The 111,856-nt window shown below is 73.5% G+C and carries 102 protein-coding genes and 1 pseudogene (2 of these 103 only partly in view); 52 read left to right on the forward strand and 51 right to left on the reverse strand.

Translation table 11 applies throughout. The features are described 5' to 3' along the window. The 3 genes from ACLJT4_RS19360 to ACLJT4_RS19370 all read left to right on the forward strand — a co-directional run. Positions 1–1,868, forward strand: partial view of a transglycosylase domain-containing protein gene (locus ACLJT4_RS19360; RefSeq protein WP_411123507.1) — the 3' portion only. It extends 223 nt beyond the left edge of the window; 1,868 of the gene's 2,091 nt are visible here — the last part of the coding sequence; the start codon falls outside the window, past its left edge; it ends in the stop codon at positions 1,866–1,868. A 70-nt stretch (positions 1,869–1,938) separates the two neighbouring features. Continuing rightward, entirely contained in the window at positions 1,939–3,228 is a 1,290-nt protein-coding gene (locus ACLJT4_RS19365; protein ID WP_411123508.1) for a hypothetical protein, read from the forward strand. Between the two features lie 174 nt (positions 3,229–3,402). Beyond that, positions 3,403–4,518 carry an amidase domain-containing protein gene (locus ACLJT4_RS19370; RefSeq protein WP_411123781.1) on the forward strand — a complete coding sequence of 372 codons (1,116 nt, stop codon included), beginning with the start codon at positions 3,403–3,405 and terminating at the stop codon, positions 4,516–4,518. 100 nt (positions 4,519–4,618) lie between these two features. On the opposite strand, the gene ACLJT4_RS19375 is transcribed toward ACLJT4_RS19370, so the two are convergent. The 3 genes from ACLJT4_RS19375 to ACLJT4_RS19385 form a co-directional block, all read right to left on the reverse strand. After that, a complete protein-coding gene (locus tag ACLJT4_RS19375; protein ID WP_411123509.1) occupies positions 4,619–5,374 on the reverse strand; it encodes a PE-PPE domain-containing protein in 756 nt (251 codons plus the stop codon). A gap of 143 nt (positions 5,375–5,517) precedes the next feature. Further along, positions 5,518–6,234 (reverse strand): DUF6585 family protein, encoded by a 717-nt coding sequence (locus tag ACLJT4_RS19380; RefSeq protein WP_411123510.1) that lies wholly within the window; start codon positions 6,232–6,234, stop codon positions 5,518–5,520. Next, the gene (locus ACLJT4_RS19385; protein WP_411123511.1) at positions 6,231–7,292 is read right to left on the reverse strand and encodes a BTAD domain-containing putative transcriptional regulator; all 1,062 of its coding nucleotides are present in this window, start codon (positions 7,290–7,292) and stop codon (positions 6,231–6,233) included. Before ACLJT4_RS19385 ends, ACLJT4_RS19380 begins: the two co-directional genes overlap by 4 nt. Before the next feature lie 158 nt (positions 7,293–7,450). Between ACLJT4_RS19385 and ACLJT4_RS19390 the strand changes: the two genes are divergently transcribed. From ACLJT4_RS19390 to ACLJT4_RS19400, 3 genes are all read left to right on the forward strand, one after another. After that, positions 7,451–9,817: an NACHT domain-containing protein gene (locus ACLJT4_RS19390; protein WP_411123512.1), complete on the forward strand. Its 2,367-nt coding sequence runs from the start codon at positions 7,451–7,453 to the stop codon at positions 9,815–9,817. Between the two features lie 551 nt (positions 9,818–10,368). Continuing rightward, positions 10,369–10,902 carry a DUF1648 domain-containing protein gene (locus ACLJT4_RS19395; RefSeq protein ID WP_411123513.1) on the forward strand — a complete coding sequence of 178 codons (534 nt, stop codon included), beginning with the start codon at positions 10,369–10,371 and terminating at the stop codon, positions 10,900–10,902. Positions 10,903–11,006: 104 nt separating this feature from the next. Next, positions 11,007–11,519: a hypothetical protein gene (locus ACLJT4_RS19400; protein ID WP_411123514.1), complete on the forward strand. Its 513-nt coding sequence runs from the start codon at positions 11,007–11,009 to the stop codon at positions 11,517–11,519. Positions 11,520–11,649: 130 nt separating this feature from the next. On the opposite strand, the gene ACLJT4_RS19405 is transcribed toward ACLJT4_RS19400, so the two are convergent. Further along, the gene (locus ACLJT4_RS19405; protein WP_411123515.1) at positions 11,650–12,498 is read right to left on the reverse strand and encodes an alpha/beta fold hydrolase; all 849 of its coding nucleotides are present in this window, start codon (positions 12,496–12,498) and stop codon (positions 11,650–11,652) included. Positions 12,499–12,563: 65 nt separating this feature from the next. Here ACLJT4_RS19405 and ACLJT4_RS19410 point away from each other — a divergent pair, with 65 nt between their 5' ends. Both ACLJT4_RS19410 and ACLJT4_RS19415 read left to right on the forward strand, forming a co-directional pair. Beyond that, entirely contained in the window at positions 12,564–13,250 is a 687-nt protein-coding gene (locus ACLJT4_RS19410; protein WP_411123516.1) for a CGNR zinc finger domain-containing protein, read from the forward strand. 657 nt (positions 13,251–13,907) lie between these two features. Beyond that, a complete protein-coding gene (locus ACLJT4_RS19415) occupies positions 13,908–14,315 on the forward strand; it encodes a hypothetical protein (protein WP_411123517.1) in 408 nt (135 codons plus the stop codon). Positions 14,316–14,578: 263 nt separating this feature from the next. Here the strand turns inward: ACLJT4_RS19415 and ACLJT4_RS19420 are convergent, their stop codons facing one another. From ACLJT4_RS19420 to ACLJT4_RS19430, 3 genes are all read right to left on the reverse strand, one after another. Next, positions 14,579–14,833: an alcohol dehydrogenase catalytic domain-containing protein gene (locus tag ACLJT4_RS19420; protein ID WP_411123518.1), complete on the reverse strand. Its 255-nt coding sequence runs from the start codon at positions 14,831–14,833 to the stop codon at positions 14,579–14,581. A 126-nt stretch (positions 14,834–14,959) separates the two neighbouring features. Continuing rightward, positions 14,960–15,691, reverse strand: a complete 732-nt coding sequence (locus ACLJT4_RS19425; RefSeq protein ID WP_411123519.1) for an SDR family NAD(P)-dependent oxidoreductase — start codon at positions 15,689–15,691, stop codon at positions 14,960–14,962. 93 nt (positions 15,692–15,784) lie between these two features. Further along, positions 15,785–17,188, reverse strand: coding sequence for an MFS transporter (locus ACLJT4_RS19430; RefSeq protein ID WP_411123520.1), 1,404 nt, complete (start codon positions 17,186–17,188; stop codon positions 15,785–15,787). 135 nt (positions 17,189–17,323) lie between these two features. Between ACLJT4_RS19430 and ACLJT4_RS19435 the strand changes: the two genes are divergently transcribed. The 3 genes from ACLJT4_RS19435 (at position 17,324) to ACLJT4_RS19445 (ending at position 19,348) form a co-directional block, all read left to right on the forward strand. Next, positions 17,324–18,037 (forward strand): TetR/AcrR family transcriptional regulator, encoded by a 714-nt coding sequence (locus ACLJT4_RS19435; RefSeq protein WP_411123521.1) that lies wholly within the window; start codon positions 17,324–17,326, stop codon positions 18,035–18,037. Between the two features lie 170 nt (positions 18,038–18,207). Then, a complete protein-coding gene (locus ACLJT4_RS19440; protein WP_411123522.1) occupies positions 18,208–18,591 on the forward strand; it encodes a hypothetical protein in 384 nt (127 codons plus the stop codon). A gap of 64 nt (positions 18,592–18,655) precedes the next feature. Next, positions 18,656–19,348: a carbonic anhydrase gene (locus ACLJT4_RS19445; protein WP_411123523.1), complete on the forward strand. Its 693-nt coding sequence runs from the start codon at positions 18,656–18,658 to the stop codon at positions 19,346–19,348. Positions 19,349–20,061: 713 nt separating this feature from the next. On the opposite strand, the gene ACLJT4_RS19450 is transcribed toward ACLJT4_RS19445, so the two are convergent. Beyond that, on the reverse strand, positions 20,062–20,412 hold the full coding sequence (locus ACLJT4_RS19450; protein ID WP_411123524.1) for a winged helix-turn-helix transcriptional regulator: 351 nt from the start codon (positions 20,410–20,412) through the stop codon (positions 20,062–20,064). A 48-nt stretch (positions 20,413–20,460) separates the two neighbouring features. Here ACLJT4_RS19450 and ACLJT4_RS19455 point away from each other — a divergent pair, with 48 nt between their 5' ends. After that, positions 20,461–21,348: an NAD(P)-dependent oxidoreductase gene (locus tag ACLJT4_RS19455; RefSeq protein WP_411123525.1), complete on the forward strand. Its 888-nt coding sequence runs from the start codon at positions 20,461–20,463 to the stop codon at positions 21,346–21,348. A gap of 126 nt (positions 21,349–21,474) precedes the next feature. Here ACLJT4_RS19455 and ACLJT4_RS19460 read toward each other — a convergent pair whose 3' ends face one another. After that, positions 21,475–22,887 (reverse strand): amidase, encoded by a 1,413-nt coding sequence (locus tag ACLJT4_RS19460; RefSeq protein WP_411123526.1) that lies wholly within the window; start codon positions 22,885–22,887, stop codon positions 21,475–21,477. A gap of 186 nt (positions 22,888–23,073) precedes the next feature. On the opposite strand from ACLJT4_RS19460, the gene ACLJT4_RS19465 reads away from it, so the two are divergent. Further along, entirely contained in the window at positions 23,074–23,778 is a 705-nt protein-coding gene (locus tag ACLJT4_RS19465) for a TetR/AcrR family transcriptional regulator (RefSeq protein ID WP_411123527.1), read from the forward strand. Between the two features lie 25 nt (positions 23,779–23,803). Here ACLJT4_RS19465 and ACLJT4_RS19470 read toward each other — a convergent pair whose 3' ends face one another. The 5 genes from ACLJT4_RS19470 to ACLJT4_RS19490 all read right to left on the reverse strand — a co-directional run bounded on the left by ACLJT4_RS19470 (position 23,804) and on the right by ACLJT4_RS19490 (position 28,546). After that, positions 23,804–24,553 (reverse strand): zf-HC2 domain-containing protein, encoded by a 750-nt coding sequence (locus tag ACLJT4_RS19470; protein WP_411123528.1) that lies wholly within the window; start codon positions 24,551–24,553, stop codon positions 23,804–23,806. Then, positions 24,546–25,190 carry an RNA polymerase sigma factor gene (locus tag ACLJT4_RS19475; protein ID WP_411123529.1) on the reverse strand — a complete coding sequence of 215 codons (645 nt, stop codon included), beginning with the start codon at positions 25,188–25,190 and terminating at the stop codon, positions 24,546–24,548. Before ACLJT4_RS19475 ends, ACLJT4_RS19470 begins: the two co-directional genes overlap by 8 nt. Before the next feature lie 112 nt (positions 25,191–25,302). Continuing rightward, positions 25,303–25,758, reverse strand: a complete 456-nt coding sequence (locus ACLJT4_RS19480; RefSeq protein WP_411123530.1) for a hypothetical protein — start codon at positions 25,756–25,758, stop codon at positions 25,303–25,305. Between the two features lie 88 nt (positions 25,759–25,846). Next, positions 25,847–27,802: an ABC transporter ATP-binding protein gene (locus tag ACLJT4_RS19485; RefSeq protein ID WP_411123531.1), complete on the reverse strand. Its 1,956-nt coding sequence runs from the start codon at positions 27,800–27,802 to the stop codon at positions 25,847–25,849. Between the two features lie 357 nt (positions 27,803–28,159). After that, positions 28,160–28,546, reverse strand: a complete 387-nt coding sequence (locus ACLJT4_RS19490; RefSeq protein WP_411123532.1) for a nuclear transport factor 2 family protein — start codon at positions 28,544–28,546, stop codon at positions 28,160–28,162. 97 nt (positions 28,547–28,643) lie between these two features. On the opposite strand from ACLJT4_RS19490, the gene ACLJT4_RS19495 reads away from it, so the two are divergent. After that, the gene (locus ACLJT4_RS19495) at positions 28,644–29,264 is read left to right on the forward strand and encodes a TetR/AcrR family transcriptional regulator (protein ID WP_411123533.1); all 621 of its coding nucleotides are present in this window, start codon (positions 28,644–28,646) and stop codon (positions 29,262–29,264) included. Between the two features lie 123 nt (positions 29,265–29,387). Here ACLJT4_RS19495 and ACLJT4_RS19500 read toward each other — a convergent pair whose 3' ends face one another. Beyond that, positions 29,388–29,522 carry a hypothetical protein gene (locus ACLJT4_RS19500; protein ID WP_411123534.1) on the reverse strand — a complete coding sequence of 45 codons (135 nt, stop codon included), beginning with the start codon at positions 29,520–29,522 and terminating at the stop codon, positions 29,388–29,390. Positions 29,523–29,640: 118 nt separating this feature from the next. Beyond that, positions 29,641–31,092, reverse strand: a complete 1,452-nt coding sequence (locus tag ACLJT4_RS19505; protein WP_411123783.1) for an amidase — start codon at positions 31,090–31,092, stop codon at positions 29,641–29,643. Positions 31,093–31,219: 127 nt separating this feature from the next. On the opposite strand from ACLJT4_RS19505, the gene ACLJT4_RS19510 reads away from it, so the two are divergent. Beyond that, complete coding sequence (locus ACLJT4_RS19510; RefSeq protein WP_411123535.1) at positions 31,220–31,846, forward strand: TetR/AcrR family transcriptional regulator; 627 nt, start codon at positions 31,220–31,222, stop codon at positions 31,844–31,846. Between the two features lie 196 nt (positions 31,847–32,042). Continuing rightward, on the forward strand, positions 32,043–33,185 hold the full coding sequence (locus tag ACLJT4_RS19515; protein ID WP_411123536.1) for an FAD-dependent oxidoreductase: 1,143 nt from the start codon (positions 32,043–32,045) through the stop codon (positions 33,183–33,185). A gap of 44 nt (positions 33,186–33,229) precedes the next feature. Here ACLJT4_RS19515 and ACLJT4_RS19520 read toward each other — a convergent pair whose 3' ends face one another. Then, the gene (locus ACLJT4_RS19520) at positions 33,230–33,901 is read right to left on the reverse strand and encodes a TetR/AcrR family transcriptional regulator (RefSeq protein WP_411123537.1); all 672 of its coding nucleotides are present in this window, start codon (positions 33,899–33,901) and stop codon (positions 33,230–33,232) included. A 153-nt stretch (positions 33,902–34,054) separates the two neighbouring features. Here ACLJT4_RS19520 and abc-f point away from each other — a divergent pair, with 153 nt between their 5' ends. The 3 genes from abc-f (at position 34,055) to ACLJT4_RS19535 (ending at position 37,905) form a co-directional block, all read left to right on the forward strand. After that, on the forward strand, positions 34,055–35,674 hold the full coding sequence (gene abc-f / locus ACLJT4_RS19525) for a ribosomal protection-like ABC-F family protein (RefSeq protein ID WP_411123538.1): 1,620 nt from the start codon (positions 34,055–34,057) through the stop codon (positions 35,672–35,674). A gap of 149 nt (positions 35,675–35,823) precedes the next feature. Further along, positions 35,824–36,474 (forward strand): CatB-related O-acetyltransferase, encoded by a 651-nt coding sequence (locus ACLJT4_RS19530; RefSeq protein WP_411123539.1) that lies wholly within the window; start codon positions 35,824–35,826, stop codon positions 36,472–36,474. Between the two features lie 132 nt (positions 36,475–36,606). Continuing rightward, on the forward strand, positions 36,607–37,905 hold the full coding sequence (locus ACLJT4_RS19535) for an erythromycin esterase family protein (RefSeq protein WP_411123540.1): 1,299 nt from the start codon (positions 36,607–36,609) through the stop codon (positions 37,903–37,905). Positions 37,906–37,951: 46 nt separating this feature from the next. On the opposite strand, the gene ACLJT4_RS19540 is transcribed toward ACLJT4_RS19535, so the two are convergent. Next, positions 37,952–38,281, reverse strand: a complete 330-nt coding sequence (locus tag ACLJT4_RS19540) for a hypothetical protein (protein ID WP_411123541.1) — start codon at positions 38,279–38,281, stop codon at positions 37,952–37,954. A 223-nt stretch (positions 38,282–38,504) separates the two neighbouring features. On the opposite strand from ACLJT4_RS19540, the gene ACLJT4_RS19545 reads away from it, so the two are divergent. The 7 genes from ACLJT4_RS19545 to ACLJT4_RS19575 all read left to right on the forward strand — a co-directional run bounded on the left by ACLJT4_RS19545 (position 38,505) and on the right by ACLJT4_RS19575 (position 46,475). Next, entirely contained in the window at positions 38,505–39,947 is a 1,443-nt protein-coding gene (locus ACLJT4_RS19545) for an MFS transporter (RefSeq protein ID WP_411123542.1), read from the forward strand. Positions 39,948–40,071: 124 nt separating this feature from the next. After that, entirely contained in the window at positions 40,072–42,018 is a 1,947-nt protein-coding gene (locus tag ACLJT4_RS19550; protein WP_411123543.1) for a CASTOR/POLLUX-related putative ion channel, read from the forward strand. 218 nt (positions 42,019–42,236) lie between these two features. Then, on the forward strand, positions 42,237–42,557 hold the full coding sequence (locus ACLJT4_RS19555) for a hypothetical protein (protein WP_411123544.1): 321 nt from the start codon (positions 42,237–42,239) through the stop codon (positions 42,555–42,557). Between the two features lie 321 nt (positions 42,558–42,878). Then, entirely contained in the window at positions 42,879–43,220 is a 342-nt protein-coding gene (locus ACLJT4_RS19560) for a hypothetical protein (protein WP_016570383.1), read from the forward strand. Positions 43,221–43,618: 398 nt separating this feature from the next. Continuing rightward, on the forward strand, positions 43,619–44,968 hold the full coding sequence (locus ACLJT4_RS19565) for an MFS transporter (RefSeq protein ID WP_411123545.1): 1,350 nt from the start codon (positions 43,619–43,621) through the stop codon (positions 44,966–44,968). A 9-nt stretch (positions 44,969–44,977) separates the two neighbouring features. Further along, a complete protein-coding gene (locus ACLJT4_RS19570; RefSeq protein ID WP_411123546.1) occupies positions 44,978–45,478 on the forward strand; it encodes a GNAT family N-acetyltransferase in 501 nt (166 codons plus the stop codon). Between the two features lie 112 nt (positions 45,479–45,590). Further along, positions 45,591–46,475: a sigma-70 family RNA polymerase sigma factor gene (locus ACLJT4_RS19575; RefSeq protein ID WP_411123547.1), complete on the forward strand. Its 885-nt coding sequence runs from the start codon at positions 45,591–45,593 to the stop codon at positions 46,473–46,475. Positions 46,476–46,564: 89 nt separating this feature from the next. Here the strand turns inward: ACLJT4_RS19575 and ACLJT4_RS19580 are convergent, their stop codons facing one another. The 3 genes from ACLJT4_RS19580 to ACLJT4_RS19590 form a co-directional block, all read right to left on the reverse strand. Further along, positions 46,565–46,855 (reverse strand): ricin-type beta-trefoil lectin domain protein, encoded by a 291-nt coding sequence (locus ACLJT4_RS19580; protein WP_411123548.1) that lies wholly within the window; start codon positions 46,853–46,855, stop codon positions 46,565–46,567. Between the two features lie 61 nt (positions 46,856–46,916). Next, on the reverse strand, positions 46,917–47,279 hold the full coding sequence (locus tag ACLJT4_RS19585) for a DoxX family protein (protein ID WP_411123549.1): 363 nt from the start codon (positions 47,277–47,279) through the stop codon (positions 46,917–46,919). A gap of 37 nt (positions 47,280–47,316) precedes the next feature. Then, complete coding sequence (locus ACLJT4_RS19590; protein WP_411123550.1) at positions 47,317–47,811, reverse strand: cupin domain-containing protein; 495 nt, start codon at positions 47,809–47,811, stop codon at positions 47,317–47,319. Between the two features lie 79 nt (positions 47,812–47,890). Between ACLJT4_RS19590 and ACLJT4_RS19595 the strand changes: the two genes are divergently transcribed. Further along, positions 47,891–48,742 carry a LysR substrate-binding domain-containing protein gene (locus ACLJT4_RS19595; protein WP_411123551.1) on the forward strand — a complete coding sequence of 284 codons (852 nt, stop codon included), beginning with the start codon at positions 47,891–47,893 and terminating at the stop codon, positions 48,740–48,742. Positions 48,743–49,046: 304 nt separating this feature from the next. Here the strand turns inward: ACLJT4_RS19595 and ACLJT4_RS19600 are convergent, their stop codons facing one another. Beyond that, positions 49,047–50,078 (reverse strand): GlxA family transcriptional regulator, encoded by a 1,032-nt coding sequence (locus tag ACLJT4_RS19600; RefSeq protein WP_411123552.1) that lies wholly within the window; start codon positions 50,076–50,078, stop codon positions 49,047–49,049. A 130-nt stretch (positions 50,079–50,208) separates the two neighbouring features. Between ACLJT4_RS19600 and ACLJT4_RS19605 the strand changes: the two genes are divergently transcribed. Next, positions 50,209–51,147 (forward strand): alpha/beta hydrolase, encoded by a 939-nt coding sequence (locus ACLJT4_RS19605; protein WP_411123553.1) that lies wholly within the window; start codon positions 50,209–50,211, stop codon positions 51,145–51,147. Positions 51,148–51,344: 197 nt separating this feature from the next. On the opposite strand, the gene ACLJT4_RS19610 is transcribed toward ACLJT4_RS19605, so the two are convergent. The 3 genes from ACLJT4_RS19610 to ACLJT4_RS19620 are packed head-to-tail and all read right to left on the reverse strand — an operon-like array spanning position 51,345 to position 56,521. Next, positions 51,345–53,435, reverse strand: a complete 2,091-nt coding sequence (locus tag ACLJT4_RS19610) for a serine/threonine-protein kinase (RefSeq protein WP_411123554.1) — start codon at positions 53,433–53,435, stop codon at positions 51,345–51,347. Positions 53,436–53,470: 35 nt separating this feature from the next. Continuing rightward, positions 53,471–55,645 carry a protein kinase domain-containing protein gene (locus ACLJT4_RS19615; RefSeq protein WP_411123555.1) on the reverse strand — a complete coding sequence of 725 codons (2,175 nt, stop codon included), beginning with the start codon at positions 55,643–55,645 and terminating at the stop codon, positions 53,471–53,473. Positions 55,646–55,648: 3 nt separating this feature from the next. Then, on the reverse strand, positions 55,649–56,521 hold the full coding sequence (locus ACLJT4_RS19620; protein ID WP_411123556.1) for a serine/threonine protein kinase: 873 nt from the start codon (positions 56,519–56,521) through the stop codon (positions 55,649–55,651). Positions 56,522–56,714: 193 nt separating this feature from the next. On the opposite strand from ACLJT4_RS19620, the gene ACLJT4_RS19625 reads away from it, so the two are divergent. Next, positions 56,715–57,005 carry a hypothetical protein gene (locus ACLJT4_RS19625; protein ID WP_411123557.1) on the forward strand — a complete coding sequence of 97 codons (291 nt, stop codon included), beginning with the start codon at positions 56,715–56,717 and terminating at the stop codon, positions 57,003–57,005. Here the strand turns inward: ACLJT4_RS19625 and ACLJT4_RS19630 are convergent. From ACLJT4_RS19630 to ACLJT4_RS19640, 3 genes are all read right to left on the reverse strand, one after another. Further along, positions 57,002–57,718, reverse strand: coding sequence for a restriction endonuclease (locus tag ACLJT4_RS19630; protein ID WP_411123558.1), 717 nt, complete (start codon positions 57,716–57,718; stop codon positions 57,002–57,004). The genes ACLJT4_RS19625 and ACLJT4_RS19630 overlap by 4 nt on opposite strands. Before the next feature lie 45 nt (positions 57,719–57,763). Beyond that, the gene (locus tag ACLJT4_RS19635; RefSeq protein WP_016576657.1) at positions 57,764–57,973 is read right to left on the reverse strand and encodes a hypothetical protein; all 210 of its coding nucleotides are present in this window, start codon (positions 57,971–57,973) and stop codon (positions 57,764–57,766) included. Between the two features lie 383 nt (positions 57,974–58,356). Continuing rightward, positions 58,357–58,632, reverse strand: coding sequence for a hypothetical protein (locus tag ACLJT4_RS19640; RefSeq protein WP_411123559.1), 276 nt, complete (start codon positions 58,630–58,632; stop codon positions 58,357–58,359). A 499-nt stretch (positions 58,633–59,131) separates the two neighbouring features. On the opposite strand from ACLJT4_RS19640, the gene ACLJT4_RS19645 reads away from it, so the two are divergent. Beyond that, a complete protein-coding gene (locus ACLJT4_RS19645; RefSeq protein WP_275461246.1) occupies positions 59,132–59,719 on the forward strand; it encodes a response regulator transcription factor in 588 nt (195 codons plus the stop codon). 24 nt (positions 59,720–59,743) lie between these two features. On the opposite strand, the gene ACLJT4_RS19650 is transcribed toward ACLJT4_RS19645, so the two are convergent. The 4 genes from ACLJT4_RS19650 to lanKC all read right to left on the reverse strand — a co-directional run bounded on the left by ACLJT4_RS19650 (position 59,744) and on the right by lanKC (position 66,177). Continuing rightward, positions 59,744–61,429 carry an ATP-binding cassette domain-containing protein gene (locus tag ACLJT4_RS19650; protein ID WP_411123785.1) on the reverse strand — a complete coding sequence of 562 codons (1,686 nt, stop codon included), beginning with the start codon at positions 61,427–61,429 and terminating at the stop codon, positions 59,744–59,746. Positions 61,430–61,500: 71 nt separating this feature from the next. Beyond that, positions 61,501–63,291, reverse strand: a complete 1,791-nt coding sequence (locus tag ACLJT4_RS19655) for an ABC transporter transmembrane domain-containing protein (RefSeq protein WP_411123560.1) — start codon at positions 63,289–63,291, stop codon at positions 61,501–61,503. A gap of 72 nt (positions 63,292–63,363) precedes the next feature. Next, complete coding sequence (locus tag ACLJT4_RS19660) at positions 63,364–63,492, reverse strand: SapB/AmfS family lanthipeptide (protein WP_016570339.1); 129 nt, start codon at positions 63,490–63,492, stop codon at positions 63,364–63,366. Positions 63,493–63,558: 66 nt separating this feature from the next. Continuing rightward, positions 63,559–66,177 carry a class III lanthionine synthetase LanKC gene (gene lanKC / locus ACLJT4_RS19665; RefSeq protein WP_411123561.1) on the reverse strand — a complete coding sequence of 873 codons (2,619 nt, stop codon included), beginning with the start codon at positions 66,175–66,177 and terminating at the stop codon, positions 63,559–63,561. A gap of 451 nt (positions 66,178–66,628) precedes the next feature. Between lanKC and ACLJT4_RS19670 the strand changes: the two genes are divergently transcribed. Both ACLJT4_RS19670 and ACLJT4_RS19675 read left to right on the forward strand, forming a co-directional pair. After that, the gene (locus tag ACLJT4_RS19670) at positions 66,629–69,649 is read left to right on the forward strand and encodes an amino acid adenylation domain-containing protein (RefSeq protein ID WP_411123562.1); all 3,021 of its coding nucleotides are present in this window, start codon (positions 66,629–66,631) and stop codon (positions 69,647–69,649) included. A gap of 153 nt (positions 69,650–69,802) precedes the next feature. Next, positions 69,803–70,582, forward strand: coding sequence for an aminotransferase class IV (locus tag ACLJT4_RS19675; RefSeq protein ID WP_411123563.1), 780 nt, complete (start codon positions 69,803–69,805; stop codon positions 70,580–70,582). 17 nt (positions 70,583–70,599) lie between these two features. On the opposite strand, the pseudogene ACLJT4_RS19680 reads toward ACLJT4_RS19675, so the two are convergent. Both ACLJT4_RS19680 and ACLJT4_RS19685 read right to left on the reverse strand, forming a co-directional pair. Next, positions 70,600–70,958 (reverse strand): annotated as a pseudogene (locus tag ACLJT4_RS19680) (hemin ABC transporter ATP-binding protein); the annotation flags it as partial. A 95-nt stretch (positions 70,959–71,053) separates the two neighbouring features. After that, positions 71,054–71,758, reverse strand: coding sequence for a DUF2470 domain-containing protein (locus ACLJT4_RS19685; protein WP_411123564.1), 705 nt, complete (start codon positions 71,756–71,758; stop codon positions 71,054–71,056). Between the two features lie 199 nt (positions 71,759–71,957). Here ACLJT4_RS19685 and ACLJT4_RS19690 point away from each other — a divergent pair, with 199 nt between their 5' ends. Continuing rightward, positions 71,958–72,431, forward strand: a complete 474-nt coding sequence (locus ACLJT4_RS19690; RefSeq protein WP_411123565.1) for a GNAT family N-acetyltransferase — start codon at positions 71,958–71,960, stop codon at positions 72,429–72,431. Positions 72,432–72,513: 82 nt separating this feature from the next. Here the strand turns inward: ACLJT4_RS19690 and ACLJT4_RS19695 are convergent, their stop codons facing one another. Continuing rightward, positions 72,514–73,104 carry a cysteine hydrolase family protein gene (locus tag ACLJT4_RS19695; RefSeq protein WP_411123566.1) on the reverse strand — a complete coding sequence of 197 codons (591 nt, stop codon included), beginning with the start codon at positions 73,102–73,104 and terminating at the stop codon, positions 72,514–72,516. A 150-nt stretch (positions 73,105–73,254) separates the two neighbouring features. Here ACLJT4_RS19695 and ACLJT4_RS19700 point away from each other — a divergent pair, with 150 nt between their 5' ends. After that, positions 73,255–74,244, forward strand: a complete 990-nt coding sequence (locus ACLJT4_RS19700; RefSeq protein WP_411123567.1) for a GlxA family transcriptional regulator — start codon at positions 73,255–73,257, stop codon at positions 74,242–74,244. A 190-nt stretch (positions 74,245–74,434) separates the two neighbouring features. Here ACLJT4_RS19700 and ACLJT4_RS19705 read toward each other — a convergent pair whose 3' ends face one another. Together ACLJT4_RS19705 and ACLJT4_RS19710 are read right to left on the reverse strand one after the other, a co-directional pair. Beyond that, positions 74,435–74,785, reverse strand: a complete 351-nt coding sequence (locus ACLJT4_RS19705) for a hypothetical protein (RefSeq protein WP_411123568.1) — start codon at positions 74,783–74,785, stop codon at positions 74,435–74,437. A gap of 160 nt (positions 74,786–74,945) precedes the next feature. After that, positions 74,946–75,731 (reverse strand): SDR family NAD(P)-dependent oxidoreductase, encoded by a 786-nt coding sequence (locus ACLJT4_RS19710; RefSeq protein WP_411123569.1) that lies wholly within the window; start codon positions 75,729–75,731, stop codon positions 74,946–74,948. Between the two features lie 51 nt (positions 75,732–75,782). Here ACLJT4_RS19710 and ACLJT4_RS19715 point away from each other — a divergent pair, with 51 nt between their 5' ends. Continuing rightward, positions 75,783–76,697 (forward strand): DUF4334 domain-containing protein, encoded by a 915-nt coding sequence (locus tag ACLJT4_RS19715; protein ID WP_411123570.1) that lies wholly within the window; start codon positions 75,783–75,785, stop codon positions 76,695–76,697. Positions 76,698–76,781: 84 nt separating this feature from the next. On the opposite strand, the gene ACLJT4_RS19720 is transcribed toward ACLJT4_RS19715, so the two are convergent. Continuing rightward, positions 76,782–77,771 carry an alpha/beta fold hydrolase gene (locus ACLJT4_RS19720; protein WP_411123571.1) on the reverse strand — a complete coding sequence of 330 codons (990 nt, stop codon included), beginning with the start codon at positions 77,769–77,771 and terminating at the stop codon, positions 76,782–76,784. Positions 77,772–77,922: 151 nt separating this feature from the next. Between ACLJT4_RS19720 and ACLJT4_RS19725 the strand changes: the two genes are divergently transcribed. Both ACLJT4_RS19725 and ACLJT4_RS19730 read left to right on the forward strand, forming a co-directional pair. Then, complete coding sequence (locus ACLJT4_RS19725) at positions 77,923–78,519, forward strand: helix-turn-helix domain-containing protein (protein ID WP_411123787.1); 597 nt, start codon at positions 77,923–77,925, stop codon at positions 78,517–78,519. Between the two features lie 408 nt (positions 78,520–78,927). After that, the gene (locus tag ACLJT4_RS19730) at positions 78,928–79,512 is read left to right on the forward strand and encodes a HutD family protein (RefSeq protein ID WP_411123572.1); all 585 of its coding nucleotides are present in this window, start codon (positions 78,928–78,930) and stop codon (positions 79,510–79,512) included. Positions 79,513–79,803: 291 nt separating this feature from the next. Here ACLJT4_RS19730 and ACLJT4_RS19735 read toward each other — a convergent pair whose 3' ends face one another. Continuing rightward, positions 79,804–80,670, reverse strand: coding sequence for an alpha/beta fold hydrolase (locus tag ACLJT4_RS19735; protein ID WP_411123573.1), 867 nt, complete (start codon positions 80,668–80,670; stop codon positions 79,804–79,806). Positions 80,671–80,774: 104 nt separating this feature from the next. Between ACLJT4_RS19735 and ACLJT4_RS19740 the strand changes: the two genes are divergently transcribed. The 6 genes from ACLJT4_RS19740 (at position 80,775) to ACLJT4_RS19765 (ending at position 86,205) form a co-directional block, all read left to right on the forward strand. Then, complete coding sequence (locus tag ACLJT4_RS19740) at positions 80,775–81,254, forward strand: CGNR zinc finger domain-containing protein (RefSeq protein ID WP_411123574.1); 480 nt, start codon at positions 80,775–80,777, stop codon at positions 81,252–81,254. Between the two features lie 453 nt (positions 81,255–81,707). Beyond that, complete coding sequence (locus ACLJT4_RS19745) at positions 81,708–82,598, forward strand: ABC transporter permease (protein WP_411123789.1); 891 nt, start codon at positions 81,708–81,710, stop codon at positions 82,596–82,598. Continuing rightward, on the forward strand, positions 82,571–83,314 hold the full coding sequence (locus ACLJT4_RS19750) for an ABC transporter ATP-binding protein (RefSeq protein WP_411123575.1): 744 nt from the start codon (positions 82,571–82,573) through the stop codon (positions 83,312–83,314). Before ACLJT4_RS19745 ends, ACLJT4_RS19750 begins: the two co-directional genes overlap by 28 nt. Before the next feature lie 38 nt (positions 83,315–83,352). After that, on the forward strand, positions 83,353–84,345 hold the full coding sequence (locus ACLJT4_RS19755) for an ABC transporter substrate-binding protein (RefSeq protein ID WP_411123576.1): 993 nt from the start codon (positions 83,353–83,355) through the stop codon (positions 84,343–84,345). Between the two features lie 142 nt (positions 84,346–84,487). Then, a complete protein-coding gene (locus tag ACLJT4_RS19760; RefSeq protein WP_411123577.1) occupies positions 84,488–85,054 on the forward strand; it encodes a rhodanese-like domain-containing protein in 567 nt (188 codons plus the stop codon). An 89-nt stretch (positions 85,055–85,143) separates the two neighbouring features. Next, on the forward strand, positions 85,144–86,205 hold the full coding sequence (locus ACLJT4_RS19765; RefSeq protein WP_411123578.1) for a PucR family transcriptional regulator: 1,062 nt from the start codon (positions 85,144–85,146) through the stop codon (positions 86,203–86,205). Positions 86,206–86,256: 51 nt separating this feature from the next. Here the strand turns inward: ACLJT4_RS19765 and ACLJT4_RS19770 are convergent, their stop codons facing one another. Then, positions 86,257–87,033 carry a GIDE domain-containing protein gene (locus ACLJT4_RS19770; RefSeq protein WP_411123579.1) on the reverse strand — a complete coding sequence of 259 codons (777 nt, stop codon included), beginning with the start codon at positions 87,031–87,033 and terminating at the stop codon, positions 86,257–86,259. A 110-nt stretch (positions 87,034–87,143) separates the two neighbouring features. Here ACLJT4_RS19770 and ACLJT4_RS19775 point away from each other — a divergent pair, with 110 nt between their 5' ends. Then, positions 87,144–87,827: a LysE family translocator gene (locus ACLJT4_RS19775; protein WP_411123580.1), complete on the forward strand. Its 684-nt coding sequence runs from the start codon at positions 87,144–87,146 to the stop codon at positions 87,825–87,827. A gap of 14 nt (positions 87,828–87,841) precedes the next feature. On the opposite strand, the gene ACLJT4_RS19780 is transcribed toward ACLJT4_RS19775, so the two are convergent. From ACLJT4_RS19780 to ACLJT4_RS19790, 3 genes are all read right to left on the reverse strand, one after another. Beyond that, entirely contained in the window at positions 87,842–89,686 is a 1,845-nt protein-coding gene (locus ACLJT4_RS19780; RefSeq protein WP_411123581.1) for a phospholipase C, read from the reverse strand. Between the two features lie 220 nt (positions 89,687–89,906). Continuing rightward, positions 89,907–91,223, reverse strand: a complete 1,317-nt coding sequence (gene efeB, locus ACLJT4_RS19785; RefSeq protein WP_411123582.1) for an iron uptake transporter deferrochelatase/peroxidase subunit — start codon at positions 91,221–91,223, stop codon at positions 89,907–89,909. Then, a complete protein-coding gene (locus ACLJT4_RS19790) occupies positions 91,220–92,425 on the reverse strand; it encodes an EfeM/EfeO family lipoprotein (protein WP_411123583.1) in 1,206 nt (401 codons plus the stop codon). The genes efeB and ACLJT4_RS19790 overlap by 4 nt, the downstream gene beginning before the upstream one ends. Before the next feature lie 336 nt (positions 92,426–92,761). Here ACLJT4_RS19790 and ACLJT4_RS19795 point away from each other — a divergent pair, with 336 nt between their 5' ends. Then, a complete protein-coding gene (locus ACLJT4_RS19795) occupies positions 92,762–93,613 on the forward strand; it encodes a hypothetical protein (protein WP_411123584.1) in 852 nt (283 codons plus the stop codon). A 27-nt stretch (positions 93,614–93,640) separates the two neighbouring features. Here the strand turns inward: ACLJT4_RS19795 and ACLJT4_RS19800 are convergent, their stop codons facing one another. From ACLJT4_RS19800 to ACLJT4_RS19815, 4 genes are all read right to left on the reverse strand, one after another. Further along, a complete protein-coding gene (locus tag ACLJT4_RS19800; protein ID WP_411123585.1) occupies positions 93,641–94,414 on the reverse strand; it encodes a class I SAM-dependent methyltransferase in 774 nt (257 codons plus the stop codon). 161 nt (positions 94,415–94,575) lie between these two features. Further along, a complete protein-coding gene (locus ACLJT4_RS19805) occupies positions 94,576–95,793 on the reverse strand; it encodes an aminotransferase class V-fold PLP-dependent enzyme (RefSeq protein ID WP_411123586.1) in 1,218 nt (405 codons plus the stop codon). A 5-nt stretch (positions 95,794–95,798) separates the two neighbouring features. Further along, complete coding sequence (locus ACLJT4_RS19810) at positions 95,799–97,142, reverse strand: pyridoxal-phosphate dependent enzyme (protein WP_411123587.1); 1,344 nt, start codon at positions 97,140–97,142, stop codon at positions 95,799–95,801. Beyond that, on the reverse strand, positions 97,139–98,617 hold the full coding sequence (locus ACLJT4_RS19815; RefSeq protein ID WP_411123791.1) for a Y4yA family PLP-dependent enzyme: 1,479 nt from the start codon (positions 98,615–98,617) through the stop codon (positions 97,139–97,141). Before ACLJT4_RS19815 ends, ACLJT4_RS19810 begins: the two co-directional genes overlap by 4 nt. 296 nt (positions 98,618–98,913) lie before the next feature. On the opposite strand from ACLJT4_RS19815, the gene ACLJT4_RS19820 reads away from it, so the two are divergent. The 5 genes from ACLJT4_RS19820 (at position 98,914) to ACLJT4_RS19840 (ending at position 103,975) form a co-directional block, all read left to right on the forward strand. Then, on the forward strand, positions 98,914–100,086 hold the full coding sequence (locus ACLJT4_RS19820; RefSeq protein ID WP_411123588.1) for an FAD-dependent oxidoreductase: 1,173 nt from the start codon (positions 98,914–98,916) through the stop codon (positions 100,084–100,086). A gap of 94 nt (positions 100,087–100,180) precedes the next feature. After that, positions 100,181–100,330, forward strand: a complete 150-nt coding sequence (locus tag ACLJT4_RS19825; protein WP_411123589.1) for a hypothetical protein — start codon at positions 100,181–100,183, stop codon at positions 100,328–100,330. Positions 100,331–100,543: 213 nt separating this feature from the next. Next, positions 100,544–101,854 (forward strand): VWA domain-containing protein, encoded by a 1,311-nt coding sequence (locus tag ACLJT4_RS19830; protein WP_411123590.1) that lies wholly within the window; start codon positions 100,544–100,546, stop codon positions 101,852–101,854. Continuing rightward, entirely contained in the window at positions 101,854–102,720 is an 867-nt protein-coding gene (locus tag ACLJT4_RS19835; protein ID WP_411123591.1) for a hypothetical protein, read from the forward strand. Before ACLJT4_RS19830 ends, ACLJT4_RS19835 begins: the two co-directional genes overlap by 1 nt. 142 nt (positions 102,721–102,862) lie before the next feature. Beyond that, the gene (locus tag ACLJT4_RS19840; RefSeq protein WP_411123592.1) at positions 102,863–103,975 is read left to right on the forward strand and encodes a PP2C family protein-serine/threonine phosphatase; all 1,113 of its coding nucleotides are present in this window, start codon (positions 102,863–102,865) and stop codon (positions 103,973–103,975) included. Between the two features lie 9 nt (positions 103,976–103,984). Here ACLJT4_RS19840 and ACLJT4_RS19845 read toward each other — a convergent pair whose 3' ends face one another. After that, positions 103,985–105,208, reverse strand: coding sequence for a PP2C family protein-serine/threonine phosphatase (locus tag ACLJT4_RS19845; RefSeq protein ID WP_411123593.1), 1,224 nt, complete (start codon positions 105,206–105,208; stop codon positions 103,985–103,987). A gap of 168 nt (positions 105,209–105,376) precedes the next feature. Beyond that, positions 105,377–106,918, reverse strand: a complete 1,542-nt coding sequence (locus tag ACLJT4_RS19850) for a hypothetical protein (RefSeq protein WP_411123594.1) — start codon at positions 106,916–106,918, stop codon at positions 105,377–105,379. Positions 106,919–107,184: 266 nt separating this feature from the next. On the opposite strand from ACLJT4_RS19850, the gene ACLJT4_RS19855 reads away from it, so the two are divergent. After that, the gene (locus ACLJT4_RS19855; protein ID WP_411123793.1) at positions 107,185–107,478 is read left to right on the forward strand and encodes an ArsR/SmtB family transcription factor; all 294 of its coding nucleotides are present in this window, start codon (positions 107,185–107,187) and stop codon (positions 107,476–107,478) included. Further along, positions 107,471–110,176 carry a magnesium-translocating P-type ATPase gene (mgtA, locus tag ACLJT4_RS19860; protein WP_411123595.1) on the forward strand — a complete coding sequence of 902 codons (2,706 nt, stop codon included), beginning with the start codon at positions 107,471–107,473 and terminating at the stop codon, positions 110,174–110,176. Before ACLJT4_RS19855 ends, mgtA begins: the two co-directional genes overlap by 8 nt. Positions 110,177–110,222: 46 nt before the next feature. Here the strand turns inward: mgtA and ACLJT4_RS19865 are convergent, their stop codons facing one another. Beyond that, a complete protein-coding gene (locus ACLJT4_RS19865) occupies positions 110,223–111,611 on the reverse strand; it encodes a hypothetical protein (protein WP_411123596.1) in 1,389 nt (462 codons plus the stop codon). Between the two features lie 92 nt (positions 111,612–111,703). Then, a protein-coding gene (locus ACLJT4_RS19870) for an LCP family protein (RefSeq protein WP_411123597.1) crosses the window boundary here: on the reverse strand, positions 111,704–111,856 show its 3' end. It continues 1,266 nt past the right edge of the window; only the last 153 of its 1,419 coding nucleotides appear in the window; its start codon lies beyond the right edge, outside the window; the stop codon is at positions 111,704–111,706.

Genomic DNA, 111,856 nt, shown 5'->3' on the forward strand with positions numbered 1-111,856 from the left:
GGCGGCAGTGGCTGGGCGTCGCGTCGACGGCCGTCGGCCTGACCGGTCTGTTCCTGGGCATCGCCTATGCCACCACCGACATCCCCACGGACCTGAACACGTACGCGACCCAGCAGGACAACGTGTACTTCTGGTCCGACGGCACGCCGATGGCCCGTACCGGATGGGTCCAGCGGCAGGCGATGCCGCTGAAGGAGATACCCGAGGACGTCCGTTGGGCCGTGCTGGCGGCCGAGAACGAGAGCTTCTACGAGGACCCGGGCGTCTCGTTCAAGGGCCTCACCCGCGCCTTGTGGCGGACGGTCGGCCGGGGGGACACCCAGGGCGGCTCGACCATCACCCAGCAGTACGTCAAGAACGTCTACCTGAACCAGGACCAGACCCTCAGCCGCAAGTTCACCGAGGCGATGATCGCCCTCAAGCTCGACAACCGGATGAGCAAGGACGCGATCCTGGAGGGGTACCTCAACACCAGCTGGTTCGGTCGCGGCACCTACGGCATCCAGCGCGCCGCACAAGCCTATTACGGCAAGGACGTCAGCGAACTCGACGTGAGCCAGGCGGCGTTCCTCGCCTCGCTGCTCAAGGGCGCCGGACTGTACGACCCCACGCTCGGCGCCGCCAACCACCAGCGGGCGGTGGAGCGCTGGAAGTGGATCCTGGACCGGATGGTGCGGATCGGCAAGCTGTCGCCGGACGAGCGGGCCAAGTACCGGGCCTTCCCCGAGCCGCTCAAGCAGAACCCGCTGTACGACACCGGCCAGCAGAGCGACTACCTCGTCGAGGTCGCCTCCCAGTACGCCCAGAAGGCCGGGCACATTCCGGCCAGGGATTTCGACCTGGGCGGCTACCAGGTCTACACCACCTTCGACCGCAAGCGGGAGGCGGCGCTCGACGGCCTGGTGGCCACGGCGCGCAAGGAGGCCCGGCAGAGCGACCCGGCCGCGGCGGCAACCGCCCACTACGGCATCGCCTCGGTGGCCACGGACGGCCGCGTCCTCGCCGTCTACGGCGGCCCCGACCACCGGAAACAGGGCTACAACGAATCCAACGCCGCGACCGTGCCGGCCGGTTCGGCCTTCCTGCCGTTCGTCTACGCGGCCGGGCTCGAACACGGCGTCGTCAAGCGGCGGGACGCGCCCCGGGAGAAGGTCACCGCGCAGTCCCGCTACGACGGCAACGACGGCGTGCCCGTCAGCACGCCGGAGGGCCCCTACTGGAACCGCAGCGGCAAGAAGGTCGCCGCCCACAACGACGACCGCACATCGTGGGGCCCGATCACGCTCCGCAAGGCGCTCGCCGAGTCGGTGAACACACCCTTCATGCAGTTGGGCATGGACACCGGCCTGGACAAGGTCAAGCAGACGGCCCAGGCGGCCGGACTGCTGCCCGGCAGCATGGGGCCCCAGGTCCCCGACCTGTCCCTGGGCAGTTCCACACCGAGCGCGATCCGAATGGCCAGCGGCTACGCCACCTTCGCGGCCGCGGGACAGCACGTCGAACCGTACTCCGTGCGGCAGATCACCCGGAACGGTGCCGCCGTGCCGCTGGACACCCCGGAGAAGCGCCGCGCGGTCACCGCCGGGGTGGCCGCGGAGGTGACGCGGGCGCTCACGGACGCGTTCCGCTCCGCCCACCCGGGCGCCGCGCCCGCATCGGCCGCGGTGTCCGGCAAGGCCGGCACCACCGCCGACGACACCGCCGCCTGGTACGTCGGCACGGCCCGCGCCGTCTCGACGGCCGTGGTCGTCTACCGCATGGACCTGGCCAAGAGCCTCGAACCACTGCCGCTGGGCGGGCTCGCCGGAACCGCCGCCGACAGCGTTCCCTACACCATCTGGGCGGGCGCCGCGAGCCCACTGCACTGACCGGTAGACCGCCCGCCCTCGCACGCACCGCATCCGGACCGGAACCTCCCACCGCAGATTTGGGCCCCGAATGAAGTCGACTCCAGGCCGCCGCCGCAAGGCGCGCGCACCCCACCGCACCCTCCGCACCCGCTCCGCGGTCCTCGCGTCCGCCGTCCTCGTCGTCTGCTCGGCCGTCGCGGGGTACCTGGTGCTCGACCAGGCCAACGGCGACGCCCAGGCGTCCTCCGGCCACAAGGGCGCCTCGCTCGACCGGGGGCCGGCCAAGCCCCCCAAGGAGCCGGCCTGGGACGGCAAGACCAAGATCCTCGGGGACGGCTCGACCTCCTACACCGGGCCGCAGAAGAAGCAGTTGGCGGCGAAGCCCCTCAAGCCCGGCGAGCAGCCGCCGCAGTTCGTCGTCTTCTCCTGGGACGGCGCGCTGGAGGGCGAGGAGCGGCTCTTCTCGCACTACCGCGAGTTGGCCAAGGACAACGACGCCCACATGACCTTCTTCCTCACCGGCATCTACCTGTTGCCCAAGAGCAAGCAGGACCTCTACCACCCGCCCCAGCACCCGGTGGGCTCCGCCGCGATCAGCTATCCCACCGACGAGCACATCCGCACCACCCTGACCCAACTCTCCGCGGCCTACGAGGACGGCAACGAGATCGGCACCCACTTCAACGGCCACTTCTGCGGCGCCAAGGGGGGCGGCGACTGGAGCGTGGCGGAGTGGAAGAGCGAGATCGACCAGTTCTACGACTTCGTGGAGAAGTGGCGGACGAACACCGGCTACCGGGACGTTCCCGCCCTGCCCTTCGACTTCCGCAAGGAGGTGACGGGTGGGCGCGCCCCCTGCCTGGAGGGGCAACCGAACCTGCTCAAGGCCATGAAGAGCTACGGCTGGCGCTACGACGCGAGCTCCCCGGGCGACTTCCAGATATGGCCGACCAAGAAGGACGGCGTCTGGGACTTCCCGCTCCAGATGCTGCCGTACCCCGGCGGCAACTACCAGGGCCTGTCGATGGACTTCAACTTCCTCTACAACCAGTCCAAGGGCGAGACCAAGGGTGATCCGGCCAAGTACGCGACCTGGGAGCAGCAGACCGTCGACTCCTACATGGCGGGCTTCGACCGCGTCTACTACGGCAGCAGGGCGCCGCTGTTCATCGGCAACCACTTCGAGGACTGGAACGGCAGCATCTACATGAAGGCCATCGACCAGGTGATCAAGAAGACCTGCACCAAGAAGGGCGTCAAGTGCGTGTCCTTCAAGGAGCTCGCCGACTGGCTGGACGTGCAGCGGCCCGAGACGCTGCAGCGGCTGCGCGGACTGGATCCGGCACAGGCCCCGGACTGGTCCACGGTCGTCAAGTGACCCCGCATTCAACCTGGCTGCAATTGTGCGCACCCCTTCACGTCATGCACACATCTCATGCGAAAATGCGCTCGCCCGGTCCGTGTGCCGGCGTAGAGGGGAACATCGTTGACATCGAGAAGAACAGGCCGCGGGCGGAGCCGCACCACCGTCATCGCGGTGGCGGCAGCCTCACTGGCCGCCGGAGTCGTGCTGCCCAGCGGAACCGCCGGCGCGGCGGTCGCCGACGGCCCGACCATGGACCGGGCCACCAAGGCGACTTTCCAGCGGCTGGCCGATGCGGTCTTCGCCGATCGCACGCAGTCCCTGGTGGACGGCGCCGGCGGCGGACCTCAGCAGGCGCACCCGCGTCGGACGTCCGGCTTCACCGGGCAGGTGCGGTTGTCCGCGGCGCAGGCCCGCGAAGAGGGCGCCACGCTCGACGCCCTGCGCGCCCGCAAGTCCCGGCTGGCCCAACTCGGTGAGAAGTACCGCGGAGCCAGCACCGAAGTCGTCCTCGACGGGGCGACGTTGACGGGGCGTCGGGCCACCGTAGACGTCACCGAGACCACGTCCCTGACGTACGAGAAGGCCGAGCCCGGCCGGCCCGGGACCACCGGTTTCCAGGCCCACCACCGGCTGACCTTCCAGGCCGACCGCGACGACGCCTGGCAACTGACCGACGTCCGCGACACCGACGACGGCTACCTCGCGGTGAACCAGGTGGCCAGGCCCCGCGTCGCCGCGCCGGCCACCTCCGACGACCCGCCCTCGGCCACCCGCTCGGCCACCACGCGGCCCGCGCCGGCCAACCCGAAGAACTTCACGGCCACCGGGTACGACTACGCCGCCATGGCGGCGTACGCGGCGAAGTACTGGAGCCGGTACAACCCGGACTACCCCGACTTCAGTGACGCCGGCGCCGGTGGGGACTGCACCAACTTCGTCAGCCAGGCCCTGAAGGCGGGCGGGTGGCAGCACGTCCCCGGCTACACGACGGACTTCCACAAGTGGTTCGGCAACGCCGAGATCCAGTCGGACTCCTTCGTCGGCGTCAACGAGTTCTCCTGGTTCGCGCTGTCCTCCAAGCGGGCCACCAGCCTCGCCAACGTCTACCAGATGGACGTCGGTGACGTGCTGCAACTGGACTTCGACCGCGACGGGTCCAAGGACCACTCCATGATCGTCACCAGCCGCAGCCGGCAGGGCGTGCCGTACCTCACGTACCACTCCACCGACACCTACAACAGGTCGGTGGCCAGCATCATCGCGTCGTACCCGAGCGCCGCGTACTACGCCTACCGCACCTGAGCGGCGGCCGCGGGCGTCCGTGCCCGGCGCAGGACTGCGGGGCGGTCGCCGGACGTTCGGAACGTCTCGGCGGCTGCCCCGCAGCGTTGCGGCCGACGGCCTACTGGGCGTCGTACCAGGTGGTGCCGTCACCGCCGTCGTGGCCGATGGTCTGCGTCATGACGTTGCCGTCCTGCCAGTACTTGGGGTGCTGGTTCAGGAATCCGGGCACGGACCGGATCGAGGTGGCGTCGCACGCAAGGTCGGTGCGGATGCAGAAGCGCCGCACCGGGACACCGTCGTACTTCGCCGGAGCGGCCCCCGTGGACGTGAACCCCAGGGCGCTCCAACCCTGCGGAACCCGCGCCCAGATGCCGGTGCCGGGTTGCATGGGGTCGGCGTAGAGCATGCCGTTCACCTGGGAGCGGGGTATCGCGGTGCGGCCCTCGGCGATCGTCCGGAGCACCTGGTCGGCCGCCTGGGCGCCCTGGGAGTACCCCACGATCGTGAAGCGGGCGTGTGGATCGCGGTGGTAGGTCTTCTCGGCGGCGGCCAGCAGGTTGCGGTACCCCTCCCGGACGCTGGCGTCGTAGCTGAGGGCGCCGACGTCGGGGGCGTTGTGGCCGTTGAGCCAGGGGCCGGCGCTCGCCGGGTAGCAGACGGGCACCGGGATGCCGCCGTCGAGGTGCTTGTTGGCGAACGCGAAGGTGGAGGTGCAGTCGGGCGCGGGCGCCGCCGAGCCCGTGCCGCCGATCTCCAGGTAGTAGTGGTGCACCGGAGCCGCGTGGGCGACGGTGGGCGTGACGGCGGTGAGGGCCACCGCGGCCGTCGCGCCGGCCGTGCCGATCGCCGTCTTCCATCTGGCGCGCAGGGTCATCGCTCGGCTTCTCCTTGAGCTGGGACGGGACAAGTCGTCCGTGAGGGAACGACGTTAGCCGCCGTCGTTGGAATAGGGATGAAACACGGGGGAACGGGGGACGGAGCACCGACGCAGCGGACGGCGCCCCGGGCCCCCTGGGGTCAGCGGGTGTCGTCGGTGCGGTGGCGTTCGACGAGCGCCCAGAACACGAAGGGGTTCGGGATCCTGGACTCCGGTCCCCACCGGTGCTGCTCACCACCGGTGGTGAGCACGAGGAACCCGTCCTGCACGCCGATCCGCTGCACCTGTGACCACGTCGTGCACCGTCCGCCCGATCCGACCTGCTCCCCGGTCAACCAGACGTCTCCGAAGGAGAGGCGCTGACCCCGCTGGAGCGCGGCCAGGGCGCCGGGTAACTGGGCGCCGGTGACGGCCCGTTGGAGCTCCGCTTCCCAGGCCAGCGGTTCACCGCCGTCCGGACCGCCGCGCAGCACCAGGCGCCGCCGGTCGACGTCGGTGAGCGTGTGGAGGACGGCGGTGCCGGAAGGGGCGGCTCCGCGCGACCGGGTGCGGTGCCGGAACATCGAGGTGGTGTCGTAGCGGACGACGTGGATCCGGCCGTTCAGGGCGACGGTCGCCCCGTGCTCGTACAGGTCCAGTCGCGCGTTCGGACTCGCCCGCGACGCGGTGGCCCCGCCGCCTCGGGCGAGGTCCGCCAGGAGGCGGACCGCTCGGAACGGGCCCCTGCGCGCACGGGGGCGGTGGGCGGTCGCCGGGTAGGTGGCCCGTCGTCGGCCGAGGCGGGCGCGGCCGGCCGCCGCGGAGATCCGCGCCAGCAGCAGCTCCGCTCCGCGGGTGCGCGGCGTCGGTCCGGTCATGGCGCGGTCGGAGCGAGGCCGGCATCGCACCCGCGCATGATCGTCTGGTGGGTCCGCTGGAGCAGCCGGCTGGGCGGGACCCCCAATTCGTCGGCCAACCGGCGGCGGGTGCGCTCGAAGACGGACAGCGCATCGGCCTGCCGGCCGCTGAGACACAGCGCGCGCATCAGCATCGCGGCGACCGGCTCGTCCAACGGCTGGGCCGTGGCCAGCGCCCACAGCTCGCCGACCGTCTCGGAGTGCCGGCCCAGCCGCAGTTGCAGGTCCAGCTTGCGCAGCAGCAGCCCGGTCCGGCGCTCGGCGAGCCGCAGCCGCTCCAACTCCACGAACGGGCCCGGGAGTCCGGCGAGCGGCTCGCTGCCGAACAGGGCCAGCGCCTGGGCGTGGACGCGGACCGCCTCGGCCAGTTCACCGGCCCGCTCGGCCGCACCGGCGGCGGTGACCAGTTCCTCCATGCGCGCCTCGTCCACCTCGACCGCGCCGGGTACCAACCGGTAGCCGCACCGGTCGTGCCGGATCACCGACTCCGTGCCGTTCCCGGTCTGGAGGACCTTGCGGAGCCGGTAGATGTAGACCGGCACGACCTTCGTGAGCGGCGGCTCCATCCCCCAGATCCCGTCGAGCAGTTCGTCCTTGCTGACCGTCCGGTCCCGGCACAGCGCCAACGCCGCCAGCACGGCCTGCTGGCGGAGGTGCCCCAGGTCCACCGGCTGCCCGTCGTACGACGCCCGCAGCGGTCCGAGCACGGAGATCCGCACCCGCCGTTCCGACGCCCGGCGGACGACGGCCCGCGGCACGGGGCGGGCCGCCACGCGGGGGCCCCGCCCGGGCACGACCAGCCCGCAGTCGAAGGCGTGGACGATGGCGGCGGCCCGGTCGCGCAGTTGCAGTTTGGCGAGGATCCGGCGGAGGTGGACGTCGACCGCGTGCTCGGGCAGGGCGAGGACACCGGCGACCTCGCCGTCGGTCAGGCCGCAGCCGACCGCGCGGAGCACTTCGCGCTCCTGGCCGGTGAGTTCGGTGGCGGTCGGTCGGTCGAGGGCCGCGGAGATCGGCATTGCGGGCTCTCCTGAGCTGAGGCGGTCGGACGGTTGCCGACGACGCTGGTCCCGGGGCGGTGAAACGAACAGGCCGGCAGACCGGCCGTATCCGGCCGGTGGCCGCGCTAGAGTCCCTCACCTGGGGAGATCGACATGCCGGGGGAAGGCCGAGACTCGTGACCAGTGAGTTCAGTGCGCTGTTGAAGAGGCTGCGGCGGGAGGCGAACCTGACGCAGGAAGCCCTGGCGGAACGCGCCGGGGTGGGCGTCCGCACCATCCGCGGGCTGGAGACCGGCGAACGCGCCGACCCACGGGTGACCACCGTGCGGCTGCTGGCCGACGCGCTCGGGCTGCGTCCCGAGGAACGCGAACGGCTCCTGTCGACGGCCGTCCTGAGATCCCCGGGCGGCGAGCTTCCGGACGCCGAGAGTCCGGCGGAACCACCCGTTCCGCCCGCCGCCGGCACCGCCCCCGAGCCGCCGGCGAGCGGTCCGACACGGTCGCCGCTGCACGAGGTCCTGGCCGACGTCGCCGACCAGGTCGCGCAGACGGTGGCGGCCCGCTGGCGGCGCGAGGAGGAACAGCGACAGGTCCACGACCCCTATCCGCTGCCGGTGCGCTGGCGGCCGGTCGCCGAGGAGCTGACCGACCACTGGGCCAACATCCGCCGCCTGCCCCCGGGGAGCGCCCCCACCCCCCTGGAACTGGGCGGGCAACTCGACGCGATCGTGGACGTGTACCGGCGCATCCCGTCCGGGCGACTGGTGGTGCTGGGCCGCTCGGGCTCCGGCAAGACGATCCTCGCCGTGCGGTTCGCCCTGGACCACCTGAAGGCCAGGGGGCGCGCCGACGCCGTGCCGGTGATCTTCAGCATCGGCTCGTGGGACCCGACCGCCATCACCCTCCGGGACTGGCTCGCCGCGCAACTCAGACGCGATCATCCCGGCCTCGCCGCCCCCGGGCCCGGTGGGACGAACCTCGCCGAGGGGCTCGTCGAGACCGGCCGGATCCTCCCCGTGCTGGACGGCTTCGACGAGATCGCCGACGGCCTGCGTCGCCCCGCGCTGGAGGCCCTCAACGCGACGACGCTGCCGCTGCTCCTGACGAGCCGTCCGGCCGAGTACGCCGCCGCGGTGGCCGAGACCGACGTCCTCACCTCCGCCGCCGCGGTCGAACTCACCGACCTCACCCTGGACGATCTGGCCGCGTACCTGCCGCGCACCACCCGCAAGGCCGGCGGCCGCCCGGCGACCGGCTGGGAACCCGTACTGCACGCCCTGCGCGAGCGACCGCGCAGCCGGGCGGGCACCAACCTCGCCGCGGTGCTGACCACTCCGCTGATGGTCACCCTCGCCCGCGCCGTCCACAGCGACGCCCCCGACGGCGACCCGGCCGCGCTGCTGGACACCCGCCACTTCGGCACCCCCGAGGAACTGGAGGACCACCTCCTCGACAACTTCGTCACGGCCGCCTACCGCCCCCGCCCCGGCAGCGGGCCGCTCCGCGCCTGGGACCCGGAACGCGCCCGGCACTGGCTCGGCTACCTGGCCCAGCACCTGAACCGGCTCGACACCCCCGACCTGGAGTGGTGGCGCCTGGGCTACGGGATGCGCCGCACCACCCGCACCCTGGTCACCGCCCTGGTCATCGGCCTGACCATCGCGCTCGTCGACGGCGTCGTCGGCACCCTCTTCGACTCCGTGGCGTACCAGCTCATGGACGGGCTGGTGGCGGGGCTCCTCACGGGGCTCCTGTTCGGGATCGCGTACTGGTTCATGGTCGCGGCCAAGGACGCGGCCGTGGAGCCGTCCGTCGTCCGCATGAGAATCCGCAGCGGGGAGCGGAGAACCGGGCGGAATCCCGTCCGCCGCCTGATGATCGGGGCGCTCTGCGGCCTGGTGTTCGGCGTCGGCTACGGGTTCGTGCGCGGGGTCCTCAACGGCGCCCTCGTCCACGCCCCGCTCCCGTTCGTCCTGGCCGGCAGCATCGGCGACGGCGTCCTCTACGGCGTGATGTTCGCCCTGGCGGCCGGCCCCGCCCTCGGACTGCTCACCCTCTTCGAGACCCCGCTCGACATCCGCTCCGCCCTCAATCCGATCAGCCTGCTGCGGACGAACGGCCGTACCGTCGCCACCCAGCTCCTGGTCTGGTCCCCGGTCTTCGGCGTGCTCGTCGGCTTCGGGTCCCTGGCGGTGGTCTACCCCGCGGCGGCGGTGCTGGGTCCGGTCGTCTGGAACCTGACGGCCGCACTCAAACTGGGCCTCATCAGCGGGCTCGGCGGCGCCTTCGGCTACGCGTTCAGCCTGACCTCCTGGGGCCAGTGGACGGTCTTCTCCCGGATCTGGCTGCCGCTGACCGGCCGGCTCCCCTGGTCCGTCGTCGCCTTCCTCGAAGACGCCTACCGGCGGGGCGTGCTCCGTCAGGCCGGTGCGGTCTACCAGTTCCGCCACGCCCGCCTCCAGCACCACCTCGCCCGCGGCCCTCGCGCACCACTGCGGACTTCCGACCCGGACGGCAGCCCGCGCGGTGGACCATTGAAGTGACAGCGTTTTTTGTGGGTGTTGTGGGTGTTTGGGGTGTTTGGGGTGTTTGCCCCGGAAGGTGCGGGGCAGGCGGTCGCGCGTCAGGGAAACACACCGACGCAAGGAGGAGTGTCACCATGGCCGCCACCGACAGGACGACCGTGACGACCGAGCAACTGATATAGGTGTCGCGAAGCGGGCTCCGGGCCGCGTCGTGCGCCACCGCGCGCGTCCGGCACGGGGCCGCCAAGAGCGCACCGAGGGCGACCTGCACGAGGCAGCGGAGCAGCCCGAGGACGCGCTCGGCGGACGACGATGCGGGCAGGGCCACCGGGGCGATTCTCCTCTCCCGCACGCGGCACGACGATGGCCCGGAGACTCCTCTCCGGGCCATCAGTGCGTCACCGACGGTCCGTTGGGCGCCGGTCCGACAACGGCGAGGAGGACGGACCAGGCGCGGTCCGGGTCCTTCCGCTCCGTGGCGCAGCCCCGCAGCGCACCGGGCCCCGCCGCTCGCGCCCCGACGCGCGGCACCGCCTGCGACGAGCGCGCCTGCGGCGGACAATCGACGCATGGTCTTCTCACGTCCAGTCCGCCTGTGGCTGCTCCCCAACGTCGCACTGCTCGCCGCACTCGTCGTCTGGGGCGTCCTGCGCTACCCGCATCTGCCGGACCGGATACCCCGGCGCATCGGCATCGACGGCGTGGACGCCTGGACCGAACCGTCGATCGGCAACGCGTTCGCGCTGGTGTTCGTGCACCTCGGAGCGACCGTGCTGCTGACCGCCTGTGCCGAGCTGACGCTGCGCGTGACGCCGGAGGCCGAACTGCCCAAGGACACGGCACCGTTCGGCGACGGGCTGGTCAGGTCCTCCCTCAACCGCCCCCGCACCCGCGCCTCCGCGCTCCGCACCGCCCGGGCGTTGCTGGTGCTCAACGCCTGCACGGGCGTCTCGCTCCTCGTCGGCTGCGCGGTGCTGTGGCGCTCGACGGCCGACCGGCACGTGTCCGGCTGGCTGTTCGCGGCCATGGTGGTGCCGCTCCTCGCCGGGACCGCCGCGACGGTGCTGGCCGCCGTGCGCGACCGCCGCACGCCCGTGAGCTGAAAGCCCCCGGGCGGCGCGGGGAGGGTGCCTGGGGCCCCGTCGAGCGCCACGTGGCCCGGTGGAACGGCCGTCGCGTTCGACGGGGCCGACGGTACGGTTGCCCCATGGGGGAAGCCGGAGACGAACGAGACGACCGCACGGTGCGCCACCGGACCCGCAACGACGTCAGCGGCAACGTCACGGGTTCCGTCGGGCAGTTCGGCACCGTGTACGGAGACGTCACCGTGGGCGGACAGCCGCCGGAGAGCCCGGAGGACGCCACGTGGCGCGCCCGCTACCGGGAGCGGCTGAGCCGCCAGTGGGACGCCGAGGACGCCGCGCGGGCCGAGGCGGAGCGACGGGCCGAGGCGGTGCGCAGGGCCCAGGAGGAAGCTCCCGCGATCCGGTGGCGCAACGAGGACCTCGCCTGGCGCAGGCGCGTCGCGGTCCGCCGGGCGTGGGCAATCGCCCTACTGGTTCCGGGCGTTGCGGGATACGTGGCGTTCGCCCTGTCGGGACCCGCATCCGGCTACCGCGGGATCAGTGCCGTCGTCGGGATGGCGCTCTTCCCGGGGCTGGCGTGCCTCGTCGCCTACCTCCTCGCGACCGTCCGGTACCAGCTGTGGCGCGGCTGGTAGCGCACACTGGCCCCTCATGCGCGTACGCCTCCAACCAGGACGCTCGTTGACGCGTCAGGCGATGGAGTGGCACGGCGGTGCCGGCCGTCCGTGAGGTGCAAGGCGGTCGCGGCGGCGCGCTGCACCCCGCTCAGCCGGGTTGGCGCCCGAAGAACGCGACCAGTGCCTCGGCCGTCGCCGCCGGCTGGTCCTCGGCGACGAAGTGGCCGGCGCCGGGGAGGGTGAGGCGCTCGGCGCCGGGGATGGCGGCGGCGAGCCGGTCGCCCGTGGTGGTGGGGAGCCATTGGTCTTCGGCGCCCCACAGGACGAGGGTGGGCACGGTGATCTCGCCGAGCCGGTCGACGGCCTCGCGGGTGTCTTCGTAGGTGACGGCGCAGACCTGGTCGATCCAGCGCCGCTGCCCTTCGGCGCCCGCCCAGGGAGCGCGGTAGGCCGCGGCGGCCGCTTCGGACAGCGGGTGGTGCGCCGCGGTGCGCAGGCGGGCGGTGACGATGTCGTCGAAGATGTGGGCCGGCATGGTGCGGTACGCCTCGGCGTAGCGCTGTTGGTGTTCGGTGAAGGGGGTGTTCCAGGGGCCGAGGACGGCGGCGTCGAGGAGCGCGAGGTGGGAGGCCGGCACCCCTTCGTGGAGGTGGGCGCGGACGACCACGCCGCCGCCGATGTCGTGACCCACGAGGGCGGGTGCGGCCAGCCCCCAGTGGTCGACGAGCTCGGCGAGGGTGCGGGCCTGCTGGGCGATGGAGGGAGTGGCTCCGGGGGCGATCCGGGAGGCGCCGAAGCCGAGGAGGTCCCAGACGTAGACGGTGTGGTGGCGGGCGAGGGTGGGGACGGCGTTCCGCCAGAGGTAGGAGGAGGCGGGGGTGCCGTGGACGAGGACCACCGGCGGGCCCTCGCCGAAGACACCGGTGGCGACCTCGCCGGCGGCGACCGGTACGCGCTGGTGGAGCTTCCACGGGGTGGGCCGGGCATACGTGCTCATGCCGATCCCTCCAGAGCTAAGAGGTATAATCGATGTTCTCCAGTTACCCTAGCATGGAGTAAGGCTTGAAGTTTCTTTTTTCCGATTACGCATTGGGTGCGGGCGTCGCGACCGACCTGGTCAACACCTCCGCCCTGGTCCGCAGGAGCACGGGCGAAATGCTCGTGGATCCCGCCGCGCTCGACCGCTTCCTGGTGGAGTACGAGGTTCCGGTCGACCCCGCGGACCTCGGGCACGGGGCGACCGAGCAGGATCTGGAGGAAGTGCTCGCGCTGCGCCGGGAGTTGCGCGCGCTCCTGGAGTCCGACAGTGAGGATCAAGTGGTGGCCGGCGCGAACGCCCTGGTCAGTCGAGCGAGCGTGGGGCCGTCCCTCGAACGGGACGCGGACGGGCGCTGGCAGTGGTACGTGACCACGGATCCGCAGGCCCCGCTCGCCCAGCAACTGGCCGCCCTCATCGGCACCGGCCTCCTGGGCGTGCTCCGCACGCTCCGTCACGAGCGCATCCGGCACTGCGCCTCACCGGTGTGCGACGGCATGTTCGTGGACACCAGCAAGGCGGGGCGGCGCCGCTACTGCATGCCCGAACTGTGCGGCAACCGCCTCAACGTCGCCAAGCACCGCGCCCGCCGGCAGTCCACCCCGGAGCCGAACGGAACCACGGAGGCCAGCGGAACGGGTCGGGGGGCGGCGGGCACGGCCGGCAGCCAGGACACCCCGGACCTCGGCACCGCCGAGCGCCAACCCCGGTGAATGCCGGACCCATTCCCTTGGCACCGCCCGTTACGACGGCTACTCGTCCGGTTTCACGCACGCTCATGCAATACAGCCTCTCTGCGACGGAATTCACCGGAGAACTCCTGACACAACGCGCAGCGAGCCCTACTAGAAAACCAGGACCCCCTTCAGTGCGCGGCGCCGCCACGTGACATCCCCAAGGTGACAGCACCTCCGAGAACCTGACCGTGAGCGCTCCGGCCCGCCACAAGCCCCTCTCGAGAGCCAGGGCCTCAAGTAGCAGTGTTCCTAAGGCGGCATCGGCTTTTGCCACCCTCGCCGAATGAGGCCCGAGCGTGCACCCGTGCCGGGCCGGCGGCCGATGGCGTCGAGGCCCGCCAGCAACACCGAACCGGGCTACGTCGACGGACACTTCGGCCGCCCCGCGGCATCGCCCGGGATAAAGAGGACCCTCTCTCTTCACCGAGGACCTTTAAGGCTTTCTGGACCTCCACGCGTCACACTCATTCCGCGAAGACCACGAACGGAAAAGAAGTGGGCGCTCCGGGATCACTCGGAGAGTTGACCAGGTAGATCCACAATCAAGCGCCTCTCGCACGGGCCGGGGTCGATTGGCTTCAACTCCCCCATTTACCTTAGAATTTGGGTGCACCAATCGAAAGGGGCGCCGTTATGGCCGTGAAGGAAACCATCCAGGTCGACGAATCTCAGAAGAACGAGCCGGGAGTGCAAGAGGTCATCACTCCCGTGCCGGTCGGCAGTGAGGTCGTCAAGAAGGCGACGTACTGGCGGTCGATCCTCCAGGACGACCTCGACCCCCAGGCGACGGACGGCGTCACGACCGTGAAGCTCGCCGTGCCGGCCTTGGTCGAGGAGGAGTACGAAACCGGAGAGACCAACGAAGACGGCACGGCGAAGCTCGGTGTCCGTCAGGTCCGTGACACGCAGTGGTACGAGATCGACCTCAGCGAAGCCAACGTGGCCGCGCTCCAGGAGGCGATCAAGCCCTTCACCGATGTGGCCCGCACGATCGAAGCCCCCACGGTGAAGCCTGCACGCAAGAAGCGCACAACGAAGTGATTGTCGGCGCCCCCTCGCAGCGAGGGGGCGTTCTTTTTGTGCGGGGACTCCTCCCCTTGGTTGCCCTTGGTTCCCCTTGGTTCTCACGTTCTGCGCGTTCCGCCGCGAGCAACCTTGGCGGGCGCCGCGCGGTCCTTCCCGATGTCGGGGTCGGCCGCCTCCGGCGGGCAGCGCCTCGGCGACGTGCAGCGTCAGCACGCCCTCCTCGGCCTGGCGGCGCAGCGCGTCCAGCCGGGCGGTGTCCGTAATGCCGTGCGTGACCATCACCGGGCGCACCCGGATGCCGCGTTCGGCCAGACCGGACCAGCCCCGGCGGCGTCCATGCCGGGCACGAACGGGGGCTGCCGATCGGGCATGCGCACGGCGTGGGCGTCTTGCCGCAGCAGGACGTCGGTCGGGTTCACGGCGGCCGCGTGCACCCGGATGCGGACCTCACCGGGGCCCGCCTGGGGTGCGGGCAACTCCATGACGCGCAGGGCTTCCGGACCGCCGAACACGTCAACGCCTATGGCTTTCATGCCCGTTGCAACCGGCCTCGCCGACGCGGCATTCTCTTGTTCCTCACCGTGACGGCAATCCGCCGGGGCGCGCTCCCGGACGCGGCCCGGGGCCGGCCGGTGGAAGCGTGGGGCGTCGGGGCGGGGTCAGGTCACCGGCCGGGTGTCGCGGAAGAGTTTGCCGGTGGGGCCGTTCTCGCCCAGGGTCGCCGCCCAGACGACGCCGCGTGCGCTGTCGGCGGCGGGACGCGCGTGCCCCTCGTCGCCGCGTTCGGGGTGGGTGGCGGTTTCGCCCGGGTCGACGGCGTTGACGAGGATCGGCGTGTCCTTCAAGGCTCGGGCCAGGACGGTGGTGAGGACGTCGAGGGTGTGCTTGGCGAAGGAGTGGGCCGGGGCGCGGAGGCTGGCCCCGAGGTCAAACCCGGTGGCGATCTGTTGGGCGGAGACGCTGGTGACGTTGACGATGCGGGCGGCGGGGGCGGCCCGCAGTAGCGGCAGCATCGCCTGGACCAGTCGCCAGGGGCCGAGCACGTCCACGTCCAGTGCGGACCGCACCGCGTCGAGGTCGGCGTCGAGTGCGGACAGGACGGTGAAGTCGACGGCGTCGCTGGCGTTGTTGATCAGGACGTCCAGGTGGCCGAAGCGGTGGGCTATGTGGTCGGCCGCCTGGTCCATGCCGGCCGCGTCGGTGAGGTCGAGGCGCAGGGCCGTGGCCTGGTGCCCCTCCCTGCGCAGCCGTGCGGCCAGGTGCTCCGCGCGGGAGACGTCGCGCGCGGTGAGGAGCACGTGGTGGTCGAGTTGGGCGAGTTGCCGGGCGACCTCGAAGCCGAGGCCGATGGCGCGGCTGGTGCCGGTGATGAGTGCGGCCTTCGTCGTCATGTCGTTTTCCTCCCGTGGTGGGGACGGGCGCCGACCGGGACTGTCGGTCGTCGGGGCGGGCGCGGGACGAACTCCCTTACTGGGGACGGGGGTTCACTGTTGGGCGTGCGGTGCGCGTCCGGGCAGGAGCCCGACGAGCAGCAGGGTCAGGAAGTACAGGCCGGCGCAGAGGGCGAAGACCAGTTGCGCCGCGGCGAAGTAGGCGTGCGGGGAGGGGTTGCCCAGCCCGGCGAAGAACGCGGTGCCCAGGGCGGCGACGCCGATGGCGCTGGCGAACTGCTGGACGGCGTTGAGCAGGCCGGCGCCGGTGCCGACCTCCTCGGCGGAGGCGTCGCCGAGGATGAACTCGAACAGCGGGACGAACACCAGGCCCGCGCCGCACCCCGTCACGAACAGCGACGGCGCCAGCTTGCCGACGGTGAGGGCGGTGCCCCAGTGGTGGGTGGACCACCACAGGGAGAGCAGACCAAGAACGGCGAGGGACAGTCCGATGCGCAGGGCCGCCCGCCCCAGTCGCCTCCCGAGCGCTCCCCCGCCGAACAGGACGGCGGCGGCGGTGCCCAGGGCCCACGGAATCAGCGTCAGGCCGGTGCGCAGCGGCGTCCAGTCCATGCCGAGTTGCAGCAGCAGGTTGATGACGAGCACGAACGCGCTGAGCGCAGCGTGGAAGCCGGCGACGACGAGCAGGCCGACGACGAAGCTGCGCTTGCGGAACAGGGACGGCGCGATGACCGGGTGCCTGCTGCGGCGCTCGGAGACGACGAACAGCGCGAACATCACGACTGAGGCCGTCATCATCGCGTAGGTCCAGGCCGGCCAGCCGAGTTCGCGCCCCTGGATGAGCGGGACGATCAGCAGGGCGGACCCGGCGGTGAGCAGGCCCACACCCCTCAGGTCGAGGCGGGCATCGGGATCCTCGCCACCGCTGCGGGGCAGCACGCGCCGGCCGAGCACGAGGGCGAGGACGCCGAAGGGCACGTTGATCAGGAAGATCGAGCGCCACTGGCTGCCGAACAGGTTCAGGTGCAGCAGCCAGCCGGCGAGGATCGGCCCGGCGACCGTGGCCAGGCCCATGATCGGCCCGAACGGCATCAGCGCCGCACGCAGGCGTTCGGGCGGGAAGACGACCTTCACCAGCGTCATGCCCTGCGGGATCAGCACGGATCCGAACAGGCCCTGCAGCAGTCGCGCGACGATCAGGAAGGCGGGGCTGGGAGCGAGGCCGCAGGCGAGCGAGGTGAGGGTGAATCCGGCCATGCCGATGAGGAAAAGCCGGCGGCGGCCGAGCACGTCGCCGAGCCGGCCCGAGGTGATCAGGCCGAGCGCGAAGGCCGTGGTGTAGGCGGACAGCGTCCACTGCAAGGTCATCGGCCCGCCCCCGAGGTCGGCCCGGATGGACGGCCCGGCGAGGTTGGCGACGCTGGAGTCGACGAGGTCCATGACCTCGCCGAGGAGGACGACGACCAGTACGAGCCAGGTGGCGCGCGAGGGCACCACGACAGGGCTGTCGCGAGCGGAAGAACATTGTTCGAGAGTCACGAACGACATTTCACACACGAACTTCGATCGCGTCAAGGCGAACGACGTTCGTTAGGGAAGGAACGGGGTTCGTTCATCCGGTATGCTCGACACATGCCATCGACTCCTCAGCAACGGCGCGCAGCGCGGCACCACCAGCCCGTTCCCGATGCGAGCGCCCCAGTGGCGCGAGGTAGGCGGGCGAAGCCGATCACCGTGGACGCCGTCGTCGATGCGGCGCTCGACGTCGTGGCCCAGGAGGGCTACGGGGCCCTGACCATGCGCCGCGTCGCCACCGCCCTGGAGACCGGACCGGCGTCGCTGTACGCCCACGTCGTCAACAAGGACGACCTGGACGAGCTGCTCATCGGCCGCCTGTGCGCCGAGGTCGAGCTGCCGGAACCGGACCCCGACGCATGGCGGGAGCAGATCACCGGCGTCTGCGGCCAGCTGCGCGACCAGTACCTGCGCTACCCCGGCATCTCCCGGGCCGCCCTCGCCACCGCCCCCACCAACGAGGACACCCTGCGCATCGCCGAAGGCATGCTCGCCCTCCTCCTCGCCGGAGGCATCGCCCCGCAGACCGCCGCCTGGGGCATCGACTCCCTGATGCTCTACGTCAACGCCTACGCCCTTGAGGTCGCGCTGGTCAGCCGCCCCGGCGGCGAATGGGTCGTCAGCCGGGACGAACTGCTGAGCCGGTTCGCCAACTTGCCCGACACCTTCCCGCAGACCAAGCGCCACGCCGCCGAACTCACCTCGGGAGCCGACCACGAACGCTTCGACTTCACGGTCGCGTTGATGCTCGACGGGCTCGCCCGCCGCTGAGACCGGTCCGCACCGGCGCGCCCGTACGCGCGGCGAGCCGCAGCCCGCGGGGAAATCCGTTCGCGGCCGGCATGAGGTGCCGCACCCGAGGGAACCGATGGAGCGACATCATCGTCTACACGTCTGTAGACGATGATGTTCTGTCGGGTGGCCGAGGGAGGGGAGGGACGATGGCCCGCAGAGGCGTTGCGATGATCGCGCTGCTCTTCTCCGGTCTCCTGTTGCTCCTGACCATCGGTCACCACCCGCCTCCCTGGGGGGAGGAGAGCGAGACCGGCGTCGCCTGGACGACGACCCAGGCACCGGCTCCCCGCTACGACGAAGCGGAGGACGACGCGGGCGACCAGGCCCAACTCTCCGACGCGGAAGCTCCCGTCGTCCTGCCGGACGGCGACGTCGGCGCGTCCCCGGAGGTCGCGCGCGCCGTCGGGACGGCACCGCACGACGGCCTGTCCTCCGCGGTCGGCCCCGTGGCACAGCAGTGCCGCGCGGGGCGGTCCTCCGGCGCCGGCCGGCCACCGGATCCCGTCACGCTGCAAGTGATCCGCTGCTGAGCGGCAGCGCGCTCCCGCCCGTCACGGCACGCGTCGGACCGACGGTGGCACGCCCCCTGGGGCCGTGCACTCGCCGGACGTCGACGCGCACTCCCGCCACGGGTGCACGGAGCACGCCGCGCCCTCGCCGCAACCACTGACCGAGAAGAGCCAGAGGTCGATCATGCATGCCTTCCTCACCGACACGCGTTCCCGCACCGCACCCCCCACGGACTCCGGGCCGACGTCCGGCCCGCCCACCGCACGCGCCCTGTTCATCGGCTGCTCCGACGCGGGCGTCTCACCCGCCCTCCTGACCGGCGCAGCCCCCGGTGAGCTGTACGAACTGCGGACCGCCGCACAGATCATCCCGCGGTTCCGACCCGGCGCGCACTGCGGCGTCGGCGGAACCCTGGAGTTCGCCCTGGGGGTCCTCGGGGTCCGCGACGTGATCCTCTGCGGCCACGGCAACTGCACCGCGCTGGACTCCCTCCGACGGGACCCGTCCGTCGCCCACCTGCCGCTCGTTCACAACTGGTTCAGTCGCGCCGCCCATCGCACGCGTGCGGACGACGCCCAACAGCACGCCGATCCGACGTCCTCGACGGCGGCCGAGCAGCGCCATCTGCTGGCACAGCTGCACCATTTGCGCACCTACCCGTGTGTCACCCGCCGCCTCGCGAAGCGCCAGGTCACGCTCCATGCCTGGCACCACGACGACGCCACGGGAGACATGTTGGCGTGGGATGCGACACGGCGGTCCTTCCAGCCGGTCTAGCGTCACCGAGGTCACCCGGTACGTCGTTGGCTGACGGGCCGGTGACTCCGCACCCGTGTGCCCGTTCGGCCCGGCCGCCGCGGCGAACCCCGGCGGCCGGGCCGAACGCACCGCGGGCCTTCCGTTCCCGGCGAAGGACCCGAGCGCGGGACGGGCAGGGGACGGGCGGAGCGCGTGGGCCGGGCGCGTGGTGTCAGCGCGCGGTGCCGGCCAGTTCGTCCGGAGCGATTCGCCGGTGGGCAGCGGGGTGGGGGCGGGCGGGCCGGCGACGGGAGCGGGGCCTGTCCGGACGTCGCGCAGGGGCGGTTTGCCGATGCCCGCCGCCTGCGCGACGGCCCCGAGGAAGACCGTAGGGACAGGGCGCTCATGCGTTCCAAGACCAGTTTTGCTATGTGCACATAGCCACAGGGCATGGAGGAGGGCGGACCGCCGCGCCGTGCGGGGATTCCCGTGTGGCCACTCGGCCACGGCAGGGCTCGGGGCGGGAGTCGCGCGAACTCGGGGGCGCAGCGGCGCCGTTCGGGGTGCGGCCCGGCCGCCGGCCGACCGGTGGCCTGGCAGCGCGCGTCCGCCGAGGTCACGTCCGCCTGCCGCGTCGTTGCGACGTACCCACTTTTTTGTGGGTACTTGGCAGCGCCTGGCGGCCCGGGCGAACCTTGTGGGGCGCAGTCAGGGGCGGTCGCCGGAGTTCGACGGGAGGAAGGGGCGCCGCGTCAGGAGGCCGACGGGGAAACGGCGAGCTTCGCCAAGCGGCGGTGGCCCCAGTCGGAGAGGGGTGCCAACGCCTCGGCGAGGTCACGGCCGAACTCCGTCAGGGAGTAGACGGTCTTGAGCGGCAGCGCCTCGTGCACTTCCCGGTGCACCAGTCCGTCCGCCTCCATCTCGCGGAGCGCTTGGGTCAGCACCTTCTCGCTGAGGCCCGGCACCTGCCGGCGCAGCTCACCGGGACGGTAGGGACCCGACTCCAGCCGCCAGAGCAGAGCCGTCTTCCACTTGCCGTCGATCACGGCGATCGCGGCGGTCACCCCACAGACATTCAGGTCTTGGGCACGACTGCGTGTCACGTTCATCCCTTTCATCGCATTCATCAAGTTTTGTCAAGGAGTTGGATCTTGTCCAGGCACTCTGAACAGTCTGCCGTCACCGTGCTCGGTATGGGGCCGATGGGCCGGGCCCTGACCGGCGCCTTCCTGGACGCGGGGCTGCGGACCACGGTCTGGAACCGCACGCCGGGCAGGGACGCGGAGTTGGTGGCACGAGGAGCGGTCGCCACGCCCACGGCGGCGGAGGCGGTCGCCGCGAGCAGACTGACCCTGGTCTGCGTGGTGAACTACGACGCGGCGGATGCCGTCCTGCGACCCGATGCGGTCGCCGATGCGCTCAAGGGGCGCACGGTGGTGAACCTGTCCGCCGACACTCCGGACCGGGCCCGGGACACGGCGCACTGGGCGGCCGAACGCGGCATCGGGTACCTGGACGGTGCGATCATGACGCCGACCACCACCATCGGAACGTCCGCCGCGGTGTTCCTCCACAGTGGTCCGGCGGAACTCCATCGGGAGCACCGTCCCGTGCTGGAGGCGTTGGGCGGCAGCCACACCCACCTCGGCGAGGAGATCGGGCGCGCGGCGGCGTACGACGTCGCACTGCTCGACGTCTTCTGGACCGCGATGGCGGGCTACGTGCACGCGCTGGCGGTGGCGCGGGCCGAGGGCATCACCGCGCGGGAACTGGCGCCGTTCGCCAAGGGCATCGGCGCGATCCTCCCCCCGCTCTTCGACCAGTTCGCCGAGGACGTGGACGGCCGCGGGTTCTCCGGCGCGGGCAACCCGCTCACCTCGGCGGTGTCGTCCATGGCCCACATCGTCCACACCTCCGAGGCCCACGGCATCGACGCCGGTGTGATGCGCGCGGCGGAGGGCATGGCCCGCCGCGCCGTCGGACTGGGCCACGGGGAGGACGGGTTCAGCCGCGTCGCCGAGGTCCTCGGACGACGCTGACCGGGCCCCGCAGGGCGGGCCGCGGGCACGCGGTGGCCGCGCGGCGCTCAAGGTCCCCGTGCCCGGGGCGGGGTGCCGGTGTCCGCCCTGCCCCGTCGCCAGGGCGGACACCGGTGCGCGCTCGCGTTACGAGCGCGGGTCGATGGGGGCGAGCACGCCGAAGTGACGTTCGATCACCTCGGCGGCCGCCAGGCACCGGTCCTCGCGGTACATCTGCCCGATGAGCTGGAGGCCCTGCGGCATGCCGTCCGCGAAGCCGGTGGGCACGCTCACCGCCGGCACGCCGACGAGGGAGGTCACCGTGCACAGGGCCCCGGCCAGCATCATCTGGGCGTGGCTCTCGGCGTCGGTGTCGTCGGGGAGCAGGTCGAACCCGGGCACGGGCTGGGGGCAGGTGGCGCCGAGGAGCAGCGGGTAGGCGGCGAGCAGTTCGGCCCAGTCACGTTGGAGGGAGAGCCGGACCCCGGTCTGCCGGAGGAACTCGTCGAGTGCGGTGTGCGGGGTGCGTTCCATGAACAGGTCGAGGTGCTGGGCACCCTTCTCGGTGAGCAGCTTCCTGATCCGGGGCCACTTCACGCCGAACTCGGTCATGATGAGCGTCCCGTAGCACTCCAGGGTCTCGCCCAGCCGGGGGATCTGCACCTCCTCCACGACGTGGCCCGCCCGCTCCAGGACGGTGGCGGCCTCGTCGAGGGCGGCGCGGATCTGCGGGTGGATGCCCGCTCCGGCCGGATCGGCCACGACGCCGACCCGCAGCGGGCCGGTCGCGTCGGCCCCGTAGGCGGGCACCGGGACCGCCCGCGGATCCTCCGGGTCCGCGCCCGCCAACGCCTCGTAGGCGGCGCGCAGGTCGGCGACCGAGCGGGCGATCGGGCCGTCGACGGGGATGAGTTGGGAGGCCAGCATCGGTTCCTGACCCATGATGCGGTGGTCGGCGGCGAAGCGCCCGTAGCTCGGCTTCAGCGCCGCCACGCCGTTGAAGGCCGCGGGCATGCGCACGGAGCCGCCCGAGTCGTTGCCGAGGCCGAGCGCGGCCATGCCGACCGCCACCGCCACCCCGTCCCCGCTGCTGCTCCCGCCCGGGGTCTTCGACGGGTCCCAGGGGTTGTACGTCCTGCCGTACAACTGGCTCGCGGGGTCCGAGGAGATCGCCAGGTCGGGCATGTTGGCGTGGCCGATCGGGATGGCTCCCGCGGCGCGGAGCCGGCGCACCGGCGGGGAGTCGGCCTCGGCCACGTGATCGCGGAACTTCCGCACACCGTGCGTGGTCGCCCATCCCGCCACGTGGATGTTCTCCTTGACGGTGAAGGGCACGCCGGCCAGCGGACCGGGCCGCTCCCCCGCCGCGCGGCGCCGGTCGGCGGCGCGTGCGGCCTCGCGGGCGCTGTCCGCCATGAGTTGGGTGACGGCGTTCACGGTCGGGTTGACCGCCGCGATGCGTGCCAGGTGGGCCTCCACGACCTCGGCCGCCGAGACCTCGCCGCGGGCGACGGTCGCAGCCAGCTCCGTCGCGTTCAGCTTCCACAGTTCCGTGTTCATGGCGTCGGCGGGTCGCCCGCTCCGCCCTCGTGGCGAGCGCGCAGCCCTGCCCCCTTCCCCTCGCTGCGGCGTGCCGACGTCAGGGCACGCCATGACGTCGGGCACTCCTTCGTTCCGATGCGCTTGCATCACATCCTATGCTGGGAAGCGATGCAAGCGCATTACTACGAGGAGGGTGGGCGAACGATGCCCAGGCAGGTGGACCACGAGGAACGGCGGCGCCGGATCGCCGAGGCGGTGTGCGCGCTCGCCGACAGCAGCGGCCTGGAGGGCGTGACCCTGCGCGACGTCGCCACCCAGGCCGGCGTGTCGATGGGAGCGGTCCAACGCTGCTTCCGCACCAAACAGGAGATGCTCGTCTTCGCGCTCGACCACATCGGCGAACGGGTCACCGAGCGGGTGAGCGAGCGCGCACGGTCCCGCACCGACACGACTGCCGACCCCGACCCGGCGAGCGCGACGCTGACGCGGGTACTGGGCGAGGTCGCCCTGGTCGACGAGGCACACCGGGCCGAGGCCCGGGTCTGGCTGGCGTTCGTCGCGCAAGCCGCCGTGACGCCCGAACTCGCCGCCGCGCTGCGCAACCGCTACACCGCGCTGCACCCCCTGCTCGTGCGCCTGCTCGGCGCGGGCCGCGCCGACTCCCCCGTTACGGACGGGGACGTCGATGCCGGTCCGGACCAGGCGGCACGCACGCTTCTGGCCCTCGCCGACGGCCTGACCACCCACGTCCTGATCGGCCATCTCACCCCACAGGCCGCGCTCGCGCTCCTCCACGCCCAGATCGGCGCGCTCACCCGGACGAGCCCGCCGGCCGCGCTCCCGGCACTCCCAGCCAACGGGACAGGCGGCCCGGCCCCCGCCAACGACGAGGAGGGCTCGGCGAAGTGACGTCGATGTCCGCACCGGCGCAGGCTCACGGTGCGGTGAAGCGTGCGGTGGCCAGGTCGTGGCCCTCGGCGGAGACCAGACGGACGCCGGAGAGCGTGGCGGGGTCCCCGGGGGCCGGGGCGCCCCAGTAGCCGTATCCGTGGTGGAGCTCGAAGGTGCCGAGCCGGACGGTCGAGCCGTCGGTCCGCTCCAGCAGGCATGTCACCTTGCCGCTGTACGGGAGTCCCGCATCGGCGAGGTCGACGGACATGAAGACCCAGCCCGGCGGCCCGCGGTGGACGTAGAGGTCACCGACCCGTTGGCGATGTCCCGCACCGGCTCCCGTCAGGTGCGCGTGCAGCATCCCCGCCGCGGCCGGGGCGGAGGGGGCGGGGCCGGCCACGATGTCTTCGACGGCGGTGCCCAGTGCCCAGCCGGCGAAGCCGAAGCTGAGCGCGAGTACGGCCAGGGCGGACGCGACCCGCAGCCAGACGCCCTTGTGCAGCGCTCCGTGCCGGGTCCCGAAGCCCCGCGCGGCGTCCCGCCCGTCCCGCGCGGCCCGGGCCCGGGCCAGCCGCCGCACCACCCTGGTCTCGAATCCGGCCGGCGGCTCGCTGCCGGGCAGCAGGCCGAGCAGCCCGTCTCCGACGCGGGCCAGCTGCCCGATGTACTCCCGGCAGTCCGCGCAGCGGTCCAGATGGGCGGTCGCCTCGGCCCGCTCCCGGCCCGAGAGCACGCCCAGGGCCAGTTCGGCACCGGCCTGGTGCAACTGTGTGCAGGACAGGTCCTCAGCCATGGTCGCCTCCCTTCGGAGACGCGGGGTGCGGGTTCGTGGGCGTCGGGGGCGCGGCGCCCGGGTGCGGACGTTCGGGGGCGGTGAGGGTGGCGCGCAGCTTGCCCATCGCGGCCCTGATCCGCGTCTTGGCGGTGCCCAGCGGGATGTGCTCCCGGTCGGCGACCTGCCGGGCGGTCATCCCGTACAGGCCCGCCATCACCAGGGCGCGGCGCTGTTCGTCCGGCAGCCGTGCCACCGCCGCCCGCAGGGTGGCCGACGCCTCGTCGGCCAGTGCCTGCTGTTCGGGGGTGTCGGTCACCGCGCTCAGGAGGGCGTCGAGGTCCTCCGGCGCCACCGGGTCCGGTTGGCGCGATCGGACGGCGTCGATGGCGAGGTTGTGCGCGATGGTCGTCAGCCAGGCGGTCACAGAGCCGCGGCGGGAGTCGTAGACCTGGGCGTGCCGCCACGCGCGCTCGAACGTCTGCTGGGCGATGTCCTCGGCCAGCTGGGGATCTCGGGTGACCGCGAGGGCCACGCCGAAGACGGTGTGCTGGAAGCGCCGCACGAACGTGACGGCGAGCTCCGGGTCACCGGTGGCCAGGCCAGCCAGCAGCGCCTCGTCCGGGATGCGTCCGACCGGGAGCTGCAACCACTGCATACCCCTACGTACGGTCCGGCCCGGCCCGGGGATTGCTGCCGGGCGGCGACGGAATGGCACGCTCCCATTCTCCTCCTCCGCCACTGCCTCTCCCGGAGGGGTGACGGCCCGCTCATGGGGCGGGGCGCGGGGGCCGTGGACGCCACCCGATGCGCACGGACGAGCCGGGGCGGGTGCCCGGAGCGGAAGGGGTGCGCGCCGCCGTCACGCCCCACCACGCGCCGAGCGCGACCAGGAACGTCACCTCGGTGACGAGGGCCAAGATCCCGTACGGGGGTTCCCAGCCTTCTTCGTGGTAGCCCGGCAACCCGACGGTGCGCGACAGCGCGAAGCCCAGGACCATGCCGGCACTGACCAGCGCGCCCAGCACCCAGGCCGGCGTCGGGTTCCGGCGCGCGAGCCCGAGGGCCGCGACGACCAGCGCCACGCTGCCGACGAGGAACAGGCCGCCCACGTACGGCACTTCCGCGAGGTGCTCGGGCACCAGCAGGAGGTGCACGACGGCGTTGAGCAGGGCGCAACCGGCCGCGACGCCCCTCAGCACGGCCTCGCCTGGACGCGCAGACATCGCAGATATCACAGGCATTGAAGACCTCGCAGCCTCCCCGAATCGCCCGGTCGGGACGTCCTGTGTACGTGTGGGGCCGGCGAAGGGTTCAAGGTCCCCACGACGGCCTGCCTGCCTGCGGCCCGGCGGTGGTCTCGTACGGCCGGTACAGCCGTGCGTACGCCGCACTGCGGGCGAGCAGTTCTCGATGCGTGCCACGGGCGGTGACACGACCGTGATCGAGGAGCAGTATCCGGGTGGCGTCGCGGACGGTGAGCAGGTCGTGGGAGATCAGGATCGTCGTGCGGCCGCGCATCAGCCGGCGCAGGGGGTGCAGGATGCGCCGGCCGGATTCCGCGTCGAGGCCGGTGGTCGGCTCGTCGAGGACGAGCAGCGGCGCGTCACGGACCATGGCGCGGGCGATGGCCAGGCGCTGCCGCTGCCCGCCGGAGAGCAGCCGGCCGCGCTGGCCGACCACCGTGTCGTAGCCGTCGGGGAGTTGGCTGATGAAGCCGTGGGCGTCCGCTGCACGGGCGGCGGCGACGATCTCGGCATCGCCCACGCCGGGCCGGCCGTAGACGATGTTGTCGCGCACCGTGCCGTGGAGGACCAGGGTCTCCTGGAGGAGCACGGCGACGTTGTCCCGCAGGGCGTCCAGGCTCAGGTCGCGAAGGTCGTGCCCGTCGAGGCGGACGGTGCCTCGGTCCGGGTCGTAGAAGCGCAGCAGCAGCTTGGCGACGGTCGTCTTCCCCGCACCGCTGGCGCCCACGAGTGCCAGCGTCTCGCCCGGCGCCACCCGGAACGAGACCCCCACCAGGGCGGTCGCGGTGGCACCCGGGTAACGGAAGGAGACGTCGTCGAAGGCGATCTCGCCGCGACAGCGTCCCGGCGTCCGGGGAGTCGCGCGCTGGCGGACCTGCGGCCGCTGGTCGAGCAGTTCGATGATCCGCTCCGCGGAGGCCGACGCGGAGGAGAAGGTGTTGCTGAGGCCGGACAGACCGCGGATGGGGCTGTAGAGCCTGCTGAGCAACGTGAGGAAGACCATCAGGCCGCCCAGGGTGAGCTGGCCCCGGATCAGTTCCCAGGTCCCCAGGCCCAACACCAGCAGCGCGCCGACCAGTTCGATGAGGTCGACGGCCGTGGCGTACACGGCGCCGAGGCGGGCGGAGGCCATGACGGCCCGGAATCGACCGAGGTTCTCCCGCTCGAACCTGCCGTGCTCCCAGCGCTGCCGGTTGTACGCCTGCACGAGCGCGATGTTGCCCAGGGTCTCCTCGGCGATCGCACTGATCGATCCGCTGCGCCGCCGCCGCTCCCGCGCCACGGTCTTGACGCGCCGGGAGAACCACCGGGCGGTGCACCAGAACAGCGGAACGATGACGACGGCCAGCAGCGTCAGGTGCCAGCTCAGGTAGGACAGCACGCCGAGGAAGACGCCCAGCCGCACGACCTGTGCGAGGGCGTTCACGATGCCGGAGAGGAGGAAGGTCTCGACCGCGTCGACGTCGCCGGTCATCCGGGAGAGCACGTCGCCGAGCCGCCGCCGCTCGAAGAAGCCGAGCGACAGGCCCTCGACGTGGCGGAAGAGCGCCGAGCGAAGCGCCAGCAGGAACCGCTCACTGACCCAGGTGGAGGTCACGTCGTCCGCGAAGTCCAGGGCCCCGGCCAGGAGGGTGAGGCCCAGGAAGGCGAGGGCGACCGGGACGAGGAGGTGCAGGTCGCGCGGGATCAGCACGTCGTCGATGAGGATCTTGAAGAGCCAGACCTCGGCCGCATCGACGACGGGCCCCAGCACCACGAGCCCCAGGATCACCAGGAACCACGGGCGCCCACCGCGCGTGTAGGGCCAGAACCGTCGGAACACCTCGCGCAGCGCCACCGGCGGAGCAGCCTCGACGACCGCGTCGGCGCCGCCGGAAGCACGGGCCGCGGACGGCGACTTCGTCGTCCGCCGCCACCGCTCGCACGTCCGCTCCCGCGCGCCCGCGGACGGCGTGGCCTCCCCGGCCGCGTCGGCGCCCCGGGCGTCACCGCGGGTGCAGGAGCGCGGTCCCGCGCGGCTCACGTCGTCTCACCGACCCGTGCGGCCGGGCGGGGCGCCCGGCCGCTGACGGCCACTTGAGCACTCAGTACCTCCCTTCGCGGTCCCGGTCGCGATCGCGGCCACCGTCATGGCCATGGTCCCGATCGTCCCGCCCGCGCCGGTCGCGGTCCCGGTCGTCCCGGTCCCCGTGCCGGCCCCTCTCGCCGTGGTCACCATGGCCACGGCCCATTGCGGGAACGAGCGTTGCGAAGACTCCCATGATCGCCCCTTCCTTCGACCCACCCCTCGACCACCGGTACGGAACAGCGGCGCAAAGGGATTGCCGCGCCGAGAGGTTGCGCGGGGTGGCGCCGACGCGCCGCGCGGGCCGTCGGTCGCTCAGACGAAGAACGCGTTCATGCCCGCGACGTCGGAGAGGTAGGTCTCGATGCTCGCGATCTTGCCGTCGCGCAGGCGGCAGACGGTGGAGAGGTGTTCGTCCAGCCGGACGTCGCCCCGGCGGGCGGTGTTGTGCAGGGAGAGGGCCATGTTCTCGCGGCTCACCAGGATGTGCAGCAGCGCGAAATGGAGGCCGTAGGACGCGATCTTCCTGGCCCGCGCCACGACTTCGTCGGCGCCTTCCGCGGTGCCGGAGACGGTGTTGTCACCGGGCAGCGTCCAGGTGGCGTCGTCGGTGAGCAGCGTCCGGATGCCGTTCCAGTCGCCGGCGGCCAGGTAACCGTGGAACGTCTCGCCGAGTCGGTGGGCGGCGTCGTACTGAGGCATGGGTCCTCCGGGAGCAGACGTAAAGCGGTGATCTTTGCTTTAGTCAGCGTAGGCGCGTCGCACACTAAAGCGCAACTCTATGCTTTAAGGTGGGGGGATGCCCGCCAAAAGCAAAGACAGTCGCCCCGGCGGCCGGAGCGCCCGCGTACGCGCCCTCGTCCACCGGGCGGTGGTGGACCTCGTGTACGAGGTCGGCGCCGACAAGGTCACCGTCCCCGCCGTGGCGCGCCGCGCCGGCGTCAACTCCAGCTCGATCTACCGGCGGTGGGGGACGATCCCCGCCCTCCTGGCGGACGTGGCCGCCCGACACCAGGACGAGGAGGCGCCGGAGCTCGTCGGAGACCTGCGCCAGGACCTGGAGCGGGCCGCGGTGTGGACGCTGGACGACCTGTCACGACCGGGCGGCGTGGCCTTCTTCCGCGCCGAGGTGGCACCGGACGTGGACGACCGCCGGGCCGGGCTCCGCGCCTGCCTGGAACGGGTCAGCGCCCGCTTCCAGGCACCCCTGGAAGCGGGTGCCCAACGGGGCGAGGCGACGCCCCCACTGGAGCGCGTCCTCGATCGGGTGGTCGCACCCCTCTACTTCCGCGTGGTGTTCTCGATCCCGGGAACGGACGAGGGCTTCGCGCGCGCCCTCGTCGCCGAGTTGTGCGGCTCCGATGCCGCCCCGGCCCCTACCCCTGCCCCGGTCCGCCTCCCAGCCCACGAGGGAGAGTGAACCGCTCCGGCACGGCCCGCGGAGCCACCGGCCCGAAGGTCGGCGACGGCACGTCGGCGCCGTCGGTCGAACCGGGTCCGGACCGGCCCCGCCCGTCCCCGGCGCGGCGCCTGCGGGTACCCGTCAGGGCACCAGGATGACCTCGCCGAACTTCCCCGGGCCCGCCGGCCTCACCACCACCTGACCGGGCCCGGGGACCGGATCGGCGCGCCGTTCGAGCCGGAAGGCGCCCCTGCCGTCGATCACGACTGCTCGCATGCGCGCCAATCCACTCCCCGGGCGGCGGGACACCGGGAGGTGTCGGTGTCGTCCTTCAACTCCCCATGCCGCAACGGCCGCAGCCACCCCGGGCCGGCTCGCCGGCCCGGGGCACGTCTCACGACCCCGCGGGGTTCCCCGCCCACACCGCGGGGGTCCGGTGCGACCAGGGGTTCGCGCGTTCGAGTTGTCCGGCGAGGCGGAAGAGGCGGCCTTCGTGCCCGTAGCCGGCGGCGAACTGCATGCCGATCGGGAGCCCGGTCTCCGCGTCCGCGGTCAGGGGCACCGACATGGCCGGCGTGCCCGCCACGTTGAACGCGGCGCTGAACGGCCCGATGTCGAAGAGGCGGCGGAGCCAGCCGAGGCCGTCCAGCGCTTCCGCGCCCTCGGCATGCATGCCCAGCGGAACGGGGAGCTCCGGCACGGTCGGGGTGAGCAGCACGTCGTACGCGTCGAAGTACCGTGCCAGGCGGCGCGCGACCCGGTTGCGGACCGCGAGCGCGGTGACCAACTGGGCGCCGCTGACCCGCCGTCCGTAGTGGTAGCTGGCGAGGACGGGCGGTTCCAGGGTTGAGGAGTCGACGGGCCGGTCGAAGGCGGCGGCCAGGTCGTCGACCGAGGCCGTGAGGTTCGCCGTCCACTGACGGGCGTTGGCCAGGAGGAACTCCTCCCAGTCGACGCCGAGGTCGACCTCGACCTCGACCAGGTGGTGCCCGAGGGATTCCAGCAGGCGCGCGGTGCGGAAGAGCGCTCCGGCCACCGGTGCGGCGGTGCGGCGGCCACCCCACGCCTGGGCGAGGACGCCGATCCGCAACGAGCCCGGGGGACGGGCGACTTCCTCGGCGTACGGCCGAGGTGGCTCCGGGGCGTGGTAGGGGTCGCCCGGCTCCGGACCGCGCATCCGGTCGAGCAGCACCGCGCCGTCGCGCACCGTGCGGCTGACGCCGCCCTGCACGGCCAGGCCGTTGAACATCTCGTCGAAGTCGGGCCCCCAGGAGACCCGGCCGCGGGTGGGCTTCAGCCCGAAGAGGCCGTTGTACGCGGCGGGGATGCGGATCGAGCCGGCGGCGTCGGTGGCGTGCGCGAGCGGGACCACCCCGGCGGCGACGGCCGCACCCGCTCCCCCGCTGGAGCCGCCCGCGCTCCGCTCCGGGTCCCAGGGGTTGCGGGTGGCGCCGTACAGGACGGGTTCCGTCGTGTTGCTGTAGGCCATCTCCGGTGTCGCGGTGCGCCCGAACGTCACGAGGCCGGCGCGGCGGAAGCGCCGCATCAGGGCGGAGTCGGCTCCGGCGACGTTGCCGGCGGCGAGGCGGCTGCCCAGTTCCATGCGCCTGCCGGCCATGGTGACCCCGATGTCCTTGATCAGGAACGGGACCCCGGCCAGCGGTGCGCTGCCGGGGGCGGGCGCGTCGTCGGCCGGCCAGGTCTCCACGATGGCGTTGAGCTGCGGATCGACCGTCCGTGCCGCCTCGCGTGCGGCTGCTTCGACTTCGACGGGGGTCACCTCGCCACGGGCCACCAGCTCCGCGAGCCCGACCCCGTCGAACTCCACGTACTCGGCAACTCTCACTGTCACTCCCAGAGGAAAGAACGATACCGATGAGTTCCCAACGATACCCAACGGTATCGCGCAGGACGAACTGGTACCGTAGCGAGGGGTGCGGGGCCCACAACCGACCGGACGTCACGGAGCAGTCATGGCATCGACCGCCAGCAGGCCGAGCAGGGTGGCGAAACTCCCACCGCGCGAGCGCATCCTCGACGCGGCGGAGGAGCTCTTCCAGAGCGAGGGGATCCGGCGGGTGGGCGTCCAGGCCATCGCCGAGAAGGCCGAGACCACCAAAATGGCCATCTACCGGCACTTCGAAACGAAGGACGCGCTGGTCGCGGAGTGGCTGCGGATCGTCGCCGCCGACTACCAGGCCGCCTTCGACCGGGTCGAGACCACATTCCACGACCGGCCCAGGGAGCAGATCCTGGCGTTGGCCCGCTTCATCGCCGAGGGACTGCCCGCGCTCTCCTACCGGGGCTGCCCCTTCATCAACTCCCTCGCCGAGCTGCCCGACCGCGCCCATCCGGCACGCCAGGTCATCGAGGAGCACAAGGCACTCCAGACCCGCAGGCTGGTCGGCATGTGCACCGCGGCCGGCCTGCCCGACCCCGAGCAGGCCGCCGCCGAGATCACCTTCGTACTGGAAGGCGCGCAGGTCAGCACGCAGAACGGCAGCATCGACCGGGCGGGGGAACGCCTGCTGCGGATCGTGCAGGGGATCGTGGATCGCCCCGGCTCACCCCTCGACGCGTCCGGGGCGACCGCCGACTGACCCGGAGGCGACGCCCCGGGGGGGGGCAGCGGTGGCCGGGCCCGTCAGTGATCTGACGGTGGTGGACGGCGGCGTGTCGGAGGACTGTCGGCGGTCTGTCGACAGTCTGTCGGCGGTCTGTCGACGGCTGCCGGGAGCGTGGGGCGGGCCGGCGCCGGGCATCCGCCCGGCGGTCCACGAGCTCAAGGGAACCACCATGACCACTCCCGTCACGATCATCGGCGCCGGACTCGGCGGCCTCGTACTGGCCCGCGTCCTGCACCTCCACGACATCCCCGTCGCGGTCTACGAGGCGGAACCCTCGCCGATGGCCCGCACGCAGGGCGGGTTGCTCGACATCCACGCCCACAACGGGCAGCTCGCGCTCCAGGCGGCCGGGCTGACGGACGAGTTCCGCAGCATCATCCTGGAGGGGCACCAGGCGATGCGGATCCTCCACCGCGACGGGACCGTCCTGCTCGACCAGGCCGACGACGGCACCGGCGGACGCCCGGAAGTGCCGCGCGGCGAACTGCGGCAGCTGCTGCTCGACTCGCTGCCGGCCGGCACCGTCCGGTGGGGGCACAAGGCCGACGGCGTCCGCGCCCTGGGCGGGGGCCGCCACGAGGTGACCTTCGCCGACGGCCGCACCACCGTCACGCGTCTGCTGGTCGGTGCGGACGGCGCGTGGTCCCGGGTCCGGCCGCTGCTCTCCGACGCCGCGCCGGAGTACAGCGGCCGGTCGTTCGTCGAGACCTACCTGTTCGACGCCGACACCCGGCACCCGGCCAGCGCGCAGGCGGTCGGCGGCGGGTCGTTGGGCACGTTCGAACCGGGCGGGAACGAGAAGTGGATCGGGGCCCACCGGGAGAGCGGCGGCACCCTGCACGCCTACGTGACGCTGCTCAAGCCGCAGGAGTGGTTCGCGGCCGTCGACTTCACGGACGTCGCCGCGGCCACCGCGCGGATCGCGCGGGAATTCGACGGTTGGGCCCCCGAGCTCACCGCCCTGATCACCGACAGCGACACCACGCCCGTCGTGCGTCCCCACTACGCCCTGCCGACGGAACACCGGTGGGAGCGGGTGCCCGGGGTGACCCTGGTCGGCGACGCCGCCCACCTCTCGGTGCCCAACGGCGAGGGCGCCAACCTGGCCATGCAGGACGGCGCCGAGCTCGGCCAGGCACTCGCCGCCCACCCCGACGACATCGAGGCGGCCCTCGCCGCGTACGAGCAGGCCATGTTCCCCCGCAGCGCCGAAGCCGCCGCCGAAGGGCTCCGCCACTACGAGCTGCTGTTCGGCGGCACCACTCCGCAGGGCCTGCTCGACTTCTTCTCCGCGGCGGAGCAGCCCCGGTAGGGCGTGCGCGCCGGCGTTCGGCTCGGGCGGCCTGCGGGCCCCGCTCAGTCGTCGGCCGCCGGCGGGGGCTCGACGAAGGCGCCGGCGGCCGCGGCGAGGGCCACGGTTCTGGCGGCGTGGCCCGGCAGTTGCGGGTCGGGGGGCGTGCGCAGCAGCACCAGTTGGTGGTACAGCGGTGCGGTGGCGGCGATGAGCAGTCGCCGGGCGTCGCTGTGCGGGGGGAGTTCGCCGCGTCCGACGGCCCGGTTGACGACGACCTCGCAGCGGGCGTAGCGGTCGTCCCAGAGCCGCTGTTGGGCGGCGGCGGCCTGCTCGGAGCGGAACGAGGCGGCGATCAGTGCGGCCACGATCGGCGGTCGTGCGGTCAGCGCCGAGTGGATCTCCTCGTTCAGTGCGGTCAGGTCGCCTTCCAACGAGCCGGTGTCCGGTGGCTGCCAGTCGTCGTCGCCGGCCGCGTCGAGGACGTCGGCGAGCAGGCCGCCGACGTCTCTCCACCGCCGGTACACCGTGGTGCGGTGCACGCCGGCCCGGGCGGCGACGGTGTCGGTGGTGAGCCCGTCGTAACCGTGGTCGCCGAGCTCCGCGAGGACCGCGTCGAGCACCTGCTGGCGGATGCGGGCGGTGCGGCCGCCGGGGCGGCGGCGGGGCGGGGCCTGGTCGCCTTGCGGGGCGGCTCCGTCTTCCGGGTCCGGGTCCGGGTCCGTGGGGGTCGTCACGGGAAAAGTTCCTTTGCTCGGGAGGCGGTGTTGTGGCACGATCTTAAAGCATCAGTTGTCGCACTAGTGGAGTGACCATGCTCTTCCCCAGCGTTCGCCCGGCCGCGCGGCCCCGCACCGTCGCCTCGTTCCCGAATGCTCTGGAGACCCTGCATGCCCACACAGATCAGTGCGCTCACCGTCAGCAAGTCCTTCCGTGGCCGGCTCGTCCTTGACGCCGTGACCTGCTCGCTCGCCGTCGGCGAGCGCACCGGGATCATCGGCGAGAACGGTTCCGGCAAGTCCACCCTGCTCCGCCTGTTCGCCGGGCGCGAGCGGCCCGATCAGGGCGAGGTCGTCGTCCAGGCCACCGGCGGCGTCGGCTATCTCGCCCAGGACGAGCACCTGGCGGCGGAGACGACCGTCCAGGAGGTCATCGACCGGGCGCTCGGCGATCTGCGCGCCGTCGAGCGGCGCATGCGCCGCCTGGAGGCTGCGATGGCCGCCGGCGACGAGTCCGGCATGGCCGAATACGGGGAGTTGATGACGGTCTTCGAGTTGCGCGGCGGCTACGACGCCGACGCCCGGGTGGAACGCGCGCTGCACGGTCTCGGCCTGGGACTGGTGGGCCGGGAGCGCACCGCGGGCAGCCTGTCGGGCGGCGAACGGGTCCGGTTGCGGCTCGCGGCCGTCCTGGCCGCCGCCCCGGAGGTGCTGCTGCTGGACGAGCCGACCAACCACCTCGACGACGACGCGCTGCGCTGGTTGGAGGAGCACCTGCGCGCCCGGCGCGGCACCACGGTCGCGGTCTCCCACGACCGGGTCTTCCTCGAACGGGTCGCCACCACCCTGCTGGAGGTGGACGCCGATCGGCGCCGGGTCGACCGGTACGGCAACGGCTACTCCGGCTACCTCGCCGAGAAGGCTGCCGCCAGGCAACGCTGGGCCCAGGCACACGACCAGTGGCGGGCCGACATCGACCGGCTCCGGGAGGCCGCCGCGACCACCGCCCGCCAGGTGGCCCCCGGCCGGGCCATGAAGGACGGCAACAAGATGGCCTACGACCGGGCGGGCGGCCGGGTGCAGCAGTCCCTGGCCAGTCGGGTGCGCAACGCCGAGGAACGACTGCGCCGCCTGGTCGCCGACCCGGTCCCGCCGCCGCCGGAACCCCTGCGCTTCACCCCGGTCCTGCGGGCCCGTCGCCTGGAAGGCGTCGTGCTCGACGCCGCCGACGTCGCCGTCACGGACCGACTCGCCCGCACCAGCCTCGCCCTCACCGCCGGCGACCGCCTGCTGATCACGGGGGCGAACGGAGCGGGCAAGAGCACCCTGCTCCGGGTCCTGGCCGGTGAACTGGTCCCCGACGCCGGGCACGTCAGCCGCCGCGGCCGGATCGGCTACCTCCGTCAGGAGCCGCGGCCCGGGAACCCGGACGACACCGTGCTGGCCGCGTTCGCCCGCGGGCGGGTGGGGACGGCCGACGCGCAGGCGGAACGGCTGCTGTCCCTCGGCCTGTTCGACCGCGACCAACTGGCGGTGCCGGTCGGCCGGTTGTCCACCGGACAGCGACAGCGGCTCGCCCTGGCGCGGCTGCTCGACGCGCCGTCCGACGTCCTGTTGCTGGACGAACCCACCAACCACCTGTCGCCCGCGCTCGTCGAGGAGTTGGAATCCGCCCTGCTCGGGTACGCCGGCACCCTCGTCATCGTCAGCCACGATCGCCGGCTGCGTCAGCGCTGGCGGGGCACCCACCTGGACCTGCGGGCGACCGCGCCGTCCGCCGTCGCCCGCTGAGGCCCGGCCCGGGCCCGCGGCCCGCCCGCAGCCGGCCCGCAGCCGCCCGTCGGACGGCGCCCGGGCACCCCTCGACGTCCGTTGCCCACCCCGCTCCTTCAGCCCACCGCCCCTCACGTACCGTCGTTCCCCAGGAAGGAAGCGTTGCCATGACGCCGCCCGTGCCCGCCGACCCGACCGTGGTGCACCCGATGCCCGAGCAGCCGCGGGTAGTGCTGCTCAAGCCGCTCGTCACCTCGCCGTTGATCGAGGTCGGGGAGTTCTCCTACTACGACGATCCCGACGACCCGACCGCCTTCGAGACGCGCAACGTGCTGTACCACTACGGGCCGGAGAAGCTGGTCATCGGGAGGTTCTGCGCGCTGGGCGAAGGCGTGCGGTTCCTCATGAACGGCGCCAACCACCGCATGGACGGCCCCTCGACGTTCCCGTTCCCCATCATGGGCGGGTCGTGGTCCGCACACTTCGACCTGCTCAGCGGCCTGACCGGACGGGGCGACACCGTGGTGGGCCACGACGTCTGGTTCGGCTACCGGTCCATGGTGATGCCGGGCGTCCGCATCGGCAACGGAGCCATCATCGCCGCCGGATCCGTGGTCGTCGACGACGTCCCCGACTACGGAATCGTCGGCGGCAACCCCGCCCGGCTCATCCGGCGCCGCTACAGCGACGCCGACGTCGACCGCCTCCTCGCACTGGCCTGGTGGGACTGGCCCCTCCCGCACCTCACCGCGCACATCCGCACCGTCATGTCCGGCAGCATCGACGACTTGGAGAACGCGGCACCCGAGCAGGACTGAACGCCACAGCAGCCATCAACACCCTTCGCATGAGGGCCCGTTGAACGGTTCGGGCACGACGCGACCGGCCTCGCAGCGACCGCCCGCACGACGATCCGCCCCTCCTCCTTCCCGAGAAAGCCCGTCGCCACCATGCCTGTCTCGCCCCGTCCCAACCCGTTCGCCGACTGGCTCCGCGCCCACGCCACTCCCCTCACCCACCTCGACCCCGATGCGCCGCTCGACGACCTGGAGCCGCTGCGCGCCGTCGTCGGCGACGCCCGGGTCGTCGCGATCGGCGAGAGTTCCCACTTCATCCAGGAGTTCGCGGTCATGCGCGAGCGCATCCTGCGGTTCCTGGTCGAGCGCTGCGGATTCACCGTCCTGGCCTTCGAGTACGGCTTCAGCGAAGGCTTCGCCCTCGACGCGTGGGCCCAGGGCGAGGGGACTGACGACGCCCTCGCGGCGCACCTCGCCGGGACGATCCCCGTGGGACTCGACGCACCGCTGCGGTGGCTGCGTCACCACAACCGCACCGCCGCAACGCCGGTGCGCTTCGCGGGCGTCGACATCCCCGCGGCGGGTGGCTCGCTGCTTCCCGCCCTGACGCCGGTCGCCGACTACCTGCGCCGGATCGACCCCGAAACCCTGCCCACCCTCCAGGAGGCACTGCGGATCGCCGCGTCCTTCGCCGGCGGCTCCGGAGCCGTCGCCGCACCCGCCTGGACCCGCCTGGCCACCGCCGAACAGGACGCCCTCAGCGCACTCCTGACGCGCCTGCTCATCCGCTTCCGCGCCCTCGAACCGCTGTACGTCTCCCGCGGCGACCAGCAGGGCTACGACATCGCCGTGCGCCGGCTCGAAGGCGCCTGCCACGCCGACTACGCCTTCCGCGCCATGGCCGACCTCTTCGCCGGAAAGGGACTGACCGCCGACACCTCGGCCCGTGACGCCTACATGGCCCACTCGGTCCTGTGGCACCTGGAGCGCCTCGAACCCGGGACCCGCGTCGTACTGGCCGCGCACAACGCCCACATCCAGCGGACTCCGGTCTCCTTCGACGGCCACCTCACCGGACTCCCCATGGGACAGCACCTGCACCGCGCGCTCGGTGCCGCCTACCTCCCCCTCGGCCTGACGAGCACCACCGGACACACCGCGGACATGCCCCGCGACGAGAACGCCCGCTTCGGCTTCACCATCGACGCCACCCCGCTGGAGCCGGCCGAACCGGGCAGCATCGAAGCCGCCTTCACCGACGCCGGACTCGGGCTCGGCATCGCCGACCTCCGCCAGGCACGCCCCCAATCCCCCGGACGCACCGACCTGCCCCCGGGCCCCGACCGCATCCGGCTCCAGAGCGCCTACCTCCACACCCCCGTCGTCGAGGCGTTCGACGCCGTCCTCCACACCCCGACCTCCACCGTCACCGACACCCTCGACACCGCCTGACACCGGCCGGCGAACCGGGCGACGGACCCCGTCCGTCCTGGTCGCGCTACCCCGTCAACGCCGCGTGCAGGGGGCCCAACAGGGAGCGGTCGTCGGTGGTGACGGTGAGGTGGGTGCCACCGGCGGACCGCCAGGCATCGGCGAGCGAGCGCCAGGCATCGGGCCGACCGGGGGCGGGGCGGAGGCGGGCCTCGGTGCCGAAGGCGGACCAGTCACGGCCGGCCTCGGTCACCGCCGTGCGCAGTTCGGCGATGAGTGCGGCGCCGCGGCGGGTCCGGTTGGCGAGCAGGCCGGACATGGTGAACCCGTCGGCGAGGGTGGCGATCCGGTGCAGGGCGCCTGGTCTGCCTCCGGTGCGCAGGGTGCCGCCGCCCATCCAGAGCGGGATCGGCCCCGGCCGGGGGTGAGCGTGACGCCGGAGAACGCGCGGAGCTCGTCGGCCGGCTCGTGGCCTCGCCCCGGCACGCCGAGCGCGGTGTCGTGCCAGCCCAGCTGACGGATCCGCGAACTGGCAGACTGAGCTGCATGTTCTACGCCCCGAACCTGGCCGAGTTGCACGACCTCATCGTCAGGGTCAAGGCGGCTCTGAGCCCCGACCGTTGATCGACACGCTGCCTGTGGTCGGGGCTCGGCGCTGGCTGGTGCTGGCCGTGGTGCTGCTGTGCTTCCTGCCCGCGGCCATGGACGTCACCATCCTCACCATCACCGTCCCCACGATCGCCCACGACCTGCACGCGTCCCCGCCCGCACTGCTGTGGACCGTCGACGTGTACTCGCTGCTCATGGTCGGACTGGTGCTGGTGAGTGGCCCGTTGGGCGACCGGATCGGACACAAGCGCCTGCTGCTGGCGGGGTTGGCGGTGTTCAGCGCGGCCTCGGCGCTGTGCGCGGCGGCAACGGGACCGCTGCCCCTGATCGGAGCCCGGGCACTGTTGGCGGTCGGCGCGTCGATGATCATCCCGGCCACGCTGGCGCTCATCCGGCAGACGTTCGGCGACGGCCGCGACCACGCGGTGGCGATCGGGGCCTGGAGCGCGGTCGCCGCCGGCGCCTCGGCCCTCGGACCGGTGGTGGGCGGCCTCCTGCTCCAACACTTCTGGTGGGGCTCGATCTTCCTCGTCAACCTGCCCCTCGTGGCATTGGCCGTGCCCGCCGTGGTGCTGCTGCTGCGCAACGAGATCGAGTCCGAGCGGCAGCCCTGGGAAGCCACCTCGCCCCTGCTGTCGATCGTGGGGTTCCTGGGCTGCGCCTACACCATCATCGCCTTCACCCACGACGGCGTCGGACCGCTGGAACTGGCCCTGCCGGCCGTGTTGGGCCTGGGCGCACTGGTGCTGTTCGTCCGGCGCCAGCAGCGCGCGCCGCACCCGATGGTGGACCTGTCCCTGTTCCGGCTGCCGGGACTGCGCGCCGGAGTGGTGGCCTCGGTGCTGCCGGTGCTGGTGATGGTCGGCTTCGAACTCCAACTGGTGCAGTACCTGCAGTTCGTCAACGGACTGTCGGCGGAGGACGCCGCGTTGTACCTGATCCCCATGCCGGTGGCCGCGATGGTGGCCGGCCCGGTGGGCGGCATGGTCCTCTCCCGCGTGGGACGCCCCCGGGCGGACGTCCCCGCCGGCCTGCTGCTCGCCGCGACCGGGTACGTCCTGGTCGCCTCCGGCACGGTCGTCCCGCTCGGACTCGCCCTGATCGGGTTCGGTCACGGCCTGGTCCAGATGGTCGCCTCGAACCTCATCATGTCCACCGCGCCCTCCTCCCAGGCGGGCGCGGCGGCGGGCATCGAGTCCGTCTCCTACGAGGCCGGGGCCGGTCTGGGGATCGCCCTCTTCGGCACGGTGACCGCGGTGGCCTACCGCGCGCTCCTCCCGCCGGGCACGTCGACGTCCCCACTGGACGCCGGCACCTCCCCGCAGACGGCCCGGGCGTTCGCCGACGCCTTCCACACCATCACATGGCTGGCCGCCGCCCTCACCCTCGCCACGATCTTCCTCGCCTCCCCCAAAGCGGCGGCGGCACCCTCTCCTCCCGAGCGCCCCGCGTAGCTGCTTGGGTCCGCTGCGCCCGCACACCGCGTCATGACGTCCCGTCAACTCGTCTCGTTGACGATAGGTTTGACGGATGCGCAAGAGCGCAAGTGACGTCATCGGGTGAAAGGGAAGGTCTTCCGTGGCACGTGCGAGACTGCGGGACCGGTTGCGGTACTGGTTCGACGGCACGATGGACCGGGGGACGCCGGCCCTGATCGGCTGGCTGGGCCTCGCCTCGGTCGCGTTGATCGCCGTGGTGACGGTGCTGGTGGTGGTGTTCACCAACTCCGACACCGAGAAGAACGGCGGCTGGCTGGGCGTGGCCTGGATGAGCCTGCTCCGCACGCTCGATCCCGGCACGATGGGCGGCGACACCGGCGGGCCGGTGTTCCTGGGCCTGATGCTGACGGTGACGATCGGCGGGATCTTCATCGTCAGCGCACTGATCGGTGTGCTGACCACCGGCCTCGAAGCCAAGATCCAGGAGCTGCGCAAGGGCAAGTCACGGCTGATCGAGCACGAGCACACCGTCGTGTTGGGCTGGTCGGAGCAGGTCTTCACGGTCATCGGGGAACTGGTGGAGGCCAACCAGAGCGAACGACGTTCCTGCGTGGTGATCCTCGCCGACCGCGACAAGGTCGCGATGGAGGACGAGATCCGTCGGCGGATCCCGGAGACCGGCCGCACGCGGGTGGTCTGCCGCTCCGGAAGCCCCCTGCAACGGGCGGACCTGGAGTTGGTGAGCCTGGACGCGGCCAAGTCCGTCATGGTGCTGCCGCCGGTCGGGGACGACAGCGACACCGACGTCATCAAGGTCCTGCTGCTCCTCAACAGCCGCCGCTGGAAGGGCACTCGGCCGAACATCGTGGCCGCGGTGCAGAATTCGCCGAACCTGGCGGCGGCCCGGCTGGCGGCCGGCGAGGACGCGCTGGTGATCGACGCCGAGGACATCGCCGTGCGCCTGATCGTCCAGTCCCACCGGCAGTCCGGCCTGTCCACCGTCTTCAACGAACTGCTCAGCTTCGTCGGCAACGAGTTCTATCCGTACCCCGCCACCGCCCTGGCCGGGACCAGCTACGGAGAGGCTCTCGACCGGTTCGACCTCGGCGTCCCGGTCGGCCTGCGCAGGGCCGACGGCACGACCCTGATCAACCCCCCGATGGACACCGTCATCGGCGGCGCGGACCAGGTGCTGGTGATCGCCGAGGACGACATCCTCATCCGGCTGGTGGAGAGCCGCCCCCGCGTCGTCGCGTCGGCGATCGCTCCGCCCGCCGACCGGCTGCCGGTCCCCGACCGCACCCTCGTGATCGGGTGGAACTCCCGCGGCGTCAAAATCGTCAGGCTGCTGGACCGCCTGGTGGAGGCCGGTGCGCTGCTCGACGTCGCGGCCCCCCGTCCCCCCGCCGAAGACCTCGGGGACCAGTTGGCACACCTCACGGTCGGCTACCAGCCCTGCGAACCGACCCTCCGGCCGTCCCTGGAGTCCCTGGGCCTGGACCGCTACAGCCACATCATCGTCCTCACCGACGACGACATCCATCCCGAACGCTCCGACGACCGCGCCCTGGTGACCCTGCTGCACCTGCGCGACATCGCCATCCGGACCGGCAATCCGTATTCGATCGTCACCGAGATGAACAGCGACGCCAACCGGGAGATCGCCCAGGTCACCAAGGCCGACGACTTCATCGTCAGCACCAAGATCATCAGTCTCCTGCTGACCCAACTCACCGAGGACCGGGACCTCCACGCCGTGTTCACCGACCTCTTCGACCCGGAGGGATCGGAGATCTACCTCAAGCCGGCCGCCAGCTACCTCACCCCAGGCACCACGGCGAACTTCACCACCGTCATCGAGGCCGCCCGCCAACGCGGCGAGACCGCCATCGGCTACCGGCTCGCCCGACACGGCGACGCGCCCCCGACCTACGGCGTGGTCCTCAACCCCGCGAAGGCCGAACCGCTGGTGCTGGGCGAGGACGACGCCGTCGTGGTGCTCGCCGAGGACGGCCGGGTGACGGCGAACGTGCCCGGCCAGCGGAAGGAGCACGGCAAGGTCGGCCCCGGGCTTCCACGTCCGTAGCAGGGCCCGTCCAACAGCCGTCCCCCTCCCCCACCCAGGCGCCACAGCGAACGCCGCTCCCCCTCCCGGCGCCGTCCCTCACCTGCCCGAAGGCGTCGAGCACACCGCCCGTGGGAGCGGAACGCCTCCCGCGCGGGTTCGTGCCACCCCAGAGGGTTGCAGACTTGCGCAGTTGGGAAAGTGTTTTACGCATTGACTCATTTTCTGGGAGGCATGAGGTGGCGCGAGGCAGGATGCCGTCGATCGGCAGCACCAATCTGCACGTCGGAGCGGCCGTCGCGGAGATCGAGGGCCTGTACACCGCGCTGCGCGGTGCGCGCGACGAGCACCACCGGGAACGCATCCTGGCCGACCTCGCCGAAGCCGGTCGGCGGCTCACCGCCCGCACGCACCCCACGCAGGGCAACCGGGTAGCCCTCCGGCCGCGTTCACGCTGGGAGCGCAGGCGCCTGCTGGCAGCCCGCGGCGCCGACTGGGTGGCGGCCTTCGCCACGGACGGCGGCTGGAGCCGCTGGGCCCGACTCAGGAACAGGTCGTAGCGACGCCACACCCCGCCGGGCTGACCAACCATCAACCCGGCTCGGCCACGCCCGGCTCCGCCGCGTCACGACCGACGGAGGCCAGTCACCACCAAAGGGTCCCGACTGGCCGGCCCCCTCACCCCACTTCATGTAAAACTGCCGATATTCCCGTGACCGGCACAGGGTGCGGGTTATCCGATAAGCGCGAGAGAGCGTCGTTGCGGCAGTCGTGAAATTCCGCGTGTCAACGAGGAGTTGGGACACATTCCGCACTAGCTTTCATAGCCGTACGAAGTCGATCGCCTTCCGATCGCTTCCGTTCAACCTACCGGAGATGAAATGCGCAAGCTTCGCAAGGCCGCCGTGGTGATCGCCGTTCTGGGCAGCGTCGGCTTCCTCGGCGCCGGCCCCGCAATCGCCCATGGTGGGAGCCAGGGCGGGACGAACTCCTTCTCCAGCGACCGGGAAGACGGCGGCAAGAGGGGCGGGCGGGAAGGGATCTTCGGCGTCTCCCAGGCCACCCAGTGCCGGTCGCACGACCTGAACATCGACGTCCTCGGTGCGGTCGGCCTCCTCGACGGCGCGCTGGGGAACGCACTCAACGGCGAGGGCTCGGCCGGCGCGCAGCAGACCAAGCTGGGCTCCGACATGGGGTGCAACAACGGCGCCTTCCAGAAGTAAGCAGCCAAGCACGTAAGCAAGGGCGAACAGCCCCGGTGTCGAGCCCTCGTCTCGGCACCGGGGCTCGCTGCTGCCAGGCGCCGTTTCGACATCGACACGCATTCATCTCCTGCCGTCCGAATTTTCGGGGGAAGGCAGGCAGGCGTGGGAGGCGGCGCATTTCGCACACAACACCCCTGCTTTGAGGGGGAGTTCGAGTGAGGGCGCGGAATCGGGCCATCGAAGTTCCCCGCCCGAAGGGCCTGCTAGCGTGGGCCCGTGCCGAAAACAGACAAGGTGCGCCGTCGCTGAGAGCGGCGGCGCAAAACCCCGGTTCTCGCCGTCGCTCCTGAGCCCTGGCCAGGAGCGCCTTCGTGGTGCTCGGATCCTCCTTGTTCCGGAGCGCACCCTTGTTCGTCTTGTCCGTTCGTCAACGTCGGCGCGTCCTGGTGGCCGCCCTCCTCTCCGATGCGGTGTTTCCGCTCGCCATCACCGGCGCGACGGCAGCCGTCCCCGAAGTGACGGCGCAGGTGCCCGGCGCGAATGCCCTGGGGCCGTGGATCGTCCTCGCCTACAACGGGCTCTTCGCGGCGGCCCTGTTGCTGGCCGGGGCGGGCGCGGATCGCAGCGCCCGCACCCGCTTCTTCGCTGTGGGCAATGCCGTCGTCGCCGTCACCGGCATGCTGTCCGCCCTCGCCCCGGACGTGCCGTCGCTGGTGGCGCTGCGGGCGGTGGGCGGTGTGGGGGCGGCGATGTGTGCCGCCGGTGGATCGTCGATGGTCCTGGCCGTGTACCCGCCGGAGGAGCGGCGTCGGGTGTACGGGTACGCGGGGGCCGTGCTGGGCAGCAGCCTGGCGTTGGGGCCGGCTGTCGCCCAGGCGCTCATGGCCGTCGGTGGATGGCCGCTTGTCTTCGCGGCCCCGGGAGGCGTGGCCGCGCTGGCGGCGTTGGGGACGTGCGGGCTTCCCGCCCTGCGCGGTCCGGAGCCGTCCGCAGCGTTCGACCTCGCCGGGGCCGTGCTCTTCGGGGTGGTCGTCGCCGCCGTGGTGACCGCACTCGGGCTGGGCTTCGGTGCGGGCGTTCCGTGGTGGGGGCCGGCCGGGCTCCTCGTCCTCGCGGCGGCCGGCGTCGCCCGCCTCGTCCGGGTGGAACGGCGCGCGCCCGCCCCCGCGATCCCCGCGGACCTGTTGCGGATCCCCGCCTACCGCGCGTATGCGGTGGCGACGGGTGCGTTGATGGGGATGCTCGTGGTGGGGTTGACGGTGCTCCCGCAGCTCGGGTCGGCGTACGGCATGGGGCCGGGCCAGGCAGGGGTCATGCTCAGTCTCCTGACCGTGCCGTCGACGGTCCTGCCGTTGCTGGCCGCTCGGCTCGCCAGCCGCCTGGCCCGGTGGTTGGTGACGACGGCCCTGTCGGCCTGCGCCGCGACCGCGGTCGTCCTCCAGGTCGCCGACCGCCCGGCGGCCCTGCTCGTCGCGGCGGGGGTGGTGGGGCTCGCCCTCGGCGTGACCGAAGGCGTCCCGGACGGACAGGCGCTCCGGTACGTGCCCGCCCGGCGCGGAGGAGCGGGCGCCGCGCTGTTCAGTACGGCGCGGATGACGCTGGAGACGTTGGTCCTGGCCGCCGCGACCGGGGCGATGGCAGCCCTCGGCCCAGCCGCCGGGATGGCCGTCGCCGGTGCCGGGTGCCTGGCTGCCGCCCTCGTCGTCCGGCGGGCCGTCCCCTCGCCGGCGGAAAACGTGGGTGGGCTCGACGCCGCGGCCGGTTAGGGTCGCGGGGTGCCCGAACTCACCCGGCTGCACGGCGGCCACTCCCCCGCGGTCCTGGCGTTCGAGCGGGCGAACCGTGCGTACTTCGCCGCGTCGATCTCCGACCGTGGCGACGCCTACTTCGCCGACTTCACCGGTCGGTACGACGCCCTGTTGGCCGAGCAGGAGGCCGGTGTCTGCGCCTTCTACGTGCTCGTCGCGGAGGACGGCGCGGTGCTCGGCAGGTTCAACCTGGTCGACATCGAGGAGGGCACGGCGCAGCTCGGCTACCGGGTCGCGCAGCACGTCGCCGGCCGTGGTGTGGCGACCGCGACCGTGCGGGAGCTGTGCCGACTGGCTGTCGAGCGGCACGGGCTGCGGACGCTCAGGGCGGCCGCCGCTCACGCGAACACCGCGTCCCGGAGGGTGTTGGTCAAGGCCGGGTTCGTCCTGGTCGGCCCGGCGGGCCCGGCTGATCTCGGTGGCAGGGAGGGGGCCTGGTACCGGCGCGATCTGGTGCTCCCGCGGTAGGACGCGTTCGGGCCGGCGGGGTGGTGGCGCGGGGGTGCGACGTGGGCCTTTGCGGCGTGATCGATTAGGTTCCGTCACGGGACCGACGGATACCGGTGTGAGGATGTGACAGGTGAGCGAAGAGGATCTGTTGGCGGCGCGCTTCGAAGCGGAGCGCGGGCAACTGCGCGCGGTCGCCTACCGTTTGCTGGGCACGCTGGCCGAGGCCGAGGACGCCGTCCAGGACGCCTGGCTGAAGCTGAGCCGCACGGACGTGGGCGAGGTGCGGAACCTGGGCGCCTGGCTGACCACCGTCGTCAGCCGCGGCTGCCTGGACCAGTTGCGCTCGCGCGCCGCGCACCGTGAGGAGCCGTTGCCCGAGCAGGACGGCTCGGTGCGGCTGCCGGACCCGGTCGTCAGCGGCCTGGCCACGCTCGACCCCGAGCGGGAGGTCCTGGTCGCCGACTCGGTGGGCATGGCGCTGATGGTCGTGCTGGAGGCCCTCGCGCCGGCGGAGCGGGTGGCGTTCGTGCTGCACGACCTGTTCGACGTGCCCTTCGACGAGATCGCGCCCGTCGTCAACCGCACCTCGGCAGCCACCCGGCAGCTCGCCAGTCGCGCCCGCCGCCGTGTCCAGGGCGTCACCTTGGGAGCCGACACCGACCAGGCACGCAAGCGCGAGGTCGTGAACGCCTTCCTGACCGCTTCGCGCGGCGGCGACTTCGAAGCGCTCCTCGCCGTCCTCGACCCCGAGGTCGTGGCCCGCTCGGACGGCGGCGCACTCCTGCCCAGCCTGCTGCGGCGCGGCGCGGACGACGTCGCCTCCCAGGCGATCGCCTTCGCCCGGTTCGCCGCCGATGCGCGCCTGGTGCTCGTCAACGGCTCCCCCGGTGTGGTGTCCTTCGCCGACGGGCGTCCGCTGTCGGTCATGTCGTTCACGATCCGCGAGGGCCGGATCACCGGCCTCGACATCCTCACCGATCCGACGCGCCTCGCCGCGCTCGGCCTGGTCGGCTGATCGGACCCGTCGGCCACGCGGCATGCCGGAAGGAACCGGAACGGGCTGCCGAGGCGGAACTCCGCCGCCTCGGCGGCCCGTTCAGGTGCTCAGCGGGTCACGGTCCACTTCTGGTTCTCGGCGCCGTTGCAGTCCCACAGGCCCGGCCGTGCGCCGTTGGCGGTGTTGAACCCCAGGACGTCGAGGCACTTGCCCCCGTAGCCGACGATGGGGGTCCGCGGGCGGCCGTCGTACAGGATCTCCGCGCGGTTGCCGGTCACCTGTGCGCCCCGGACGAAGAAGTCGAAGGGTTGGCCGTTCACGTAGCGCACGCACCAGTCGGTGGCGCGCCAGACCGTGGTGGTCGGTACGCCCGTGGGCCGTTGGCCTCGGTGCGCCACGGGTCGCACGGTCGCCACGCGGCGGATGCCTGGGGCCGGGTGGTGCCGGTCCGGCCGGGGATCACAGCCAGGTCGTGGCCAGCCAACCGGTCGTGGCCGCGGCCAGGAGCAGTGTGAGGTTGAGGGCGATCCGGCGGTCGCCGCGGACGAGGTGGACACGCGTCGCGGCGAGTTGCAGGACGACGAAACCAGCGGCCGCGACCAGGCACAGCCAGGGCGCGGTGCCCGTCAGCGGTGGCAGCAACAGCCCTACCGCGCCCAGCACTTCGAGCAGGCCGAGGGCCCTGACCGCAGGCATCGGGATGTCGTCCACCCACGCCATCATCGGTCGGAGCCGCTCGCGGCTCCTGAGCGCCTTCAGGCGGCCGGCATGGAGGTAGAAGAGGGCGAGGAGACCGGCAACGGTCCAATAGGCGGCGTTCATGACTCCGTCCACGGTGTGGTGGTGGGTGTTCCCGGCATCAGGCGAGGTCGTCGGCGGGTTCGGTGGCGTAACGGCTCATCGTGCGGAGGTTGGCCTCCGGGGTCGGTGCCTGGCCGCCGGCGAACTGCTTCTCCAGGTCTCGGAAGTACTGGACGTAGAGGTCCGGTGTGAACGTGCTGAGCATGACGGCCGGTTGGTCGGTGACGTTGGCGAACGTGTGGGGGGCTCCCGGCGGGACGAGCACGAACGTGCCCGCGGTCGCGTCGTGCTGCGTGTCCCCGACGGTGAACCGCACGGTGCCGGAAAGGACGTAGAAACCCTCGTCGTGCTGCGCGTGACGGTGTTGCGGCGGCCCGGGCGTGTGCGGGGCGAGGACGGACTCGGCGAGTCCGAGACGGTGACCGGTGTTGCTGCCGTCCTCAAGGATGCGCATGCGCGTGGTGCCGAGGGTGAGCTTCTCCCCGTCGTCCGGCCCGACGACGCATGCGGAGGGGTGGGAGGTGGGCGCGCTGGCCTTCGGTCGATCGTTCATGCTCCGATTCCACAGCCGGCCGCCGCGCGCGTCCAAGACCCGTTCCACGGGGGCGATACCGAACGGGTATCGTCGCAGCATGGAGCTACGAACGCTGCGCTATTTCGTGGCGGTCGCCGAGGAACTCCACTTCGGCCGGGCCGCCACCCGGCTGCACATGAGCCAGCCGCCGCTGAGCCGGGCGATCAAGCGGCTGGAGGCCGACGTCGGCGCCCCGCTCTTCGACCGGTCACCCACCGGTGTCGCCCTCACCCCGGTGGGGGCGGTGCTGCTCGACGAGGCGCGCGACCTGCTCGACCACGCCGACCGGGTGCGCGGCCGGGTGGCCGCGGCGGCCGGCGACGCCACCCTCACCGTCGGCATCCTGGGGGACGGCAACGACCGGCGCGCGGCACGGCTGGCGCGCGACCACCACCGGCAGCACCCGCACGTCGACACGCGCATCCGCGCCGCGGACCTGACGGACCCCACCTGCGGGCTGCACGCCGGAGCGGTCGACGTCGCCCTGACCCGCGGGCCGTTCGACGAGACCGGTCTGACCGTGCGTGCGCTGCGCGCCGACCCGGTGGGCGCCGTACTGCGCACCGACGATCCCCTGGCCCGCCGCGAGGCGTTGGAGTTGGCCGATCTGGCCGACCGCCGCTGGTTCCGGTTCCCGGAGGGCACCGATCCGCGGTGGCAGGCGTACTGGCACGGCGGGGAGCCCCGCGAGGGTCCGGTGGTGCGAACCGTTCAGGAGTGCCAGCAGGCCGTGCTCTGGAACGGCACGGTCGGCATGACCCTCCTGGACCACGAGCCGGTGCCGGGGCTCACCGTGGTGCCGCTGGTCGACATGGCCCCGAGCCGCGTGGTGGTGGCGTGGAGCGCAGGCGACGCCCGTCCGTTGGTCCGCGGGTTCGTCCGGATCGCGGTCGCCGCCTACGGCGACTGAGGTCCGCACCGATCGGGCGCCGGCCCGCCGTCCTTCACCGACCGCTCCGGCACCGCTACCGGCGATTCGCCCGCATCCGCAGTGCGCCCGGTACGAAGGACGCTCCCAGGCGAGCGATCCGATCCGTGGCCTCGCGGTGCTCGGGGCGAACGCCCGTTGGACGTCGCCGCCGGTGGACAACGCGTGTGGTGGGGCGCGGACTTCGTAGCGGGGCGTCACCAGGTACCAGGCGAGCCCGCCTCTCTGAGCGGCCGACTCCCCGTGCAGGCTGTCGTGTTCCCGGGGCGACCCGCGCCGAATGGCGTCAGGTGCCTGCGGACCGGACCCGTTGGTTCTCGGAGGGGGGTGGTGCGCAGGCAGTGGTGGCTGAGCGGAATGTCCTGCGGTAGGCGGACGGGGTGGTGTCCAGGGCGGTGCGCATGTGCTGCCGCAGGTTGGTGCCGCTGCCCAGGCCGGCCCTGGCGGCGATGTCGTCAACAGGCAGTTCGGTCGACTCCAGGAGATGGCGTACGTGTGCCAAGCGGGCCGCGGCGAGCCATTCGGCCGGGGAGAGCCCGGTCTCCTGCCGAAAGCGCCTGGTGAAGGTCCGTACGCTCATGTGGCAGTGGGCCGCGAGGTCCTTGAGGGACAGTCGCCGGGCCAGGTGTTCCGCCATCAGCGTCCGCGCCCCGGCCGTCGAGGTGCCCGCGTCCTCCCGCACCGGGTGCTCGATGTACTGTGCCTGCCCTCCGTCCCTCATGGGCGCGACGACGTTGTACCGCGCCACCCGGTTCGCCACGGAACTGCCGTGGTCCTCCCGGACCAGGTGCAGGCACAGGTCGATGGCGGCCGCGCCGCCGGCCGACGTCAGGATCCCGCGATCGGCGATGTACAGCGGGTCGGTGTCGAGGTCGACTGCGGGGAAGAGCCGCCGGAACTGCTGCGCGTAGCGCCAGTGGGTCGTGGCCCGGCGGCTTTCCAGCAGGCCGGCGGCGGCGAGGACGAACGAGCCGGTGCACAGGGACACCACCCGGGCGCGGCGCCGGGTCGCACGGCGCAGCGTCTCGGCGACGGAGGCGTCCACCGCGCCGGCGTCCAGTACCTCCGGGCAGCGGGTGCCAGCGACGATCACCGTGTCGGCGTCCTCCAGCAGGGACAGGTCGCCCTGGGGCGTGACGCCGTACCCGTTCACCGTCGGTACGGGGGAGCCGTCCGGGGTGAGGGTGCGCACCTCGTAGGCCGCGGTGCCCGCGCGGGTTTCGACCGCGGCCAGCATCTGGGCCGGGATGCTCAAGTCGAAGGCCACCACCGGTGCGAGGGCGAGGACGGCCACATGATGCGGTGTCGCAACAACCATGGCCCAATAGTTGCACATAGCGGCCCTCGGGCCACTTCTGTGCCGCTCGTGATCGGCAGAGACTGAGATCAGTTCCGCACCACGGACCGGACAACACCCGGTCGAACACCCGGAAGGTAGCCATCCAGCCATGACCGTCCCCACCGTCGATCCCGAGATCCAGACCCTGCTCGACACCGCCGACACCGGCGTCTTCCCCGTCCACGGCCTGGACGCCGTCCTCGCCGACCCCCAGCGCTACGCACTGCTGCGCACACACCCCGACACCCCCGTCGACGACCAGGTCAAGGTGCGAGACCTGTACATCCCCGGCCCCGCAGGACAACTGCGACTGCGCGTCTACCGCCCCGACACCACCGAAGACCTGCCGATGATCCTCTACGTGCACGGCGGCGCCTACACCTACGGATCCCCGGAGGCCGAAGAGGGACGCTCCCTGCGCTACGCCCGCGACACCCACGCCGTCGTCGTCTCCGTCGACTACCGCCTCGCCCCCGAACACCCCTACCCGGCCGCGGCCGACGACGCCTACGCCGCGCTGACCTGGATCGCCGACCACCCGGCCGAACTCGGCGGAGACCGCACCCGCATCGCGGTGGCCGGCGGCAGCGCCGGCGGGAACATCGCCGCCTCCACCGTGCTCCGCGCCCGCGACCAGGCCGGCCCGCACCTTCTCCTCCAGTCCCTGACCTACCCCAGTGTGGACGGCAGCCTCACCAGCGCCTCGGCACGGGAGTTCACCGACACCCCGGTCCTCAACCGGGGCGCGATGGAACTGGCCGTGCAGTACTACGCGAAGGACAGTCACGCCGACCCGTACGCCTTCCCCATCCGCGCCACCGACCTCAGCGGCCTGCCGCCCACCTACATCGCCGTGGCCGAGATCGACCCGCTGCGCGACGAGGGCCGCGACTACGCCGCACGCCTGTCCGCCGCCGGCGTCACCACCGAACTCGTCCAAGTCCCCGGCGCCGTCCACGGCTTCGACATCCTCTTCCCCCAGGCCCGCATCAGCGAACACAACCTCACCGACCAGATACGCACCCTGCGCGAGGCCCTCCACCCCTGACCGGGCGTCCCTGCCGGCCTTCGACCGGGAGGCACACAAGCAGCGCAACACCGTCGGTCGGTGCATCAACCGCTTGAAACAGCGGCGCGGAATCGCCACCCGCTACCCGCTACGGGAAGACCTCGCCCCTCTACCCGGGCGGACTCCACGTCGCGGGCGTCTTCCTCCGGTCCGCACGCCGATCCAAACGAAACCGCCTAGTACACGGGAAGTGCCAGCAATGTCGCGTGGTTGAGGACGAAGAGGCGGTTGCCGCTGGCGGCGATGGTGCGGGGCGGGCCGCCGGCGAGGGCGTACGTCTGGGGCCGGCCCTGGCCCGAGCGCGGCAGGCCGGTCACGCCGGTCTCCTGGCTCTCCACGATCCAGACGCCGTTGCCCTGGACGACCGGTGGCAGCCACGGCGGGACGACGCCGGCGACCATCATCGGGTCGGCGGCCTGGCTGCCGTCGGCGTGCAGCGAGCGCAGTGCGTCGCAGTCCAACGCGTGGACCACACCGCCGGTCACGGCGGGCGGGCCCCAGCCGCCGGTGCCGCGCCGCGGCGGTCGCAACGGGTCCAGGGACCACAGTCGGCGACCGCCGGCGACCTCCACCGCCGCCAGGCTCCGGCCGCCGAGATAGACGGTGCCGCCGTCGATGGCGGGCCGGAGCGCTCCGTCGGCCTGGCCCTTGCGGACCCAGGCGCGGGCACCGTCGCCGGCACGGACGGCGGCCACGTCGCCGGTCTGCGTGCACAGCACCAAGTGGCCGGCGCCGAGGGCCGCGACGGGGTGCCCGCCGGCCAGCGACAGCGGTGGCCGCTGCGTCCAGCGCACCTTCCCGTCGGTGCCGACGCAGCGCAGCCGGCCGTCGGTGGTGAGCAGGTAGACGGCGCGGGAGTCGGCGGCGAGCAGTGCGCCCACCTGCGCGTCCACCGTCCACCGCGGCGATCCGGTGGCGGCGACCCAGGTGCGCAGGGTCCCCTCGGCGTCGGCGGTGGCCACCAGGCGGTCCCCGATCGAGAGGTAGCCGGCGTCCGCCGTGGCGTCGCCGACCCGCCACCGTTCCCGGCCGTCGGTGACCCGGCGCGCCGCGATGCCGCCGCCGGAGGCCCCGAACACCACCACGTCGCGCACCGGCAACGGAGCCGGCGAGCCGGCGTCGGCCACGTCCTGGAGGGGGCCCCACAGCAGCGTCGGGGTGCCGTCGGCGGAACCCAGCGGCGCGGCCTGGACCTGCACGGCGGGCGGGACGTCGAACGGGTCGGACGGGGCGTCACCGCGGCTGAGCCACCAGGCCGTTCCGCCGCCCGCCGCGGCCAGCAGCGCGCGGCCGCCGGCGGCCGCGAGCAGCAGGCGCCGGCGGGAGACGCCGGGGCCGCCGCCGACCGCGCCGGGACCGGCGGTGGGCGCCGGGCCGGCCGGCTGGGACGTCACGCGCCGCGCCGCCGCCTCCCGCCTGCGGATCTCGTCCCCCAACCGGCCGGACTTCCACAGCTTCTCGGGCTGTCGCGGGGCGGCCGCGGCGTCGGCGACCTGGCTCGGCAGCGGGCGGGCCTTCGGGCCCTTGGCGAAGCACGGCGTGAGGAGGTACCGCAGGGACTCGGGCACGGCCTCCAGGTCCGGTTCGCCGTGCACGACCTCGTACAGGACCGCGGTGATCTCGGCGCCGGTGTACGCGGGGCGGCCGGCCGCGGCGTAGGCGAGGACGGCGCCGAGCGAGAAGACGTCGGCCGCCGGTCCGACGCGCTGGCCGAGGACCTGTTCCGGGGCGCCGTAGCCGGGGGTGACCGGGATCTGTCCGGTGCGGGTGAGGGTCAGGCCGTGTTCGGGGCGGGCGATGCCGAAGTCGATGAGCCGGGGGCCGCGGGAGGTCAGCACGACGTTGGGGGGCTTCACGTCCCGGTGGACGAGCCCCGTGGCGTGCACGTCCTGGAGCGTGCGGGCCAGTGACCGGGCCAACTCCCGTACGCCCGCGTCGTCGAGCGCTCCGAAGCGGGTGACGGCGTCGTCCAGCGTCGGGCCGGCCAGGAACTCGGTGGCGATCCACGGTCGGCCGCCCGCCAACTCGGCGGCCAGGACGCGCGCCACGCCCTCACTGGTCACCGCCTGCGCGGTGCGCGCCTCGCGCAGGAAACGCTCGGCCAGGTGCCCGTCGTGGGCGAGTTCCGGCAGCAGGACCTTCACCGCGGCGGGACGCGCGGACGCGTCCACGCCGAAGTACACCTTGCCCATGCCGCCCTCGCCGAGGACGCCGTGGAGGCGGTAGGGGCCCAGGCGCAGCGGGTCTCCCTGGCCGAGGGGTTTCACGGTGGTCGTCTCCTGGGTCGTGCGGGAGGGGCGGGTCAGGCCAGTGGAAGGGCGAGGGTCCGCTTCTCCTGGCGGACGTACAGGTGGCCGGCCTCGGCGTCGGCGGTCAGGACGACGGGCGTCGCCTCGTAGGTCCAGACGGCCTCGCGGGTTTTGAGGTCGACGGCGCGCACGCCCTTGTCGTCGGCGCAGTAGGCGTACCGCTTGCCGACCGCCACGCCCACGTCCCGCAGGCTCTTCCTGCCGGACAGCCCCTTCTCCTGCCAGTTCAGGGTGCCGGAGAGGGCGTCCACGGCGACCAGCCCGCGGTCCGCCTCGGTGCAGTAGACGACGCCGTCCTGGACGACGGGCGTGCCGTACCGCCGTTCCTCCCCCGCGCTGTCGCCGACGTCGCGCCGGGTGCCGAAGACCCACGCCAGTTCCCCGTCGGACAGTCGTCGGGCGGTGAGGGCCTGCGCGCCCAGGTACATGGTGCGGTCGTCGAGGACCAGATGGGACGGGGGTGCGCCGTCGAACGTCTCGGCGAGTTGCCACAGTTGGCGGCCGCTGGCCTTGTCGTGCACGGACAGGTGGAGGAACTTCGAGCCCTCCGACGGGCTCCCGCACAGCACCACCCGGGCCCCGGACACGGCGCCGCACAGCGCGGGCGGGCTGTTCTCGGCCTGCGGGCCGTCCACCGGGGTGCGCCAGCGCTCCTTGGCCGTGCCCAGGTCGGCGGCGACCAGGTACCAGCGTCCGCCGGCGGCGGCCTTGGCGACCAGGTACGCGACCCCCTCGACCACGCACAACAGCTGGTTGAACTTCTCCTTGCCCGCGAACGCGGACAGTTCCACCAGGGGCTTGCCCAACTCGCCGTCGGTCTGCGCGACCTCGCACACCGCGAGCGACGCGCCCTTCTCGGCCTCCCGCAGGGCGTAGATCCGGGTTCCGTCGGTGGCCGACCGGTAGCTCTCCTCGATGTTCGACTGCCACGTCGCGTTGCCCGACTCGGCGTTGATGCCGCACAGCACGATGCCCGCGCGCATGGCCAGGTTGCGGCCCACCCGCATCACCTCGCCGCCGGAGTCCGGGCACCACAGGCCGGCGCTCCACAGCGCGGTCGGCGGCTTCGGCTGCTCGACGGCGTCCTTCTTCGGAGTGTCGCCCCCGCCACCGCCCCCGAACAGGGCCCAGCCCCCGCCGCCGAGGAGTCCGCCCCCGAGGAGGGCACCCCCGGCCACGGTCAGCAGCCGCCGCCGGGAGACCCCCGGTCCGGCGGCCGGCTCGGCGTGCGGGGCGTCCGCGGGCACCGGCGGCGGCAGGCGGTGCGGCGGCTCGCGCCACACCTCGTCGCTGCGCCGGGCGATCTCCTTCAGCACCGCGTCGGGCAGCAGTTCCGCGAAGGCGCCGTGGTCGGCCGGGGCCCGGCCCGCGGCGTCCAGTGCGGTGCGCAGCTCGGTGGTGGACGGACGGTGTGCGGGGTCCTTGGCCAGGCAGCGGGCGAGCAGGGGGCGCAGCGTCTCGGGGACCCGGCCGAGTTCCGGCTCGCCGAATCGGACGCGGTACAGCAGGTCGGTGGGGGCGCCGCCGCCGAACGGGCCGACGCCGGTGGCCGCGAAGACCAGCACGCCGGCGAGCGCGAACACGTCGCCGGCCGCGGCGTGTTCCAGGCCCGCCGCCTGTTCGGGCGACATGAACGCCGGTGTGCCCACGGCGTTGCCGACGCTGGTGAGGTGCTCGTCGCCGAAGGCCCGGGCGATGCCGAAGTCGATGATGCGTGGGCCCTGTGCCGTCACCAGGACGTTGGACGGCTTCAGGTCGCGGTGCACCACCTCGGAGCGGTGCAGCTGTTCCAGCCCGGCGGCGAGGGCGGCGCCCAAGGCCCGCACGGCCGGCTCCGCCAGGGGCCCGCCCGCCTCGACGGCGGTGTCGAGCGGCGGGCCGAGGACGTACTCCGTCGCCAGCCACGGGGTGGGGGCCTGGGGGTCGGCGTCGACGACCGCCGCGCCGTGCCCGGAGCCGATGACGCGCGCCGCGTCCGCCTCCAGCCGGAATCGGCTCCGCAGTGTGGTGTCCGAGACGAGCCGGCTGTGCAGCGTCTTCACCGCGACGGTGCGGCCGCCCGCCGATCGGGCCAGGTAGACGGTGCCCATGCCGCCGCCCCCGAGGCGGGCGAGAAGGCGGAACGGGCCGACGGTGTGCGGGTCGTCGTGCAGAAGGGGGGAGATCACGCCTCAGCGCTCCTGGGTGGGCAGTGCGGTGGCGAGGACCCCCGCCGACTGGCGGGACAGCGCCTCGACGACGCGGCCGGGCAGGGACATCGGCTCGGTGGCGCCGGCCAGTCCGCCGTACGCCGCGCCCGGCAGCAACGCGCCCAGCACGGCGACCGGTTCGGGTCGGCCCTGCGGGTCGCGCGAGCGGCAGGCGGAGATGAGGTCGCGCAGGCCGGTGGGGACCTCGTCGCGTTCCGGCACGGTGTGGCCGGTCGCCGCGTACGCCAGCACGGCGCCCAGCGCGTAGACGTCGCCCGCCCGGTCCGCGGGGCCGCCCGCCGCGCGTTCGGGAGCCAGGCAGCCGGTCTCCAGGACGCCGGTCCGCGGGGGCGCGGTCGCGGCGAGGGGGTGGGCGCGGGTCGCGCCGAAGCAGCCCAGCAGCGGCCCGCAGGCGGTCAGCAGCACGCCCGCCGGACACACGCCGCCGTGCACGATGCCCAGGACGTGGGCGGAGGCCAGGGCCTCGGCCAACGCGCCGCCGAGCGTGCGGACCAGGGGTTCGGGCAGCGGGCCGCCGTGGGCGGCCAGCGCGGCCGGCAGCGGCAGGGCGGGCCGGTAGGGGCTGGCGTACCAGGGGAAGGCCGGTGTCCCCCCGAGTTGGGCGACCGGCCAGAACCCGGGCTGGGTCAGCCGGGCCGCCTGTTGTGCCTCCGCCGCCCACTGCGCCGGGTCGCTGCCGGGGGCCGGCAGGCACGCCACGACGGTGCGCCCGCCGTCCGCGCCGCGCGCCAGGTAGCGGCGTTCGGGCACGCCCCGGCTCCCGTCGACGTCGAGGCGCGCCAACGTCACAAAGTCCCCGATCCGTGGCGGATCGTCCTGCCGCAACTGCTGCACTCCGGTGTTGCTCCCCCGTCAGACGTGTTACGGCCGTGAGCCTATATACGGCCTGGCGGAAAAGGGAACGCGGGTCCGTTGCCGGGCGGCGGACGGACCGGCACGCGGGTCGGTCGGGAGGTGTTGGTGAAGGCTGCGCCAAGATCCTCGCCGGGCACGACGCGGTGGCGTACTGTGCCGCTGCACTCGACGGGTGGAGGGGGCTTCAGTGGTGGGGCGGGCCGAGCCGGGGCGTGTGATCGCGGGACGCTACCGGCTCCAGGAGGTGGTCGGCAGCGGCGGCTTCGGCCGCGTGTGGCGCGCGCGGGACGGGGTGCTGGGCGTCGACGTCGCCGTCAAGGAGGTATGGCTGCCGGAGTTGTCGAGCGACACCGAGGCGGCCGAGCGACGGGTGCGCGCCGAGCGGGAGGCGCACCACGCCGCCCAGTTGCGCGACCATCCGAACGTCGTCGCCGTGCACGACCTCACAGGGCAATACACCTAGGTCCAGGGCGGTGCGCCGCCGCCGAGCCAACGGGCCAGCCTGCGCCCGTCGATCAGCCGCAGGGGTTCGGGGAGCGAGGCGTTGGCGACCTCGGCGTCCCGGGTGAACCGCGAGGTGGTGACGATGACGGCCTGGTCGCACTGGTGATAGGCACGGTACGTGCCGTTCGCGGTGTAGATCGCCGGCGCACCGACCCGGTTGCCCTCGGCGTAGCGCTTGCACTGGACGGCGATGCGGCGGCCGTCGCGCAGGACGACGAGGACGTCCAGTCCGCGGTCGTTCGCCCCGCCGGAGACGGTGGCGGAGCGCACGGCCGGATCCTGGCGCGCGAGGTCGGCGACCGCGTGCTCGAACTGGGTACCGGTCATGTGGTGCAGGGCGGCGAGGGTGTGGGTGACGTCCCGGCGGGGGCCGGTGACGCCGGGGAGGTCGAGGCGGCCGGTCCGGACGAGGAGGACCAGCGTCGCCGCCGCGGCGGCGAGGACGCCGACGGTGACGGTGGCGACGGGGTGCGCCCGGGCCAGGGCGACGAGCGCGGCGAGCGGCAGCGCGGCGACGGCGAGACGGGTGAGGGCCCGTTCGCGTGCCCTGCGCCGGGCCGCTCGGCCGCGCGGCCGGCGGACGGGGCGCCGGGCGGGCCCGCGGACGGGCCGACGCGCGGGGCGCCGGTCAGGACGTCGGGTGGTGACGCGTCGTCGGGCGCGCTGGGTCATGCACGTTCCTCCCCTGGCCGGCCGGGTACCGAGTCGGTCCGGTGCTCACTGCCCGGACTGCGAGATGCCGTGCACGAGTTGGCTGAGGAACTGCACGATCCCCTGCCCTACCGGCGTCGGCGCGAGCAGGACGCCCAACGCCAGCACGATGACGACCGTCACCTTCTCGTCGAACCGGCTCCGGGCCTCCGTACGACGGCGCAACCGCAGGAACACGATCACCGCGAGCAGCACCACGATGTTGATCGTCAGCAACCGTCCGAACCTCCCCGTCGACCGCCGTCGCCCCGCCCGGCAGCGGGCCCCCTCCGGCCTGTCCTGTGTAGCGCGAACCGGGGTGTCCTGTAGCGCAGTTGCAAAGGGTTGTCGCGAAACGTGCGGCTGGCCGGAATGCGCAGCGGGTGCCCCGGCGGGCGGGGGAACTGGGACGATGCCCACAGGGGCGGTGTCCAGGGGGCGACTACCGGCCCCTTCCGTGCGCAGTGGCGAACGGCGTTCCCGGGCGGCCGGCCTCCCCGAACGGCACCGCACCCCGGAGCGCGCGTGCTCCGGGGTGCGGTGCCGTTCGGGGTGCGGTGCCGTTCGGGTCGGCGTCGTTCGGGTCGGTGTCGTTCGGGGTGGTGTCGTTCGGGGTGGTGTCAGCGACCGCGTCTGCGGCCGTCCACGTCGGTGCCGTTGATGTTGGCCCCGGCGCGCTGGACGACCTTCGTGATCCTCTTGTGGTTGTCGATGGCGACGTCCGAGCGGCAGCCGTCCGTCGGCGGGAACAGCAGGCTGAGGCTGAACGACGGGGTGCAGTGGACGTTCTCGATGAACCGGTCACCACCGCCCGAGGCGCTGGCCGTGCCAGCCACCGACAGCAGCAACGCACCGGCTCCCAGGGTGCCCGCGACCACATGCAATGCCTTGCCCACGACGGAACTTCCTTCCTCTACAGTTCCCGGCCCGATGCCGGGGTCACCGCGAGAACGAACCAGCGGCCCGAAGATCACGCGGCATTGCTCCGTCGCGGTGACGGGGCGTCGTCAGCGACCGTCCGGCCGGTCCGCCGGAGCGGGTGCGCGGTGGCAGGAAGTGGCAGGAATACGCCGTCGGTCGATGGCCCGGGCCGCGTCCGGGGCACCAGGGGCACTGTGCGGTTCCTACGGAGCGGGCGGCGGCCGGATGCGGAACCGTCGTGGGCCGGTGGCGGTCGGGGGTCGTGCGCGGTGTCCACGGCGGACGGGACGGATCAAGGGCGGCGGACGGGGGACGTTGTGCGATCCCGCTATGTCCGGCATGTATTGGGCAGCGCGTCAATACGGTCGCGAAGTGCCTTTTCCGGTCAGACGGGCCGGAAACCGCCCGCCGTCGGGCGCGGCCGGTGAGAATCTCAGCCGTGCATCCAGAGTCGAACGGTCCGAAGGGACACAGGTGATCCGGGTCTTGGTGGTTCATGAGACGCGGCTGTTGCGCTCGGCGCTCGCCTCGCTGCTGCGGGACGAGAAGGACATCGAGGCGGTGGCCGCCTGCTGGAGCAGCGCGTCCGGCACCGCCCGGTCCTTCCGTCCGCAGGTGTGCGTGGTGGACGGTGACGGCGTCGACCCGATCCCGACGGCCGGGCCGCCCGGCGGGCCGGACTGCGCCCTGCTCGTCCTCGCCAGCGCCTGCCGGCCGGGCGTGCTGCAACGGGCCCTGGCGGCCAAGGCCCGCGGGTTCGTGAACAAGGATGCGCCGCCGGACCGCCTGCGGCACGCGGTGCGCCAGGTCGCGGCGGGCGAGCGCTACCTCGACCACTCCCTGGCCCGCGACCTGCTGAACGCCGCCGACATTCCGCTGACCGCCCGCGAGTTGGCGGTGCTGCGGCTGGTCGCCAAGGGGGCCGGCGTGCCGGAGATAGCGGGCGAGCTCTATCTGAGCAAGGGCACGGTGCGCAATTACATGGCGGCCATCAACCGCAAGACCGGCGCCCGGAACCGCGTCGACGCGCTGCGCATCTCCCAGGCGGCGGGCTGGGTGTAGAGCGGTGACCGGGCGACCGCGCCGTCACGCGAGGTGCGCCCCGGTCGGGGGGCGCTCCGGGCACTGCGGGTCCCAGCCGCCCGCCAGGTCGCGGTAGAGCGGCGAGCGGCGCAGGAGGTCGGCGTGCGTGCCGAGGTCGGTGCGGGTGCCGTCCAGGACCAGGATGCGGTCGGCCCGCCGGGCGGAGCTGATCCGGTGAGCGACGACCACGAGGGTGCCGGGGCGGTCGCGGAAGGCGCGTTCGGCGCGTTCCTCGGCGGCCGGGTCGAGGTGGCAGGTGGCTTCGTCGAGGAGCACCAGGGGTGCCGGGGAGAGGTGGGCCCGGCCCAGGGCGAGCAGTTGGCGTTCCCCCTGGGACAGCGCGGTCGGGTCGAGCGGGGCGTCCAGCCCGCCCAGCCGGTCCACGAGCGGGCCCAGGCCGACGGCGTCCAGGGACGCCTCCAGTGCGTGGGGCGGCGCACCGTCGGGGCAGAGGTACAGCAGGTTCTCGCGCACCGTGCCGGTGAACACGTATGCCTGCTGCGGGATGAGGACGCGGTGCGGGTCGGGGCCGGTGGTGGGTGCGGACGGTGCCCGGCCGGCGACGCGGACCTCGCCGGCGGTGGGCGTGAGCAGCCCCGCGGCGAGCCCGGTGAGGGTGGACTTGCCGGTTCCGCTGGGGCCGACGACCACGAGGTGTTCGCCCGGTTCGACGGTGAGGTGCAGGTCGCGGACGACCGGTCGGGCGCCGGTGCCGTAGGAGAAGGTGGTGGCGCGGAATTCCACCCGGGGGCCGTCGGCGGGCGGTGCCGTCGGCGCGGCCGGGGGCGCCGGTTTCGGGTCGGGCGGGGTCTCGCCGGTGAGTCGTTCGAGCACCACCAGGAGTCGGGTGCCGGCGGTGCCGAGGGCCTGCATCACGCTCTGGAGGGCGGGTTGCAGCGCCTGGGTCAGATAGGTGAGGGCGCCCAGGACGTCCCCGGTGGTGAGGTGCCGGCGCAGCAGCCAGGGGGCGGCGAGCAGCAGCAGGAGCACCGGCAGTTGGCCGGCGATGCCGAGTGCGAGACTGCGGGCGGCCGTCCAGCGTGCCAGGCGGCGGGCGGTCCGGGCCTCGGCCTCGATCAGGGCGTGGGTGCGGGCCGCCGTGCGGCGTTGGGCCCCGCAGGCGACCACGTCGCGCAGGCCGGTCGCCACCGCGCCGAGCTCCGCCGCCAGCGCCTCGTCGGCCTGGAGGAAGGCCCGTTGGTGGCGGGCCATCGGGACGAGGGTGGCCAGGAAGAGGACCAGTCCGGCCAGCAGCGGCGGGACGACGACGAGCAGCAGTTCCGGGGCGAGCGAGAGCAGCCCGACCAGGGCCCCGGCGGCGGTGAAGACGAAGGAGCGGGCCACCAGCACCAGGCCGGCGAAGCTGTCCCGGGCCAGTTCCGTCTGGTTGGTCAGGCGGGAGACCACGGCGCTGTCCGCCGCTCTGGAGGGGTCCGCCACCGCCCGGCCCAGCGCGGCGGTGACCACCTGGCGCACCAGCCGGTCGCGCAGCGGCTCGACGAGTGCGGCCAGTCCCCGGAAGACGCCGCGGCCCGCGATTCCGCCGAGGACGACGGTCACCGCGGCCACCGCCAACCAGGCCAGACCGGTGCCGGTGCGCCCGGCCAGGAACCCGGCGTCGAGGGCGTGGGCGACGGCGTAGCCGCCGACGAAGGTGTGCCCGGACTCCAGCACGGACCAGGCCGCCATCGCCAGGAGCGCCCGGGGCCGGGCCCGCAGGAAGCGCACGGCGCGCGGCAGCAGCCGGAAGGCGGGGGCCGTCACGGGGCGGTCTCCGGTTCGGCGGGGGTCGGCGTGTCCGGGGCGCCGGGGGCGAAGACCGCCCGGTACGCGGCGTCCTGCCAGAGCTCGGCGTGCGGGGCGAGCGCGCGAAGGCGCCCGTCCGCGAGCCAGGCGACCAGGTCGGCGCGGGCCGCGGAGCCGACCCGGTGGGTGATCAGCAGCCGGGTGCCCGGCCGCACGTCGTGCAGCAGGGCTCGGGTGACCTGGTGTTCGGTGACGGTGTCCAGGCCGGAGGTGGCGTCGTCGAGGATCAGCAGCCGGCCGGCGTGGGCGAACGCCCGGGCCAGTCCGACGCGTTGGTGCTCACCGCCGGAGAGCGGCGCCCGGTGCGGTGGGGTGCGGTACCCGTCGGGAAGCAGCCGGACGAAGGCGTCGGCGCCGGCGGCGCGGGCCGCGGCCACCAGGTCCCGCTCGGCGGCCGGCCGGTCGGGCCCGCAGCCGATGGCCTCGCCGAGGGTGTCGCCGAACAGCACCGGCCGCTCGAAGGCGTAGCCGACCTCCCGGCGCAGTGCGCGCGGATCGACCGCGTCGAGGGGGACGCCGTCCAACAGGACGCGCCCGGCGTCGGGTTCGACGAGCCGTCCGGCGACGGCCGCCAGCAGCGACTTGCCGGAGCCGGAGGCACCGACCACCGCCAGGGTGGTGCCGCCCGGCACCACCAGGTCCACGTCGCGCAGCGCGGGTGCGCCGTCGCGCACGACGGTGACCGCGCGCAGTTCGAGCCGGCCGGGGCCGCCCGTGGGCAGCGGGCGGGAGCCGGTGGTGAGCGGGGGCAGGGCGAGGAGTGCGCCCAGCCTGCGGGCCGCGGAGCGGCTGCGCACCAGGGCGTTGAGCTGGCCGGTCACGCCGCCGAGCCCGGCGGCCAGGGTGGCGTAGCGGGCGGCGGCCAGGAGTGCGCCGACGGTGAGGGCCCCGTGGGACAGGCGGATGCCGCCGACGGCCAGTACCGCGGTGGTCAGCAGGGGCACCACGACGGCGCTGCCGGCCACGGCGTTCCCGTAGACCCGCCACATCCGGTGTCCCTGTGCGCCGAGTCGTGGCAGCGGGGCGAGGACCCGGCGGCGTTCGGCGTCCAGGGTGCCGGCGGCGGCGATGGTCCGGGCCCCGCCGAGCGCCTCGACGAGGCGGGCGGCGAGCTCGGCCTGGGCCTGCTGGTAGCGGCGCACGGCGCTGGAGGAGTCCCGGGTGAAGGACCGCAACAGCAGTGCCAGCACGGGGAGTCCGGCGACGAACACGACGGCCAGCCAGGGATCGGTGAGGGCCAGTGCGAGCAGGGCGCCGGCGGGGGTGAGCAGCGCCGCCACTCCCCCGGCCAGGGTGCTGGGCGCGGTGCCGGCCTCCGCCGCGTTGCCGGTCAGGCGGGTCACCAGGTCGCCGGGGGCGAAGCGGTCGGCGGCCCGGTGCGGGGCGAGGGACAGCAGGTGGTCCAGGCCGCGGCGGCGCAGCCAGGCGGTGCTGCGGGCGGTGGTGCTGCCGCCGAGGTGGGCGGCGACTGCTTCCAGGACGACCTCCGCGGCCAGCAGGGCGCCGCTCAGGGCGAGGGCGCCGGGCGCGGCGGGGGCGCCCGCCAGCACCAGGTCGAGGGTGCGGCCGAGTTGGGCGGGCAGGGCGAGGGCGGTCGCGGCGACGGCCAGGGCGCACAGGCCGAGGGCCGCGGATCCGGCCGCGCCGTGCCGGAGCGCGCCGCGGAGCACCGCCGCGGCGTCACCGTGGCCACGGGGTCGCGCGGCCGGCGCGGTCCCGGTCGGCGGCCGGGGGGCTGCGGGCATGGCGAGAACGTCACCTCCGTCGTGCGGACGGTCACCCCGGGGCGTTCGGTGTCGCCCCGGGGTGACCGGAGGTCACTTACAGGTGGTCACGCTCAGGCTGCTGTCGCCGCAGAGCAGCAGGCTCGCGCGGCTGCCGGTGTGCAGGTCGTCGTTGCCCTCGGGCTCGGGGGTCTGGAGGGTCTGGAGGTCGAGAAGGGACATCGGACTTCCTTTCGTCGTGGGACGGGAGTGTTCTTCAGGAACGGTCCCGGGTGACCGGGACCGGCTTCAGGGCCGCCGCAGCGGCGGGAGGAAGGGCAGGTGCACGGGTGCGTCGTGCAGGGCGCTGCCCAGGGCGAGCAGGCATCCGGCGGTACCGGTGCCCAGGTCCATGGAGAGGCGCATCATCTGCTCCCCGGCGAAGGCCAGGTGGCCTCGGTAGGGGACGGCGCCCCAGGAGAGCGAGTCGATCTGCCGGTCGAGGTCGGCCCGTTCGGTGCCGGGCCCGGTGGCGGTGGTGCGGCTGAGGTACAGCACCATCCCCGCCGCGCCGCGGAACAGGCCCGGTTGGGCGTAGAACTTGGCCTGTGCGGCGCGGACGATCTCGCTTCGGGCGCGGGCGAACTCCTCGTCCGGGCGGTGCGCGAGGTAGTCGTCGAGGACGATCCCGATGCCGACGCTGCCGGCGCCGAGGTACGGCATGGTGCGCCAGCCCTCGTTGACCTGGAGGGTGCCGCCGGCGCTGCGCACGCAGTGGGCGAGGTCGCGGCGCAGCGCGTCGGCGGCCAGGTCCAGCAGGCCCGCGTCGCCGGTGCGTTCGGCCATCCGCAGGCACAGCAGCGCGACGCCGGTGGCACCGTGCAGCAGTCCGGCGCGGGCCGCCGGGGCGGTGCCGGTCGCGGCCGCGTGGGCGGCCCCGAGGCGGTGGACGGCGAGTTCCGTGCAGCGCAACGCCTTCTCGTGCAGGGCGCGTTCGCCGGTGGACGCGGCCAGTTCGTCGAGTGCCAGGCCCAGGCCGGCGAGTCCGCCGTGCAGGTCCGGGGCGAGCGCCTGCCACGGTTGTGCGGCGATGAGGTCGAGCAGGTCCAGGGCCGGTTCGCGGTGGCCGAGCCGGTCGAGCACCCACGCCACGCCGGACAGCCCGTCGTAGAAGCCGAGGGGGCTGCCCGACACCGGGCTCTTCGTGCGCCGCAGCAGCCACTCCTCCCCGGCCGGGAAGGGCCGGGCCCCGGTCGCGTGCAGGGCGTACAGCACGCCGGCCGCGCCGTGCGCGACGCAGGTCCCGCCGCCCGCGACGGAGAACTGGGCGACGTCGCCGGGGAAGAGCCGGTCCTCGCGCTCCGGGGTGGCCGAGGCCAGGAGGGCGCGGACCATGGAGTCCCGGCTGTGCGGCCAGTCGCCGAGGCGGACCGGGAGGTAGCCCTCCGGCGCGCCCGGTGGTGCGGCGTCCGGCGCGGCCCGGCCGTCCGTCACCGGCGTCGGTCGACCGCGGGTGATCTCCGCGACCGCCGGCGCCAGGAACTCGGCCGGCACCGGGAACTGTTCGGCGGCGATCCGGGCCAGGTGTGCGGCCTTCCCCGGGTCGAGGGCGCACAGGCTGGTCAGCGGCAGGAAGAGGGCCAGCCGCAGACAGGCCAGGGCGTAGCGGTCGACGTCCGGGCCGCGGCGGTCGGCGGGTGCCACGAAGCCGGGGTTGGCGACGGTCTGCCGGCTGTCCGGATCGTCGATCGAGGCCGCCTCGAAGTCCAGCAGCACCACGGACGACTCGTCCTCGGAGAGCATGACGTTGAAGAGGTGGAGGTCGTTGAAGACGACCCCGCGGGCGTGGATCGCCTCGACCGCCTCCGTCACCATGCGGTGCACCCGCAGGGCCCAGGCGGTGTAGTCGGCCAGTCGCTCGGGGCCGGGGTCGTTCTCGATCAGGGGGTGGCGGCGGGCGAAGAAGGTGTTGAGGGGGCGGCCCTCGACGAACTCCAGCGCCAGGAAGGTGTGCTCGCCGAGCGTGAACCAGTCGAGGACTTCGGGCGCGCAGGCCAGGCCGGACAGCCGTTGCAGCGCGTCGCGTTCGCGCGCCAGGCGGGCGACCGCGTCCGCCTCGTCCGCGGCCAGGCCGGCGTGCGGGCGAGCTTCCTTGAGGACCACGCGCCGCTGGGTGCGCCGGTCGAGGGCGACGTAGACGCCGCCGCCGTTGGAGAAGTGCAGGGCCCGTTCGATGGTGTACGGCAGGTCGGCGACGGTGGTGGCGTCGCGGGCGGCCAGGTGCGGCGCGAGGAAGTCCGGGAGCGGCACCCACGTCGGGGGGCGGAAGGCGGGTTCGCGGAGGTCGGGGACGAGTGTTCCGCGGTCGTCCTCGATCGCCGGCCGCCGGTCGCCGTGCTCGTCGTGGCAGTACCGTTCGGTGAAGGCGCCGTAGCGCACGTGGACCGGTCCGGCGCCCCAGCGCAGGTCGCTCAGGACGTACGGTCCCGGCTCGCCGGCGAGGAGGGCGGACAGTTCCTCGGCGAGCACTCCGCACTGGTCGGTGTCGGCGGGGTAGACGGTCAGGAACTTGCCGCTGGCCCCGCGGTCCGCGTACTTGGCGTTGCGCATGTGGAGGAGGTAGCGGCTCGGTATGCACTTGAAGGCCACCGAGCGCGGGACGCAGTGGTCCCAGACCTTCGCCAGCACCCGTTCCGCGTTGTCCAGGCAGGCCGAGACGTGGATCTTCCAGCCCTGGGCGGGCAGTTCGCGGTCCAGCGGCCGGAACGCCAGCCAGTCGCCCGCGCGGTGGCGCTGCCAGCCGTCCGGCAGTTCCCGGCTCAACACCGCGTACGGCGCGGTGCGTCCGGCGGGATCGCCGGCGACGCGGTGCGGAGCGTCGTAGAACTTCCGGTCGGCGTCGCAGAAGGCCGCGTACCCCTTGTTCATCGCACTCCCCTCGGGCGGTGGCAACAGCCACGCTGTCACGCCGGCGAACGGTGAGACAGTCATGACTGTCATGGGGAGGCCGTGCAGAATGCATGTTTTTGGTGAAGGAAGGGGCCGTCGGCAGGGTGCGGCGCGCCTGCCGCCCTGGTGGCGGAGCGGCAGGGGTTCGCGCCGGTGGTGACGTCGCGCAGGGCGCCCCCCGCGACACCGTCGACGGCCCGCTGGTGAAGGAGCTCTACGCCGTGCACGCCGACATCCTCACCGCCCCGGCGACGCCGCCCCCCTCGTGGTGCCGCGGGCGCCCGGGGCCTGAGGACCGCCCGCCGGAGGCCCGCGACCGGTACCGGTGCACGAGGCGCGTCGATCGCGGTGCCGAGAACCGCGATCCGCGATCGAGGTGCATCGAACCCTCTAAGGAATTGCATAGTGTCGGGTGCAGTTCGATGCGGGGATGAAGCCAGAACCAGCCACCATGGCGGACACTCACCGTTTCGCCAGGACCGTGGTCCCCTTCGAGCACTGGTACTTGGGATTCCCCACCGCGCTGTCGCCGGTGCTGAACCTCGTCGTCGAGGGCGCCGGCCGGATCGACGCCGCGGAACTCCGCCGGGCGGTCGCCACGGCCGCGGAGTCCTGTCCCGGCGCCCGGTTGGCCCGGCGGGGCAACCGCTGGTCGGACAGCCGCCGGCCACCGCCGGTCCGCTGCGCGACCGGCACGGTGTTGGACCGCACCACCCTCAACGACGTCGCGGAGCTGCGGCGGCCCCTGCCGGTGCACGGCGCGTACTGCGAGGTCGTGCTGTGCGACGGGGAGTTCCCGGCCGTCGTCTTCCGCGCCTCGCACGCGGTGATGGACGCCCGCGGGCTGCGCCTGTGGGCGCTGGACGTCTTCCGGGCGCTGCGCGGTGAGGAACCGGAGGGCGCGCAGTCGGTGACGACCGTGGCCGAACTGGACGACCCGCTGCTCGCCCAGGCGGACGCCAAGAACCAGGACTTCGTCCTCCCGTCGCTGCTGGGCGTGCCGGCGGACGCGCGGTTCGGCGGCCACCGCTGGTGGCGGCGTTCGCTCGACGGCACCTTCCCCTCGGTGGCCGCCCGGCTGGCCACCGAACTGGCGCGGCTTTCGGGGCAGGAGACGGTGCCGGTGAGCATCCCGGTGGACCTGCGGCCGTACCACCCGGGGGTGCGCTCCACCTCCAACTTCGCGGTCACCGTCTCGCTCCAGGTCACCCCGGCGGACGGGTGGCAGGCCACCCAGCAGCAACTGCTGACGGTGCTGTCCGAACGCCGGGGCACCGTGCGCGCCCCGGGGCCCGAGGTGCTGAAGGTGCCGCTCGGGCTGCTGCGCATGGTCGTGCGCGGGGTGGACCGCAAGGCGCGCCGGACGGACCGTTTCTCCTCACTGGCCGGCGTGAACAGCCTCGGCAGGACATCCGCCGAGGCGTTCGCCACCGACGCCTTCGAGCCGGTCGCGAGCTACCTGCTCGCCCCGCGCGAGCCGGCGAGCCCGTTGGGCCTGAACGTCGTGGAATCCGACGGCCGCACCGAACTGACCCTGTCCTGGTGGCCCGGCGAGGAGGCGGAGGCCGGGGCGGAACGACTGCTCGACGCGCTCTGCGAGTCCCTGTCGCCGGCCGCCCACCGGGAGCGGGCCACGCTGCTGCCGCCGGTCCCGGCCGACGGGGCCGCCGCGCCCGGGGACCGGACGGTGGTCGACCTGTTCCGCGAACAGGTCCGCTCGCGGCCCGACGCGGTGGCGATCAGCGGCCCCGAAGGCGAGGTGACCTACGCCGAACTCGACCGCCGGGCGCGGGTGGTCGCCGCGGAGCTGCGCGCCCGCGGCATCGGCCGGGACACCGTCGTCGGGTTGTGCACGGACCGGACGGTGGCCGCGGTCACCGGGGCCTGGGGGGCGCTGCTGGCCGGCGCGGCCTACCTACCGATGGACACCAAACACCCGGACGGGCGGATCCGCGACCTGCTCCAGGACGCCCGGGCACCGCTGTGCCTGACCCAACACCCGCACGACGGACGTGACTTCCTGCCCGAGGGCTGCGACCGGCTGGTCCTGGACGAGCTGTCGTACGCGGCCGACCCGGCCGAGCCGCCGGCGCCGCCCGCGCCGTCCGACCTGGCGTACGTGGTGTACACCTCCGGCTCGACCGGCCGGCCCAAGGGCGTCGACATCGAGCACCGCAGCCTGACCAACTACGCGCACTGGGCGTTGCGGGAACACGGCATCGGCCCGGACACCCGGCTCCCCCTGCTGTGTTCGCTCTCCTTCGACGTCGCGCAGATCTCCCTCGTGCTGCCGTTCCTGGTCGGCGGCACGCTGCTGCTCATGCGCGACGAGCTCGACCACCTGTCCTTGCAGGAGGTGTTGGAGGCCGGGGCGACCGCGCTCGCGCTGACCCCGTCGCACCTCGACCTGATCACCCGGCTGGGGCTTCGGCCCGGCGCGGTCGGCACGCTGATGGTGATCGGGGAGCAGTTCACCCGGGCCCTCGCCCTGCGGGCCCGGGAGGTGTTCGGCCCCGCCTGCCGCATCATCAACCTCTACGGGCCGGCCGAGGCCACCATCGGGGTCAGCGACCACGTCTTCGACGCCGAACGGGACACCGGTGCGAACGTGCCCATCGGGCTGCCGCGGGACGGCGTCTCGCTGTTCCTGCTCGACGCGGAGCGCCGGTTCGTCGCCCCGGGCGAGACCGGCGAGCTCTACATCGGCGGCGTGCAGCTCGCCCGCGGCTACCGGGGCCGGCCGGACCTGACCCGGCAGCGGTTCGTGCGGCTGGCCGACGGCACCCGCGCCTACCGGACCGGGGACCTGGCGCGCCGGCTGCCGTCGGGCGAGGTGGAGTGCTGCGGGCGCGTCGACGACCAGGTCAAGGTGCGGGGGCACCGCATCGAACCGTCGGAGATCGCGTTCACGCTGGAGTCGCATCCGGCGGTCGCGGCGGCGGTCGTCGTGCCCCGGACACCGCCCGGCCGGACCGACCGGGCGCTGTGCGGCTACGTCGTGCTGCGGCCCGACGTCCCCCCGGTCGAGGTGGCGGAGCTGACGGCGCACCTCCTCGAACGCCTGCCGTCGTACATGGTGCCCGCCGCGATGTTGGTGGTCGCGGAGATCCCGCGCACCGTGAACGGAAAGGTCGCGGCGTCGGCGCTGCCCGATCCGTTCGCCGACGCGCAGGCGCCCGCCGACGCGACGCCGTTGGACGACACCGAGGCGGCCGTCGCGAAGATCTGGGCGCGGGTGCTGGGCACCGACCAGGACGGGATGGGGTCCGGGACCGACTTCCACCAACTGGGCGGCGATTCGCTGGCGATGATCGCCATGGTCGCGGAGGTGGCGAGCGAGCTCGTCGGCGCGGCGGGGGCCGAGGTGTTCACCCGCCGGGCGCCCGAATTCCTCGCGGAGCCGACGCTGGCCCGGGTGGCCCGGCTCGCCGACGCGGTCCGCTCGGCGTGACGGCTCCGGGATCCGGCCGCGTCGGGCCGCCCGAGCGGTGCGGAGCACGGTGCGCGCCCCGGGCGGCGGGTGCCGCCCGGGGCCTCCCCCCGCGCCGGTGCGGTCCGCGACCGCCGGCGCGGGGGTGGCCTGCGGCGCTGTCAGACTGAGCCGATGGACTACCTCAACGGCGAACCGGTCGGTGTCGACGCGCTCAAGGCACTGGCGCTCACCAACTTCGGCCACTTCACCACGCTGCGCGTCGACGACGGGCGCGTCAAGGGACTGTCGTTGCACCTCGACCGCCTGGCGGCCGACTGCCGGACCGTGTTCGACGCCGCGCTGGACCGCGCGCGGGTCCGCGCCCTCCTCGGCCAGGCCGTGGCCGGGCGGACGGGTTCGCTGGCCGTGCGGGTGACGGTGTTCGACCCCGGCCTGGGGCTGGCCCGGCCCGGGGCCGACGCCGAGCCGCACCTCCTGGTCACCTGCCGCCCGGTCGGCGGCCCGCTGGCGCCGTTGCGGGTCACCACCGTCGCGTACCAGCGGGAGATGCCCGAGGTGAAGCACGTCGGGCTCTTCGGGCAGTTGGCCATCCGGCGGGCCGCGCAGCGGGCCGGTGCCGACGACGCGCTGTTCGTCGAGCCGGGGACCGACGCGCTGTCCGAGGGCGCGACGTGGAACGTCGGCTTCGTCGACGCGCAAGGACACGTCGTCTGGCCGGCGGCACGAGTGCTGCCGGGGGTGACCATGCGGCTGCTCCAGGCCGTGCACACGTGGCAGCGGCGCCCGGTGCCGCGCACCGAACTCCCTCAGCTGCACGCCGCGTTCGCGACCAACGCCGCGATCGGCGTCCGCCCCCTCGCGGCCGTCGACGACGTGCCGCTGGACACCGACCACCCGCTCCTCGACGTGCTGCGGCAGCGCTATCGGGAGCTGCCCGACGAACGCCTCTGAGCCGGCCGCCGGGCACGTCACGGCCGGTGCGGCAGGATCAGGGGCGCGCCGGTGCGCGGGTGCGGCAGGACCTCGACGGGGTGCCGTAGACCCGGCTGAGCAGTGCGGGTCGCAGGACGTCGGACGGTGGCCCCACCGCGGCGATCCGGCCCTCGTGCAGGACCGCCGTGCGGTCGGCGTGCGCGGCGGCCAGGCCGAGGTCGTGCAGGACGACCACCACCGCGGCGCCGGCGGCGGCCCGGCCGCGGCACAGGCGCAGCACGAGTTCCTGGTGGCGCAGGTCGAGGGCGGCGGTCGGCTCGTCCAGCAGCAGCAACGGCGCTGACCGTGGCCGCCGGCGCGAGCGCCGTCGCCGCCCCACCAACAGGGCGTCATAGCCCGGCAATCACCGCCCAGCCGTGACGGAGTCCGTGAACGTCGAACGGCCCGCCCTTCGGGGCGGGCCGTTCTGCTGACGCAGGCGGGCGCGGCTCAGGTGAGCAGGTGGCCGGTGTGGGAGAGGCGCCGTGCCGTGGCCGCGAGGGCGTGGATCCGGGGGCCCGCCTGGTCGACATGGGCCAGCGGTGCGCTGAACGGCAGTCGGACGTCCCGGTGGCCGTTCGGGTATTCGAGGCGCAGGACCAGCCCGTGGCGGTCCATCCGCACCGGCAGCACGCGCAGCACGCCGGCTTCCGGCACCGGCCGGACGAGGCGCAGCAGCAGGGGGACGAGTTCGGCGTGGTGGTCGACGAGGTGGGTCAGCATGCCCGCCTCGCTCGTCGCCACGGGGTCCGGTTCGGCCGCCTCCAGGGCTTCGAGGGTCACGTAGGCGCGGCCGTCGGCGTCTTCGAGGACGGCCTGGCCGAATTCCATACAGGTGCTCTTGGTTGCGTCGGGGCCGTACGGGGCGGCCAGCAGCCCGGCCACGGTGACGCGGGCCCGCAGGCGGTCGCGCACCGGGGTGGGCGCGATGTCGGTGAGTTCCAACCGGACCGGAACGCGTCCGACCAGGTGGGCGGCGTCGCCCTCGCACGGGGCGTGCAGGTGGAAGTGGCCCATCGCGTCGGTGCCGTCGAGGCGCCGCACTTCGGTGTGCAGCCCGTCGCTCACCACCGTCATGGAATGGGCGGCGGCCAGGATCGAGCGGACACGCTCGGCGGCGGTCGGGGTGTGAGCGCGAGCACTGAAAAGACGCATCCGGGTTCTCCAGGGGCAACCAGGGAGGGGCTACTTAGGTTTGCCTAACCTAACTTACACCTCGTGGGCCGGCACCCGAACGAACCCGGCCAGTCGGCGCGCCCCCGTTCCACCCCCAGAGACCCCACACCCCTCCCCTCACCCCACCTCCCCCCGAATCTCACCTGTGTCCCCCGCACCACCGCGCTACCTTGCTGCGATGACCGTCGACGCACAGACCGTGATCCGCCCCGGGGAGCCGACCGACGCGGCCTCGATCGCCCACGTCCACATGGCCTCCCGGGCCGCGACCATGCCGTACCTCCCGCCGCAGCGACGCACCCACGACCACGTGACCCAGTGGATCCGGGACATCGTGCTGCCCTCGTACCGGACGTGGGTCGCCCTGCGCGACACCGAGGTCGTCGGCTACGCCACCGTCGAGGGGGCGGTGCTGCACGACCTCTACCTGCGTCCGGACGTCCTGCGCCAGGGCATCGGGACGCTCCTGCTCGACGAGGTCAAACGGCACAGCACCGGCGACGTCTCGCTGCACGTCTTCCAACAGAACACCGGCGCCCGGGCGTTCTACACCCGGCACGGATTCACCGTGGTCGACACCGACGACGGCAGCCGCAACATGGAGGGGCTGCCCGACCTGACCCTCCGCTGGCGGGCGGACGGCGCGCACTGAACCGCCCCGGAACCGCCGCGCCGGACCGCACGCCCACTCCCCCGTGGTCGGCCCGCCGGTACGGCGGCAAGGGAGCCGACGCTCAGCCCAGCGAGGCGGCGGACGGCACGACCACGCCGTAGAGGTCGGCGATCGTGGCGAGCGCGCCGTGGTGGATCTGGTCGGCGGGCTGTTCCGCGACGGCCGTCCGCAGCGACCGGGTCGCGCAGGCGTCGGCCACCACGGTGGGCCGGTTGCCGCGCAGGAAGGCGCCCTGGGCCGTGAAGGTCACGCACATGTGCGTCATGAATCCGATGACGATGACGTCCTTGTTGCCGGCGGCGTCGACGCGCTCCCCCAGGTCGGTGCCGACGAACGCATCGGGGGCCGCCTTGACGACGACGTCCTCGCCGTCCACGGGCGCCACGCTGGAGTGGATCTGACCGATGTCGGTCCGGATGTCGTAGGCACTGCCTTCCCCACCGTCGTGAATGACGTGCAGGACCTTCGCGCCGGCCTTCCGCGCGTCGGCCAACAGCGCCGCCGCGGCGTCCAGGGCCGGCTGCCACCCGGTCAGCTCCAGCACACCGCGGGTGTAGGTGTTCTGGTAGTCGACCAGGATCAGGGTCGCGTCGGCCAGTGACGCGGGCGTCTGGTCGAGGCCGGTGAGTTCGCGCAGGGTCGTCGTAGGCATGGCGGTGTCCCCTCGGGGTGCGGATCGGATGGTCAGGGCCAGCACGTGGTGGCCGCCTCCCACGCTAGGAGCCGCCGCGCATGTCGGCAATGACATGTAACCTGCAGATCCGGACATCCCCGGAGGCTCGCCAGCCGGACGGAGACCCTCGTGAGCAGCATCGAACGGTTCATCGTCGTCGTCCTCTTCGACGGCGTCGACCTGCTGGACGTGACGGGACCTCCGGAGGTGTTCGCGCTCCTGCGAAGGGAGTTGGCCGGCGAAACGGGCTACCGCGTCGCGCTGGCCGCCGAGACCATGGACCCCGTCACCACCTCGGCCGGCGTCCGCGTCCTGCCCGACACCACCTTCCGCGAGGTCGCCGGCAGGAGCATCGACACCCTGCTGGTCCCCGGCTCGGTCGAGGTGGACGGCGACGGCCGCGTCCGCGCGGTCACCGACCCGGCGGTGGTCGCCTGGGTCAGGACGCTCGCCGGCCGCACCCGGCGCGTCGCCTCCGTCTGCGTCGGCGCGCACCTCCTCGCCGCCGCCGGTCTGCTCGACGGCAGGCGCGCCACGACCCACTGGTCGACCGCCCGGCAACTCGCCGCCGAACACCCGTCGATCGAGGTGGACGCCGACCCGATCTTCATCCGCGACCGCGACGTGTGGACCGGCGCAGGCATCAGCGCCTGCCTGGACCTGTCGTTGGCCCTGGTGGCGGACGACTTCGGCGAGGCCGCGGCGCTGCGCGTCGCCCGACAGCTGGTGATGTACCTCAAACGCCCCAGCGGACAGAGCCAGTTCAGCGTTCCACTGGAGCCCGTCTCGACGACCCGGCGGATGGACGGGCTCCGCCACCACATCACGCGCACCCTCGCCGGCAGCCTCACCGTCGCCGACCTCGCCGCGCACGCCAAGGTCAGTGAGCGGCAGCTCACCCGCGTCTTCAAGACCGAACTGGGCATGACGCCCGCGGCCTACGTCGAGGCGGCCCGGGTGGAAGCGGCCCGCAACCGACTGGAATCGACCGACGACACCCTCGAACGCGTCGCCTCCGCCTGCGGGTTCCACACCATCGACACCCTCGTCCGTGCCTTCCGCCGCAAACTCGACACCACCCCGACGGAATACCGGAACCGCTTCCGCTCCGCCGTCTAGCGGGCCAGCGGCGCCGGGCCCGCGGTTCCGGGCAGGACCGGGTGGGACCGGGTGGGCCGCCGCCTCCCGGCCGCCGTCCGGCCCCGACGATCGGGCGACCGGCCGAAGGTCCTCCCCCAAGGTCCCCGGCCGGCCGCCCGGTCATGGCGTGCCGGCCGGGTCGCCCCGGCCGGTCGCGCCGCGGCGGCGCTTACGGCACGAGCACCACGGAGTTGATCGGCGTCATGTTGTAGGGCGCGGACTCACCCACGCCACGCATCACGACGGAGCAGCCGCCACCGCCGTTGTACCCGTAGCAGAACTGGAATCCGGCGCCGCCCGTCTGGTTGTTCACGATCACCCGGTCACCGGTGACGTTCGACAGGTTGTGGACGCCGTAGCTGTAGAAGATGTTCTTGCTCAGGATGCTGCCGTTGGTCTCCCGGATACAGACCGCTCCGGACGGACAGGGCGTCGCCGCCGCGGCACTGGGAGCCACGGTGAGCCCGAGGACCCCCACGGCCAGTGTCAGACCAGCGACCGATACAGCAATCTTGCGCATTTTTCCCCCCAATCTCTTGATGCCCCGTTATGGGGCACCTCGCAGCAGAACGTATCCCCCGCCGACGAGTGGGCACCAGAGCGCCGGTACAAGTCATCGGCACCGCTTCCGCTTCCGGGGCCGACGCGGACGGGCCGCCGGAAGCGGGACGGTCCGGCCGTCACTTGGCCAGGTATCCGCCGTCGACCACGTGGTCGCTGCCCGTCAGGTACGAGGCGTCGTCGGACACCAGGTACGCGACGAGTCCGGCCACCTCGGCCGGGCGGGCCGCGCGCCCCAGCGGGACGGCGGCGAGCAGCCCGTCGGTGGCACCGGGCGGCAACGCGGTGACCATGGGCGTCTCGACGATGCCCGGCGACACCGACAGCACCCGGATGCCCTGGTCGGCGTGTTCCCGGGCCGCGGTCCGGGTCAGCGCGAGGACGCCCTGTTTGGCCGCGGCGTAGGCGGCGTGGTTGCGGAAGCCCGCATGCGCGGCGATGGAGGCGAGGTTGACGATGACGCCGCCGGTGGGCGCCATCGCGGGCAGTTGGTGGTGCAGGGCGTGGAAGACACCGTGCAGGTTCACCTTCAGCACGGCGTCGAAGTCGGCGGGCGACAGCTCGGCCAGCGGGCTGAGCGGGCCGTTGACCCCGGCGCTGTTCACCGCGATCCGCAGGCCGTTGCGCACGGTGGCGGCATCCGTGACGACCCGGGCGACGCTGTCCGGGGCGGTGACGTCGACCCGGCGCGCCAGTGCCGTACCACCGGCCGCGCCGATCCGTTCGGCCACCCGCTCCGCACCGTCCTCGTCGAGGTCCGCGACCACCACCACGGCCCCCTCCCCGGCCAGGCGCACCGCACAGGCCGCACCGATCCCGGAGGCGCCACCGATCACCAGGGCGACCCGGTCCTGAAGCCGCCCGGACCGCGGGCCGGGCCACGGACCCGCCTGCGAAACGGTCACGGTGCCTGGCTGGGTGCCTGGCTGCGGCGCGGCAGGCGCCGCGCCGTCGGCGTGGAACAGCAGGTCACCGCCCTGTGGGCCCTCATGGACGAGCCGGATCTGCCCAGGCGCCTGCCGGTGCTGCGCGGGGCGCTGCGCCAGGCGGCGATCGCGATCCGACTGCTCAACGACCTGCGCGGCCACCAGCGGGAACGGCACGAGGGGAAGACCGACGCCCTGGCCATCGGTCTCGGTCAACACGAGGCGTACCAGCGGGCCGAGACGGCGCTCGACGACTGCCGGCGGTCCCTGGCTCCGCTCACCGCGGCCGGGTATGGTTCCGCGGTGGCGCTGGAGCGGGTGGCGCTCTGGCATGCGCGCATGTACCACCGCTTCGACCCCGTTCGGCCCGGCCGGGCGGACTCCGCTCCCCTGCCTGGCGAGCCGGGCGCCACCCCGCACGCCCCACCCACCCCGTCCGCCCGCCGGCCGAAGGAGACCCCGCCCATGAGCTCCGAGCAGGAAGTCCTCGACGTCATCGCCTCCGGAGGGGAGTACGACGACGCGACGTTGGCCGAACTCTTCGACCGGCTCGAACCGGTCGACGTCGACCTCCTCGTCGGCACCTGGGAGGGCGGCGGGTTCGAGCGGACGAGCGAGAACGCCGCGCAGCTGGCGCACATGCGCTGGTACGGCAAGCGGTTCGTCGACGCCGAGCACGTGGAGCCGCTGCTGTGCCGCGACGAGCACGGGGCGGTCTTCTCCTTCGAGGGCATGGGCCTCGCGACGCTGCGCGAGGTGGTCTTCCGCGGCAAGCAGTCCGCCGCGATGGTCTACGACCAACTCCCCATCGTCGACCACTTCCGCCGGCTCACCGACGACGTCCTGCTGTGCGTGATGGACAAGAAGGACGACCCGGCGGACTTCTACTTCCACCTCACCCGCGTCGCCGGCCCGGTGTCCCCACCAGCCGGCGACGACAACTGACGTCTCGTCAGCACACCGTTCCGACGGCGCGGGACGGGAACGGGCGGTCCCGCGACGGAGCCCGCGGCCGGCACGCCCGGCGATTCAGCCGTTGAGGGTGGCGAGCCAGGCGGTCAGCAGGCGGTTGACCTCTTCGGGACGCTCCTGTTGGATCCAGTGCCCGCAGCCGTCCAGGATGTGGCTGGAGGCCAGACCGGGGAGGGTGGCTGGGTAGGCGTCGATCGCGTCGGCCATCCAGGTCGTGGACGCGTCCAGGGCGCCGCCGATGAACAGGGACGGCTGCTTGATCGGGGCACCGCCGTACGGGGCGAGGTCCTCCCAGTCACGGTCCATGTTGCGGTAGCGGTTGAGGGCTCCGGTCATGCCGGCGCGCTCGAACTCCCCGGCGTACACGTCGAGGTCGTCCTCGGTCAGCCAGGCGGGCAGCGTGCCGCCGGGGAAGCGGTCGCGCAGCCGGCCGCCGGCGCGGGCCACGAAGTGCGGGTCCGGCTCGTCCGGGGCGGGCATGGTGTCGCCGGACAGGGCCGCGTAGAAGCCCGCGAGCCAGCCCCGGACGTCGGGCTCCATCTCCGCTTCGGCCCGGCCGGGTTGCTGGAAGTAGGAGACGTAGAACTCCTGGTCGCCGCCCAGTTGCGCGAAGACGTCGGTGGGGCGGGGTCCGCCGGGCGGCGCGTAGGGGACGCTCAGCAGCCCGACGGCGCGGAAGACCTCGGGGCGGAGCAGGGCGGAGGCCGCCGCGATGCTGGAGCCCCAGTCGTGCCCGACGACGACCGCCCTCTCCTCGCCCAGGGCGCGCACCAGAGCGACGTTGTCCTCCACCAGGTCGAGCATGCGGTAGGCGTCCGCCGCGGCCGGTTTGGAGGAGCGGCCGTAGCCGCGCACGTCGAGCGCCACGGCACGGTACCCCGCGGCCGCGAGGGCCGGGAGCTGGCGACGCCAGGAGTACCAGGACTCGGGGAAGCCGTGGACGAGCAGGACCAGCGGTCCGGTGCCCTGCTCGACCAGGTGGAGGCGCCCGGCGGGTGCCTCGATGGTGCGGTGGCGCAGGTCGGCGGACGGTGCGGGCTGATGCATCGCTTCTCCTCGGTTCACGGGCGGACGCGGGTACCCACCGATCATGCGGCGGGGCGGCCGACCGACGCGAGCATCCTTGCCATCCTGGCAAACTGGCAGGACAGGACGGTGGAGGCGGCACGGCCGGCGAGGGAGCGGGGCGACGGTGACGATGACGGACGACGGCACGGCCGACACGCTGGCGGCCATGGGCCCCCGGCTGCGGGCCGCGCGCGAGCAGCGCGGCGCCACACTCAGCGGCGTCAGCCGCGCGACCGGCATCGCATTGAGCACGCTGTCGCGGATCGAGACCGGCCGCCGCAAGCCGACCCTGGAGGTGCTGCTGCGGCTCGCCAAGGCGTACGACATGTCCCTGGACGAGCTGGCCGGCGCCGCGCCCCGGCCGCGCGCCCCGGTGCCGCAACGTTCCGGCGACGACAAGGCGGTGCTGCCCCTGACCCGGTACGTGGGGGGCCTGCACGCCCACAAGCACGTCCTGCCCGCCGTCGACGCGCCGCCGGCGCGGCCGCGGCAGGTCGCCCACGACGGCCACGCATGGCTGTGCGTCCTGTACGGGCGGCTGTGGCTGGCACTCGGCGAGCAGGATCTCGTCCTGGGCGCCGGGGACATGGCCGAGTTCGACGCCCGCACCGCCCACGGAGTCGCGAACGCCGGACCCGGCGGACCGGTCGAGTACCTGATCATGTTCGGGCCTCAGGGAGAGCGCCTACGACCGCGCACCCCGGCCCTCGACCGCGGGGCCCGGTAGTACGGGAGCCCAGCATCCACGGACCGCTCGCCCGCCGCGCCGGTGCCCGGCGGTTCACCTCTCGGCGGCGTCCGCCTCGCGCACCGGGCGCGCCGGGCGCCGAGCATCTCGGCCACCTCGCAGGTGCACCCTCGGCCAAATGTGCTTCGTGAGCGGTGCCACCGGTGACCGCTGCCCGGACCGTTTCGGCCCCGCCCCCGGTACCGACGGCGGCGGTTGACGAAGGGCCACCCGCTGCCCGTTGCCGACCGTTGTCAGTCGGACCTCGACGAGGTCGTCGCGTAGGGTGCGGTGGCGAGGGCCTCAAGGTCCGGGTTCGCAGCCCGACCCGCGGGGTCCTCTCCTCTTGTTCGGGCCGCCGTGCCGTGCGGAACGGCTCGGCGGCCGTCCGATCCGGAAGGAAGACCCATGGCACTAGAGGTTCTGCGGGCGCAGGAGAGAACACCCGCGCCGTGGAAGAACGGTGGAGGTGTCACCACCGAGGTGGCCGCCCGTCCCGAGGGAGCGGGGACCGGCGATTTCCTCTGGCGCGTCAGCATCGCCGACGTCGCGCAGAGCGGGCCGTTCTCCGTCTTCGAGGGCGTGGACCGGACCATCACCGTCGTCGACGGCCCCGGCATGGCCCTGACGGTCGACGGCACCCTGCACGTGCTGGCCGCCCCCTACGAGCCGTTCGCCTTCCCCGGTGACTCCGACACGCAGTGCGAGCTGCTCGACGGCCCGATCGTCGACTTCAACGTCATGGTGCGGCGCGCCGATGCGACGGCGCAGGTCCGGGTCGTGCGCGACCGCGTCGCGATACGACCGGAAGCCGGAACGTGCGTGCTCGCAGTCGTCCTGGATGGATCGGCCACCCTCAATCAGGGGTCCGTCCGCCTCGACCGCCTGGACGCCGCACTGCTCGCCGAGGGGGACGCCGACACCCTCGACGTCGACGGCCAGCTCGCACTGGTCACCCTCACCCTCGCCGCCACCGACCGCAGTTCGGACTGACCCCGGCGGGCCCAATTGCCGCACCCTGTTCGTCGACTGAGCACCGGGGCCGAGACGAAGCCCGCCCCCGCTCCGAGCGCTCGCCCATGTGAACCTCCTCGGCTTCGACCGGCACGCTGCCCGTTGCGGACCGCTCGGCAGGGCAAGCGCCCGACGGCCGGGCCGGGTGAGGCCGTTGGGGTGGACAGCCGCTTGCCGGGCCGAGGGGCGCCAGCTGGTTCGGCCGGCGCCTTGCCGCTTCGTCGCCCGTTCCTCCTCGGGCGTCGGTGCGCGGCACCCGCACACCGTGCTTCAGCCCAGCACCCGCCCGAGGAAGCCGCGCAGATAACCCGCGACGACGTCCAGATGGCTCTCCAGCAGGAAGTGACCGCCGTTGATCAGGTGCACCTCGGCGTCCTTGGCGTCGCGGGCGAAGGCCCGCGCGCCGGCCGGGCCGAAGATTTCGTCGTTGCGGCCCCAGACGGCGAGCACCGGGACCTCGCTGGTGCGCAGGAACTCGTGCAGCAGCGGGTAGAGCGGGCGGTTGTTCGGGTAGTCGCGGAACAGCGCGAGCTGGACCTCGTCGTTCCCCTCGCGGGAGACGAGGGCGAAGTCGTGCTCCCAGGTGTCCGGGCTGACCAGGCTCGGGTCGGGCACGCCGTGCAGGTACTGCCAGCGGATGGCGTCGAGGCCCAGTGCGGCGCGGACGGCGGGTTCGGTGGCGGGCCCGGGGTCCGCCCCGTAGGCCCAGACGTCCGTCCAGAACGACTCGACGAAACCGTCCTCGTAGCCGTTGCCGTTCTGGGTGACGAGGGCGGTGATCCGCTCGGGGTGCCTGAGCGCGAGGCGCCATCCGATGGGGGCGCCGTAGTCCTGGACGTAGAGGGCGTAGCGGTCCAGGCCCAGGTGGTCGAGCAGTTGGGAGGTGAGTTCGGCGAGGGCGTCGAAGGTGTAGGTGAACTCCCGTGCACGGGGGGCGGCGGAGTGGCCGAAGCCGAGGTGGTCCGGCGCGATGACGTGGTAGTCGTCGGCCAGCAGCGGGATGAGTTCGCGGAACATGAACGAGCTGGTCGGGTAGCCGTGCAGCAGGACGATCGCGGGCGCGTCGGCGGGGCCGGCCTCACGGTAGAAGATCTCGTGGCCGCCGACGATGGCGGTCCGGTGGTGCACCGAGCTCATTTCTAACCCCTTCAAGCCATTGAACCGGTTAGGTTCTCACCATGGCAGCACGGGAGGGGCTAACCTGTCAAACAATTCAATCCGGTTAGAGGGGGTGGCGCCCGATGGACGCGCTACTGGACCTGCTCAACAGCAGACCACTGATCAACGGCGAGGAGCGGGACGCGCTCGGCGACCCGGCCGGCGGCAGGCGCTGGGCACGGGAGCACGGCGGCGAAGGCAGCCTCGCGGAACTGGCGCTGCTGCGCCAGGCACGGGACGCCCTGCGGGACGTGGTGCGCGGGGACAGTTCACCCGCCGCGTTGCGTCCGCTGCTCGAAGGGGTCCACCAGTTCCCGGAGACCACTGCGGATGGCCTGCGATGGACGGTCGAGGCTCCCCCGCACGCGCGACTGGCCGTCGACATGGTCCTCGCCTGGGACGCCGTCGAGAAGCAACTGCCCGGCCGGCTACGCCCCTGCGCCAACGACGAGTGCCGGCTGTTCCTCCTCGACCGCAGCCGCGCCAACCGCGCCCGCTGGTGCTCCATGGCCGTCTGCGGCAACCGTGCAAAGGCACGCCGCCACTACGAACGCACCCACTGACCCGACCCGACCCCACCGGCCGACACGCGTCCCCCACGAGTCGGCACGCGCCTGCATCCCCTCTGTGCCACGAGCGCATGCGCCCCGCCGTCTGATCACGCGGCGGCCTCGGCGGTCGGCGGACCGGACTGGCGGTGGACACCGTTCGACGCGCACGGGACGGCGTCCGAGGGACGAGACGCCGTTGACCGGCCGAGGGTCGTACCTGCTAGCTTCTGCCGCGTGTTCACATCATATTTACCAGGCGATTCCTGCGAACGGTTCTCTTGACCTGCTAAGCGGGACCCCCTCCGCACGCTGTCGCGGCTGGCGATGCTTTCCCACTTCCCACTGCTCCGCGTCTCGCGGCCGGCGCCGTGACGGTCTTCGCCGTCGATGCCGCCGACAGCCGCGCACGCCCCGCGTCCGCGTGCTCCCGCCCTCGACGTGGAGCCCTTCATGAGCACGCCCTTCATGAGCACTCACGACACGCCGCCTGAAGCGCACATAGCGGTTGTTTCAGGTAACGGCCCTGAAGGTGCGGTCGCACTCGGTGCGGCCGTTGAGCTGGAGCGCCTCGTCTCCGCGTCGTCCCGGCGGCGCAGGGTGCCGCGCTGGCTCCGACGCGCCACCGGGCCCGTGCTCCTACTGGTGCTGTGGCAGGTGCTCAGCGCCACCGGCGTGCTCCCGTCGGACGTCCTCGCCTCCCCCGGCACCATCGCCCGTACCGCGGGCGGACTGTTCGCGGACGGCACGCTGCCGTCCGCGATGGCGGTTTCGGTGCAACGCGTGGCCGTCGGGCTGGTGTCGGGTGTGGTGGTCGGGGTCGGCTTGGGGCTGCTGTCCGGGCTGATGCGGACGGGCGAGGACCTGATCGACGCCGTGGTGCAGATGCTGCGCGCGGTGCCGTTCGCCGGCCTCGTCCCACTGCTGATCGTCTGGCTGGGCATCGGCGAGACGGTGAAGGTGGCGCTGATCGCCCTCGCCGCGGCCTTCCCGCTGTACCTCAACACCTATGCCGGGATCCGCGGGGTGGACGACCAGCTGATCGAGGCCGGGGTCACGCTGGGCCTGGGCCGCTGGGGGCTGATCCGCCACGTCGTGCTGCCCGGGGCGCTGCCCGGCGCCCTGACCGGGCTGCGTTTCGCGTTGGCCTCGGCGTGGCTGGCCCTCGTCTTCGGCGAGACGGTCAACGCCAGCGACGGCATCGGCTTCCTGATGGATCAGGCCCGTGAGTTCTACCGCACCGACGTCATCGTGGTCTGCCTGATCGTCTACGCCTTCCTGGGCCTAGCCGCCGATGTCGTCGTCCGCACGCTGGAAAGGCTGTTGTTGCAATGGCGACCGACGTTCACGGGGAAGTGACCGCCGACCGGGTGGTCGTCGAGATCAACGGGCTGACCCGGTCCTTCGACGGCCGGGCCGTCCTCGACGAGCTGGATCTCACGGTGCGGGCCGGCGAGTTCGTGGCGCTGCTGGGGCGCAGCGGCTGCGGCAAGAGCACACTGCTGCGAGTGCTGGCCGGGCTCGACCGGGACATCGACGGCAGCGTACTCGTGCCTCGTCGCCGGGCGGTGGCCTTCCAGGCGCCCCGACTGATGCCGTGGAAACGCGTCTGGCGCAACGTCGTGCTGGGCCTGCCGGGCCGCCCCGCGCGGGAGACCGCGGTACGGGCACTGGCCGAGGTGGGTCTGGAGCACCGAGCGGATGCCTGGCCCAAGACGCTCTCCGGGGGCGAGGCCCAACGCGCCTCACTGGCACGGGCGTTGGTCCGCGCACCGGACCTGCTGCTGCTCGACGAGCCGTTCGGCGCACTCGACGCGCTCACCCGGATCAAGGCGCAGCAGCAGGTCGCCGAGGTGTGGCAGCGCAGGGGCTGCGCCGTGCTGCTCGTCACCCATGACGTGGAGGAGGCGCTGTTGCTGGCCGACCGGGTCCTGGTGATGCGGGACAGCGTCATCGCCCATGAGCAACCGGTGGACCTCCCGCGCCCGCGCGACGTGGGCGCGCCGGAGTTCACCGTGCTGCGTGCCGGGCTGCTGGCCGAACTCGGCGTGGCGGCGCCCCAGTCCCCCCTCTGATCGCCCCGCCACATCCTACGAATCGAAGAGAGACTCCCGTGAAACGACGCTTTATCGGCGCCCTGCTCATCCCGTTCGCCCTGCTGGCCACGGCCTGCGGAGGGAAGTCGGCAGATGCCCACACCAGCACCACGCTCGACGTCGGCGACCAGACGGGCGGCGACCGGGCCATGTTGGAAGCCTCGGGCGAGCTGAAGGACCTGCCGTACAAGATCAACTGGTCGACGTTCACCTCCGGGCCGCTGCTGCTGGAGGCCCTCAACGCCAAGGCGATCGACCTCGGCTGGACCGGAAACACGCCACCGGTGTTCGCCGCCTCGTCCGGATCGAAGATCACCATCGTGGGCGCGATGCACAGCTCGGTGGCGGGCACGGCCATCCTGGTGCCGCACGACTCGCCGCTGAAGAGCGTCCAGGACCTCAAGGGCAAGAAGATCGCGGTGATGCAGGGCACCACCGGGCACGACCTGCTGCTTGCCGCACTCAAGCGGGCCGGCATGTCGATCCACGACGTCAAGGTCAGCTACCTGCAGTCCGCCGAGGCGAAGACCGCGTTCAAGCGCGGAGACGTCGACGCCTGGGCGGCGGCGGACCCGACCACCACCCAGGCACTGGACGGCGACCACGCCCGCGTCCTGGTGAGCGGCCAGGGCCTGGTCAACGGCCTCACCTTCGACGTGGCCTCCCCCGCCGCGCTGGCGGACAAGGGGAAGTCGGCGGCCATGAAGGACTACCTGCAGCGGCTGCAGCGCGCCCGCGAGTGGGTCTACCAGCACCCGCAGCAGTGGGCGAAGGTGTGGGCGAAGGACACCGGCGTGCCGTACAAGGTGGCGCTGGACGCGGTGCAGCGCACGGCGGGCACGACGGTGCGGGTCGCCGTGGACAAGGCCGCCATCGCCTCGGAGCAGAAGATCGCCGACGAGTTCGCGGACCTGAAGTTGCTGCACCACCAGTTCCGTTTCGCCGCCTTCGTCGACACCCGGTTCAACGCCGGCCTGCCGCCGTCCACCACCCCGCCCCACGCGTTCTGACGGGCCCGATGACACGTCCGCGCCTCGGCGCGGCCCCTGCCCACCGGCGGCGCCGGCCGGGTGGCCGGCCACCTCCCGTTGGCATACCCCTCCGGGTATCCTGCGGGAGGGGGGACCCACCCATGAGAAGGGAACGATCTCCATGAGCGCTGCCCCCGAACTCACCCCGGACGAGGCCCGCGCCCGCCTGGGCTCACTGATCGTCATCGACGTGCGCACGCCCGGCGAGTACGCCACCGGCCACCTACCCGGCGCGCACAACGTCCCCCTCGACCGCCTCGACGCGGCACTGGGCGCATTGCAGAGCGCGGCGGACCGCGGCGAGCTCCTCGTCGTCTGCGCCTCCGGGGTCCGCTCCGCCCACGCTCACCGGCGGCTGGCCGAGCACGGCGTCCGGGCCCGCACGCTCGCCGGCGGCGTCGACGACTGGGCCCGGCTCGGGCACGACGTGCACCGTCCCGCGCGAGCCCGCACCGCCTGGGCGATGGAACGGCAGGTGCGTCTCGCCGCCGGCTCGCTCGTGCTGGCCGGCCTGCTCGTCGGGCGGCGCCGGCCCGCCGCCCGTTGGCTGTCCGCGGGCGTCGCCGGGGGCCTGGTCTTCTCCGCCGTCACCGACACCTGCGGTATGGCCCGCGTGCTCGCCAAGCTCCCCCACAACCGGCCCCGCGCCGTCGATCTCGACGCCACGCTCGCCACCCTCGGCGGCTGAGGCCGCTCGCCTGGACGTCCCGCCCCCTCCCTGTGTTAAGAAAGCGTCAAGGGAAACTCAAGAAGAACGCAGCGAGGAGTGGGGAACGCGTGACGGGGCGGGAGCTGCCCGAGGAATTCCTGGCCGGGTACGCGGGGGTCCTCACCGATGTGGCACGGACCGGGCGGCGGCTGAATCGCGAGGAGCTTCAGGCCCGTCGCGCCGCGGGCGAACGGGCCGCGGAGGCGGGGCACAGCCTGCGGGTGCTGGTCAATGCGCATCTCGCCGTCGCCCGGGCGGCGTGGCCGCGGTCCGCCTCGGCACCGGCCGACAGCGTGCTGGCCGCGCTCGGCCAGGCGGTGGACGCACTGGCCGGCGGCTACGAGCGCGCCCAGCACCTCGCGGTGCGCCAGGAGGAGGCCGCGCGGCGGGAGTTCATCGACGACCTGCTCTACGGGGGCAGCGACCTGGGGCGGCTGGCGGAACGGGCGGAACGTTTCGGGCTGCGGCTCTCGCACGCCCACGCCGTCGCGGTGGCCGAGGGCCCGGCGGCGTACACGGACGCCGACCCGGTGGCCCGGCGGGTGGACCGGGCCCTGGTGGGGCGGTTCGGGGACCGGCAGCTGCTGCTGACCACGAAGGAGGGCCGGCTGATCTGCATCGCCCCGGGCGATCCGGCGCAGGCGCTGGCGCACTTCGCGCATGAGGCGCGCGAGGCCACCGCCGGCGGCCGGGTGGCGGTCGGCCGGACGCACGGCGGCGCCCGGGGCATCGTCCAGTCCTACGAGGAGGCGCTCAACGCGCTGGAGCTGGCCGAGCGGATGGGGCTCGACGACCCCGTGCTGCACGCCGCCGACCTGCTGGTCTACCCGGTCCTCACCCGGGACCGGCAGGCCATGGCGGACCTGGTGCACAGCACGCTGGGCCCGCTGCGGGAGGCCCGGGGCGGGGCCGGGCCGTTGTTGGAGACCCTCGCGGTGTACTTCGACTCGGGGTGCATAGCGGCGGAGGCGGCCCGACGGTTGTCGCTGAGCGTGCGGGCGCTGACCTACCGGCTGGCGCGGGTGCACCAGCTCACCGGCGCCGACCCCGCCGATCCGGTGCACCGGTACACCCTGCACACGGCCGTGATCGGCGCCCGGCTGCTGGACTGGCCCGCCCAGGAGCTGTGAACCCGGGAGTGGCGTTTGGGAGCCGTGCGCGGGCGGACGGCCCGCGGGCCGTCAGTGGAGGATGCCGAGGACGACCAGGACCGCGCCGGCCAGGGCGGCGAGACCGGCGCCGATGCCGTAGCCGAGCACCCGGTTGTTCTCGGCGCGCAGCAGTTCCTGCTCGGACTTGACCGAGAGGACGAACACGCCGCCCTCGGCGGGCGCGCCCAGGGCCAGCCCGCCGCCGGCGTCGCTGGCCTCGCCGTGGACGAAGCAGCGGCTGCCGGGGCGGACGATCCACTCCTCCCGCCGGTAGCCGAGGGTGCCGTTGCCACCGCCGAGGTCGAGGCTGAGCGGCCCGATGTTGAGGCGGTTGCCGCCGTCGGCGTGCGGGTCGAAGCGGTCGAGGACCTTCTCCGCGCCGATGAACTCCTCGTCACCGGGTCGGATCACCAGCCGGCCGGTGGCGTCCTCGACGAAGAAGGCGGTGGAGCTGGAGTGCGCGGAGACCACCTCGGTGCTGGTCCGGCGGCGGCGGTTGCCGTTGCCGTCGCGGTACCGCTCCTCGTACTTGCGGGTGATCTTGTGCCGGTGCCAGACGCACTCCTCGTTCTCCAACTCGGAGCGAAGTGCGCCGTTCTTGTGCGGGCGGGCCTGGCCGACGACTTCGCAGCGGTAGCGGAAGTGCCCGGCGCCGGCGGCCCCGGCGGCCGCCTCGTGCAGGGCCCGGACCTCCTCGACCGGGAGGGTCTCGGTGCGCTCCATGACGCGGGCTCGGGTGTTCGCCAGGCGCGCCAGGAACGCGCAGCAGACCGCCACCACCAGGCCCACCAAACCCACCCAGATCACTACGTCTTCCCTCCGCCCGCCTCCACCCCGGTCGCGCGACCCTACCCGGGGCCGCCGGCACCAGGGCAATCGAGGGGCGCGCTGCGGTGGCGTTCCCCTAAGCTCGCGGCATGTTGTCCCATGACATGTTCACTGCACTCCTGTGGTTCGCCGGTGTCGCCGCGCTCATCAACGTGACACCGGGCCTGGACACCATGCTCGTCCTGCGCACCTCCGTCGCCCACGGCCGGACCGGCGGGCGCGCCGCCGCGCTCGGCATCCTGGCCGGGTGCCTGGCCTGGGGCGCGGCCACCGCCGTCGGTCTGACGGCGCTGCTGACCGCGTCCCAGGTGGCCTTCGACGCACTGCGGATCGGTGGCGCCGGCTATCTGGTGTGGCTGGGCTGTTCGGCCCTGTGGCAGGCCCGACGGCGCCCGGCCGACGTCGCGACGGACGCCGGCACCGCCGCGGCGGCACCGGCGGCCGCGGCGGTGCCGACCCCGGCCCGGCAGGCGCGGTGGGCCGCCTTCCGAGCCGGCGTCGGCACCAATCTGCTCAACCCCAAGGCGGGCATCTTCTACATGAGCCTGATCCCGCAGTTCGTGCCGCACGGCGCCCCGGTGTTCCGCACGACGCTGCTGCTCACCGCGGTCGACGTGCTCGAACTGGCGCTGTGGTACTGGATCGTCACCACGACCGCCGCCGCCCTGGGCGAGCGGGTCCGCCGCCCGTCGTTCCGACGGCGGATGGAGCAGGTCAGCGGCGTCGCCTTCCTGGGGTTCGCCGCCAACCTGCTGCTCGCGGAACGGGCCTAGCGGGGCCGTCCGGCTCAGGCCGCGCCCTGCTCCTTGCGGCGCCGGAGGGCGAAGAAGGTGCCGGTGGCGCCGGCCGCGACCGCGGCGGCGGCGATGCCCACGGGCCCGACGGGGAAACCGGACTGCTCGTCGACGGCCGCGGCGTTCTGCATCGCGGGGCCCGCGGTGATGCTGGTCCGGACCGGCTTGACCGGGCGGATCGGGCCGACGCTCTTCACCGAACCGTCGGCGTTCAGCAGCACCTGCTTGCCGTTGGGGTGCCGGAAGTCGAACATCGAGGTCAGTGCGCCGGCACGGGCGTCGAACGAGGCGTCACCCAGGCGCCCGGTGTGCCAGTTGTCCTCGATGAACTTGATGATCGAGGTTTGCTCGGTGGCCGTGTGGTCGATGTGGTTGGTCTTGCTGTAGGGGGAGATGACCAGTAGCGGCTGCCGGGTTCCCGGGCCGCAGCGGTCCTGGTAGCCGCCGGCGGCCGCCGGTCCGGACTGGCAGGCCGGGCTGTCGGTGGACTTGCCGTTGGAGCCGGCGGCGGTGTCCTTGGAACCGTTGCGCGGCTTGGCGAAGGCGTGGTCGTACCAACCGTCCGAGTCGTCGTAGGCGACGACGACGGCGGTGTCCTTCCACTGGGGCGCCTGCTGGATGCGGTTGATCTGGTCGACGAGGAAGTGCTGTTCGTCGATCGGGTCGGAGTTGCCGGCGTGGCCGTCCTGATAGGCGGGCGCCTTCAGGAAGCTGACGGCCGGGAGCTTGCCGGCACGCAGGGCCGCGTCGAAGTCGGTCAGGTCGTAGTTGTGGTTGGCCTGGCCGGCGTGCCCGATCTCGTCGACGCTCTTGGGCGGCAGGTGGTGCGGGTTGGCCGTGGACTTGTAGTACTGGAACGGGGCGTGGTGCGGGCTGTAGTCGACGACGGCCGCTCCCCCGACGTTGGCGTGGGTGGTGCCGCCGCACTTGGCGTAGTGGCCCTGCTGTCCGTCCCACGCCGTGCTGGGCCGGAAGCCGCCCTGGAACCAGCCCCAGCTGACGTTGCGGGCGTTGAGCAGGTCACCGATGGTGCGGCCCTGCATGGCGGCGAGTGCGCTCTTGCCGGTGTGGTCCTTGTTCGCGCAGTCGTCGTAGGCCGGGTCCGGGTCGTTGATCATCGTGCCGACGCCCTTGGCGTCGGGCGACTGGACGGCGTAACCGTCCGGCTTGGCGGTCTGCCGGGGGTTCTCGGTGCCTGAGGCCGGGTCGGTGGAGATCACGCCGTGCGTCTGGCCGGAGACCAGGTTGATGGCGCCCGGGGTGGAGGGGCCGTAGACCGAGCCGAAGGAGCGGTCGTTGAGGGCGTAGTGCTGGGCGTAGTTCCACAGGCCGGTGACGGTGTTGCCGTCGTAGTAGTCCATCACCAGGCCGGGCTCGCCGAAGAGGCCGCCGGAGCACTTCCCGGAGTCGGTGTTCTGCACGAACGCGTCGGCCTTGCCGCCGTTGTAGGCGTACTGCTCGGGTCCGTACTCGTGGTTCTGGTCGCAGGTCATGGCCTGCTGCGGGGTGAGCCGCTTGGGGAGGTACTGGTTCGGGTTGTGCTTGAGCAGCCCGGCGGTGCGCAGGTTGTCGACGTCCCGGGGGGTCTTCGGCGACGGGGTGAACTTCGTCCCGTCGGTGTTGGCCGCCTGGGGGTAGGTGGCGAAGTAGTGGTCGAACGAGATGTTCTCGTCGAAGAGGACGACCACGTGCTTGATGGGGGTGGCGGTGCCGGAGGGACCCGGGCGCGGGCCGCCGGCGGCCAGGGCGGGGGCTCCCCCACCCAGCGCGGCGAGCGCCACCGCGCTGGTCACGGCCCCCACGATCCGTATCGCTTGGCTCTTTCCCCTGATGGCCATCTGCTTCTCATCCTCCGGGCGGTTTCCGGTTGCTCCGTACGGCCGGATGCTCTGCCGGACGGACGGCGGCGGGGCAGAGCCATGATGGCGGGTGGGTGAACACCGGGTCAGGTATCCAGGGGCAAAGCTTGACCGGCTGTTGACCCTCGGGGCCTCGGGCGGCTCGTGCCTCCGTTGTACGCGAGCGGGGGCGGGGTGCCGGGCGACCGGGCCGGGGCCGCTACGCCAAGAGGGCCCGCCCGTACCAGTCGGCGCGGTCCCGTACGCCCGGCAGTGCGAAGAAGTAGCCGCCGCCGAAGGGCGTGACGTAGTCGACCAGCGGCTCCCCCGCCAGGCGCCGCTGGACGGTCTCGAACTGGCGGGCCAGGTCCTGCTGGTAGCAGCAGAAGAGCAGGCCCATGTCGAGGTTGCCGTTGCCGTCCATCCCGCGGTCGTAGTTGTAGGCGCGGCGCAGCAGCCGCTGGTCGGTGGTGTCGGCGGTGCGCGGATTGGCCTTGCGGATGTGGCTGTCCAAGGGGATGACGTCGCCCTTGGGGTCGCCGGGGTAGTCGGGGGCGTCGTACTCGTCGTTGCCGTCGAGCGGGGCTCCGGTCTCCCGGGCCCGGCCGAACATCCGCTCCTGCTCGGTCAGCGAGACCCGGTCCCAGAACTCCACCAGCATCCGGATCAGGCGGACGACCTGGTAGCTGCCGCCGACCGCCCAGTCCGGTTCGCCCGTGCCCGGGCCGACCCAGACCAGGTTCGTCATCTCGCGGTCCGAGCGGGCGTCGGGGTTGGCGGTGCCGTCCTTGAAGCCGAAGAGGTTGCGGGGGGTTCCGGTGGGGCGGGGCGGGCTGGCGAAGCCGTCCAGCCGCCAACGGACCTGGAGGCCGCCGCGGGTGTGCCGGGCGACGTCGCGCAGGGCGTGCAACACGGTGTCGGTGTCGTCCGCGCACAGTTGGAGGCTCAGGTCGCCGTGGCACCAGTCCGGCTGGAGGTCGTCGTCGGGGAACGCCGGCATGGTGGTGAGGCGGCGGGGGGCGCGGGCGTGCAGACCGAACCGGTCGTCGAAGAGCGCGGCGCCGACCCCGACGGTGACCGACAGCGCACCGGCCGGGAGCTGGGGGCCGAGGAGGCCGGAGTCGGCGGGCGGTCCGGTGATGCCGAGCGGGTCCGGGACACCGCCGCCGGTGAGGAAGCGGGTCCGTTCGGTGAGGGTGCGCAGCAGGTCGGCCAGGTCCCGGCGGCCCTCGGCGGTGACGTCGAAGGCGACGAACGCGGTGACCCGGCGGGGCGGGGTGAGGACGGCGGCCTGGTGCGGCCCGTGGAAGGGGACGGCGGGCGCGGCGCCGCCGAGGGGTGCGGTGCCGGGCAGCGGGAGCCGCGGGGCGGGGCCGCCGGAGCCGGAGGGGGCGCGGGCGGGCGCGGCGGCGGCGCCGGCCGCGAGTCCGGCGCCGGCCAGTGCCGCGCCGCGCAGGAACCCGCGCCGCGCGAAGCGGTGGGCGTCCTTGGCGCCGTCGTCCGTCGTACCGTCGCCGCCGTGCCGGGCGTCGTTCACACCGTCCTCCGCGGATCGCACAGGGTGGCCACCGAGGCCAGCCGCTCCACCAGATCGCCCACCGCCGCGTTGGTCCGCTCCCGGTCGGAACGCTTCAGGTCGCCCGGCGGCTGCCAGCCACCGCCCTTGTGGAAGCCGTCCAGGAGTCGTTCGGTCCGCGTCAACTCCCGCTCCAAGGAGGGGAGTTCCGGATAGCGGGTGGTGAGCAGCGGGTGGAGTCGGGCGAGCACGGCGCGGGTGCCGTCGAGGTTGGCGCGGGCGGTGGCGAGGTTGCTGCCGCTGCCGTAGTCGGTGCGCCCGGTCAGCTCGAACTGTGCGGTGTTCTCCAGGATTTCGTGGGCCCGCAGGCCCAGTGCCGCCGGGTCCATCCGGGCCTGGGACCAGTCGTCGCGCAGGGCCCGGACGGCGTCGGCGAGCGCGCCGGCCGGGGCGCGCAGTCCGGCGGCCGACTCGCCGTGCCACAGGCCGTACTCGACGCGGTGGAACCCGCTGAATCCGGGGTCGTGGACGCCGCCCGGCAGTCCGGCCGTAGTCCCGTTGATCTTCTTGTCCGCGTCGCCGAACGCACCGTAGGCGGCGCCCAGTCGCTCGTAGGCGAGGCGGGCGGGCAGCCAGGCGGCGCGGGCGGCCGGCAGGTCGCCACCGGTGAGCGCGGCGCGCAGGGCGTCGGTCCGGTGGACGAGGTCGTCGAGGCCGCCGGCGACCCACTTCTGGTAGTCGATCGCCGGGGCGATGAGGTCGTGTTGGGTGATCGGTGCGGCGGCGGGCCCGGCGGCGCCGCCGCCGGCGACGCGGACGGTGGGGCCGGTGGTCGCGTTGGCATCGTCGGGCAGGCAGGTGAAGGCGTACGCGCCCGGGCCGAGCCGGACCCGGAGTTGGCGGGTGGTGCCGGGGCCGATGCCCTCCACCTCGCCGTAGACCGGGCCGCCGTCGGCGCCGCGGAGGTAGACCTCGGCGGCGCGGCTGGAGGTGTTGCGGAGGTCGAAGACCTGGGTGCCGGGACGGGGGTGTCGCCAGCCGCGGCCGCAGTCGCCCGGGGAGATCTCGACGGTGGTGTGCGGCAGGCCGTCGGCGGTGGCCGGGGCGTCCGGGCCGGCGCCGACGGTCAGCGCGGCCGCGGTGATCACACCGGCCACGACCACGGCGCCGCCCGGGCCCCAGACGCGCGGTGACCGCAGTCGCCGCAGGCCGGCTCGTGGCACGGGGCCTCCTGGGGGCGTACGGGACGGATCGGGGGCGGGAGGGATTCGCGGTCGCTCCGCCGCACATGCTAGGCAGCCGCGGCGCCGCCGAACATCCTTCCGACGTGCTGGACACCAAGAGTTTCCCCTGGTTTCACTTCCCGGCCGGGCCGCGCGTGGGCGGCCGGGCAGCTCGGGCGGGCGGCCGGGCAGCGTGCGTGGGTGGCCGGGCCCCGGCCGGTCGCGGGAATTCCACGGACCAGGGGGATGAACCTACCGCTCCACTTAACCGTCTACAGTCCTGTAGACATTTAGCGAGCAGGGAACGCGCGCCACCGTGCGCCGGAAGGGCGGAACATGACGATCGGACAGCCGGACGGCACGGCGGTGGCACCCCCCGGGCCCGCCGGGGCGCCCGCGCACACTACGGCGCCCGGCCGACGCCTCGGCGTCCCGGCGGGCCGGAGCAAGGTCCCCGAGGTCGCGGTCCTGTTCTGGGTGGTGAAGATCCTCACCACCGGCATGGGCGAGACCGCCTCGGACTACCTGGGACGCACGCTCGGGCCGATACCCGCCGGCGCCCTGGGCTTCGCGGCGTTCGTCGTCGCGCTGGTGGCGCAGTTCCGTTCGACCCGCTACCGGGCCGGGACCTACTGGACGGCGATCGTCATGGTGAGCGTCTTCGGCACGATGGCCGCCGACGTCGTCCACGTCGTCGCCGGCGTCCCCTACCTGGTCTCCACCCTCGCCTTCGCGGTGGCACTCGCGGTGATCCTCTTCGCCTGGCACGCCACCGAGGGCACGCTCGCCATCCACAGCATCCGCACCCGTCGCCGCGAGGTCTTCTACTGGGCGACGGTGCTCGCCACCTTCGCCCTGGGCACCGCCGTCGGCGACCTCACCGCCGGCACCCTGGACCTCGGGTACCTGCCCTCGGGCCTCGTCTTCGGCGCCCTCATCCTGGTGCCGGCGCTCTCCGGACGGTTCCTCGGGCTGAACGCGGTCGCCGCGTTCTGGGGCGCCTACGTCCTGACCCGCCCGCTGGGCGCCTCGTTCGCCGACTGGATGGGCGTCTCGACCGCCCGCGGCGGCCTCGGCTGGGGCACCGGACCGGTCACCCTGGCCCTCACCGTGCCTATCGTGCTGCTCGTCGGCTACCTCGCGGTGAGCAGGAAGGACACACCGCGGGAAGCGGCCGGCGGCGCCTAGCCGGGTGTATCGACTCTGCGCGCGTCCCTAGCGGATCGCGACCAGCACGCAGCTGTCGCCGAACTGCCACACCGGGACGACGTGGCCGAAGCCGGCCGCGCGCAGCAGGGCGGCGTGGTCGGACACCGACAGACCGTTGTCCGCCCCGCCGCCCTCCGCGCCGGCCGGCCCGCTCAGCCGGCGGCGGCGTTCGGCGAGCGGTTCGGCCAGCTCCGGCTCCGCCGCCACCGCCGCCCACCAGGATTCCCAGTCCTCGTGGTCGCCGTCCCGCAGCCGCTCCGCGCGCCGGCGCCCGACGTGCGCGGCGAGCGCCCCGGGCACGGCCCCGGACTGCGGCAGGTGGTCACCGTTGACCAGCGCACCGCCGGGTCGCAGCAGCGCGGCGAGTTGGACGTAGGTCCGGCGCAGCACGGGCTCGGGAAGGTAGTGCAGCGCGGTCGTCGACACGGCGGCGTCGAGCGGGCGGCCCAGCGCCAGCGCGTCCGTCCAGCCGTCCGCGCCGATCTCCGCGTCCACGTAGCGGGCGGCCGACGCGTGATGGGTGCGGGCCAGTTCCAGCAGCAGCGGGTCCATGTCGACCCCGACGACCTCGGCGCGCGGCAGCCGCTCGGCGAGCCGGGCGGCGAGCGAGCCCGGGCCGCAGCCGAGGTCGACGACCAGCGGCCGGCGCTGGCCCAGCGTCACGTACTCGACGACGTCCGCGATCACCGTGAACCGCTCCTCGCGGTCGATGGCGTACCGCCGTTGCTGCCGCTCCCAGCGCTCCACCCACCACTCCGCGACGGCCATGCTCAGCCCCATCTGGTCGCACCACCCCATCCGTTCCCACCCGCGCCCTACGAGCGATCACGAGGCTACAGGTGGAAACGGTTTCCATTAGCCATAGGGGCTCGCTTTCACTCCGGAGTGGCACCCCACCACGGAGCACGGGCACCGAGGCGACGCGGGGCACGGACCGGCACTCATCTCAGGGAAGCGAGCACCGCGAGCAAGCGGTCGATCTCGTCGGGGGTGTTGTAGACGTGCAGGCTGACCCGTACGGAGCTGGTCCGCTCGTCCGCACCCGCCTGGCAGTGGCCGTCCGTGCGCACCATGAACCCGTGGCTGAAGAGGATGAAGCCGAGGTCGCGCGCGCCGATGTCGCGGTGGCGGAAGGTGACGATCCCGCAGCGCTGCTGGACCGGTGCGTCGGCGGCCAGACTGCGCTGGCAGCCCAGCACGTCGTACGCGTCGAGGTGGCGCAGCCCCTCGGACAGCCGGGCGGCCAGCGCGACCGTCCAGTGCGCGATCCGGTCGGTGCCCGCGGCGGTCAGCCAGTCCAGCGCCGCCGCCAGGCTCGCGATGCCGGTGGTGTTGGGGCTGCCGCGCCAGCCGCCCGGACGCAGCTCCGGGCCCCGGGTCTGCCGCGCCCAGAGCGCCCCGGAGCCGGGCAGTGCCAGCGCCTTGTGCCCGGAGAACGCCACGAAGTCCACGTCGAGGTCGGCGACCGAGACCGGCAGGTGGCCGACGCTCTGCGCGGCGTCCAGGCAGATCGGCACGTCCGGCCCGACCGCGCGGCGGATGAGGTGCACGTTCATGTTGCCGCCGTAGACGTGGTGGACGTGGGTGGCGGCCACGAAGCGGGTGCGGGGGCCGACGAGTCGGGCCAGCGCCGCCGGGTCGTAGTCCCCGGAGGAGGACTGGTACGGCAGCTCCCGCACCCCGATCCGCACGCCCTGCCGCTCCAGCAGGCGCTGCGCCTCCAGCCAGGGCTCCAGGTTGGCCTCGTGGTCGGCGAACGGGACCACGATCTCGTCGCCGTCCGCGAGGAGCCCGGGCAACCAGTCCCGGGCGACCAGGCGCAGCCCCTCGGTGGTGCCGCTGGTGAAGTGGACCGCCGACCGCGCCGGATCCGGGTCGCCGAGGAAGCCCTTGATCCGTTCCCGGACGTCGGCCACCAGCGCGGTGGAGGCGTTGGCCCACGGGTAGGAGCCACGACCGGCGTTGGCGTGCGCGGCGGTCAAATGGTCCTGGACGGCGTCCAGCACGGCCTGCGGCTTCTGGCCGGTGGCGGCGCTGTCCAGGTAGGCCAGCTCCGGGTTGGCGGCGATGATGGGGAACTGGGCGCGCAGGGCGCGCTGCCACGGCCTCAGCTCCGCGAGGAGCGCGGCACCCTGCCCGTGCGCGGCGATCGGGGCCATCGCGGTCAGTCCCGGACCAGCGGCGCGCCGGCGTCCCGCCAGGCGATGACGCCCCCGGTGAGGCTGCGGACGTCGGGATGGCCCATCCGGGTCAGCAGGGCGGCGTAGCGGGCGGACTGCTCGCCGACGGGGCAAACCAGCAGCACCGGCTGCCGGGTGCTGAACGGCAGCCCGCCCCGCACCAGTTCGTCGAAGAGCTCGTCCACGATGTTGATCGCTCCCTCGATGTGCAGTGCGGCGTACGCGAACGGACTGCGCAGGTCGACGACGAGCGGGCGGTCCCGCTCGATCCACTTCTGCGCGTCCGGCGTCTCGACGGCCGGGGCCGCGGCGATCTCGGCGTCGGTCAGGTCGGCCGGGTCGTTGCGACGGGGCGGTTGACGGAACAGGTCGGGGCGGCGGCGCTTGGTGTAGCTGAGGTAGCTCTCGATCCGGTCGCAGACGATGAACACGGCCGATCTGCGGACCTCCGAACCGGCTCCTTGCTGTTCCGCCAACTCGGCGTCCAGGGACCGGAGGTGACGGACCGTCCCGTAGTACGCGGCGCCGCCGGTGGGGCCGGCCAGGATCCCGCAGCGGCGGGCCAGCGTCAGCATGCCCTCGATGGCCTCGTCGGAGGTGACCGCCGCGACCGTGTCGTACGTCGCTGGGTCGAAGAGGCCGACCTCGTGGACCTCGTCCAGGGTGCGGATGCCGGGGATGAAGTCGGACTTCGCCGCGACCAGGCCGACGACCTGCACCCGGGGGTCGTGCTCGCGCAGCACCCGGGCCACCCCGGTGGACGAACCGGCGGTGCCGACGCAGGCGACGAACCAGTCGGGGGCCCGCCCGTCCAGGTCCTTGACGATCTCCGGGCCGGTGCCGGTGGCGTGCGCCTCGGTGTTGCGGGGGTTGAAGTACTGGTCGGTGTGGAGGTAGCTGCTGCCGGGTTCGGACAGCTCCCGGTGGAAGAGGGTCAGCGGGTCGTCGGTGTTGGTCGGGTCCAGGCATTCGCTCTGCCCGGGCAGTTCCTCGATGTCGGCGCCGAGTAACAGCAGCAGGTCCTTTATCTCCGGTATGCGCATCCGGTTGGTGACGCTCTTGAACCCGAGCCCGTGCATGCCCGCGATCACCGCCAGTGCCTTGGCGGTGTTGCCGCTGGAGAGCTCCACGACCTGGCTGCCGTGCTCCGCGGCGGCCGTCAGGCCCGGCCGCGCCATGTTCCAGGCGGCCCGGTCCTTCACCGACCCGAAGGGGTTGAGCAGTTCCAGCTTGGCGTACAGGTCGATGTGGTGCAGACCGTGGACGGCCGGATCGATCCGTACCAGCGGGGTGTTCCCGATGGCCTCGGTGATGCTCTCGTACCTCATGGCTCTCCCCCTGGACGTGTGATCGGCCAGTACTGCTCGTCGAGGCACCAGCGCCAGGAACCCTCCTCCTGCCAGGCGGCGACCTTGCGCGCGACGGGCTGGTGCTGCGCGCGGCTGGTCTGGAAGTCCATGCAGTAGCCGGCGGTGTTGGCGAAGACCAACAGCTCGCCGGGGCGGGGCAGCCGGGGCAGGAACACCATCCGACGGGTGATCAGGTCGGCCTCCAGGCACAGGCTGCCGGCGAGGTAGACGCCGGCCGCCGGACCGTCGCCGGCCACCGCGCGGGCGCCGTCCCGCCCGAGCAGCACCGGGTCCATCAGCACCCCGTGCTCCTCCAAGGCGGCGTCGTCGGCCTTCATCGCCAGGCGCACCAACGGCTCGCCGCTGTCCGTGCGACGCACCTCCAGCACCCGGGCCGCCACCAGGCCGCACTGGTCCACCAGCGCCCGCCCCGGCTCGGTGTAGAGGTCGTAGAGGTTCTCCAGCAGGAGGGTGGCCAGGCTCCGGCCGCCGAACGAGGCGGCGGGCAGCGCCAGCAGGTCGTCGAGGTAGCGGGCGCCGGCGACCGGGCGGTGGGCCGGGTAGAGGCCCAGCGCGCCGCGCAGCGTGCCCGCGTCGTTGCGGAGCCCGTAGCCGTGGCCGCGCCAGGTGAGCGGCGGGCGGTGGCCGAGCACGGCGGCGGTCAGCTCGGAGGTGTAGCGCTCCCACTGTGCCGCGTGCGCGAGGTAGTTGACGCCGAAGCCGCCGCCGATGTCCACCGCCCGCGGGCGCAGTCCGCGGTTCCGGCAGGCGTCCAGGGCCCGCACGCAGCCTTCGAGGGCGCGGGCCTTCTCCTCTGTACTGGTGGTGTCGAGGTGGTAGCCGACGCCTATCAGGTCGAGCACGTCGGCGTGCCGCTCGACGGTCTTCAGCAGGGCGTCCAACTCCCCCGCCGGGATGCCGAACCGGCTGGGCCGGGTCAGCACCCGCACACCGGGCCCGTCGAAGGCGGACAGTCGCACCAGCACCCGCATCCGGGCCAGTTGATGCGCGCGCACCAGGGCCGCCAGTTCGTCCAGCTCCGCGGTCGAGTCGGCGTTGACGGTGGCTCCGACCCGGGCGGCAAGCCACAGGAACTCGCGGTTCTTCGGCCCGGTCGCCATGATCCGGTCCGGGGCGAAGCCGGCGCCGAGGGCGTGCTGCAGCTCGCCGAGCGAGGCGACGTCCACCGCCGTGTCGGTCGCCGCCAGCCGGCGCAGCAGCGCGCTGGAGCGGTTGGCCTTGTGTGCGTAGAAGACCCGACCGCCCAGTCGGTGGGTGCCGTACGCGGCATGGAACCGCGCGGCGTTCTCGGCGATCTGGTCGGGCAGCACCACGGCCAACGGCGAGCCCAACGCGTCGACGAGCGAGGGGAGGAGGTCTCCCGCGCCCAGCAGCGCCGCCAGTTGCGGCTCCAGGCGTGGTTCCAGAGACAGCGGCTCCACAGACGGAGGCACAGCAGCCGCCAAGAGACCTCCTTCGAAGGGGGCGCGAACTCGACCCGCACGGTTCGCCGTTAACCACTTCCCGCTCCCGACGGCCTTTACGCCCGCCCGTCACCGGCCGCCCGGACTTGGCCCGAAGCGCCGGCCGTCCGCGGCGAACGGGCCGCCGCGGACGGCCGCCGGAGCCCGCGGGGAACCCCGAGTGATCCCGCCGCGGCGGATTCCCGACCCGCCCGGACCGACCGGGTACATGATGGGGTCGGACGCCCGACGGGACCCGGGTGGAGGACGGCAGAGCGGAGTACGGCGTGACGCGGATACTGGTCATCGGCGGCGGGATCGCCGGCACGGCGACCGCGCTGGCCCTGCACAAGGCGGGGTTCGACGTGACGGTGCACGAGGCGCACCACGACACGGCCGAGGACATCGGGGCGTTCCTGACCCTGGCGAGCAACGGCATGCGCGCCCTGGCGCAGCTCGACGCCTCGCACGTGGTGACCGCGCTGGGCTTCCCGCTGCGCGCGATGCGGGTCCTGGACGCCACCGGGGGCGAACTGGCCCGCGTGCCGCTGGGCGAGGCCGACGACGCGGTCCTGCGGTACCGGTGCCTGCGCCGCGGCGAGGTGAACGCCGCGCTCCAGGCGGAGGCCGTCCGCCGCGGCATCGGGTTCGCGCACGGGGCGCGGCTGGTGGCCGTGGAGGACGGTCCGGACCGGGTCACGGCGCGCTTCGCCGACGGCCGGGTCGCCACCGGCGACCTGCTCATCGGTGCGGACGGCCTGAACTCGCTCGTGCGGCGCACGATCGCGCCCGGCGTGCAGCCCGTCTACGCGGGCCAGTCCGTCTACTACGGCTACACCCGCCGCACCCCGGTCACGGAGGACACCGGCCACATCACCATGGTCCGCGGCACCACCTCCGCCTTCGGCTCCGCGGTCTCGCCGGACGGCGAGACGTACTGGTTCGCCCGGGTCTCCGGTCCGGCCGTGCCCGCCGAGGAACTCGCGCACCCCGCCCCCGCCCGCTGGCGCGAACGCCTCGTGGCGTCGCTGCGCGAGGACACCACCTCCGCCGCGGACATCGTCGCGGCCTCCACGGACGGCATCCTGGCCACCAACGCCACCGAAATCCCGGCCGGCACCCCCTGGCGCTCCGGACGGACGCTGATCATCGGTGACGCCGCGCACGCGGCGTCACCGGCGACGGGCCAGGGCGCCTCGATGGCGCTGGAGGACGCCGTTGTGCTCGCCAAGGCGCTGCGCGACCTGCCCGGTCCGGACGAGGCGTTCGCCCGCTACGAGGCGTGCCGCCGCCCGCGGGTGGAGTACAACATCACCGTCAGCGGGGAGCTGTCGCGCGGCACCCGGACCCCGCCGCGGGCCGGCCGCGCCCCGTCCGCCCAGCGCCCCGGTGACGACACCCTGGTCCCGATGTTGGAGTGGGACCGCGATCTGCGCAGCGTCTGCGTCAACGATCGTTGACGTGCGCGTCGGGCGGGCGCACTCTGGTGGTGTGGACGAGCGCCCGCGCGTAGTGGTACACCCGCCGTCGGCGACCGGTGGTCGACGGGTGACGGTGGACGCCGAACCTCTCGGGACGGCGTACAAGCCCGGTGACGTCGTCGACTTCCTCTCCCGCGCCGGGATCGATCCGGACGCCGTGTGGTTCGACGACCCGACGGCGCTCGAATGGCGCGGCGGCGGACCGGACGTCTGGGCCCTGTGAGCACGGGTACGGGCCCGGTCGGCGTCCGCCCGCCGGCCGTTCGGCGACACATCATGCCGCACCGGTCCGGGCGGATGCCCCGCGGATCGCGCGCCCGGCGCGGGGCGGCGCGCGGGGGCGCGGAGTTGCCCACCAGCGCTCCGCCTCCCAGGTGTCCGCGGCCCGGGCCGGTGTCGTTTTGGAGTCGGGCCGATTTCTCCATACGATCCGGCGATGATCACCAGAACGATCACCAAACGGATCTCCAGGAGAAGGCTGGCGGCCGGGGTGTGCGGGCTGCTCGCCGCGATGGCGGTGACGCTGTCGCCCACACCGGCCGCCGCCGGCGAACCCACCCCGGGAACGGCCCCGGGGGCCGCCCCCAAGGTCGAGCTGACCCTCGACGTCAGCGGCTCGATGCGGGCCCGGGACATCGACGGGCAGAGCCGGATGGCCGCGGCGAAGCAGGCGTTCAACGAGGTGCTGGACGCCGTGCCGAAGGACGTCCAGCTCGGCATACGCACGCTCGGCGCCACCTACCCCGGCAACGACCGGCAGGTCGGCTGCAAGGACACCAAACTGCTCTACCCCGTCGGACCGCTCGACCGGAACGAGGCCAAGACCGCGGTGGCCACGCTCGTGCCCACCGGTTGGACGCCGATCGGCCCGGCCCTGCAGGCCGCGGCCAAGGACCTCAAGGGCGGTGACGGGCAGCGCCGGATCGTCCTGATCACCGACGGCGAGGACACCTGCCAGCCGCTCGACCCCTGCCAGGTGGCCCGGGACATCGCCGCCCAGGGCATCCACCTCACCGTCGACACCCTCGGGCTGCTGCCGGACGCCAAGACCCGCAGCCAGCTGAGCTGCATCGCCGAGGCCACCGGCGGCACCTACACCTCGATCCAGCACACCGACCAACTTCGGGACCGTGTGCACCAGTTGGTGGACCGAACGGCCCGCCGGGTGACCACCCCGGTGGCGACCCAGGGCGCCGCCCAGTGCGCCACCGCCCCCGAGCTGAAGCCGGGCCTCTACAGCGACCGTGAGAAGTTCGCCGAGCACCGCTGGTACCGGGTGGACGTCAAGCCGGGCCAGGAGCTGCGCGCTTCGGTGAGCATCGGCGCGGACCGCGCGGTCAACGACGACTACGGCGTGCTGCTGCGGGCCTCGACCGTGCACGGCCGGGAGATCGTCCGCGGTGCGGAGGCCGGTGACGGCCGGACCGACGTCATCTCCACCGGACTGCGCTACGCCAAGTCCGAGGTCGACGCCTCGGACGACGCCACCAAGGACGCCGCCGAGACGGTCTGCCTCCAGGTCAGCAACTCCTTCTCGGCGGGCCCCTCGGTCAAGACCGAACCGGGCCTGCCGGTGGAACTGGCCGTGGACCTCGTCGACGGGCCGCACGACGCCTCCGACGTGGCCTCCTTCGGCCTCGGCCGAGGCTGGTGGCTGCTCGGCGCCCTCCTGCTCGCCGGATTCGTCGGCGGTGTCGTGTGGGGCTGGATCTCCCGTTGGCGCATCACCGTCTGGAGGACCAACTGATGTGGAGCGTACGTAAGGTGACGGGCCGTGCGCTGCGGACGGCCGGACTGCTGGCCGGCGCCGCGGCCCTGGCCCTCGCCGGTGGCGTGGCCGGCGCGGGCGCGGCCGTCGCCGACAGCCCGAGCCCGAGTGCCAGCCCGAGCGACGGCGGGGACGCCGCCAAGGGCCCCACCGAGGCGGGCACCTCCTTCCGCACGGCGACCCCGTTCGCACTGGACCAGCGCGCCACCGCCAGCGCCTCCACCGGGGACTACCTGTACTGGGTGCTGCCGGTCGACGCCGGGCAGCAGGTCACGGTCAAGGCCAAGGTCACCCTGCCGGCGTCCGCCCGACACGGCGCGGCCACCTGGCAGTTGGACGTCTACGACGGGCTGCGCCGCCGGCAGGCGTGCCGGTACGGCGCGCAGACGAAGGCCGCGGCCCAGGACGCCGCGACGGTCGAACTGTCCTGCGCGCTGCGCACCGTGCGCGGCTGGGCGGAGCAGTGGTCGAACGATCCGCTGCCGGGCGACTACTACGTCCGGCTGACCGCCGTCGGCGTGCCGGCGGAGGACCTGGGCCAGCCGGTCCAGGCGGAGGTCCAGGCGTCCGCGAACGACGCCGGCGGCGCCCAGGCGGTGGACGGCAAGCTGTCCGCCCCGCTGGTGCCGGGCGCCGGGTCGCCCACGCCCGCACCGCAGCCGAGCGCCTCCGCGGAGCAGCAGGCCGCGGACGGCGCGCCGGACGGCGGCTGGTCCGCCGGCTGGTGGTCGGACCGCTGGGTGTGGACCGCGGTGGGCGGTGTGCTGGCGGCCCTGGCGGGCATCGGCGGCTACCGGCTGACGCGCGGCTCGGGCCGCCCCGCGCACCTGCCGCCGGGCGTCTGACCGGGCCGACGGTCGAGCCGGGCGGTCGCGGCGGGGCTCCCCGCCCCGCCGGGGCCACCCGGCCGCCGGAGCGGCTCCGCCCCCGCCTCGTGCGGGGGCGGCCCTGCGCGCGCGGGGATCGCCGCAGGTGTAAAGAAGAGGTATGCGTGTCCCGCGCGGTCTTCCCGGCAACGGCCGGCCCTGGCGGCTGCGCCACGGGCTGCCGGCCGTCCCGCTCGCGCTGATCGTGGCGATCACCCTGCTGGACGTCAACATGCCCACCACCATCCACCTGGGACCGTTCCTGGTGGTGGCCCCGGCGCTCACCGCGTCGTTCGCCGGCGCCGGGCTGACCGGCGCCGTCGGCTTCCTGGCGGTGGCCGCCCAGGTCCTCATCGGCCACCTGCACGGCGGGCTCACCACCCCGAACCACGAGGCGCAGATCGCCGGCCTCTTCGTGATCTCGGTGCTGCTCACCCTCTACCGCTACGCCCGAGACCGGCACCAACGGCAACTGAGCCGGGTCCGCTCGGTGGCGGTCGCCGCCCAGCAGGTGCTGCTGTGGCCACTGCCGCGACGCATCGGGCGGCTGCGGATCGAGTCGGCGTACATCTCGGCGGAGGCCGAGGCGGAGATCGGCGGCGACCTCTACGGGGCGGTACCGCTGCCCGGCGGGACCCGGCTGGTGATCGGGGACGTCCGCGGCAAGGGCCTGGCCGCGATCGGGGAGGCCGCGGCCCTGGTCGGGGCGTTCCGCAGCTCGGCCTACCAGCACCTGCCGCTGACCGCGGCGGTGGCGCACCTGGGCAACTCCGTCCACTGGAACACCGCGAACGCCCCGGAAGAGGACCTGGAGTCCTTCGTCACCGCCCTGGTCCTGGACGTCCACGACGACGACCCGACCATCGAGATCGTCAACTGCGGGCATCCGCCGCCACTGCTGCTGGGCGGCGGTCGGATCAGGTCGCTGGATGCCGCCGAGCCGGCGGTGCCGCTGGGGCTCACCGCCCCGGTGGAGAGCGACTACAAAGTCGAGAGCTTCACGTTCGCGCCCGGTGAGGTGCTGCTGCTCTACACCGACGGCGTGATCGAGACCCGGGACCGGGCGGGAACGTTCTATCCGCTGACCGACCGGCTCGCCTCGTGGCACGAGACCGATCCGGCCGCGCTGGTCCGGCGCCTGCACGACGATCTGCTGCGGTACGCGGGCGGCACGCTCAACGACGACGTCGCGATGGTCGCGCTCACCCGGCCGCCCGGTCCCGGCCCACGGTGACGGGCCCGGTCACCGCCCGCGGATCCGGGCGGCCAGCACCGCCACGTCGTCCTCGACGTGCCGGCCGCCGAGGCGACGCAACGCCTCGTCGAGGAGGTCCGACGGGGCGGCCCCGGCGGGCAGCCGCAGCCCGGCGAGCCGGGACAGCGAGGCGTCGATGTCCTCACCGCGCCGCTCGACCAGGCCGTCGGTGAACATCAGCAGGGTGTCCGCGGGGGTGAGGCCGCTGGTGACGAGTTCGTAGCCGCCGGCGCCGGTGCCCAGCGGCGGTCCGGCCGGCACGGCCAGCAGCCGGGCTGAGCCGTCGGCGCCGAAGACGACCGGCGGAAGGTGGCCGGCGCTGGCGAAGGAGGCGATCGAGCGGGCCGGGTCGAGCTGGGCCAGCAGACAGGTCGCCGGGCGCCGGCGGTCGTCCCGGGACACCACGGCGTCGAGCTGACGCAGCACCCGGTGCGGTGGCAGCTCGGCCGAGGCGACGTAGCGCAGGGCGGAGCGGTAGGCGCTCATCTCGACGGCGGCCTCCAGCCCGTGCCCCATGACGTCGCCCATGACCAGCAGGGTCCGTCCGTAGTGCAGCCGTATGGTCTCGCACCAGTCGCCGCCGACCAGGGCCCCGCGCTCGGCCGGCAGGTAGCGGGTGGCCAGCTCCACGTTGGGGTGCGGTCGGCCGGGCTCGGCGAGCAGGGCCCGCTGAAGGTCCAGGGCGGTGCGCCGGGCCGCGGCGTGCCGGCGGGCGTGCGCGAGGTGGACGGCCGCGAGGCGCGCCGCGTGGTGGAGGGTGGCGGTCTCGTCCGCGGTGAAGTCGCCGTCGGCCCTGGCGGCGCGCAGCACGCCGTGCAGGTGCCCGTGGGCGAGGAGCGGAACGGACACCGGGGCCGGCGCGCCGCCGCGGTCGGCTTCCAGGAGGTGGGCGCGGCCCTCGGCCGCCACCCGGTGGAGCGTCGCCCGGGCCACGGTGGCGGCCGGGTCCGCAGCGGTGTGCTCGGCGTCGTCGGGCACCGCATCGTCGGGAACGGCGTCGTCGGGCACCGCATCGTCGGGAACGGCGTCGTCGGGAACCGCGTCGTCGGGGAGCAGCTCCACGGCGGCGGCGTCACACAGCGAGCGGCAGACGAACCGGGCCAGTTCCGTGCAGGTGGTGCGGGCGTCCAGCGTGGTGCCGATCCGCTCGGCGGCTTCCTCGGCGGCGCGCAGCCGCGCCCGTTCGGCATGGCCGGTGCTGCTCGCGCTCATGGACCCACTTCCGGAACCGCCGGTGCGGAGAGCCGTCGAGGTCGGGTGGTGGGGTGGCTCCCCCGCGCCTTCGATCAAACACGGTGCGGAAGCCACCGGTCCGCCCCTGTGGGCGGAGGGCGGATGAATTCTGGGTGCACGCTCGTTCCCCGGGCGTACGCCGGGGCGTCACCGGGCGGCCGGCACGCGGCCCGCGGTGGTCCGTTGGGCGGGCGGGAGGTAGGCACGGTAGCCGCGGAAGAGGCCGCTGTCGGTCAGGGGCACGGGCCGCCAGTCGCGGGCGAAGGCGGGCGCGGCGTCGCCCGGCGGGACGAGCAGCGCCACGGGCCGGCGGGCCGCCGCGGCGCGCAGTCCCCCCGGGGTGGTGCTGGCGTCGGGCCCGGCGGTCTGCCGGGAGGAGCAGCCGGCGTAGTAGGCGAGCTGCACGGCGTGGTCGCCGGAGAGCACGCAGGGCGGCCGCACCCCCCGCGCGTGCAGGGCGTCGGCGGCGGCCGTGAAGTCCGCGCGCATGTGGCGGTTGCGGGCCGTGTTGCCGGTCAGCACGGCGCCCTGGACGGCCAGGTGGGCGGCGAGCACCACGGCGAGGAGGGCGGTGGCCCGCGGCCGGAACCGGCCCCCGGGAGCGACCGCCCGCCACAGGGCGTCGGCCGCGGGCAGGGACAGCAGCGCGTAGGCGGGCAGCAGGAAGCGGGGCGCGGCGTAGTCGATGAGGAAGAGGTACGGGACCGCCAGCGCCACCGCGACGGCGGCGGGCAGCACGGCGGTGGCCGGGCGCCGGGCCCGCACCGCGACCCGGATGCCGACGGCGGTGAGCAGCGGCAGCGCAAAGAACCACGCGGCGGTGTAGGGGTGGCTCCAGGGCACGTCGCAGGGCCGGCACAGCCCGCGCCCGTCCAGGCTGCGGATCTGGTCGTCCACGGCGGGGTGCCAGCCGATGCCGCCCTGGATCTCGGCGGCACGGTGCAGCCGGGCCGGCAGCCCGCCGTAGTGGGTGTACGCCTCGACGATCCAGTCCGCGGCGCCCAGCAGCAGCCCGGCCGCCAGCAGCAGGACCAGGGCCGGGCGCCGCCACCGGGGCACCGCCAGGGCCGCCGCGGCCGGCACGAGCACCAGCCAGCCGGCGTCCGGCGGGCGCATCAGCGCCACCACCGCGACGGCCAGCGGGAGCCCGACCAGCGCCCGGCGGTCCGTGCGGTCCCGTACGGACCGCAGGAAGCAGCCGGTGGCGGCGAGCGCCCCGTAGGCGGACCAGAGGTTGGGCATGACCTGGGGGCCGTAGTACAGGGTGATCCAGAGGGTGGCGAAGAGCGCGCCGGCGAGGACCAGCACCCGGGTGGGGAGCAGGGGGCGCCAGACCCGCAGCGCCGCCCAGAGTCCGACGCCCGAGAGGACCGCGAGGGCGAGCCGCAGGGCCGTGGTGGCGGAGGTCAGGGCGGCGACCGGAGCGATGAGGTACGTGATGCCGCGGGCCCGCGGCGCGCTGAAGAAGGCGGCCGGGACGTCCCGGGCGACCTGGCTCGCGTAGACCGTCTCGTCCCAGCCGAGCCCGGTACCCGGCACCACCAGGACCAGTTGCAGGAGGGTGAACGCGGCGCCGGTCAGCGCCAGCCACGGCAGCGGGTGCCCGGTGGGCCGCGGTGCGGCGGACGGGCTGCGGGCCGGCGCCGTGCGCACCGCCGGGCCGTCCGGGGCGGACCGGCTCTCTTCCATGAGCAGACCTCGCGGGGTGGAGTGGGCGCCCGTCGGGAGCCGGTCGGATCCTGGCGCCATCATGCGGGCCGCGGACCGGCCCGGCACCCCGCACGCGCCTGTTCGGCACCGGCTTCGGCCTGCCGGCGCATCCGGCGCGCCGCCTACACTGGGCGCTCTGGGGCAAGGGGCTCCCAACGGGACGGAGAGCGGCAGTGGTGAGGAGCATCGAGGGGACGGCCGCGCCGGTCGATCCGCCCGCCGACGTGCTGGCCGAGGCGGCCGCGATGTTCGGCCTGCTGGCCTCTCCCCCGCGCCTGCACCTCGTCTGGGCGCTCGCCCAGGGCGAGAGCGACGTCAGCGGCCTCGCCGAACGCGTGGGCGGCGCCCTGCCCGCCATCAGCCAACACCTCTCCAAGCTCAAACTGGCCGGCCTCGTCCGCTCCCGCCGCGAGGGCCGCCGGGTGGTGTACTTCGTCGACGATCCCGAGACGGTCGCGGTGATGCGCACGCTCGTCGTCCAACTCGCCGCCCGCGGCGAGGGCGCCGCGCCGGCCCGCCCGCGTCGGCTCGGTGCCTGAGATCACCGCGGCGCCGGGGACCGACCCGCTGTCCCCGGACGCCGATGCGGCGCGCACGGCTGCGGCCGAGCCGGTGGGGGGACCGGTGGAGCCGGCGGCGCTCACGGCGTTGCAGCTGATGCGGCGGTTGGACAGCGGGCCGCGCGGACTGACCGAGGCGCAGGCCGAGGAGCGGTTGGCCCGGTTCGGGGAGAACACCGTCCCGTCGTGGCGGCCGGTGTCCTGGCCGCGGCGCTTCCTGGGCGCGCTGCGGGACCCGTTCACCACGGTGCTGCTGTGCCTGGGGCTGGTCTCGGCGGCCGTCGCGTCCTGGGGCACGGCCTGCGTGATCATGACGCTGGTGGTGGTCAGCTGCGCGCTGCGGTCCGGCGGCGAGCACCAGGCCGGCCGGGCGATGGCGGCGTTGCAGGAGCTGGTCGCCACCACGGCGACGGTGCAGCGCCGGCCGGACGGGGACGCGGCGCCGCAGGTGCGGGAGGTGCCCGTCGACCAGTTGGTGGTCGGTGACCTGGTGCGGCTGGGTCCGGGCGACCTGGTGCCGGCGGACCTGCGACTGCTGCGCGCCAGCGGGCTGACGGTGCACCAGGCGGCGTTGACCGGGGAGTCCGCGCCGGTGCCGAAGCAGGCACTGGACGCCCCGCCCGACGGCCACCCGGACGCGTCCGAGCCCCCGCACGTGTGCTTCCAGGGCAGCAGCGTGGCGACGGGCAGCGGGACCGGCCTGGTGGTCGCGACGGGGGCGGACACCCGGTTCGCCGCCGCGTACCGCGGGCGGGCCCGGCGGCGCGGCGAGACCGCCTTCGACCGGTCGGTGCACGGCATCGCCTGGACGCTGATCCGCTTCATGCTGCTGACCCCGCCGCTGGTGCTGATGGCCAATGCCGCGCTGCGCGGGCGGGGGCTGGAGACGCTGCCGTTCGCGGTGGCGGTGGCGGTGGGCCTGACGCCGGAGATGCTGCCGGTGATCGTGACCACGGCGCTGGCCCGCGGCGCCGCCCTGCTCGCCCGGACCAGCGGGGTGATCGTCAAGCGGCTGCCCGCCCTCCACGACCTCGGCGCGATCGACGTGCTGTGCCTGGACAAGACCGGCACCCTCACCCAGGACCGGCCGGTCGTGGTGCGGTCGGCCGGCCCGGACGGCGCACCCGACCCGGAGGTCCTGCACTGGGCGGCGGTGAACAGCTTCTGGACCATCGAGCTGGCCGAACTGCCGGTGCCGGACGCACTGGACGAGGCGATCCTGGCCGCCGCGGACGAACAGGACACGGATCCGCTGGAGTACGACGGGATCGCGGCGCTGCCCTTCGACCCCGTGGTGCGGATGTCCACGGCGGTGATCCGGCAGCCGGGGCGGCACGGTGTGCACACCCTGGTGGTCAAGGGCGCCGTGGAGGACGTCCTCGCCCGGTGCGGGCGGGTGCGCGCCGACGGGGCGGAGACCGAGCTCGACGACGCGGCGCGCGAGCGGCTGCTGGGGTGGGCCGCCCAGGAGGCGGCCGACGGCCTGCGGCTGCTGGCGGTGGCCCGCGGCGAGCGCCGGCCCCGGCTCGGCGGGTACGCGGACGGGGACGTGCGGGGGCTGACCTTCGTCGGTTTCGTGGCGCTGAGCGACGCGCTGGCGCCGTCCGCCGAGGACGCCCTGCGGGTACTGGCCGAGCGCGGGGTGGCCGTGAAGGTGCTCACCGGCGACCACCCGGGGACCGCCGCCCGCGCCTGCCGGGACCTGGGGCTGGCCCCGGGCGAGGTGCTCACCGCCGGCCGGCTCGCCGGGCTGACGGGCCCGGCGCTGGCGGAGGCGGTCGAGGGGGCCGCCGTCGTGGCGCGCTGCACGGCCCAGGACAAGGCCCGGATCGTGACGGCGCTGCGGGGTGCCGGGCACACCACCGGGTTCCTGGGCGACGGGGTCAACGACCTGCCGGCGCTGCACGCGGCCGACGTGGGGATCTGCCCGCGCGGGGCGGTGCCGGTGGCGCGCGAGGGCGCCGACGTGGTGCTGGCGGAGAAGGACCTGACCGCCATCGACCGGGCGATCACCGCCGGCCGGAACGCCAGCGGCAACATCGGCGCCTACCTGCGGATCACCCTGTCGTCCAACCTCGGCAACGTGATCGCGATGCTGGCGGCGGGGCTGCTGCTGCCGTTCCTGCCGATGCTCCCGGCGCAGGTCCTGGTGCAGAACCTGTGCTTCGACGCGGCGCAGCTCTCGCTCGCCTTCGATCAGCCGGCGGTGGGCGCGGCGCGCCGGCCGGCGGTGCTGCGGCCGCGGGTCTTCCTGCGCTTCATCACCGCGTTCGGCCTGATCAACGCCACGGCGGACCTGGCGACCTTCGCCGTGCTGGCGTTCACCGCGAAGGTCACCGCCGGGACGGACAGCCCGACGATGTTCCACGCCGGGTGGTTCACCGAGAACCTGCTCACCCAGGGCATGGTGATGTTGCTGCTGCGTACCGGGCGGCGGGCGGCGGAGCGGCGGACGGTGGGCCCGGTCCACTTGGCCGTGACCGCACTGGCGGTGGTCGGTCTGCTGCTGCCGGTCTCGCCGCTGGCGCCGGTGCTGGCCATGTCGGCCCCGCCGCCGCTGTACTACCTGCTGCTCTCGGTGGTCCTGATGCTCTACGGGGCGGCGCTGGCGTTCGCGCGGATGCGGTACGCGCGCCGGGAGAACGGTGCGGGCGGGCCCGGCGGATCAACGGACTGATCCGCCGGGCCCGCGCCGGCGCCGGGAGGTCAGCGGGGCGGGCGGCTCACCAGTCGCCGCCGCCGAAACCGCCGCCGTCGAGGCCCCCGCCGTCGAATCCGCCGCCGTCGCCGAAGCCGCCCCCGAAGTCCGCGGGGTTGAAGTCGGCGCCCGATGCGGTACCGCCCTCGGGGCCATTGGCGAACGACGAGTCGGCGTAGGCGGACGGGGCGCTGAGCACCGAGCCGAGCAGGGTGCCGGCGACCATCGCGGTGAGCACGCTGCCGCCGCCGAAGTAGCCGCCGGCCCACGGGGAGTAGGCCGGTCCGGCGTCCCAGTAGGGTTGCGGGCCGCCCGGAGTCTGGACGGTGCGGGCCATCGGCTCCAGGCCGTCGGCGATCCGGGTCGCGTCGGCGGCGCACGCCGGGACCTGGCGCGGCGTGCCGCCGGTCGGGGCCCACTGGACGTCGGCGGTGGAGGGTCCGTGCCGCGGGTCGAAGAAGCAGGGCAGCCGGCGCTCGGGCAGCGGGGCGCCGGTGCGGCGGGCGGCCAGGGTGGCCAGCGCGAACCGGCCGTCCTCCAGGGCCTCGGTCACCGGCCGGACGTCCTCGGGGCGGCGGGCCTCGGCCATCTTGGACTTGGCGAGGTCGTAGGCGTCCAGGGCGCCGGTGTAGTCCGTGCGCATGGCGTCGGTGGCGCCGGGCTCGGAGGGGTTGAAGTCGAGGCGGTCCAGTTCCTCGCCGAAGGCGGTGATGTCCTCGTCGACGACCACCCGCAGCGCCTCCAGTTCGGCGCGTTCCCGCTCCTCGCGCTGCTTCTTGGCCCGGCGGAAGAGGGCGTAGCCGCCGACGCCGCCGACCACCACCACGGCCCCGCCGACGAGCAGCCCGGTGGCGGAGCCGCCGTCGCCCGCGTTCCAGGAGGACGGTGCCTCGCCGCGGGCCTGTCCGACGGCCTGCTGGGCGAAGTCGGTGACCATGCCCTTGGCGTCGCCCTTGTGGGAGCGCCGCACGGCACCGGTGAGGTTGAAGGCCGCGTTGTGGGACAGCACCTGCGGGTCGGCGCCGGCGTTGAAGCCGTTGGGGCCGAGGTGGACGGCGTAGACGCCGGTGATGCCGACCTTGGTGCGCAGGTCCCGCAGCAGCGTGGCCGGGGGGAACTCCGGGGCGGCCGGCAGGACGGCCACGAAGACCGGCTTGTCGGCGTCCCGTATCTTCTGCGCGAGCGCGTTGCGGTCGGCGTCCGGGAGCTGGTCGCGGACGCGCGGATCGACGTAGACCGGGCTCTTCTTGAGGGCGTCGGCCACCGCGTCCAGGCCGGTGCCGGTGGCGTGCGCCGGCTGCGGCAGGACGGCCGTCCCGGCGAGCAGCGCCAGGGCCGTCAGCAGGAATGCGGCGAGGACCCTGGGCAGGACTCTGGTCAGAACGCCGGGCGAGGGCCGGCGGAGGGCTGTCATGGGACTGATCTTCTCCTCAACGTCAGGACGACAGGGGGGACATGGGCGGAAGGTGACGTACCGGTGCCGGTGATCGCCGCGAGGCGCTCCGGCTAACCGTACGAGAGATCGGCGCACGGGTCGTCGGCGGCGGACCGCCCGGCCCCGGCCGGCGCCGGCGGTGCGGGCGGGCCGCCGGCGCCGGTGGCGGGCCGGTCGGCGTAGTCCCGGCCGAGGGTGAGGGCGATGCCGGGGGCTGCGGTGGG

It is taken from the genome of Streptomyces sp. x-19, from assembly GCF_046549115.1.
GTDB lineage: Bacteria > Actinomycetota > Actinomycetes > Streptomycetales > Streptomycetaceae > Streptomyces > Streptomyces albulus_C.

Bases quoted from the DNA above. Each gene is read 5' to 3' on its own strand.
- ACLJT4_RS19365 (WP_411123508.1), top strand. From the start codon at position 1,939: ATGAAGTCGACTCCAGGCCGCCGCCGCAAGGCGCGCGCACCCCACCGC.
- ACLJT4_RS19375 (WP_411123509.1), bottom strand. From the start codon at position 5,374: ATGACCCTGCGCGCCAGATGGAAGACGGCGATCGGCACGGCCGGCGCG.
- ACLJT4_RS19380 (WP_411123510.1), bottom strand. From the start codon at position 6,234: ATGACCGGACCGACGCCGCGCACCCGCGGAGCGGAGCTGCTGCTGGCG.
- ACLJT4_RS19385 (WP_411123511.1), bottom strand. From the start codon at position 7,292: ATGCCGATCTCCGCGGCCCTCGACCGACCGACCGCCACCGAACTCACC.
- ACLJT4_RS19395 (WP_411123513.1), top strand. From the start codon at position 10,369: ATGGTCTTCTCACGTCCAGTCCGCCTGTGGCTGCTCCCCAACGTCGCA.
- ACLJT4_RS19400 (WP_411123514.1), top strand. From the start codon at position 11,007: ATGGGGGAAGCCGGAGACGAACGAGACGACCGCACGGTGCGCCACCGG.
- ACLJT4_RS19405 (WP_411123515.1), bottom strand. From the start codon at position 12,498: ATGAGCACGTATGCCCGGCCCACCCCGTGGAAGCTCCACCAGCGCGTA.
- ACLJT4_RS19415 (WP_411123517.1), top strand. From the start codon at position 13,908: ATGGCCGTGAAGGAAACCATCCAGGTCGACGAATCTCAGAAGAACGAG.
- ACLJT4_RS19420 (WP_411123518.1), bottom strand. From the start codon at position 14,833: ATGAAAGCCATAGGCGTTGACGTGTTCGGCGGTCCGGAAGCCCTGCGC.
- ACLJT4_RS19425 (WP_411123519.1), bottom strand. From the start codon at position 15,691: ATGACGACGAAGGCCGCACTCATCACCGGCACCAGCCGCGCCATCGGC.
- ACLJT4_RS19435 (WP_411123521.1), top strand. From the start codon at position 17,324: ATGCCATCGACTCCTCAGCAACGGCGCGCAGCGCGGCACCACCAGCCC.
- ACLJT4_RS19440 (WP_411123522.1), top strand. From the start codon at position 18,208: ATGGCCCGCAGAGGCGTTGCGATGATCGCGCTGCTCTTCTCCGGTCTC.
- ACLJT4_RS19460 (WP_411123526.1), bottom strand. From the start codon at position 22,887: ATGAACACGGAACTGTGGAAGCTGAACGCGACGGAGCTGGCTGCGACC.
- ACLJT4_RS19465 (WP_411123527.1), top strand. From the start codon at position 23,074: ATGCCCAGGCAGGTGGACCACGAGGAACGGCGGCGCCGGATCGCCGAG.
- ACLJT4_RS19470 (WP_411123528.1), bottom strand. From the start codon at position 24,553: ATGGCTGAGGACCTGTCCTGCACACAGTTGCACCAGGCCGGTGCCGAA.
- ACLJT4_RS19475 (WP_411123529.1), bottom strand. From the start codon at position 25,190: ATGCAGTGGTTGCAGCTCCCGGTCGGACGCATCCCGGACGAGGCGCTG.
- ACLJT4_RS19480 (WP_411123530.1), bottom strand. From the start codon at position 25,758: ATGTCTGCGCGTCCAGGCGAGGCCGTGCTGAGGGGCGTCGCGGCCGGT.
- ACLJT4_RS19490 (WP_411123532.1), bottom strand. From the start codon at position 28,546: ATGCCTCAGTACGACGCCGCCCACCGACTCGGCGAGACGTTCCACGGT.
- ACLJT4_RS19495 (WP_411123533.1), top strand. From the start codon at position 28,644: ATGCCCGCCAAAAGCAAAGACAGTCGCCCCGGCGGCCGGAGCGCCCGC.
- ACLJT4_RS19500 (WP_411123534.1), bottom strand. From the start codon at position 29,522: ATGCGAGCAGTCGTGATCGACGGCAGGGGCGCCTTCCGGCTCGAACGG.
- ACLJT4_RS19510 (WP_411123535.1), top strand. From the start codon at position 31,220: ATGGCATCGACCGCCAGCAGGCCGAGCAGGGTGGCGAAACTCCCACCG.
- ACLJT4_RS19515 (WP_411123536.1), top strand. From the start codon at position 32,043: ATGACCACTCCCGTCACGATCATCGGCGCCGGACTCGGCGGCCTCGTA.
- abc-f (WP_411123538.1), top strand. From the start codon at position 34,055: ATGCCCACACAGATCAGTGCGCTCACCGTCAGCAAGTCCTTCCGTGGC.
- ACLJT4_RS19530 (WP_411123539.1), top strand. From the start codon at position 35,824: ATGACGCCGCCCGTGCCCGCCGACCCGACCGTGGTGCACCCGATGCCC.
- ACLJT4_RS19535 (WP_411123540.1), top strand. From the start codon at position 36,607: ATGCCTGTCTCGCCCCGTCCCAACCCGTTCGCCGACTGGCTCCGCGCC.
- ACLJT4_RS19540 (WP_411123541.1), bottom strand. From the start codon at position 38,281: ATGGGCGGCGGCACCCTGCGCACCGGAGGCAGACCAGGCGCCCTGCAC.
- ACLJT4_RS19560 (WP_016570383.1), top strand. From the start codon at position 42,879: ATGCGCAAGCTTCGCAAGGCCGCCGTGGTGATCGCCGTTCTGGGCAGC.
- ACLJT4_RS19585 (WP_411123549.1), bottom strand. From the start codon at position 47,279: ATGAACGCCGCCTATTGGACCGTTGCCGGTCTCCTCGCCCTCTTCTAC.
- ACLJT4_RS19590 (WP_411123550.1), bottom strand. From the start codon at position 47,811: ATGAACGATCGACCGAAGGCCAGCGCGCCCACCTCCCACCCCTCCGCA.
- ACLJT4_RS19595 (WP_411123551.1), top strand. From the start codon at position 47,891: ATGGAGCTACGAACGCTGCGCTATTTCGTGGCGGTCGCCGAGGAACTC.
- ACLJT4_RS19600 (WP_411123552.1), bottom strand. From the start codon at position 50,078: ATGGTTGTTGCGACACCGCATCATGTGGCCGTCCTCGCCCTCGCACCG.
- ACLJT4_RS19605 (WP_411123553.1), top strand. From the start codon at position 50,209: ATGACCGTCCCCACCGTCGATCCCGAGATCCAGACCCTGCTCGACACC.
- ACLJT4_RS19630 (WP_411123558.1), bottom strand. From the start codon at position 57,718: ATGACCCAGCGCGCCCGACGACGCGTCACCACCCGACGTCCTGACCGG.
- ACLJT4_RS19650 (WP_411123785.1), bottom strand. From the start codon at position 61,429: ATGGCGGCCTGGTCCGTGCTGGAGTCCGGGCACACCTTCGTCGGCGGC.
- ACLJT4_RS19655 (WP_411123560.1), bottom strand. From the start codon at position 63,291: ATGCCCGCAGCCCCCCGGCCGCCGACCGGGACCGCGCCGGCCGCGCGA.
- ACLJT4_RS19660 (WP_016570339.1), bottom strand. From the start codon at position 63,492: ATGTCCCTTCTCGACCTCCAGACCCTCCAGACCCCCGAGCCCGAGGGC.
- lanKC (WP_411123561.1), bottom strand. From the start codon at position 66,177: ATGAACAAGGGGTACGCGGCCTTCTGCGACGCCGACCGGAAGTTCTAC.
- ACLJT4_RS19670 (WP_411123562.1), top strand. From the start codon at position 66,629: ATGAAGCCAGAACCAGCCACCATGGCGGACACTCACCGTTTCGCCAGG.
- ACLJT4_RS19675 (WP_411123563.1), top strand. From the start codon at position 69,803: ATGGACTACCTCAACGGCGAACCGGTCGGTGTCGACGCGCTCAAGGCA.
- ACLJT4_RS19685 (WP_411123564.1), bottom strand. From the start codon at position 71,758: ATGCGTCTTTTCAGTGCTCGCGCTCACACCCCGACCGCCGCCGAGCGT.
- ACLJT4_RS19690 (WP_411123565.1), top strand. From the start codon at position 71,958: ATGACCGTCGACGCACAGACCGTGATCCGCCCCGGGGAGCCGACCGAC.
- ACLJT4_RS19695 (WP_411123566.1), bottom strand. From the start codon at position 73,104: ATGCCTACGACGACCCTGCGCGAACTCACCGGCCTCGACCAGACGCCC.
- ACLJT4_RS19705 (WP_411123568.1), bottom strand. From the start codon at position 74,785: ATGCGCAAGATTGCTGTATCGGTCGCTGGTCTGACACTGGCCGTGGGG.
- ACLJT4_RS19720 (WP_411123571.1), bottom strand. From the start codon at position 77,771: ATGCATCAGCCCGCACCGTCCGCCGACCTGCGCCACCGCACCATCGAG.
- ACLJT4_RS19725 (WP_411123787.1), top strand. From the start codon at position 77,923: ATGACGGACGACGGCACGGCCGACACGCTGGCGGCCATGGGCCCCCGG.
- ACLJT4_RS19730 (WP_411123572.1), top strand. From the start codon at position 78,928: ATGGCACTAGAGGTTCTGCGGGCGCAGGAGAGAACACCCGCGCCGTGG.
- ACLJT4_RS19735 (WP_411123573.1), bottom strand. From the start codon at position 80,670: ATGAGCTCGGTGCACCACCGGACCGCCATCGTCGGCGGCCACGAGATC.
- ACLJT4_RS19740 (WP_411123574.1), top strand. From the start codon at position 80,775: ATGGACGCGCTACTGGACCTGCTCAACAGCAGACCACTGATCAACGGC.
- ACLJT4_RS19745 (WP_411123789.1), top strand. From the start codon at position 81,708: ATGAGCACTCACGACACGCCGCCTGAAGCGCACATAGCGGTTGTTTCA.
- ACLJT4_RS19750 (WP_411123575.1), top strand. From the start codon at position 82,571: ATGGCGACCGACGTTCACGGGGAAGTGACCGCCGACCGGGTGGTCGTC.
- ACLJT4_RS19760 (WP_411123577.1), top strand. From the start codon at position 84,488: ATGAGCGCTGCCCCCGAACTCACCCCGGACGAGGCCCGCGCCCGCCTG.
- ACLJT4_RS19775 (WP_411123580.1), top strand. From the start codon at position 87,144: ATGTTGTCCCATGACATGTTCACTGCACTCCTGTGGTTCGCCGGTGTC.
- ACLJT4_RS19780 (WP_411123581.1), bottom strand. From the start codon at position 89,686: ATGGCCATCAGGGGAAAGAGCCAAGCGATACGGATCGTGGGGGCCGTG.
- ACLJT4_RS19795 (WP_411123584.1), top strand. From the start codon at position 92,762: ATGACGATCGGACAGCCGGACGGCACGGCGGTGGCACCCCCCGGGCCC.
- ACLJT4_RS19800 (WP_411123585.1), bottom strand. From the start codon at position 94,414: ATGGGGCTGAGCATGGCCGTCGCGGAGTGGTGGGTGGAGCGCTGGGAG.
- ACLJT4_RS19805 (WP_411123586.1), bottom strand. From the start codon at position 95,793: ATGGCCCCGATCGCCGCGCACGGGCAGGGTGCCGCGCTCCTCGCGGAG.
- ACLJT4_RS19810 (WP_411123587.1), bottom strand. From the start codon at position 97,142: ATGAGGTACGAGAGCATCACCGAGGCCATCGGGAACACCCCGCTGGTA.
- ACLJT4_RS19830 (WP_411123590.1), top strand. From the start codon at position 100,544: ATGATCACCAGAACGATCACCAAACGGATCTCCAGGAGAAGGCTGGCG.
- ACLJT4_RS19835 (WP_411123591.1), top strand. From the start codon at position 101,854: ATGTGGAGCGTACGTAAGGTGACGGGCCGTGCGCTGCGGACGGCCGGA.
- ACLJT4_RS19840 (WP_411123592.1), top strand. From the start codon at position 102,863: ATGCGTGTCCCGCGCGGTCTTCCCGGCAACGGCCGGCCCTGGCGGCTG.
- ACLJT4_RS19845 (WP_411123593.1), bottom strand. From the start codon at position 105,208: ATGAGCGCGAGCAGCACCGGCCATGCCGAACGGGCGCGGCTGCGCGCC.
- ACLJT4_RS19850 (WP_411123594.1), bottom strand. From the start codon at position 106,918: ATGGAAGAGAGCCGGTCCGCCCCGGACGGCCCGGCGGTGCGCACGGCG.
- ACLJT4_RS19855 (WP_411123793.1), top strand. From the start codon at position 107,185: ATGTTCGGCCTGCTGGCCTCTCCCCCGCGCCTGCACCTCGTCTGGGCG.
- ACLJT4_RS19865 (WP_411123596.1), bottom strand. From the start codon at position 111,611: ATGACAGCCCTCCGCCGGCCCTCGCCCGGCGTTCTGACCAGAGTCCTG.